Annotated in this window: 101 protein-coding genes and 3 pseudogenes (2 of these 104 cut by a window edge); 74 read left to right on the forward strand and 30 right to left on the reverse strand. The window is 59.3% G+C overall.

What is annotated here, in order from left to right; genetic code table 11:
• The 3 genes from fdhF to CFBP6623_RS24250 form a co-directional block, all read left to right on the forward strand.
• Positions 1–2,215, forward strand: the 3' portion of a protein-coding gene (gene fdhF, locus CFBP6623_RS24240) for a formate dehydrogenase subunit alpha (RefSeq protein WP_080843086.1). It extends 668 nt beyond the left edge of the window; only the last 2,215 of its 2,883 coding nucleotides appear in the window; its start codon lies beyond the left edge, outside the window; it ends in the stop codon at positions 2,213–2,215.
• A gap of 68 nt (positions 2,216–2,283) precedes the next feature.
• Positions 2,284–2,625, forward strand: a complete 342-nt coding sequence (locus CFBP6623_RS24245) for a formate dehydrogenase subunit delta (protein ID WP_080843087.1) — start codon at positions 2,284–2,286, stop codon at positions 2,623–2,625.
• Between the two features lie 114 nt (positions 2,626–2,739).
• The gene (locus tag CFBP6623_RS24250) at positions 2,740–4,392 is read left to right on the forward strand and encodes an OFA family MFS transporter (protein WP_080843272.1); all 1,653 of its coding nucleotides are present in this window, start codon (positions 2,740–2,742) and stop codon (positions 4,390–4,392) included.
• Between the two features lie 210 nt (positions 4,393–4,602).
• Here CFBP6623_RS24250 and CFBP6623_RS24255 read toward each other — a convergent pair whose 3' ends face one another.
• The 5 genes from CFBP6623_RS24255 to CFBP6623_RS24275 all read right to left on the reverse strand — a co-directional run bounded on the left by CFBP6623_RS24255 (position 4,603) and on the right by CFBP6623_RS24275 (position 8,135).
• Positions 4,603–4,827 (reverse strand): hypothetical protein, encoded by a 225-nt coding sequence (locus CFBP6623_RS24255; protein ID WP_080843088.1) that lies wholly within the window; start codon positions 4,825–4,827, stop codon positions 4,603–4,605.
• Between the two features lie 130 nt (positions 4,828–4,957).
• On the reverse strand, positions 4,958–5,167 hold the full coding sequence (locus tag CFBP6623_RS24260; protein ID WP_046801316.1) for a cold-shock protein: 210 nt from the start codon (positions 5,165–5,167) through the stop codon (positions 4,958–4,960).
• Positions 5,168–5,551: 384 nt separating this feature from the next.
• Positions 5,552–6,448 carry a dihydrodipicolinate synthase family protein gene (locus CFBP6623_RS24265; protein ID WP_080843089.1) on the reverse strand — a complete coding sequence of 299 codons (897 nt, stop codon included), beginning with the start codon at positions 6,446–6,448 and terminating at the stop codon, positions 5,552–5,554.
• 29 nt (positions 6,449–6,477) lie between these two features.
• Positions 6,478–7,359 (reverse strand): SMP-30/gluconolactonase/LRE family protein, encoded by an 882-nt coding sequence (locus CFBP6623_RS24270; protein ID WP_080843090.1) that lies wholly within the window; start codon positions 7,357–7,359, stop codon positions 6,478–6,480.
• Between the two features lie 56 nt (positions 7,360–7,415).
• Positions 7,416–8,135, reverse strand: coding sequence for a FadR/GntR family transcriptional regulator (locus CFBP6623_RS24275; RefSeq protein WP_046801252.1), 720 nt, complete (start codon positions 8,133–8,135; stop codon positions 7,416–7,418).
• Positions 8,136–8,437: 302 nt separating this feature from the next.
• Between CFBP6623_RS24275 and CFBP6623_RS24280 the strand changes: the two genes are divergently transcribed.
• From CFBP6623_RS24280 to CFBP6623_RS24340, 13 genes are all read left to right on the forward strand, one after another.
• The gene (locus CFBP6623_RS24280) at positions 8,438–10,387 is read left to right on the forward strand and encodes an ABC transporter substrate-binding protein (RefSeq protein WP_080843091.1); all 1,950 of its coding nucleotides are present in this window, start codon (positions 8,438–8,440) and stop codon (positions 10,385–10,387) included.
• 120 nt (positions 10,388–10,507) lie between these two features.
• Entirely contained in the window at positions 10,508–11,494 is a 987-nt protein-coding gene (locus CFBP6623_RS24285; RefSeq protein WP_046801254.1) for an ABC transporter permease, read from the forward strand.
• A gap of 9 nt (positions 11,495–11,503) precedes the next feature.
• Entirely contained in the window at positions 11,504–12,628 is a 1,125-nt protein-coding gene (locus tag CFBP6623_RS24290) for an ABC transporter permease (RefSeq protein ID WP_046801255.1), read from the forward strand.
• A gap of 8 nt (positions 12,629–12,636) precedes the next feature.
• A complete protein-coding gene (locus CFBP6623_RS24295) occupies positions 12,637–14,361 on the forward strand; it encodes an ABC transporter ATP-binding protein (protein WP_167379196.1) in 1,725 nt (574 codons plus the stop codon).
• Positions 14,362–14,405: 44 nt separating this feature from the next.
• On the forward strand, positions 14,406–15,593 hold the full coding sequence (locus tag CFBP6623_RS24300) for a galactarate dehydratase (protein WP_046801257.1): 1,188 nt from the start codon (positions 14,406–14,408) through the stop codon (positions 15,591–15,593).
• Entirely contained in the window at positions 15,580–16,446 is an 867-nt protein-coding gene (locus CFBP6623_RS24305) for an aldose 1-epimerase (RefSeq protein WP_080843092.1), read from the forward strand. Before CFBP6623_RS24300 ends, CFBP6623_RS24305 begins: the two co-directional genes overlap by 14 nt.
• Positions 16,447–16,582: 136 nt before the next feature.
• Positions 16,583–17,383 carry a FadR/GntR family transcriptional regulator gene (locus tag CFBP6623_RS24310; RefSeq protein ID WP_080843093.1) on the forward strand — a complete coding sequence of 267 codons (801 nt, stop codon included), beginning with the start codon at positions 16,583–16,585 and terminating at the stop codon, positions 17,381–17,383.
• A gap of 78 nt (positions 17,384–17,461) precedes the next feature.
• Entirely contained in the window at positions 17,462–18,970 is a 1,509-nt protein-coding gene (locus CFBP6623_RS24315) for an ABC transporter substrate-binding protein (RefSeq protein ID WP_080843094.1), read from the forward strand.
• Positions 18,971–19,037: 67 nt separating this feature from the next.
• Positions 19,038–19,985: an ABC transporter permease gene (locus tag CFBP6623_RS24320; protein ID WP_003499573.1), complete on the forward strand. Its 948-nt coding sequence runs from the start codon at positions 19,038–19,040 to the stop codon at positions 19,983–19,985.
• Positions 19,986–19,995: 10 nt separating this feature from the next.
• Complete coding sequence (locus CFBP6623_RS24325; protein WP_003505690.1) at positions 19,996–20,868, forward strand: ABC transporter permease; 873 nt, start codon at positions 19,996–19,998, stop codon at positions 20,866–20,868.
• Positions 20,869–20,889: 21 nt separating this feature from the next.
• Positions 20,890–22,674: a gamma-glutamyltransferase family protein gene (locus CFBP6623_RS24330; protein ID WP_080843095.1), complete on the forward strand. Its 1,785-nt coding sequence runs from the start codon at positions 20,890–20,892 to the stop codon at positions 22,672–22,674.
• Between the two features lie 4 nt (positions 22,675–22,678).
• The gene (locus tag CFBP6623_RS24335) at positions 22,679–24,490 is read left to right on the forward strand and encodes an ABC transporter ATP-binding protein (RefSeq protein WP_080843274.1); all 1,812 of its coding nucleotides are present in this window, start codon (positions 22,679–22,681) and stop codon (positions 24,488–24,490) included.
• Between the two features lie 126 nt (positions 24,491–24,616).
• Complete coding sequence (locus tag CFBP6623_RS24340) at positions 24,617–25,228, forward strand: ankyrin repeat domain-containing protein (protein WP_232370464.1); 612 nt, start codon at positions 24,617–24,619, stop codon at positions 25,226–25,228.
• Between the two features lie 30 nt (positions 25,229–25,258).
• Here CFBP6623_RS24340 and CFBP6623_RS24345 read toward each other — a convergent pair whose 3' ends face one another.
• Both CFBP6623_RS24345 and CFBP6623_RS24350 read right to left on the reverse strand, forming a co-directional pair.
• A complete protein-coding gene (locus CFBP6623_RS24345) occupies positions 25,259–27,376 on the reverse strand; it encodes a sensor histidine kinase (RefSeq protein WP_080843097.1) in 2,118 nt (705 codons plus the stop codon).
• The gene (locus CFBP6623_RS24350) at positions 27,373–28,119 is read right to left on the reverse strand and encodes a response regulator transcription factor (RefSeq protein WP_046801265.1); all 747 of its coding nucleotides are present in this window, start codon (positions 28,117–28,119) and stop codon (positions 27,373–27,375) included. Before CFBP6623_RS24350 ends, CFBP6623_RS24345 begins: the two co-directional genes overlap by 4 nt.
• A 240-nt stretch (positions 28,120–28,359) precedes the next feature.
• On the opposite strand from CFBP6623_RS24350, the gene CFBP6623_RS24355 reads away from it, so the two are divergent.
• From CFBP6623_RS24355 to CFBP6623_RS24370, 4 genes are all read left to right on the forward strand, one after another.
• The gene (locus CFBP6623_RS24355; protein WP_080843098.1) at positions 28,360–29,358 is read left to right on the forward strand and encodes an ABC transporter substrate-binding protein; all 999 of its coding nucleotides are present in this window, start codon (positions 28,360–28,362) and stop codon (positions 29,356–29,358) included.
• 114 nt (positions 29,359–29,472) lie between these two features.
• Positions 29,473–30,498, forward strand: coding sequence for an ABC transporter substrate-binding protein (locus CFBP6623_RS24360; RefSeq protein WP_046801267.1), 1,026 nt, complete (start codon positions 29,473–29,475; stop codon positions 30,496–30,498).
• A gap of 85 nt (positions 30,499–30,583) precedes the next feature.
• Complete coding sequence (locus tag CFBP6623_RS24365) at positions 30,584–32,815, forward strand: ABC transporter permease (RefSeq protein ID WP_080843099.1); 2,232 nt, start codon at positions 30,584–30,586, stop codon at positions 32,813–32,815.
• Positions 32,812–33,873, forward strand: a complete 1,062-nt coding sequence (locus CFBP6623_RS24370; RefSeq protein ID WP_080843100.1) for an ABC transporter ATP-binding protein — start codon at positions 32,812–32,814, stop codon at positions 33,871–33,873. The genes CFBP6623_RS24365 and CFBP6623_RS24370 overlap by 4 nt, the downstream gene beginning before the upstream one ends.
• Before the next feature lie 6 nt (positions 33,874–33,879).
• On the opposite strand, the gene CFBP6623_RS24375 is transcribed toward CFBP6623_RS24370, so the two are convergent.
• Positions 33,880–34,080: a hypothetical protein gene (locus CFBP6623_RS24375; protein WP_046801318.1), complete on the reverse strand. Its 201-nt coding sequence runs from the start codon at positions 34,078–34,080 to the stop codon at positions 33,880–33,882.
• A 187-nt stretch (positions 34,081–34,267) separates the two neighbouring features.
• On the opposite strand from CFBP6623_RS24375, the gene CFBP6623_RS24380 reads away from it, so the two are divergent.
• From CFBP6623_RS24380 to CFBP6623_RS24400, 5 genes are all read left to right on the forward strand, one after another.
• Positions 34,268–34,606 (forward strand): GCG_CRPN prefix-to-repeats domain-containing protein, encoded by a 339-nt coding sequence (locus CFBP6623_RS24380; protein ID WP_046801270.1) that lies wholly within the window; start codon positions 34,268–34,270, stop codon positions 34,604–34,606.
• A 159-nt stretch (positions 34,607–34,765) separates the two neighbouring features.
• A complete protein-coding gene (locus CFBP6623_RS24385; RefSeq protein ID WP_080843101.1) occupies positions 34,766–35,461 on the forward strand; it encodes a superoxide dismutase in 696 nt (231 codons plus the stop codon).
• Positions 35,462–35,564: 103 nt separating this feature from the next.
• Complete coding sequence (locus CFBP6623_RS24390; protein WP_052820580.1) at positions 35,565–36,554, forward strand: Bug family tripartite tricarboxylate transporter substrate binding protein; 990 nt, start codon at positions 35,565–35,567, stop codon at positions 36,552–36,554.
• A 460-nt stretch (positions 36,555–37,014) separates the two neighbouring features.
• On the forward strand, positions 37,015–38,805 hold the full coding sequence (locus CFBP6623_RS24395) for an ABC transporter ATP-binding protein (protein ID WP_080843275.1): 1,791 nt from the start codon (positions 37,015–37,017) through the stop codon (positions 38,803–38,805).
• Positions 38,806–38,984: 179 nt separating this feature from the next.
• Positions 38,985–40,571 carry an ABC-F family ATP-binding cassette domain-containing protein gene (locus tag CFBP6623_RS24400; protein ID WP_080843102.1) on the forward strand — a complete coding sequence of 529 codons (1,587 nt, stop codon included), beginning with the start codon at positions 38,985–38,987 and terminating at the stop codon, positions 40,569–40,571.
• On the opposite strand, the gene CFBP6623_RS24405 is transcribed toward CFBP6623_RS24400, so the two are convergent.
• Together CFBP6623_RS24405 and CFBP6623_RS24410 are read right to left on the reverse strand one after the other, a co-directional pair.
• Entirely contained in the window at positions 40,552–40,881 is a 330-nt protein-coding gene (locus CFBP6623_RS24405) for a tetratricopeptide repeat protein (RefSeq protein WP_046801320.1), read from the reverse strand. The two genes, CFBP6623_RS24400 and CFBP6623_RS24405, sit on opposite strands and share 20 nt — an antisense overlap.
• 117 nt (positions 40,882–40,998) lie before the next feature.
• A complete protein-coding gene (locus CFBP6623_RS24410) occupies positions 40,999–42,078 on the reverse strand; it encodes a LacI family DNA-binding transcriptional regulator (protein WP_080843103.1) in 1,080 nt (359 codons plus the stop codon).
• Between the two features lie 237 nt (positions 42,079–42,315).
• Here CFBP6623_RS24410 and CFBP6623_RS24415 point away from each other — a divergent pair, with 237 nt between their 5' ends.
• The 8 genes from CFBP6623_RS24415 (at position 42,316) to CFBP6623_RS24450 (ending at position 50,557) form a co-directional block, all read left to right on the forward strand.
• A complete protein-coding gene (locus tag CFBP6623_RS24415) occupies positions 42,316–43,293 on the forward strand; it encodes a substrate-binding domain-containing protein (protein WP_080843104.1) in 978 nt (325 codons plus the stop codon).
• A gap of 117 nt (positions 43,294–43,410) precedes the next feature.
• Positions 43,411–44,901 carry a sugar ABC transporter ATP-binding protein gene (locus CFBP6623_RS24420; RefSeq protein ID WP_052820616.1) on the forward strand — a complete coding sequence of 497 codons (1,491 nt, stop codon included), beginning with the start codon at positions 43,411–43,413 and terminating at the stop codon, positions 44,899–44,901.
• Complete coding sequence (locus tag CFBP6623_RS24425; protein WP_080843105.1) at positions 44,894–45,910, forward strand: ABC transporter permease; 1,017 nt, start codon at positions 44,894–44,896, stop codon at positions 45,908–45,910. Before CFBP6623_RS24420 ends, CFBP6623_RS24425 begins: the two co-directional genes overlap by 8 nt.
• Positions 45,907–46,902 carry an ABC transporter permease gene (locus CFBP6623_RS24430; RefSeq protein WP_080843106.1) on the forward strand — a complete coding sequence of 332 codons (996 nt, stop codon included), beginning with the start codon at positions 45,907–45,909 and terminating at the stop codon, positions 46,900–46,902. Before CFBP6623_RS24425 ends, CFBP6623_RS24430 begins: the two co-directional genes overlap by 4 nt.
• A gap of 1 nt (position 46,903) precedes the next feature.
• Positions 46,904–47,752: a sugar phosphate isomerase/epimerase family protein gene (locus CFBP6623_RS24435; RefSeq protein WP_080843107.1), complete on the forward strand. Its 849-nt coding sequence runs from the start codon at positions 46,904–46,906 to the stop codon at positions 47,750–47,752.
• Between the two features lie 29 nt (positions 47,753–47,781).
• Positions 47,782–48,447 (forward strand): nucleoside triphosphate hydrolase, encoded by a 666-nt coding sequence (locus CFBP6623_RS24440; RefSeq protein WP_080843108.1) that lies wholly within the window; start codon positions 47,782–47,784, stop codon positions 48,445–48,447.
• A gap of 65 nt (positions 48,448–48,512) precedes the next feature.
• Positions 48,513–49,382 (forward strand): sugar phosphate isomerase/epimerase family protein, encoded by an 870-nt coding sequence (locus tag CFBP6623_RS24445; RefSeq protein ID WP_080843109.1) that lies wholly within the window; start codon positions 48,513–48,515, stop codon positions 49,380–49,382.
• A 179-nt stretch (positions 49,383–49,561) separates the two neighbouring features.
• Positions 49,562–50,557: a hypothetical protein gene (locus CFBP6623_RS24450; RefSeq protein ID WP_080843110.1), complete on the forward strand. Its 996-nt coding sequence runs from the start codon at positions 49,562–49,564 to the stop codon at positions 50,555–50,557.
• A 220-nt stretch (positions 50,558–50,777) separates the two neighbouring features.
• Here the strand turns inward: CFBP6623_RS24450 and CFBP6623_RS24455 are convergent, their stop codons facing one another.
• Positions 50,778–51,056 carry an Atu4866 domain-containing protein gene (locus CFBP6623_RS24455; RefSeq protein WP_408606507.1) on the reverse strand — a complete coding sequence of 93 codons (279 nt, stop codon included), beginning with the start codon at positions 51,054–51,056 and terminating at the stop codon, positions 50,778–50,780.
• 51 nt (positions 51,057–51,107) lie between these two features.
• A complete protein-coding gene (locus tag CFBP6623_RS24460; protein ID WP_080843276.1) occupies positions 51,108–51,830 on the reverse strand; it encodes an SDR family oxidoreductase in 723 nt (240 codons plus the stop codon).
• A gap of 117 nt (positions 51,831–51,947) precedes the next feature.
• Here CFBP6623_RS24460 and CFBP6623_RS24465 point away from each other — a divergent pair, with 117 nt between their 5' ends.
• Positions 51,948–52,856: a LysR family transcriptional regulator gene (locus tag CFBP6623_RS24465; RefSeq protein WP_080843112.1), complete on the forward strand. Its 909-nt coding sequence runs from the start codon at positions 51,948–51,950 to the stop codon at positions 52,854–52,856.
• A gap of 33 nt (positions 52,857–52,889) precedes the next feature.
• Here the strand turns inward: CFBP6623_RS24465 and ehuA are convergent, their stop codons facing one another.
• The 11 genes from ehuA to CFBP6623_RS24520 form a co-directional block, all read right to left on the reverse strand.
• Complete coding sequence (gene ehuA / locus CFBP6623_RS24470; protein WP_080843113.1) at positions 52,890–53,669, reverse strand: ectoine/hydroxyectoine ABC transporter ATP-binding protein EhuA; 780 nt, start codon at positions 53,667–53,669, stop codon at positions 52,890–52,892.
• Positions 53,666–54,358: an ectoine/hydroxyectoine ABC transporter permease subunit EhuD gene (gene ehuD, locus CFBP6623_RS24475; protein ID WP_080843114.1), complete on the reverse strand. Its 693-nt coding sequence runs from the start codon at positions 54,356–54,358 to the stop codon at positions 53,666–53,668. The genes ehuA and ehuD overlap by 4 nt, the downstream gene beginning before the upstream one ends.
• Before the next feature lie 12 nt (positions 54,359–54,370).
• A complete protein-coding gene (ehuC, locus tag CFBP6623_RS24480) occupies positions 54,371–55,036 on the reverse strand; it encodes an ectoine/hydroxyectoine ABC transporter permease subunit EhuC (protein ID WP_080843115.1) in 666 nt (221 codons plus the stop codon).
• Between the two features lie 60 nt (positions 55,037–55,096).
• A complete protein-coding gene (ehuB, locus tag CFBP6623_RS24485) occupies positions 55,097–55,948 on the reverse strand; it encodes an ectoine/hydroxyectoine ABC transporter substrate-binding protein EhuB (protein ID WP_046801287.1) in 852 nt (283 codons plus the stop codon).
• 61 nt (positions 55,949–56,009) lie between these two features.
• Positions 56,010–57,023, reverse strand: a complete 1,014-nt coding sequence (gene doeB, locus CFBP6623_RS24490) for a N(2)-acetyl-L-2,4-diaminobutanoate deacetylase DoeB (protein WP_080843116.1) — start codon at positions 57,021–57,023, stop codon at positions 56,010–56,012.
• A 4-nt stretch (positions 57,024–57,027) separates the two neighbouring features.
• Positions 57,028–58,206 carry an ectoine hydrolase DoeA gene (gene doeA / locus CFBP6623_RS24495; protein ID WP_080843117.1) on the reverse strand — a complete coding sequence of 393 codons (1,179 nt, stop codon included), beginning with the start codon at positions 58,204–58,206 and terminating at the stop codon, positions 57,028–57,030.
• Positions 58,203–59,216: an ectoine utilization protein EutC gene (eutC, locus tag CFBP6623_RS24500; protein WP_080843118.1), complete on the reverse strand. Its 1,014-nt coding sequence runs from the start codon at positions 59,214–59,216 to the stop codon at positions 58,203–58,205. The genes doeA and eutC overlap by 4 nt, the downstream gene beginning before the upstream one ends.
• Positions 59,213–60,232, reverse strand: a complete 1,020-nt coding sequence (eutB, locus tag CFBP6623_RS24505; protein ID WP_080843119.1) for a hydroxyectoine utilization dehydratase EutB — start codon at positions 60,230–60,232, stop codon at positions 59,213–59,215. The genes eutC and eutB overlap by 4 nt, the downstream gene beginning before the upstream one ends.
• A 70-nt stretch (positions 60,233–60,302) precedes the next feature.
• Positions 60,303–61,751 (reverse strand): PLP-dependent aminotransferase family protein, encoded by a 1,449-nt coding sequence (locus CFBP6623_RS24510; protein ID WP_080843120.1) that lies wholly within the window; start codon positions 61,749–61,751, stop codon positions 60,303–60,305.
• A gap of 168 nt (positions 61,752–61,919) precedes the next feature.
• Complete coding sequence (locus CFBP6623_RS24515; protein ID WP_046801293.1) at positions 61,920–63,323, reverse strand: aspartate aminotransferase family protein; 1,404 nt, start codon at positions 63,321–63,323, stop codon at positions 61,920–61,922.
• A 14-nt stretch (positions 63,324–63,337) separates the two neighbouring features.
• On the reverse strand, positions 63,338–64,816 hold the full coding sequence (locus CFBP6623_RS24520) for an NAD-dependent succinate-semialdehyde dehydrogenase (protein WP_080843121.1): 1,479 nt from the start codon (positions 64,814–64,816) through the stop codon (positions 63,338–63,340).
• Positions 64,817–64,937: 121 nt separating this feature from the next.
• Between CFBP6623_RS24520 and CFBP6623_RS24525 the strand changes: the two genes are divergently transcribed.
• Positions 64,938–65,405: an Lrp/AsnC family transcriptional regulator gene (locus tag CFBP6623_RS24525; protein ID WP_046801324.1), complete on the forward strand. Its 468-nt coding sequence runs from the start codon at positions 64,938–64,940 to the stop codon at positions 65,403–65,405.
• A 182-nt stretch (positions 65,406–65,587) separates the two neighbouring features.
• On the opposite strand, the gene CFBP6623_RS24530 is transcribed toward CFBP6623_RS24525, so the two are convergent.
• The 3 genes from CFBP6623_RS24530 to CFBP6623_RS24540 form a co-directional block, all read right to left on the reverse strand.
• Positions 65,588–66,796: an MFS transporter gene (locus tag CFBP6623_RS24530; RefSeq protein WP_080843122.1), complete on the reverse strand. Its 1,209-nt coding sequence runs from the start codon at positions 66,794–66,796 to the stop codon at positions 65,588–65,590.
• Between the two features lie 251 nt (positions 66,797–67,047).
• Positions 67,048–68,817: a diguanylate cyclase gene (locus CFBP6623_RS24535; RefSeq protein ID WP_080843123.1), complete on the reverse strand. Its 1,770-nt coding sequence runs from the start codon at positions 68,815–68,817 to the stop codon at positions 67,048–67,050.
• 288 nt (positions 68,818–69,105) lie between these two features.
• On the reverse strand, positions 69,106–69,957 hold the full coding sequence (locus CFBP6623_RS24540; protein ID WP_080843124.1) for a ferritin-like domain-containing protein: 852 nt from the start codon (positions 69,955–69,957) through the stop codon (positions 69,106–69,108).
• 177 nt (positions 69,958–70,134) lie between these two features.
• Between CFBP6623_RS24540 and CFBP6623_RS24545 the strand changes: the two genes are divergently transcribed.
• From CFBP6623_RS24545 to CFBP6623_RS24575, 7 genes are read left to right on the forward strand one after another with little or no spacing between them, the layout of a single operon-like run.
• Positions 70,135–72,408: a NosR/NirI family protein gene (locus tag CFBP6623_RS24545; protein WP_137002588.1), complete on the forward strand. Its 2,274-nt coding sequence runs from the start codon at positions 70,135–70,137 to the stop codon at positions 72,406–72,408.
• 23 nt (positions 72,409–72,431) lie between these two features.
• Positions 72,432–74,345 carry a TAT-dependent nitrous-oxide reductase gene (gene nosZ / locus CFBP6623_RS24550; protein ID WP_046801298.1) on the forward strand — a complete coding sequence of 638 codons (1,914 nt, stop codon included), beginning with the start codon at positions 72,432–72,434 and terminating at the stop codon, positions 74,343–74,345.
• Positions 74,342–75,721, forward strand: a complete 1,380-nt coding sequence (locus tag CFBP6623_RS24555; protein ID WP_167666303.1) for a nitrous oxide reductase family maturation protein NosD — start codon at positions 74,342–74,344, stop codon at positions 75,719–75,721. Before nosZ ends, CFBP6623_RS24555 begins: the two co-directional genes overlap by 4 nt.
• Positions 75,718–76,638, forward strand: a complete 921-nt coding sequence (locus CFBP6623_RS24560; RefSeq protein ID WP_062653108.1) for an ABC transporter ATP-binding protein — start codon at positions 75,718–75,720, stop codon at positions 76,636–76,638. Before CFBP6623_RS24555 ends, CFBP6623_RS24560 begins: the two co-directional genes overlap by 4 nt.
• A complete protein-coding gene (locus CFBP6623_RS24565) occupies positions 76,635–77,462 on the forward strand; it encodes an ABC transporter permease (RefSeq protein WP_046801300.1) in 828 nt (275 codons plus the stop codon). The genes CFBP6623_RS24560 and CFBP6623_RS24565 overlap by 4 nt, the downstream gene beginning before the upstream one ends.
• Positions 77,459–77,998 (forward strand): nitrous oxide reductase accessory protein NosL, encoded by a 540-nt coding sequence (locus CFBP6623_RS24570; protein ID WP_080843126.1) that lies wholly within the window; start codon positions 77,459–77,461, stop codon positions 77,996–77,998. Before CFBP6623_RS24565 ends, CFBP6623_RS24570 begins: the two co-directional genes overlap by 4 nt.
• Positions 77,999–78,000: 2 nt before the next feature.
• Complete coding sequence (locus CFBP6623_RS24575; protein ID WP_052760258.1) at positions 78,001–78,963, forward strand: FAD:protein FMN transferase; 963 nt, start codon at positions 78,001–78,003, stop codon at positions 78,961–78,963.
• Positions 78,964–79,374: 411 nt separating this feature from the next.
• Here CFBP6623_RS24575 and CFBP6623_RS24580 read toward each other — a convergent pair whose 3' ends face one another.
• Positions 79,375–79,770 (reverse strand): hypothetical protein, encoded by a 396-nt coding sequence (locus CFBP6623_RS24580; RefSeq protein WP_052760256.1) that lies wholly within the window; start codon positions 79,768–79,770, stop codon positions 79,375–79,377.
• A gap of 389 nt (positions 79,771–80,159) precedes the next feature.
• Here CFBP6623_RS24580 and catB point away from each other — a divergent pair, with 389 nt between their 5' ends.
• Positions 80,160–80,789 (forward strand): type B chloramphenicol O-acetyltransferase, encoded by a 630-nt coding sequence (gene catB, locus CFBP6623_RS24585; protein ID WP_046801302.1) that lies wholly within the window; start codon positions 80,160–80,162, stop codon positions 80,787–80,789.
• Between the two features lie 174 nt (positions 80,790–80,963).
• Here catB and CFBP6623_RS24590 read toward each other — a convergent pair whose 3' ends face one another.
• Positions 80,964–81,308 (reverse strand): glutathione S-transferase N-terminal domain-containing protein, encoded by a 345-nt coding sequence (locus tag CFBP6623_RS24590; protein ID WP_332311147.1) that lies wholly within the window; start codon positions 81,306–81,308, stop codon positions 80,964–80,966.
• A 106-nt stretch (positions 81,309–81,414) separates the two neighbouring features.
• On the opposite strand from CFBP6623_RS24590, the gene CFBP6623_RS24595 reads away from it, so the two are divergent.
• The 8 genes from CFBP6623_RS24595 (at position 81,415) to CFBP6623_RS24630 (ending at position 94,136) form a co-directional block, all read left to right on the forward strand.
• Complete coding sequence (locus CFBP6623_RS24595; protein WP_080843127.1) at positions 81,415–82,761, forward strand: enoyl ACP reductase FabMG family protein; 1,347 nt, start codon at positions 81,415–81,417, stop codon at positions 82,759–82,761.
• Between the two features lie 315 nt (positions 82,762–83,076).
• The gene (locus CFBP6623_RS26965; RefSeq protein WP_167379197.1) at positions 83,077–83,742 is read left to right on the forward strand and encodes a hypothetical protein; all 666 of its coding nucleotides are present in this window, start codon (positions 83,077–83,079) and stop codon (positions 83,740–83,742) included.
• Between the two features lie 501 nt (positions 83,743–84,243).
• Entirely contained in the window at positions 84,244–86,508 is a 2,265-nt protein-coding gene (gene tssI, locus CFBP6623_RS24605; protein ID WP_080843128.1) for a type VI secretion system tip protein TssI/VgrG, read from the forward strand.
• A gap of 16 nt (positions 86,509–86,524) precedes the next feature.
• Entirely contained in the window at positions 86,525–87,733 is a 1,209-nt protein-coding gene (locus CFBP6623_RS24610; RefSeq protein ID WP_080843129.1) for a DUF2169 family type VI secretion system accessory protein, read from the forward strand.
• The gene (locus CFBP6623_RS24615) at positions 87,733–88,320 is read left to right on the forward strand and encodes a PAAR-like domain-containing protein (protein WP_080843130.1); all 588 of its coding nucleotides are present in this window, start codon (positions 87,733–87,735) and stop codon (positions 88,318–88,320) included. The genes CFBP6623_RS24610 and CFBP6623_RS24615 overlap by 1 nt, the downstream gene beginning before the upstream one ends.
• Positions 88,317–88,826 carry a hypothetical protein gene (locus CFBP6623_RS24620; RefSeq protein ID WP_080843131.1) on the forward strand — a complete coding sequence of 170 codons (510 nt, stop codon included), beginning with the start codon at positions 88,317–88,319 and terminating at the stop codon, positions 88,824–88,826. Before CFBP6623_RS24615 ends, CFBP6623_RS24620 begins: the two co-directional genes overlap by 4 nt.
• Positions 88,816–93,192, forward strand: a complete 4,377-nt coding sequence (locus CFBP6623_RS24625; RefSeq protein WP_080843132.1) for an RHS repeat-associated core domain-containing protein — start codon at positions 88,816–88,818, stop codon at positions 93,190–93,192. The genes CFBP6623_RS24620 and CFBP6623_RS24625 overlap by 11 nt, the downstream gene beginning before the upstream one ends.
• 104 nt (positions 93,193–93,296) lie before the next feature.
• Positions 93,297–94,136, forward strand: coding sequence for a hypothetical protein (locus CFBP6623_RS24630; protein WP_137002589.1), 840 nt, complete (start codon positions 93,297–93,299; stop codon positions 94,134–94,136).
• Between the two features lie 169 nt (positions 94,137–94,305).
• Here CFBP6623_RS24630 and CFBP6623_RS24635 read toward each other — a convergent pair whose 3' ends face one another.
• Positions 94,306–94,914 (reverse strand): hypothetical protein, encoded by a 609-nt coding sequence (locus CFBP6623_RS24635; RefSeq protein WP_080843134.1) that lies wholly within the window; start codon positions 94,912–94,914, stop codon positions 94,306–94,308.
• Between the two features lie 344 nt (positions 94,915–95,258).
• On the opposite strand from CFBP6623_RS24635, the gene CFBP6623_RS24640 reads away from it, so the two are divergent.
• The 16 genes and pseudogenes from CFBP6623_RS24640 (at position 95,259) to CFBP6623_RS24715 (ending at position 107,783) form a co-directional block, all read left to right on the forward strand.
• Positions 95,259–95,813: an ankyrin repeat domain-containing protein gene (locus CFBP6623_RS24640; RefSeq protein ID WP_080843135.1), complete on the forward strand. Its 555-nt coding sequence runs from the start codon at positions 95,259–95,261 to the stop codon at positions 95,811–95,813.
• Positions 95,814–95,853: 40 nt separating this feature from the next.
• Complete coding sequence (locus tag CFBP6623_RS26970; protein WP_175415499.1) at positions 95,854–96,012, forward strand: hypothetical protein; 159 nt, start codon at positions 95,854–95,856, stop codon at positions 96,010–96,012.
• Positions 95,976–96,197, forward strand: coding sequence for a GNAT family N-acetyltransferase (locus CFBP6623_RS27275; RefSeq protein WP_137002590.1), 222 nt, complete (start codon positions 95,976–95,978; stop codon positions 96,195–96,197). Before CFBP6623_RS26970 ends, CFBP6623_RS27275 begins: the two co-directional genes overlap by 37 nt.
• Positions 96,198–96,461: 264 nt before the next feature.
• Positions 96,462–97,454, forward strand: a complete 993-nt coding sequence (locus CFBP6623_RS24650; RefSeq protein WP_080843137.1) for a DUF1963 domain-containing protein — start codon at positions 96,462–96,464, stop codon at positions 97,452–97,454.
• 280 nt (positions 97,455–97,734) lie between these two features.
• A complete protein-coding gene (locus tag CFBP6623_RS24655) occupies positions 97,735–98,019 on the forward strand; it encodes a hypothetical protein (protein WP_137002591.1) in 285 nt (94 codons plus the stop codon).
• A 97-nt stretch (positions 98,020–98,116) separates the two neighbouring features.
• The gene (locus CFBP6623_RS24660) at positions 98,117–99,496 is read left to right on the forward strand and encodes a transposase (protein WP_080843139.1); all 1,380 of its coding nucleotides are present in this window, start codon (positions 98,117–98,119) and stop codon (positions 99,494–99,496) included.
• A 315-nt stretch (positions 99,497–99,811) separates the two neighbouring features.
• Positions 99,812–100,627 carry a DUF2189 domain-containing protein gene (locus CFBP6623_RS24665; RefSeq protein WP_080843140.1) on the forward strand — a complete coding sequence of 272 codons (816 nt, stop codon included), beginning with the start codon at positions 99,812–99,814 and terminating at the stop codon, positions 100,625–100,627.
• Between the two features lie 102 nt (positions 100,628–100,729).
• A complete protein-coding gene (locus tag CFBP6623_RS24670) occupies positions 100,730–101,116 on the forward strand; it encodes a c-type cytochrome (protein WP_080843141.1) in 387 nt (128 codons plus the stop codon).
• Positions 101,117–101,162: 46 nt separating this feature from the next.
• Positions 101,163–101,288 (forward strand): annotated as a pseudogene (locus tag CFBP6623_RS24675) (cytochrome-c oxidase); the annotation flags it as partial.
• Between the two features lie 84 nt (positions 101,289–101,372).
• Positions 101,373–102,511, forward strand: a protein-coding gene (locus CFBP6623_RS24680) for an IS3 family transposase (protein WP_113731869.1) whose coding sequence is annotated in 2 segments (ribosomal slippage) — positions 101,373–101,631 and positions 101,631–102,511 — 1,140 coding nt in all. Because the reading frame shifts where the segments join, the coding sequence is not laid out codon by codon here.
• Between the two features lie 46 nt (positions 102,512–102,557).
• A pseudogene (locus CFBP6623_RS24690) lies at positions 102,558–103,250 on the forward strand (cytochrome c oxidase subunit II); the annotation flags it as partial.
• Positions 103,251–103,293: 43 nt separating this feature from the next.
• Complete coding sequence (locus CFBP6623_RS24695; protein WP_080843144.1) at positions 103,294–105,072, forward strand: cytochrome c oxidase subunit I; 1,779 nt, start codon at positions 103,294–103,296, stop codon at positions 105,070–105,072.
• Positions 105,069–105,770 carry a cytochrome c oxidase subunit 3 gene (locus tag CFBP6623_RS24700; RefSeq protein ID WP_080843145.1) on the forward strand — a complete coding sequence of 234 codons (702 nt, stop codon included), beginning with the start codon at positions 105,069–105,071 and terminating at the stop codon, positions 105,768–105,770. The genes CFBP6623_RS24695 and CFBP6623_RS24700 overlap by 4 nt, the downstream gene beginning before the upstream one ends.
• A 12-nt stretch (positions 105,771–105,782) precedes the next feature.
• Positions 105,783–106,505: a heme-copper oxidase subunit III family protein gene (locus tag CFBP6623_RS24705; RefSeq protein ID WP_080843277.1), complete on the forward strand. Its 723-nt coding sequence runs from the start codon at positions 105,783–105,785 to the stop codon at positions 106,503–106,505.
• Between the two features lie 27 nt (positions 106,506–106,532).
• Positions 106,533–106,865: a cytochrome C oxidase subunit IV family protein gene (locus tag CFBP6623_RS24710; protein WP_080843146.1), complete on the forward strand. Its 333-nt coding sequence runs from the start codon at positions 106,533–106,535 to the stop codon at positions 106,863–106,865.
• Positions 106,866–107,031: 166 nt separating this feature from the next.
• Positions 107,032–107,783: pseudogene (locus tag CFBP6623_RS24715) on the forward strand (IS6 family transposase).
• Between the two features lie 346 nt (positions 107,784–108,129).
• Here CFBP6623_RS24715 and CFBP6623_RS24720 read toward each other — a convergent pair.
• The gene (locus CFBP6623_RS24720) at positions 108,130–108,270 is read right to left on the reverse strand and encodes a DUF1127 domain-containing protein (RefSeq protein ID WP_137002592.1); all 141 of its coding nucleotides are present in this window, start codon (positions 108,268–108,270) and stop codon (positions 108,130–108,132) included.
• 299 nt (positions 108,271–108,569) lie between these two features.
• On the opposite strand from CFBP6623_RS24720, the gene CFBP6623_RS24725 reads away from it, so the two are divergent.
• The 7 genes from CFBP6623_RS24725 to nac all read left to right on the forward strand — a co-directional run.
• Complete coding sequence (locus CFBP6623_RS24725; RefSeq protein WP_080843147.1) at positions 108,570–109,760, forward strand: ABC transporter substrate-binding protein; 1,191 nt, start codon at positions 108,570–108,572, stop codon at positions 109,758–109,760.
• Positions 109,761–109,781: 21 nt separating this feature from the next.
• Positions 109,782–110,654 (forward strand): branched-chain amino acid ABC transporter permease, encoded by an 873-nt coding sequence (locus CFBP6623_RS24730; protein WP_080843148.1) that lies wholly within the window; start codon positions 109,782–109,784, stop codon positions 110,652–110,654.
• Between the two features lie 146 nt (positions 110,655–110,800).
• Positions 110,801–111,787: a branched-chain amino acid ABC transporter permease gene (locus tag CFBP6623_RS24735; RefSeq protein ID WP_080817073.1), complete on the forward strand. Its 987-nt coding sequence runs from the start codon at positions 110,801–110,803 to the stop codon at positions 111,785–111,787.
• On the forward strand, positions 111,784–112,557 hold the full coding sequence (locus tag CFBP6623_RS24740; protein WP_080843149.1) for an ABC transporter ATP-binding protein: 774 nt from the start codon (positions 111,784–111,786) through the stop codon (positions 112,555–112,557). Before CFBP6623_RS24735 ends, CFBP6623_RS24740 begins: the two co-directional genes overlap by 4 nt.
• Positions 112,547–113,290: an ABC transporter ATP-binding protein gene (locus CFBP6623_RS24745; protein WP_003523645.1), complete on the forward strand. Its 744-nt coding sequence runs from the start codon at positions 112,547–112,549 to the stop codon at positions 113,288–113,290. Before CFBP6623_RS24740 ends, CFBP6623_RS24745 begins: the two co-directional genes overlap by 11 nt.
• A gap of 36 nt (positions 113,291–113,326) precedes the next feature.
• Positions 113,327–114,535: an aspartate transaminase gene (locus tag CFBP6623_RS24750; protein ID WP_080843150.1), complete on the forward strand. Its 1,209-nt coding sequence runs from the start codon at positions 113,327–113,329 to the stop codon at positions 114,533–114,535.
• 316 nt (positions 114,536–114,851) lie between these two features.
• A protein-coding gene (gene nac, locus CFBP6623_RS24755) for a nitrogen assimilation transcriptional regulator NAC (protein ID WP_080843151.1) crosses the window boundary here: on the forward strand, positions 114,852–115,343 show its 5' portion. It continues 447 nt past the right edge of the window; only the first 492 of its 939 coding nucleotides appear in the window; its start codon is at positions 114,852–114,854; the stop codon falls past the right edge of the window.

The following is a 115,343-nucleotide window of genomic DNA, read 5'->3' on the forward strand; positions in this document are numbered from 1 at the left end:
TTCCTGCGGCGCCTGCGTGCAGGCCTGTCCCACCGCGACGCTGACGGAAAAGTCGGTGATCGAGATCGGCCAGCCGGAACATTCGCTGGTGACGACATGCGCCTATTGTGGTGTCGGTTGTTCCTTCAAGGCGGAAATGCGCGGCGAAGAGCTGGTGCGCATGGTGCCGTGGAAGGACGGACAGGCCAATCGCGGCCATTCCTGCGTCAAGGGCCGTTTTGCCTATGGTTATGCGACCCACAGGGACCGTATTCTCAACCCGATGATCCGCGAGAAGATCAGTGATCCATGGCGGGAAGTCAGCTGGGAAGAGGCCTTGTCCCATGTCGCTTCGGAGTTCCGGCGCATTCAGGGCCAATATGGTCGGGAATCCATCGGCGGTATCACCTCGTCCCGCTGCACGAATGAAGAAACCTTCCTCGTCCAGAAACTCATCCGCGCCGGTTTTGGCAATAACAACGTCGATACCTGCGCCCGCGTCTGCCATTCGCCCACGGGCTATGGTCTCGGTCAGGCTTTCGGCACGTCGGCCGGAACGCAGAATTTCGACAGCGTGGAGCATTCCGACGTCGTCGTGGTCATCGGCGCCAATCCGACGGACGGTCACCCGGTCTTCGGTTCCCGGCTGAAAAAGCGGCTACGGCAGGGCGCAAAACTGATCGTCATCGATCCCCGCCGTATCGATCTCGTGCGCAGCCCGCATGTGGAGGCCTCTTTCCACCTGCCGCTGAAGCCCGGCACCAACGTGGCCGTGCTGACGGCGCTTGCACATGTGATCGTCACGGAAGGCCTGTTCAACGAGGCCTTCATCCGCGAGCGTTGCGACTGGTCGGAATTTGAGGATTGGGCCGCCTTCGTTGCCGAGCCTCAGCACAGCCCGGAAGAAACCGAAACTTTCACCGGTGTTCCGGCGGAAGAACTGCGCGGGGCTGCCCGCCTCTATGCCCGCGGCGGCAATGGTGCGATCTATTACGGCCTTGGCGTTACCGAACATAGCCAGGGGTCGACCACGGTCATGGCGATTGCCAATCTGGCCATGGCCACCGGCAATATTGGCCGCCCCGGTGTGGGCGTCAATCCGCTTCGCGGGCAGAACAACGTTCAGGGCTCCTGCGACATGGGCTCGTTCCCGCATGAGCTTCCGGGTTACCGGCATATTTCCGATGACGCCACGCGTGACATTTTCGAGAAACTCTGGGGCGTGAAACTCAACAACGAGCCGGGATTGCGTATCCCCAACATGCTCGACGCGGCCGTGGATGGCAGCTTCAAGGGCATCTACATTCAGGGTGAGGATATTCTCCAGTCCGATCCGGACACGAAGCACGTGTCCGCCGGCCTTGCCGCCATGGAATGTGTTGTGGTGCATGATCTTTTCCTGAACGAGACGGCGAATTATGCCCATGTCTTCCTGCCCGGTTCCACCTTCCTCGAAAAGGACGGCACCTTCACCAATGCCGAGCGCCGCATCAACCGCGTGCGCAAGGTCATGTCGCCGAAGAACGGTTATGCCGACTGGGAGGTGACGCAGAAGCTGGCGCAGGCCATGGGACTTACCTGGGACTATGCACATCCGTCTGAAATCATGGATGAAATTGCGGCGACGACACCGAGTTTCGCTAGTGTTTCCTATGACTATCTCGAGCGGACCGGTTCGGTGCAGTGGCCCTGCAACGAGAAGTTCCCGCAGGGTTCGCCGATCATGCATGTGGATGGTTTCGTACGCGGCAAGGGCAAGTTCATCCGCACCGAATATGTGGCGACGGACGAACGTACCGGTCCGCGCTTCCCGCTGCTGCTCACCACCGGCCGCATCCTGTCGCAATACAATGTCGGCGCGCAGACGAGGCGCACGGAAAATGTCGTGTGGCACGAGGAGGACCGGCTGGAAATCCATCCGCATGATGCCGAGCAGCGCGGCGTCAAGGATGGCGACTGGGTGAAGCTTGCCAGTCGCTCCGGAGACACGACGCTGAGGGCGCTGATCACCGACCGCGTGGCGCCGGGCGTGGTCTATACGACTTTCCACCATCCGGGCACGCAGGCGAACGTCATCACCACCGACTTCTCCGACTGGGCGACCAACTGTCCGGAATACAAGGTGACCGCCGTGCAGATATCACCTTCGAACGGCCCGACGGAATGGCAGGAGGAATATGATGCGCTCGGCCGCCGGTCGAGGCGGATCGCCGGCAAGCTGGAGGCAGCCGAATAATCAGGGCCGGGGGTGCCCCGGCCACTTGAAACACGGACGCCGACCGGCAGGCGGCGTGGGGGAACAGCATGTTGCTTAATCACACTGACGAAAAACTGGTGAGAATGGCGAACCAGATCGCGACATTTTTCCTGTCTCAGCCGGAGGAAGTCCGCATTGACGGTGTCGCCACCCACATCAACAAATTCTGGGAGCCGCGCATGCGCCGCCGGTTTTTCGAGATAGTGGATGCCGGCGCCGGTGATTTTCTGCCGCTGGTGATCGCTGCCTCAGTGGAGATCAAGAGACCCGGATCACCCAACGCCGATGCGGTGGGGCTTGGGGAGGATGCAAAGGGTGCGCCGGGAGGCAAGGGGCCGGCTGCGGGCGAGCCCCTATCCGAACCGAGTATTCCCGAAACCAGACATTGAGCGCGGCGAGGGGCCGCCTTCACCTGTTGCCGCATGGGAGAGCATTCGGCGGTTTCGCCCTGCCATATGGGGCGTATGAAATTTGTCCAGACATCCACGAGGGAGGTAATGTCGATGGCAGTAGCAGGCGTATCTGCGGGAGAACCGGTGCAGGCCGGAATTCTGGACCGCGAACGGATCATAGCAAAACCCGGATTTAACCGCTGGCTGGTGCCGCCGGCAGCATTGGCCATTCATCTGTGCATCGGCATGGCTTATGGCTTCAGTGTTTTCTGGCTGCCATTGTCGAAGGCCTTGCCGGCTACGGACCCCAGTTGCTCCAGTCTCACCCTTGTCGGCGCTTTGTTCACCACGCAGTGCAACTGGCGCGTGGCCGATCTTGGCTGGATCTACACGCTGTTTTTCGTCCTCCTGGGTTGCTCGGCGGCGATCTGGGGCGGCTGGCTGGAAAGGGTGGGGCCGCGCAAGGCCGGTTTCGTCTCCGCCTGCTGCTGGTGTGGCGGCATTCTCGTTGCGGCGCTCGGCGTCATGACGCACCAGCTGTGGCTGATGTGGCTGGGCGCGGGTGTCATCGGCGGTGTCGGTCTCGGCCTTGGTTATATTTCGCCCGTATCGACGCTGATCAAATGGTTCCCGGATCGTCGCGGCATGGCGACGGGCATGGCCATCATGGGCTTTGGCGGCGGCGCAATGATTGGCGCGCCGCTTGCCAACCTGTTGATGAACGCCTTCAAGACCGAAACGACAGTGGGTGTCTGGCAGACCTTCGTCGTCATGGCGCTGATCTATTTCGTCTTCATGATGGCCGGTGCCTTTGGCTATCGGATTCCGCCGGCCGGCTGGCGCCCAGAGGGCTGGACTGCGCCGGCTGCCAAGAGCGCGATGATAACCCACCGCCACGTGCATCTGCGCGATGCGCACAAGACGCCGCAGTTCTGGCTGATCTGGGCGGTGCTGTGCCTTAACGTATCGGCAGGCATAGGCGTCATCGGCATGGCGTCGCCCATGCTGCAGGAAATCTTCGCGGGCTCGCTGATCGGCCTGCCGGGCGTGGGTTTTGCGGATCTTGATGCGGGGCAGAAGGCGCAGATAGCGGCGATTGCCGCTGGTTTCACCGGGCTGCTTTCGCTGTTCAATATCGGCGGGCGTTTCTTCTGGGCGTCGATGTCTGACAGGATCGGCCGCAAGAACACTTATTTCTGCTTCTTCATTCTCGGGATCATTCTTTATGCGGCGGCGCCAACGCTTGCGACGATGGGGTCCAAGGCCTTCTTCGTTCTGGCCTTCGGCATCATCCTGTCCATGTATGGCGGTGGTTTTGCGACCATTCCGGCTTATCTCGCCGACATCTTCGGCACGCAGTTCGTCGGCGCTATTCACGGCCGGCTGCTGACAGCATGGGCAACAGCCGGCATCGCCGGACCGGTGGTCGTCAACTACATCCGTGAGGCGCAGATAGCCGCCGGTGTTGCGCCGGGCCCGGCGCTTTACACCAGCACCATGTATATTCTGGCGGGCATGCTGGCGATCGGCCTTGTCGCAAATGCGCTGGTGAGGCCGTTGCCGGAGAAATGGTTCATGTCGGATGCGGAGGTTGCCGCGCTTCAGGCAAAAACCGCTGCCGCCAGCGCCGGCCCGACCGGTTCCTTCGGCATCGGCAAGGGCGGGCTTGACGCTAAAGCCGCATTCGCCTGGATTGCCGTCGGCATACCGCTTCTTTGGGGCGTGTGGGTTACGGTGAGAAGCAGCCTCGCGCTGTTTGGCTGAACGGATTGCGTTTGTTGGCGCAGGAAAAGCGCGCCGCTTGCCAGACGTGTGTCGGCTTATAGTCGACATGTGATCTGGGTGCTAAAGACAAGGAGGCGGTTCAGGTTCAATGAGCCGCTTCCGAAACGCGCAGATGCTTCGGGCGGAAGAACGCTTGCCCCATGGCCATTGATCAGGGCGCGATGTTGCCTGATCAAATCATACCGTTGGTCATCGCCCGCGGGCACGTTTGGCAAAGAGAGCCGACGTGGCCGAAGCGCGGTCTGACTGTTCCTTTGCAAGACGTGCTTCCCGAAGTCGCAGGGTCTTCTCTTCGCGGGACCGGTTAAGGGAATCGAGTTCTTCACGCGCTTCTTCCTTCGCGAAAAACGGCGTTTGGATATGGCTGAAGGCAACCTCCGCCTTCTGGCGAGACGTGCTGTATTTTTCTGTCATGGGTGTTCCGCTGGTAAGGCTCGGCAAGCGAGCGAAAAATAAAAAGGCCAGGCGATTTGCCTGGCCTTGATTGGGTTGGTGTGCTTCCGGCAGTGCCAGTACATCCGTGGTCAAAGGGAAGCAGATACCCTCAGGCAGCCTGCAGATTGCAAGCCGACATCTTGCCCGACTTGTTGTCGCGCTCCAGCTCGAAGCTGACCTTCTGGCCTTCAACGAGTTCACGCATGCCTGCGCGCTCAACTGCGGAGATGTGTACAAAAGCATCGGTGCCGCCGTTATCAGGCTGAATGAAGCCGAAGCCCTTGGTGGAATTAAACCATTTAACTGTGCCAGTGGTCATGATGAACCCTTTCATAGCAATAGAGAGACCACAGCACTCAGGTGCTGCGGATGATGATAGCGATTTTGAAAGGAAAGGTTCGTTCAGAACGCGGTGCCAGACGCGTGACAAGCAAAGCTAAGCAAGCAAATTCGATTGCCCCTTGTATCGGGTCTATGCTCCAGTGTCAACCATTGGTTTTAGTGCTGTCATCATCGACAAAAAGTTGTGGCATGGCGGGAACGAGCAGACTGACCCAAGACTGAGTGTAGGCGGGCCCTAGAGCCCGGCCTTTTTCAGATCGTCGGCTTAACGGTCATGCGCGGATCGGGAGCGCAGAACGCACAGTCTGGCCCGTCCATTCGAGGCGCTTGGAACCCGGGCGCGGAATGAGGGAGGCGCCTGTTAACGCCAGCTGGCAAGCAATCCCTCAAGTGTTGAGCGATCTTCTTTGTCCAGACGCGCAAGGCCCGGCGCTCGAACCGGACCAACCGCAAGCCCAAGGATCTCCATCGCTTCCTTCACCACCGTCACATTCGCGCCGTTGCGGTATCGTGTCCGCAGCCGTTCGAACAGCTCGATCTTTTCGACGATCTTCCGGGCCGCAGTGAAATCGCCAGCCGTCAGGGCATCATGAACCTGCAGGGAAAATTGCGGCGCGACATTGACGAGGCCGGATGTGAAGCCGCGTGCGCCGGCGGCGCAAAAGGCGGGTGCCCAGCTTTCCGCCAGTCCGCAGACGTAGAGCGCACCGTTCGGATCGGAAGCGGCAATCGCGCGCGACAACAGCATGATGTCGGTGGTTGCGAACTTGATGCCGGCGACATTCGGATGGCTGGAAAGCCTGACCATGTCATCGACGGAAAAACCGTCGGCCCGGACATAGGCCACCAGCGGCAATTCGCTGCCTTCTGCCAGGCCGATAAAATAGTCGATCTGCGATTGCGGGGCTGCAAAAGGGTCGACCGGCTGATGCGACATGACGGCGGAAGCCCCCATGTCCTTCGCCTGCCGCGCCATGGACAGCGCTTCGCGCTGCGAGCGCCCGATTGCTGCCGTCACTGGGGCTTTCCCGCTTACACCTTTTATCGCGGCCTCATAAACCCTCATAATTTCAGCGGGTGTCAGGGCGTAGAACTCGCCGGTATTGCCCGCCGCGACGATATTATGGATGCCTGCCTTTGCCACGCGGGCGTAAACCTCGGCGGTGACGACGGCGTCCACTTCACCGCCCGCATCATAAGCCGTTACGGGAACGCCGGAGATACCCTGCAGGGCCTGGCGAAAATCGAATGTCGTCATCAATTTGTTCCTCAAGGTAAAGGGGCGTCTTAGATGGAGAATTTGTGAACGGGCGTGCCGGAGACAGGCGCATCGAACGCAACGACCGTGCCCGCCGTGGAGACGCCGTTGGTTTCGGTCACCAGACTGGTGAGATAGATCGTCTTAAGGTCCGGACCGCCGAAACACGGCATGGTCGGCCCCTTGAACGGCAGCCTGTAGATTTCGAACAATTCGCCTTCAGGCGTAAAGCGGTTGAGCCGTCCGCCCTGAACGCCGGCGCTCCAGTAGCAGCCCTCGCTATCGGTCGCTGCGCCATCCGGCCTGCCTTCGTCTGGCGCGAAATCATGGAGGCGTTCGGCAGGGCCGAGCTTGCCGGTCGCAGCATCGAAATCGAACGCCTGATACATGAGCCCGCTGCTATCGGAATGATACATCCGCCTTCCGTCCGGGCTCCAGGCAAGGCCGTTCGACGTGAACATATTACCGTCGATGATGCGCTCGATACCGCCGTCAGGCGCGACCCGATAGAGACGCGCATTGCCCGTGGGAACCGCGGCCTCGTCGCGGGTTCCCACCCAGAAATGCCCGTCCGGGCCAACCTTGCCGTCATTGAGGCGGCTATCGGGTCGTCCTTGGTCGGGGTCGCAGAGAAGGTCGAGCTTGCCGCTTGCGGGGTCGAGCAGATGCACGCCAGTCTTGAGGCCCGCCACTACGAGACCATTGTCGCATAGACCGAGACAGCCCACCTGGGCGGGCATGTCAAACCTGTCAAGCTTTCCGTCCGGATGCAGGCGGAAAATCGCCGGGGCGAGAATATCGACGAACCACAGATTGCCCGTCCGCTCGTCCCATGCGGGCGATTCGCCAACCTTCAAAGGCGTATCGACGAGGGGACGGAGTCTCGGTTCTATGATGCGCGGCTGGCTCACTGATTATTCTCCATCGCCCTTTAAGGCCTCGATTTTTTAAAATTGCGGGATCGGTTCTAGCCGCCGACGCCCTGAAACATGCGGGCGCGGGCTTTGAGGATGTGGTCTTTCATCGCGTCATGCGCAGCCTGCTCGTGGCGCGCAAAAATCGCTTCGACGATGGCTGTGTGCTCGTTTTGCACTTCGCGCACATGCTGCGGTGTACGTTTGAGGCTGAGACTGCGTGTCACCGACTGGCCGATGGCGAAATGCGGTTTGAACCAGATGCGTACGGTGATGTGGAACTGGTTATGGCTTGCCCTGGCAATGGCTTCGTGCAGGGCGAAATCTTCCTCTGCGCCAAGATCATTGCGCTCGAGACATTGTTCCAGCGCTGCAATTGCCTGCTCGATCCGCGTCTTGTCGGCTGCCTGCCAGTTGCGCGCCGCAAGCTCGGCCCCCGAGGCCTCAAGGCCGGCCCGGAACTCGAAGAAGCGCTGCACGTCGGCAAGCGAACCGACCGGCACCTGCTGTAACACCGAAGAGTCGGGTTGCTGGCGCACATAGGAGCCGGAGCCCTTTTGTGAAACGATAAGCTCGTCATTGCGCAGCCGCTCCAGCGCTGCGCGCACCACCGGCCGGGAAGCCCCGAACAGCGACGCCAGGCTTTGTTCGGATGGTAGCCGCTCGTTTATCGGAAACCGCCCGTCCGAAATCATGCCGACGATCTTTTCGTAGACGATGTCGCTGAGCCGGGTCTCGCCGCGTGCGGCCGACGATGTGGTCGTATTGTCCATCAGCACACCTTTCGTTGCAAATCGCTGAAGTTGAACGGTTTCCTGTATGTCATCCGCAACAGAAATACCGGGGTTTTATCAGCGGGGAGCGCTGCCGTTCCGATCTTTATCGTCAAACCTGTTTTCGAAAATCGCTCTACGAATAAAAAATATGTAAAAAGCTGTCAATACTTGTAATCATCTGAAAACGCCCATATGGTCTGCCCCTGCCGGTGGAGGATCGGCGTGCTGGCTGGCCGGGAGGGCCGTTGCGACACAGTGAAGGCTGTTTTGCTGCCGGTGATTTTTTGGGAGGATAATCGATGCGCGATGGGGATAAATTTTCGCTTGGCGTGACGCGCCGGACCTTTGTGGCGGGGCTTGGCGGCGTCGCCGCCCTTTCCGTCATCGGGACCTCGGCGCGGGCCGCCACCGGCAAAGAAGCGCCGGAACTGGCAGCCTTGGTAAAAGACGGCAAATTGCCGCCCCTGGCCGAGCGGCTGCCGAAAAATCCGATGGTGGTGACACCGCACGAAAAGATCGGCACCTATGGCGGCACATTGCGCCGTGGCCTGCGCGGTTCATCGGACCATAATGGCATTCTGCGCATGGTCGGCAATCAGGGGCTGGTTCGCTGGAACATGGATTTCACCGAGGTTCTGCCGAACCTTGCCGAGAAATGGGAGGTTAATGACGACGCTTCGCAGTTCACCTTCCATCTGTTGCAGGGCGCGAAATGGTCGGACGGCCACCCCTTCACCGCAGATGACGTGGTGTTCGCCATCGAGGACTGCATCAAGAACAAGGAGCTTTACAGCGCCACCCCGGCCCAGCTTTCCGTGGCCGGCAAGGCGGTCGATGTCGAGAAGGTCGACGATTTCACGGTCAAGTTCAAATTCGCCGCGCCGAACGCGCTCTATCTAGAAAACCTCGCTACACCGCTCGGCCAGCATCCAACGCTGTTCGCCAAGCATTATTGCAGCAAGTTCCTGCCGAAATACAATACGTCGCTGGATGCCGATGTGAAGGCGGCCGGCGTATCGAGCTGGACGGAACTGTTCCGCGCCAAGTGCGGTGATATCGAAATTCCGTCGCGCTGGTCGAATGTCGACAAGCCGACGCTTGATCCGTGGGTGGTGAAGGAACCCTATTCCGGCGGCGCGACCCGGGTTGTGATGACCCGCAATCCTTACTTCTGGCAGGTTGATACCGAAGGTAACCAGCTTCCTTACATCGACGAAGTCAATTTCGGCATTTCGCAGGATGTCGAATCGCTGATGCTGAATGTCATTTCCGGCAAGATCGACATTCAGGAGCGCCATATCAGCGTTCTCGCCAACAAGCCGACCCTGTCGCAGAACATGAAAAAAGGTGATTACCGTCTGCTGACGCTGGTGCCGTCCGCCTCGCAGCAGTGCCAGATCTACCTGAACATCACCCATAAAGACCCGGCAATGCGCAAGATGTTTGCCGACAAGTCCTTCCGTCAGGCGCTGTCCATTGCGCTCAACCGGCAGGAAATCATCGACATCGTTTATTTCGGCCAGAGCGAGGGATATCAGGCCGGGCCACGCCCGACGCACCCCTGGTATAATGAAAAGCTGGCGCGCCAGTTCACCGAATATGACGCCGACAAGGCGAATGATCTTCTCGACAAGGCCGGTTACGACAAGAAGAACGGCAATGGCATGCGGCTGCGTCCTGACGGCCAGCCGATTTTCTTCTCGATCGATGTCATCCCGACGCTTTATCCGGATCTTGTCGATGCGCTGGAACTGGTGAAGGCACAGTGGGCGCAGATCGGCGTTGATATCAAGGTCAACACCATCGAACGCGCGCTCTATTACACGCGTGGCGATGACAACGCCCATGATGCGGCGGTCTGGCCTGGCCCCGGCGGTCTCGATCCAATGCTCGACCCGCGCGATTTCTTCGCCTTCCATCCACAGGGGTCGCGTTACGCCATTCCGTGGGCGCTCTGGTATACGTCCAACGGCCAGAAGGGTGAGGAACCACCGGAAAGCCAGAAGAAACGCTTCAAGCTGTTCGACGAGGCGCGTTCGACGGCCGACCTTGCCAAGCGCGGTGAGAAGATGAAGCAGATCTTCGACATAGCGGCGGAAGAGTTCGAGACGATCGGTCTCTGCCTTGCCGTGGGTGGTTTCGGCATCATCCGCAACAATCTGCGCAATGTGCCGGAAACGGAACCCGACAGCTGGACCTGGCCCAATCCCGGCCCGGCGCTGCCGCAACAGTTCACCTTCACAAGCTGATACCGCCACATGGGCGTCGCTGCCGTAACGCGGCGACGCCTCTCAGGTTGTTTCGACCATCCACAGCCCGTCTCCCGGTGGAAGGCGGTGCGTATGGCACAATGTGATTGCGAGAACGACATGCTGCTTTTTATCGTAAAACGCCTGCTGTGGATGATCCCGTCCCTGTTTGCCGTCAGTTTCCTTGCCTTTGTCCTGATCCAGCTGCCGCCCGGCGACTATGTGACAACCTATATCGCCACCCTGGCCGCTTCCAACGAGGTCATTGACCACAATACGGCGGCGCAGCTGCGCGAACGTTTCGGCCTCGATGACCCGATGATCGTGCAATATCTGAAATGGATATGGGGCATTATCAGCCGTGGTGATTTCGGCATCTCGTTCGAGTGGCAGCAGCCGGTTTCCGGCCTCATCTGGGAACGCATGGCGCTGACGCTGGTTCTGGCCATCGCAAGCCTTCTCGCCACCTGGGCCATAGCTCTTCCCATCGGCGTCTTCTCCGCCGTGCGCAAATATTCGATCGGCGATTATCTCTTTACCGCCTTCTCCTTCTTCGGCCTTTCCATACCCTCGTTTCTGCTGGCGCTGGTGCTGATGTATGTGGCGGCGGTGGAGTTCGGGGCCGATGTTGGCGGGCTGTTTTCGGCAGAATATGAAACGGCGTCCTGGAGCATCGCCAAGATGATGGATCTCATGGCCCATATCTGGCTGCCGGTCGCCATCCTTGCCGTGTCATCCACCGCAAGCCTCATCCGCGTCATGCGTGCCAATATGCTGGACGAATTGCCCAAGCCCTATGTGACCACGGCGCGTGCGAAGGGTTTGTCGGAGTTCAGGCTGCTGACGAAATATCCGCTCAGAATTGCGCTCAACCCGTTCATTTCCACCATCGCATGGCTGCTGCCCAACCTCATTTCGGGCTCGGTCGTGGTCGCCATCGTGCTCAATCTGCCGACGGCGGCACCACTGCTTCTGCAGTCGTTGATGGCGCAGGACATGTATCTCGCCGGCGCTTTCGTGCTGTTGATCTGCGCGCTGACGCTGATCGGTTCGCTGATCAGCGACATCCTGCTTGCGCTGGTCGATCCGCGCATCCGTCTCGAATAGGAGGGCGCCATGAGCGATATCACTATGACCACCAACACCCGGCAGGACCGCGCCGCCGTCGCTTCGCAGTGGCAGCTCATCTGGTGGGCGTTCAAGCGCCACAAGCTGGCCATGGCCGCCCTGTTCATCACCATCGCCATGTATATCGTCGCGCTGGTGCCGGGCTTCTTCGCCATCAACGATCCGGTGCTGCAGAACGCCCGCGCCACCTTCCATCCGCCGCAGCGCGTGCATTTCATCGATACGACCGACGGTTTCTCGCTCGGAATGCATTATTATCCGCTGAAGCTGACCCGCAATCCCGAGACGCTGGCGGCGGTGTTCGTCGAAGATACCGCGAAGAAAATCCCGGTCCAGCTTTTCGGTCGAGGTTACGAATATTCCGTGTTCGGCCTGTTCAACACGGATATCCATCTGCTGGCCTCCACCGACAAGACGCGACCGCTCTTTCTCTTCGGTGCGGATCGTCTCGGCCGTGATGTCTTCAGCCGCGTCGTGCAGGGGTCGCAGATTTCCCTGTCGATCGGTCTTGTCGGCGTGTTTTTCTCGCTGCTGCTCGGTGTCGTTCTCGGCGGCATCTCCGGTTATTATGGCGGCCGCATCGATTTCGTCATGCAGCGGGTGATCGACTTCGTCTTGTCGCTGCCCACCATTCCCATCTGGCTGGCGCTGGCCGCCGCATTGCCGCAGGGCTGGCCGGCAACGCTGCAATACATGATGATCACCATCATCCTGTCCCTGACCGGCTGGGCGCAGCTTGCCCGCGTCGTGCGCGGCCGGTTCCTGTCGCTCAGAACCGAAGAGTTCGTGGCTGCGGCCCGGCTGGATGGCGTGCCGGAAGGGCGCATCATCTTCCGCCATATGTTGCCGAGTTTTTCGAGCCATATCATCGCCTCGGTCACGCTTGCGGTTCCGGCGATGATCCTTGCGGAAACCTCGCTGTCCTTCCTTGGCCTCGGCCTTCAGCCGCCGACGATTTCCTGGGGCGTGCTGCTGCGCGAGGCGCAGAATATCCGCTCGATCGCGACCGCACCCTGGTTGTTCCTGCCCGGTGTGGCTGTTGTCGTTGCCGTCATGGCGCTCAATCTGCTCGGTGACGGCCTGCGCGACGCAGCCGACCCCTATAACAAGTGAGGCCCCGGATGAGCGATATTCTCTCCATGAAGCCAGCAAAACCGCTGCTTGAAGTCCGCAATCTCGTCACCGAGTTCCCGGTCCGAAACGGTGTTTTCCGGGCGGTCAACGATCTGTCTTTTTCCATCGATCCCGGCAAGACACTCTGTGTCGTCGGTGAAAGCGGCTCCGGAAAATCCGTCACCGCCCGCTCTATCCTGCAAATTATCGACAGCCCCGGTTACATCGCGTCCGGGTCGATCATCCTCAATCGCGCCGATGGCACGTCGCTTGATCTGGCAAAGCTCGATCCGCGCAGCCGGGCCATCCGCTCGGTGCGCGGCGCTGACATCGCCATGATTTTCCAGGAGCCGATGTCGTCGCTTTCCCCGGTCCATACCGTCGGTGACCAGATCACCGAAGTTCTGCGCCTGCACCTGAAAATGACGAAGGCACAGGCGCGGGCTGAGGCCATCGAACTGCTGCGGCAGGTGGAAATTCCCAATCCCGAAAAGGCGCTGGATCGGTATGCCTTTCAATATTCGGGCGGTATGCGCCAGCGCGCCATGATCGCCATGGCGCTGGCCTGCAAACCGCAGCTGTTGATCGCCGACGAACCGACGACGGCGCTCGACGTCACTACACAGGCCGAAATCCTCGACCTGATATCGCGGCTGCAAAAGGCGCATGGCATGGCGGTGCTGTTCATCACCCATGACATGGGCGTGGTGGCGCAGATTGCCGATGATGTGCTGGTCATGCATCACGGTGTCGCCAAGGAATATGGCACTGTCGATGAGATATTCCACAGCCCGCAGGACTCCTATACCCGCATGTTGATCGGCTCGGTCCTGAAACTGGAGCAGAAAGCGGAAATCCGGCTTGCCCGTCCGCCGCTCGATCTTGCCGCAGCGCCCATCCTCGAAGTCAACGACCTCTCCATGCATTTCGGTGAGATGAAGGCGCTGGATGGCGTCTCGATCAAGCTGTTGCCCGGCGAGACGCTTGGCATTGTCGGTGAAAGCGGTTCGGGCAAGACCACGATGGGCCGCTCCATCATGCGCCTTTACGATCCGACCGGCGGTGAAATGCGTTATCGCCGGGCGGATGGCACGGTGGTCGATCTGGCCAAAATCGAAGGCGCCGAGCTGAAAGCCGCGCGGCGCGAGTTGCGCATGGTTTTCCAGGACCCGTTCGGTTCTCTCAATCCGCGCATGACGGTGGCGCAGGTCATCGGCGAACCATTGCTGGTCAACGGTATTGCCAGGGGCAGGGAGCTGGATGAGCGCGTCTGCGCCCTGATGGAGCAGGTGGGGCTTGATCCGATCGGGCGTGAGCGTTACCCGCACGCCTTTTCCGGCGGCCAGCGCCAGCGCATCGGCATCGCCCGCGCCATCACGCTGAAGCCGCGCATCATCGTGGCGGATGAGGCGACCTCGGCGCTTGATGTTTCGGTGCGGTTCCAGGTGCTTGATCTTTTGATGCGGCTACAGGACGAGCTAGGGCTCGCCTATATCTTCATCAGTCACGATATCGGCGTTATCAGATACATGTGCGACCGCGTCGGGGTGATGTATCGCGGCAAGCTGGTGGAAGTGGGAGAGGCGGAAAAGGTGTGCAACGCGCCGGATCATCCTTATACGCAGGCGCTTCTTTCCGCCATTCCGCGCCCTGACCCACGCGACCGGGATCGCACCCGAAGGTTCCGTTATGTCGAGCCATCCGAGATCAAGAACGGGGTAGCGGCCCGATAACGTCGCGGCCGTTGCATCCTGCAATTCACGAGGAAGAATAAAGCATGAAAATCGATCGCATGCGGGTATTCGTCACCCGCGACAAGGACCGTCCCCGCGTTGTCGTCGCTCTCGATACCGATGACGGTCTGACCGGCTGGGGTGAATGTTACAATCACGGCCCCGATCTCGCCTTACCGCCGTTGCTGGATTACCTCTACGGTTTCCTTGCCGGGCAGGATCCGACACGGGTGGAGTATCTCTACAATCTTCTTCTGCAACAGAACCGTTTTCCGCCCGGCGCGCTTGGTCTGTCGGCAATCTCGGCGCTTGACCATTGCCTGTGGGACCTTGCCGCCAAGGCGGCCGGCGTGCCGGTCTACAAGCTGCTGGGCGGCGAAGTGCGTGACCGCATCAAGGTCTATGCCGGTGTCTATACGGCCCCGGACGCACCGGCAGCGAAAGAAGAGTTCGACCGTCTGAACGAGGACTGGGGCTTCACGGCTTTCAAGCTTAGCCCGTGGCGCGTCGATATCCACGCCCATCGCTGGGGAGAGGTGGTGCGCAGTTCGGCCGAATATTTCCGCTCGCTTCGCGAGACCGTTCGTCCCGATTACGATATCGCCTTTGATGCCCATGCCAAGATTTTCGAGCCTGCCGCTGCCCGCCAGCTCGGCAACGCGCTTGCGCCTTACGATCCGCTGTTCTTCGAAGAGCCTTTGCGTCCGGAAAACATCGAGATGTGGGGAGACCTGAAACAGGGGCTGAACTGCACGCTGGCAACAGGTGAAAGTCTTTATAATCGCAATGAGTTCCTGCGGCTTCTTCAAGTAAAGGGTGCGGATATCATTCAGCCTGATATCTGCGTCGTCGGCGGTATTTCGGAGATGCGCCGCATCGCCACGCTTGCGGAAGCCCACTTCGTCAGCATCGCGCCGCACAACCCGATGGGGCCGCTCGCCACCGCCGTCAATGTGCATTTCTCCGCCGCCCAGCAGAATTTCCGCATTCTCGAATACCGGCTGCCGAAAGGGCAATGCTATGTCTATGGCGGCACCGATCTGGAAAAACGCGAGGATGAAACACGTTATGTCGTCGACCCCTACCTGCCGAAGGATGGATATCTGGAACTGAGGCCGGATCGCCCCGGCTGGGGTGTGGAGATGGATGAAAAAGCCATGCAGGAGGATGGCTATGTTCATTGGCAGAGACGGGTGCCGAAGCGGCCTGACGGATCCTATGCCTTTGCCTGAAACGGTTGCGATAAGCTGCGGGCAGCTCTCTGCCCGCCTGCGCCCCGCCTGGGGCGGCAGAATGACCCATCTGCACCACGCGGACTACGGCGATATTCTGGTGCCGACAAGCGAGGACGCTTTCGAGCCTTTCAACTGGCCGCGCGCCGGAGCCTATCCGCTGTTTCCTTTCCACAACCGGCTTTATGGCGGCTCCTTCGTTCATGCGGGCATCCGCCATGACCTCCTACCACATCCTGCGCTCGCGCCGGATGCCATGCATGGGCCTGCTCATCGGCGGGGCTGGGAGATTTCAGGTCTGGCTTCGGATCGGGCCGGGCTGGTACTTGATTATGAGGCTGACGGGGAATGGCCATTTTCCTTCCGGGCCGAACAGTCCTTTCTGCTTGAAGACGCCGGCCTCACGGTGGAACTGTCGATCACCAATCTGGGGGATGTGCCGGCACCAATGGCGCTGGGATGGCACCCCTATCTGGCTGCCGGCCTTGGCTGCGACGCGCAGACGGATGCAGGGCTGCAATATCCGCTGGACCCGCAGAACGTGCCGACCGGCGAGCCTGCAATTTCCCGCCACACGGCCGCCATTCCCGCATCGACGGGGTACACGCTGCATTACACCGGCTGGTCAAATGCGCATGTGCAATTGGGCAGGTTTTCACTGTTGATCGAGGCCGATCCCGTTTTCGGCCATCTGGCTGTTCACCGCATGGACCGCTATCTTTGCCTCGAGCCCGTTTCCATGGCGGCCGGAGCGCTCGGCCTGCCGGAGGTGCACCGGGAAGCGCTTGGTATCAGGATCGTCGCGCCCGGCGCGCGTCTGTCAGGGCGCATCCGGCTTTCCATCAGCTCCTGAGGGCAAGCAGGGAGGCGAGAATGCCCTGCCTCTGCGTCCTGTCTTCCCATTCAAAAAAACGCCACATGCCCATATTTTGAGCGTCAAAAATCGCCGCTCAAAAATGCGCTTGACGTCGGCGAAAATTTCTCACCAAATGAACCAATATAAGATTGGTTCAAGCAAATGGTGCGGTGTGGCGGCAGGCCCTAACGATAATTCCAACTACGCCTTGGCGCGGTTACGTGACTATATTCAGGCGAATCATCTCACCAGAGATGGGCGTTTGCCGACGGAGCGGGCCTTTGCGGAGACTTTTAATGTCGGCCGTCGTTCAATCCGCCGCGCTCTGGAGGTTCTGGAGGCCGAGGGCCTGATCTGGCGGCGGCAGGGGGCCGGAACCTTTGTGGGTGAAAAACCGGACGATTGGTCCGTACAGGTCACGGAATTGGTTGCGGGTACGGATTTCATGGAAATCATGGAAGTGCGCCTGCGCATCGAACCGCAGCTGGCGCAGCTTGCGGCCATGCGCGCCAAACCGGCCGAGGTGGAGCGCATGCGCGCCCTTGTTCAAAAGACCGGCCAGAGCACGGATGCCGACGCCAAGGAATTATGGGATGGTTCGCTCCATCGCCAGATCGCCCAGAGCGCCGGCAACAAGCTTTTCCTGTCGATCTTCGATGTCGTCAACCGCATTCGCCAGGACGATGCATGGCAGTCGATCCGCGAGCTTGCCCGGCGCAGCGGCACGAATGGCAGGGCGTCTTTCGAGCAGCATATGGCCATTGTCGAGGCCATTGCCGACCGCGATCCGGCGCGCGCCGGTGAAGCCATGCGCCAGCATCTTCTCATGCATCAGGAAAGGCTGATCCGCGCCACCTCGCTCGGCTTTCTGGAGGAGGAAACCGGGGAGGGCAATGCGGCCGAAGCCGATAATTCGCTGACCGAGGCCTCCTGAGGCCGCGGATGAAAACTGTCGTCCCGCAAGGGGCGGCCAATGACAAAAAGTCAAAATAACCAGACCAGAGGAACGAACATGAAGAAAATCCAGACATTGACTGCGGCGCTATTGGCAAGCGCATTGCTGGCCGCGCCGGCGCTATCGTCCGAATTGCGCATCGGCCTGAACGACGATGCCGATGTGCTCGACCCCGCGCAGTCGCGCACCTTCGTCGGCCGCATCGTCTACACCGCCATGTGCGACAAGCTGGTGGATATCTCGCAGGACATGAAGATCATGCCGCAGCTGGCTACCGAATGGGCGTGGTCCGAAGGCGGCAAGGTGCTGACCATGAAAATCCGCGATGGCGTCAAGTTCCACAATGGCGAGACGCTGGACGCGGCCGCCGTTGTCGCCACCATCGAGCGCAATATCACGCTGCCGGAATCGCGCCGCAAAAGCGAGCTGTCCTCGGTCGAGAAGGTTGAGGCGACGGGACCGCTGGAGGTGAAATTCACGCTGAAGACGCCTGACGTTACCCTTCTGGCGCAGCTTTCCGACCGCGCCGGCATGATCGTTGAACCCAAGGCGGCCAAGGAACTGGGCGCGAATTTTGGTTCGAAACCGGTTTGCGCGGGGCCGTTCAAATTTGTCGAGCGTATCCAGCAGGACCGTATCGTGCTCGAGAAATTCGCTGACTATTGGGATAAGGACAAGGTCCTCGTAGACAAGGTCGTTTATCTGCCGATCCCCGATACGACCGTGAAGCTTGCAAACCTTCGTGCAGGCGACCTCGATATCGCCGAGCGTATTTCGGCGTCCGATGCGGAATCCGTCAGGAACGACGCCAAGCTGACCTATGCCGATGTGATCGGGCCGGGTTACATGGCCATGTATGTCAACATGAACAATGGCGCGCGTGCGGATAATCCGCTCGGCAAGGACAAGCGCCTGCGTCAGGCATTCTCCTATGCCATTGACCGCGAGGCGATCGGCCAGATCGTCTTTGAAGGCACCTCCAAGGGCGGTAATCAGGCCTTTCCGCCGACGAGCCCCTGGTTCAACCAGAGCCTGCCGGTGCCGCCACGCGATATCGACAAGGCCAAGCAGCTGATGAAGGAAGCGGGTTACGAGACGCTCGACGTCGAGCTTCAGCACGCCAACAACACCACGCAGACACAGATGATGCAGGTCATCCAGTCCATGGTGGCCGAGGCCGGCTTCAACGTCACCCTGAAGGCAACCGAGTTTGCGACGCTTCTGTCCGAACAGACCGCCGGCAACTACCAGCTCAGCCGTTCCGACTGGTCGGGACGTATCGATCCCGATGGCAACCTGCACCAGTTCGTCACCTGCAAGGGCGGCATCAACGACGTGAAATATTGCAATCCCGAGGTCGACAAGCTGCTGAACGAGGCCCGCGCCTCGACCGAAGATGCGGTCCGCAAGGAAAAATACGATGCCGCAAGTGTCATCCTCAACGATGACATGCCGATCATCTATCTCGGCCACCAGCCTTATGCCTATGCCATCTCCAACAAGGTCAAGGGCTGGGCACCGTCGCCGGATGGCATGATCCGTCTTCTCGGCGTCAGCAAGGACTGACAGCTTTGAACAGGTCGCACGGCTTGCCGTGCGGCCCCCAGCACCGGACTCAAACGGGGGCAATGCCATGCCTGTTTATATCGGCAAGCGACTGCTGGTCGCGATCCCGACGCTTCTCATCATTTCCATCTTCGTCTTTTCGCTGCAGAAATTGTTGCCGGGCGATCCGGTCCTTGCCATGGCGGGCGAGGAGCGCGATCCCGCGACGATTGAATTCCTGCGCGAGAAATATCGCCTGAACGACCCCGTGCCGCTGCAATATATCAACTGGCTGGGCGGCGTGGTTACGGGTGATTTCGGCATTTCGCTGCGCACCAACCAGCCGGTGCTGGAACTGATCGGCCAGAAGCTGCCGGTCACCATTCAGCTTGCCGTCATGGCAATGTTCTTTGCCATGGTCATCGGCATTCCCATCGGCATTCTGGCCGCCGTCAAGAAGAACACGTGGATCGATTATACGGCCAATATCGTGGCGCTCTCCGGCCTGTCGATCCCGAATTTCTGGCTCGGCATCATGCTGATCCTGCTGGTGTCGGTCAAACTCGGTTGGCTGCCGGCATCCGGTTATGAATCGATCTTCGTAGACCCTGTCCGCTCCATCGAAACCATGATCATGCCCGCCTTCGTGCTCGGCAATGCGCTTGCGGCGACGCTGATGCGCCATACCCGCTCGGCGATGGTGGCGGTCTTGAGTTCCGATTATATCCGCACCGCCCGCGCCAAGGGGCTTTCGCCACGCGAAATCATCCTGTCGCACAGTTTCCGCAACGCGCTTCTGCCCGTCATCACGCTGCTGGCGCTGCTCTTCGGTGAATTGCTGGCCGGCGCGGTTCTGACGGAGCAGATATTCACCATTCCCGGCTTCGGCAAGATGACCGTCGATGCGGTGTTTACGCGTGACTATGCCGTCGTGCAGGGCATCGTGCTCTGCACCGCCGTCGGCTTCATCCTCATGAACCTTCTGGCCGACATTGCCTATGTCCTGCTCAACCCCCGCCTCAGGGCGACAATCTGAGGCTGATATCATGACCGTTCTCGATCAAAACCTCTCCGTACCGGCGACACGGCAGGAAAGCCGCGCCTGGAAAAAAATGAAGCGCAACAAATCGGCGCTTGTCGGCATGATCATCGTGCTGTTTTTCGCCGTGCTTGCCATCGCCGCGCCGATCCTGCCGATTGCCGACCCGGTTGCGACCAGCTGGTCGGCCATCCGCAAGGCGCCATCGGCGGCCCACTGGCTCGGGACCGATGATCTCGGCCGCGATATTCTCTCGCGCATGATCTATGGCGCGCGCGCTTCGCTGATGGCAGGCGTCGTCTCCGTGATGATCGCCGTGGTGATCGGTGTGCCGTTCGGGTTGATTTCAGGTTATTTCGGCGGCTGGGTGGATATGGTCATATCGCGCATCACTGAAGCGCTGCTGGCCATGCCGTTCCTGATCATGGCGATTGCACTGGCTGCCTTTCTCGGCCCGAGCCTCACCAATGCGATGATTGCCATCGGCCTTTCCGCCATGCCGATTTTCGTGCGGTTGACGCGCGGGCAGGTGCTTGCCGTCAAGATGGAAGATTATGTCGAAGGCGCAAGGTCCATCGGCCTCAACCATATCGATATCATGACCCGTTATATCCTGCCGAATGTCTTTGCCCCCATCATCGTGCAGGCGACGCTGACGGTGGCGACCGCCATCATCGCGGAGGCGAGCCTTTCCTTCCTCGGTCTTGGCCAGCAGGCGCCGGCCCCATCCTGGGGTTCCATGCTGAACACCGCGAAGAATTTTCTCAGCCAGGCGCCGTGGATGACGATGTGGCCCGGCATCGCCATCTTCCTCGTCGTCATCGGTTTCAATCTTCTGGGCGACGGCCTGCGTGACGCGCTCGATCCGCGCGAAGCATGATTTTTTACAAGGAATATCGGAATGACTGAATTCACCACACGCCCTGAAATCCTTGGCACCTTCGGCGTCGTCACCTCCACGCACTGGATCGCCTCGGCCGTTGGCATGGCGATCCTCGAAAAGGGCGGCAATGCTTTCGACGCCGCCGTCGCCACCGGTTTTGTCCTCCAGATTGTCGAGCCGCATCTGTGCGGTCCGGGCGGAGATATGCCGGCCGTGTTTTATTCGAAGCAGAAGGACAAGGTCGAAGTCATCTGCGCACAGGGCCCGGCCCCGAGCGGTGCGACGATCGAACATTACACTTCGGAAGGGCTGAAACTGATCCCCGGCGACGGGCTGCTGGCCACCGTCATCCCCGGTGCCTTCGACGGCTGGATGCTGATGCTGCGCGATTATGGCACGATGAGTGTGCGCGACGTGCTGGAACCGGCCATCTATTATGCCGAGCAGGGGCATCCAACGCTTCCGCGTGTCTCCGCCACCATCAAGGGGCTGGCCGATTTCTTCGAGAAGGAATGGCCGACATCCCATGATACATGGCTGCCGGGCGGCGCGGCACCCGAACCTCACGCCAATTTCAGGAACCCTGTCCTTGCCGCGACCTATCAGCGGATCGTCACCGAAGCCGCAGCGCGCTCCGGTCGCGAAAACCAGATCGAGGCGGCACGCGATGCCTTCTACCGGGGTTTCGTAGCGGAAGCCATCGACAGTTACGTAAGGTCGGCGGAGGTGATGGATGCCAGCGGCGCAAAGCATAAAGGGGTGCTGACGGCGCAGGACATGGCGGATTGGAGCGCGACCGTCGAAGCGCCGCAGACATTCGACTATCATGACTGGACGGTTGCCAAGACACCTGCCTGGGGGCAGGGTCCGGTTCTGCTGCAATCGCTCGCATTGCTGAAAGGTTTCGACATCGCGGCCATGGACCCGTCCGGTCCCGATTTCATCCACACCGTCGTCGAAGCCATGAAGCTCGCCTTTGCCGACCGTGAGGTCTATTACGGCGATCCGGAATTTGGGCAAATCCCAACGGAATATCTTCTCTCCGAGGGCTATAATGCCGGACGCCGGGCGCTGATCGGCCGCGAGGCCTCGCTGGGGCTGCGCCCCGGCACCGTGCCGGGTTATGAAAATCAGGTGGACGCCACCATGGCCATGCTGGCCGAGATGAGCGGCAAGGGCACCGTCTACGAACCGACCATGTCGCATCTGACTGAGAAGCGCGGGGACACGGTGCATATCGATGTCATCGACCGCTGGGGCAACATGGTCTCCACCACACCTTCGGGCGGCTGGCTGCAATCTTCGCCCATCGTGCCCGGTCTCGGTTTCGCGCTCAATTCCCGCGCCCAGATGTTCTGGCTGAAGGAAGGCCTGCCGACCTCGCTTGCGCCGGGCAAACGCCCGCGCACGACGCTGACGCCGTCGCTGGCGCTGCATCAGGGCCGTCCCGCCATGGTCTTCGGCACACCCGGCGGCGACCAGCAGGACCAGTGGCAGCTGCCCTTCTTCCTGCGTTATGCGCATCACGGCAAGAACCTGCAGTCGGCCATCGATATGCCCCTGTTCCACACCTCGCATTTTCCGGGTTCGTTTTATCCGCGCACCAGTTCGCCGGGTGAAATCATGGTGGAAAGCACGGTGGGGGAGGCCACGCTCGACGAGCTTCGCCGTCGCGGCCACCGGGTCACGGTTGCCGATGCCTGGTCGGTCGGGCGATTGACTGCTGCGCGGCGGGATGCGGATGGCCTGTTGCGGGCTGCGGCAACACCGCGGCTGATGCAGGCCTATGCGGTGGGGCGTTGACACCATGGAAACAAAACCAGTCCTCTCCGTCCGTAACCTGACGACGTCGTTTCTCGTCGATGACGAATGGAAAAGCGTCGTGCGCAACGTCTCTTTCGATGTTGCGCCAGGCGAAACCGTCGCGATTGTCGGCGAATCCGGTTCCGGCAAGTCCGTCACCTCGCTGTCGCTCATGCGCCTGCTTGCGCCTTCCTCCAGCCGGATCGAAGGCGAAGTGCTGCTCAACGGCCGCAACCTGCTGGCGCTTTCCGAAAAGGAGATGCGCGGCGTGCGCGGCAACGATATCTCGATGATCTTTCAGGAGCCGATGACCTCGCTCAATCCGATCTTCACCATCGGCCGTCAGATTTCCGAAGTTCTCATTCGCCACAAGGGGCTTTCGAAACAGCAGGCGCGGGCGGAGACGGTGCGGCTTCTGGAAAAGGTCCGTATTCCCAATGCGGCCGGCCGTTTTGACGAATATCCGCATCAGTTTTCCGGCGGCATGCGCCAGCGGGTAATGATTGCCATGGCGCTCGCCTCGCGGCCGAAACTGCTGATCGCCGATGAGCCGACGACGGCGCTCGACGTCACCATTCAGGGGCAAATCCTCGACCTGATCAAACTGCTTCAGGAAGAGGAAGGCATGTCGGTCCTTTTCATCACCCACGACATGGGCGTGGTGGCCGAGATCGCCGACCGGACGATTGTGATGTATCGCGGCGATGAGGTTGAGACCGGACCGACCGAGGAGATATTCAAACGCGGCAAGCACCCCTATACGCGGGCGCTGCTTTCGGCGGTGCCGAAGCTTGGCTCGATGCGTGATCGGCAATGGCCGACGCGTTTTCCCGTGCTCGACATGAAAACCGGTCTTTCAACCGAAGCCGAGGAGGTGGCCGAGACGGTTGCGAGCGGTCAGACGCCGGTTCTGTCGGTCAAGAACCTCGTGACGCGTTTCCCCATCCGCTCCGGCCTGCTGGCGCGCCAGACGGGTGCGGTTCATGCCGTCGAAAACGTCTCCTTCGATCTGTTCCAGGGCGAGACGCTTGCGCTGGTCGGTGAATCCGGTTGCGGAAAATCCACCACCGGCCGCTCGATCATGCGCCTCGTGGAGCCGTCGTCCGGCGATGTATCGCTTGACGGTTACGATGTGATGCGGCTCGATACGGTGGGCCTGCGCAACATGCGCAAATCCGTCCAGATGATCTTTCAGGACCCGTTCTCCTCGCTCAATCCGCGCATGACGGTGGGGATGGCAATTTCCGAACCCTTCATCAAGCACAAGTTGGGCACCACGAAACAGGCGAAGGAAAAGACCGCCGATCTTCTGCAGAAGGTTGGCCTTTCCGCTGATATGGCCGGTCGATACCCACATGAGTTTTCCGGCGGCCAGCGTCAGCGCATCGCCATTGCCCGGGCGCTTGCGCTTGATCCCAAGGTTATCGTTGCCGATGAAAGCGTCTCGGCGCTGGACGTTTCGATCAAGGCGCAGGTCTGCAACCTGTTGCTCGACCTCCAGCAGAGCCTCAACCTCGCCTTCCTGTTCATCTCGCATGACATGGCGGTGGTGGAGCGCGTCAGTCACCGTGTGGCGGTGATGTATCTCGGCGAGATCGTCGAAATCGGCCCGCGTGCTGATGTCTTCGACAATCCGCAGCATGCCTATACGAAAAAGCTGATGGCGGCGGTGCCGGTTCCGGATCCGGCGCGGCGCGGAATAAGGCGCGGCGTTTCCAATGACGAGCTGAAAAGCCCGATACGGGCAATGGGATATGAAACGCCTGTACGGACTTACAGGACCGTTTCACCCGGCCATTTCGTGCAGGTGGCCTGAGGCGGCAAAAAAGCGGGTCTTGAAGCGAATGCCGGTCATCTGGAATAATGGCGCTGCCCGCACCACCGGTGCCGGCATTCTTTCGAGGTGACGATGCGACGACTGGTTTTATGGGGAGTGCTGATGATGGCCCTTGGCGCAAATGCTGAGGCTTCCGTTCTGGAAGCCGTAACGGCGAAGGATCACGCGAGGCTCGAACAGCTTTTGAAAAACAGTGGCGTCACCGAAGAGCGGAACGCGCAGGGCCAGACGCCTCTTCTGGTTGCCGTCTGGCAAAATGATGTGTCGGCGGCACGCCTGCTTCTCGATGCCGGTGCCGATGTCGATGCCCGCGACAATATCGAGGACAGCCCGTTTCTGGTGGCGGGTGCACAGGGCAGAACCGAGATCCTGCGGATGATCCTGAAAAAGGGCGCAAACCTTGAAAGCACCAACCGCTTTGGCGGCACCGCCCTCATTCCGGCTGCCGAAAAGGGACATCCGGAAGCCGTTGATATGCTGCTTGCAGCCGGTTTGGATGTCGATCACGTCAACCGGCTTGGGTGGACGGCCCTGCTTGAAGTCACAATCCTGAGAGATGGCGGGGCGGTATCCCAGCGGATCGTCCGGTCGCTTCTTGCCGGCGGCGCTGACGTTGCAGTGAAGGATTTTGACGGAAGGACCGCGCTTGCCCATGCCCGCGAAAGAGGGCTTACGGAAATCGTTGCACTGCTTAAGGCCGCCGGCGCGAAGGACTGACCGGCCGCTTGGCCGAGCGCGCGAGCGGCTTCAGGCCGACCTCTGCGCCAGCCCGGTGCCTGCCGGAAATATCAGCTGAACCTTCGCCCCTTCACCGGGTTTCGAATTGATATGCGCCTCGCCGCCGCTCTGGCGAACGAAGCCATAGACCATGGCAAGGCCAAGGCCCGCGCCGCCATGGTCTCCGCGGGTGGTGAAATAGGGCTCGAAGGCCTTGTCCACCGCCTCCGGCGTCATGCCGATCCCCTCGTCGGTGACTGATATCACCAGTGCATCCTTATCGCAGGTCGCCTCGATTGAAATCAGGCCGCCATCAGGCATGGCAGCCGCCGCATTGAGGCAGAGGTTGAGGATGGACTGCTCGAAGAGGGCGGGGTCGAGCGGGATTGTGGGAAGATTGTCATCGAGATCGAGCGCGATCCGGCATTTGGGCCCGACCGCGATCTCGAGGATATCGGCCATGCCGCGCAGCAGGTTGGCGACATTGATTGAGCTTGGATGGATCGGCTGCTGGCTGCCGATGGTCAACATGCTGCTGGCGAGAGACCGGCCGCGATCCGCCGCCTTGCGGATACGGGCAATGTGCCGGTTCTGGCGGTCGTTGAACCCGGCCTCGCGCTCCAAAAGCCCCAGACTGCCGGTGATGATGCCGATCATGTTGCCCACCTCATGGCTGACCTGGTGGGTCATGCGCATGATGCCGTCCAGCCGCTGGGCCTTTACGGCTTCCGCTTCCTGCCGGTCGAGTGCCGTGACATCGCGGGCAAGCAGCACGATGCCGCCATCCGGCTGGCGCGACATCGATACTTCGATCACCCGTTCGTCTCCGGTGCGGTGGCGCACAACGGCGCGCTCCATCAACGCGCCCTTTTCGCTCTCGAACGGCAGCAGCATCGGATCGATTTCCGGGACCGGTTCGACAAACCGGCGGATCGGCAGTTTTCGCGACGAGCCGGAGCGTCCGACCAGTTCGATGATGCGGCGGTTCATGGTGATCGGCCGGCCGGTTGCATCAAACAGCGCTATGCCCTCATTCATGTTACGGAAGGTCGAGCGGATGGTGCGGGCCGCCGCTTCCGCCGTGCGCCTGAGGCGCGAGACGCGGTCGACGCTGTCATGAAAGGCGCGGAATGCGTCAAGCAGACGGATCAACTCCGTTTCCGAGCCGCTATAGGAAGGCGGGCCGACATCCTTTTCCCCTTTGGCAAGCGCATTCATGCCGTTGGAGAGCGCCGCGATCCCGCGCGACACCCGCATTACCGAGCGGATGGAGAGGATAGCCACCACCAGAACCAGCAGCGAGGCCACGGCGACGATGACCAGCAGCCGGCTGAGTGCATCGGAGGTGGAGATCAGGTCTTCGTTCAGGCTGCGGGCAACTGCGTCGCCCTGGGTTTCCGTGACATGGGAGAGGTCGCGCGACACGGTGTGAAGCCGCGACACCGAGGCGCGGATGGCGAACATTTCAAGGAGATAACGGCTCTGGGCCGCAAAGACCCGCTCATAGGGTTGCATCTCGGCCAGAGGCAAGCGCTCGCCGGGGTAACCCTGCTGACGCGCGGTGGTTTCGGCGACATAACGGCGGCGCAGTTCGCCCAGCTGGAAAAGACTGTCGGATGCGGAGGCGGCCTGCACGATGCCGTTCATGCGCCGGCGCAGCTCGGGGTCGGCAATGCCGCGACCGGTGGCGATTTCGCCGAGTGCCGCCGCCGCTTCCGCCTTGTGGGCCTGTGCGGCATCGGCATCCCTGGCGAGATCGAGCGTCTGCGCCCGGATAAGCTGGAGCAGTTCGACGATGCGTTCGCTCGCAAAGCCGCGTGCTGCCCGCTCCCCGCTGGCTGGCCCGGTCATCTCCAGCAGCAGGTCGACCTGCTGGACCACGGAGCGGCTTTCGCTGGAAACGCGATAGGGCGAGGCGGCATTCATCAGGAAAGGCGCGCTGGAGACGAGATCGGAGACCTGCCGGGAGACCAGCGACGCCTTGGCGAGACTGGAAAAAGCCTGCAAGCCATAGGCCGCCATTTCATCGCGGGCGCGCTGCAGGCCATAAATGGCGATGGCCGACAGGCTGAAGACGAGGACGCAGGTAAAGACGATCGCAAAGGGCAGGCGAAACGCGATCGAGGAAAGGAAGGAACGGCTGATCACGGGGAAAGCTCGCCCTCGTCGGTGTGGAGCACATATCCCTTGCCGCGCCGCGTCTTGATATGGCGCGGCAGGTCTGGGTTTATCTCGATCTTGCGCCGCAGCCGCAGCACCAGAACATCGACGTTGCGGTCGATATAGCGGTCGCTTTCCGAACCCAGCCGGTCGAGGATCTGCGAACGGCTGACGGGCTGGTTTGGTGTTTCGGCGAGAATTTCCAGCAGCGCGAATTCGGCGCTGGTCAGCGTGCGGCTGCGGTCCGCAAGGCAGACGGCCCGGCGGGCATCGAGATCGATCGCCCAGTCGCCGAGGCGCAGCGCCGTGCGGCCATGGTCACGCTCGCTGTCCTTTTCCTGTTTCAGCGAGGGGATCGTTCGGCGCAGAACGGCCTTGATCCGTGCCGTCAGTTCGATGGGTTCAAAGGGTTTGACGACATAATCGTCGGCGGCCGTTTCCAGACCGAGAACCCGGTCGGCGGCGCTGCCGGCGGCCGTGACCATGACAATGCCGATATCACTATCGACCTTGCCGCGCAGCCGCTGGGCGAAGGTGCGGCCGGACGTGCCGGGCAGATTGTGATCAACGAGCACCAGCTGCATCCTGTCCCGCGCCAATATCTCGTCCGCTTCCTCGGCGGAGCGGGCGCAGGTGGGCAGCCAGCCCTCGGCCTCGACGAGGTCCGAGATAAGCTCGGCCATATCAGGATCGTCCTCGACGATCAGAATGCGAACCTTCTGATTAAGCACGGTATCTTCCTCCCGCCATCATCATAGGCGCGGCTGCGGCGATCTTCAAAGGCTCGCTGGTTATCTCCCCCGTCATAATTGTAATATCTGTAATCTTGTTCGGCGGTGCAGTGAAAAATTGGTAACCATTCTTCGATTGCGGTACGGGCCGAATGTGACATGCTGTTTGTGGAGACTGGAACGGGGAGGTTCCAGGCAGGGAGGCTTTAAGTGAAACGATTGACCGCACTTGCGGCGAGCATGGCTTTATGGCTGTGCGGCGCAGGGCATGGCATGGCCGAGCCGAAGTTGAACGTCCTGTGCGGCGTCGACGAGGCCTGGTGCGTGGCCATGCAGCGGGCCTTCGAGGCAAGGATGGGCCTTGAGATTTCGATGGTTCGCAGGAGCACAGGCGAAATTCTCGACCAGATTCGTGCGGAACGATCCCACCCGACAGTCGACGTCTGGTGGGGTGGCACGGGCGATACCCATTTGCAGGCCGGCTCGGAAGGGCTGCTGGACGAGTATCAGCCCCTGCATCCACAGGACCTGTTGCCCTGGGCGCAGAATTTTTATGCCATGTCCGGATCAAGGTCCGCCGGCATTTATGCCGGAGCGCTGGGATTTGCCTATAATTCCGAACTGCTCGCCAGAAACAATCTGCCGGCTCCCACCTGCTGGAAGGATCTGGCGAAGGACATTTATCGCGGCCATATCCTGACCGGCAATCCAAACTATTCCGGCACGGCGTTCACCATGCTCGCCACGCTGGTGCAGCTGTTCGGCGAGGAGGAGGCCTTCGGTTTCATGACGAAACTGAACGGGAATGTCGTCGGTTATACCAAGGTGGGTGCAGCGCCCGTCAAGGCGGCGGCGCGGGGCGAGGTCGTGATCGGGATTTCCTTCATGCATGACGCGGTGACCCAGAAGATCGAAGGGTTTCCGCTGGTCATCGTCGCCCCCTGCGAAGGCACCGGTTACGAGATCGGGGCGGTCAGCATCGTCAAGGGCAACCGCAATACGGCCCTTGCGCAGGCCTTCGTGGAATTTGCGCTGAGCCCGGAGGGACAGGCGACTGGGGCTGCGGCGGGCCAGAACCAGGTGCCGTCCAACGCCCGGGCGACATTGCCGCTCACCGCACCCGATATATCGATGATCAAGATGGTGGACTATGACTTCGCCACCTTCGGACAGCCGGAAGAGCGAAGTCGGTTATTGAGCCGCTTCGACAGCGAAATCCACCCGAGCCAGACCCAGTAGGGCCAAAAACCAACACCTCGAAAAGACAGCGTGCGCGCCGCAGGGCGCCGCGACCGGCAGCGCCATGTCCGCGCGCTGCCCAGGAATTCAGACGCAAGCTACAGGAGGATAACCATGCGACTGACGATACTTTCCACCCTGCTTTTTGCCGGCACGGCACTGAGCGCCGTTTCCGCGCAGGCGGCGGGCGAACTGAACCTCATCTGCTCGGCCGATGTCGTCATCTGCGAACAGATGAAGGGCGATTTTGAAAAGTCGCATGACATCAAGGTCAATATGGTGCGCCTGTCTTCTGGCGAAACCTATGCCAAGGTGCGCGCGGAAGCCCGCAACCCGAAGACCGATATCTGGTGGGCCGGTACCGGCGATCCGCATATGCAGGCGGCCTCGGAAAACCTGACGCTGGAATACAAGTCGCCGATGCTCGACCAGTTGCAGGACTGGGCCGTGAAACAGGCCGAAAGCACCGGTTACAGGACTGTCGGCGTTTATGCCGGTGCGCTGGGCTGGGGCTACAACACCGAAATCTTCAAGTCGAAGGGTTACAAGGAGCCGAAGTGCTGGGCCGACCTGCTGGCGCCGGAACTGAAGGGTGAAATCCAGATCGCCAATCCGAACTCTTCGGGCACCGCCTATACCGCGCTTGCCTCGCTCGCGCAGATCATGGGTGAAGATCAGGCGATCGACTATCTGAAGAAGCTCAACGTCAATATCTCGCAATATACCAAGTCGGGTTCCGCACCGGTCAAGGCGGCGGCGCGCGGCGAGACGGCGCTCGGCATCGTCTTCATGCATGATGCGGTGGCGCAGACGGCGGAAGGCTTCCCGGTGAAGTCGATCGCGCCGTGCGAAGGCACGGGTTACGAAATCGGCTCCATGTCGATCATCAAGGGTGCCCGCAACCTCGACAATGCCAAGACCTGGTACGACTGGGCGCTGAAACCGGAAGTGCAGTCGCGCATGAAGGACGCCAAGTCCTTCCAGCTTCCCTCCAACAAGACGGCGGAAGTGCCGAAAGAAGCGCCGAAGTTCGAGGATATCAAGCTCATCGACTACGACTTCAAGACCTATGGCGATCCGGCCAAGCGCAAGGCGCTTCTGGAACGTTGGGACCGTGAGGTTGGTGCGGTCGCCAACTGATCTTAACTCCGGCGACAGGCATCCCGGCTTTTAAAGCCGGGGTGTCCGCCACTCTCTCATCGGCATGAAATAAGCGAGGTCGGCCATGACACGTGGCAATCGCAGGCTGGACATCGTCCTGGCGTTCGGGGCTTTTGCCCTCATTCTTCTTCCCTGGTATCGCATCGAAGGCGGCTTTTTCAGCTTCCGCTGGCTGTCCGGATTTTTCTCCACCGCTAGCAATGCGCCCGGTGTGCTGCAAATATTGTCCTATGGAAAACCATGGCTTGTCGGCATCGTTCTTTTCTTCCTCGCCGCATGCCTTGTCCGGCCAATGCGTGATCCGATGCGCCGGGGTGGGTTGCTTGCCTTTATCGGTGCTGCCGGTCTCGTTTTTCTTGCTTTGCAGGGGCTGGCGATCGGCTTTACCGGCTGGACATGGACGATCAGCGAAAACCTCTTTGGCATGCTTGCCGATGGTCAGGCGTCCATGGGGGCGGGGGCCGTCGTCATGTCGTTCGTCTTCGTGCTGCTTTTCGCCTTCGGTCTTGCCGAACGTGGCGTCATGAAAGGCGACGCCTTCGTCGTCGGCGCCATTTCCGTTCTGGTGTTCCTCGTCGCGGTTTTTGTCTTCTATCCGATCGGCAGCATGCTGATCGCATCCGTTCAGGATTTCGACGGCTCCTTCAATGCCGATGGCTTTATCCGCAATATCCAGGATCCCGGCATTTGGAGCCTTGGCTGCGTGGCGGGCGAAGAGCGTTGCGGCGTTGCCTGGCGCACATTGTTTCTGGCCTTGATGACCGCCTTCGGTTCGACCGTGCTCGGTCTCGGCTTCGCTTTGATCGCCACCCGCACGCGCTTTCCCTTCAAGAAGGGCCTGCGGCTTCTCACCGTTCTGCCGATCATCACGCCGCCTTTTGTTATCGGCCTTGCTTTGACGCTGCTTTTCGGCCGCGCCGGTGTCGTCACCGAATGGCTTTCCTATCTCTTCGGCATCGAACCGGGCCGCTGGCTTTATGGCATGACCGGCATCTGGATCGCACAGGTTCTGTCCTTCACGCCCATCTCGTTTCTGGTGCTGATCGGCGTGGTCGAAGGTGTCAGCCCGTCGATGGAAGAAGCCTCACAGACGCTGCGCGCCGACCGCTGGCGCACCTTCTGGCGGGTGTCGCTGCCGCTGATGAAGCCCGGTCTCGCCAATGCCTTCCTGATCGGCTTTATCGAGAGCATGGCGGATTTCGGCAATCCGCTGGTGCTTGGCGGCACGCATGGCGTGCTGTCGACGGAAATCTTCTTTGCTGTCGTCGGCTCGCAGAATGATCCCTCCCGCGCCGCGGTGCTTGCTATCATCCTCCTGTGCTTCACGCTTTCGGCCTTCCTTGCCCAGCGCTTCTGGCTGGCGGGCAAGAATTTCGCCACGGTGACGGGCAAGGGCGACAGCGGCGCGCATATTGCCCTGCCACGCGGCCTGTCCATCGGCGTCCACGCGGTCGTGGTGCCGTGGATGATCTTCACCATCGTCGTTTACGGCATGATCCTCGTCGGCGGTTTCGTGAAGACCTGGGGTCTCGATAATTCACTGACGCTTGATCATTACATCCGCGCCTTTTCCGTCAGCTTCTCCAACGGCTCGATTGCCTGGACGGGTGTTGCCTGGAACTCGTTCTGGACGACGATGGAGATCGCGCTGGTTTCGGCGCCGCTCACCGCTGCCGTCGGTCTTCTCACCGCCTATATCATCGTGCGGCAGAAATTCGCCGGACGGAACCTGTTTGAATTTGCACTGATGATGAGCTTTGCCATTCCCGGTACGGTCATCGGTGTCAGCTACATCATGGCCTTCAACCTGCCGCCGGTGGAAATGACGGGCTCGGCGCTGATCCTGATCGCCTGCTTCGTCTTCCGCAACATGCCGGTGGGCGTGCGCGGCGGCATCGCGGCGATGAGCCAGCTCGACAAGAGCCTCGACGAGGCCTCGCTGACGCTACGGGCCAATAGTTTCCGCACCATCCGCAAGGTCATCCTGCCGCTCTTGAGGCCCGCAATCACGGCTGCGCTGGTCTATTCCTTCGTGCGCGCCATCACCTCCATCAGCGCCGTCATCTTCCTCGTCAGCGCCCAGTACAACATGGCGACGTCCTACATCGTCGGCCTCGTCGAAAACGGCGAATATGGTGTGGCGATCGCCTATTCCTCCATGCTGATCGTGGTGATGATCACCGTCATTACCGGCTTCCAGCTCATTGTCGGTGAGCGACGCCTGCGGCGCGAAAACCGCGTCGCCGGCCTGCCATCCGCTTCCTCCGTTCCTCTTGCCCAGGAGAAAACCGTATGATTTCCGTAAAGCCCGGCTCCGTCACTTTTCAGAATGTCCGCAAGACCTTCGGCGCCTTCACCGCCATTCCCGACCTGTCGCTCACCATCGAGCCCGGCACGCTGGTAACCCTGCTCGGTCCCTCCGGCTGCGGCAAGACGACGACGCTGCGTATGCTGGCAGGTCTTGAACATCCGACCAGCGGCCGCATTCTCATCGGCGACAAGGATGTGACCATGCTGCCTGCCAATGAGCGCGATGTCTCGATGGTCTTCCAGTCCTATGCGCTTTTCCCGCACATGACGGCGCTCGACAATGTCGCTTACGGCCTGCAATCCTCGGGATTGCGCAAGGCGGAAGCGCGGGAAAAGGCGGAAGAGGGGTTGAAGCTCGTCGGCCTCGCCGGCATGGGCCATCGCCTGCCGGCAGAACTTTCCGGCGGCCAGCAGCAGCGCGTCGCGGTTGCCCGCGCTCTGGTGCTGGAGCCGCAGGTATTGCTGCTTGATGAGCCGCTTTCCAACCTCGATGCCCGCCTTCGCCGCCGGGTGCGTACCGAAATTCGTGAATTGCAGCAGCGGCTGGGGTTCACCGCCGTTTATGTGACGCATGATCAGGACGAGGCATTGGCCGTTTCGGACAGAATCATTGTGATGAAGGATGGCGAAATCGCCCAGTCGGGTGCGCCGCGCGATCTTTACGAAGCACCGGCCTCAGCCTTCATCGCCGATTTCATGGGTGAGGCGAATGTCGTCGGCTGTGAGGTGATCAGCATTGAGGGGCCGGATGCGCTGATCCGCGTCGGCGGCATCGATCATCGGGTTTCGGCGCGCAATGCCCGGCCCGGTCCGGCCAAGCTTGCCGTGCGTCCGGGTTCGATTGCCATCGGCCAGGCAGGCGGGCAAGGGGTTGCCGGCCGGGTGCTGCACAGCGCCTATCTCGGCGGCCATGTCGAATATGAAGTCGAGACAGATATCGGCACGCTCTTCATCGTCGACCATGCGGTCGAGGTGAGCCTGCCGCCGCAAAGCGATGTCACGCTCGGCTTCAGGAGCCGGGGTATTGCGCTGATCCAGTCGTGACGGGCTTCAGTCCTGCGGATCGGGCATGATCCACCAGAACAGCTGCACGAGGTCACTCCAGGTGCGGGCGAGATCATCCATCATGGCATTCACCTCCATATAGAGGTGAATGGCCAGAAGCGTGAAAAGCCCCAATAACAGCCATGGCCAGAGCGGGCGTCTGCCCGCCGGTTTCGTTTCGTGCTTTTCGTCCTGATTGATGTCCAATCGCCATCTCCCCGTGACCTTGAGACCTACGATCAAAACCGCGCGGCTGCAACCGGTCGTCTGGAGGCGCGCGGCCACGTCCTCGCCATGAAGTGCGGCGCCCTGCCACAAAAACACCCAGATTCATTCAGCCGCAGTTCACCCGCCGGGGCGCTAAATCCCGACATCCCATAAGGAGGGAGATGACATGCGTAAGATGATTTTTGGCGCAGGAATGATACTCAGCGCCCTGTTCGGCACCGGCGCGAACGCCATGCCCGTGGGTCAGCCATCTGCACCCGCGACATCCAATGTTCAGACCGTCGACTATGCCTGCGGACGTGGCTTTCATCTGTCGCCGCGCGGCTATTGCCGTCCAAACGGCCCGCCGCGTTATGAGCGCGGCTGGGACAGGCGCGACCGCTGGGAAGGCCGCCGCGAATGGCGCGAACGTCAGGCCCGCAGAGAATGGCGGGAACGGCGAGACCGCCGCGACTGGCGGGAACACCGTGAATGGCGTGACCGTCGCGATTATTATCGCTGGTAATCGGCCAGGCCCTCTCTTAACCGGGAGGGCCTTTCTCCTGTCGTACATCATGCCTTTGTCTGCCGACCCACGGCTCAATTCCCGATTCAACTGGAATTGAGGAAACCTCGGCGGTGCTCGCGGGTTAACCCGGGATGTCGACATTCAAAGGAGGATACCATGAACATTTCAAGGCGTAGCATTCTGGCAGCCGGTGCGGTCACCGCCGCCGCCACCATTTTCCCCCGTCCGTACGTGGCGCATGCCGCATTGCCGCTGGCGCAGCCACCGCTCCCGTTTGCCCAAGCCGATCTTGCGCCCGTCATTTCCGAAAAAACAGTTGGCCTACATTACGGTAAACACCACAAGGCCTATTACGACAAGCTGAACACGCTGGCAGCCGGCACACGTTATGCCGACATGGCACTGGTGGAAATCGTCACCGAATCTGCAAAATCGAAGGACGCTGACGATATCAAGATTTTCAACAACGCCGCTCAGGCGTGGAACCACGTTGCCTATTGGGATCAGTTCGTTCCCGGCGGACCCAACCGGCCGACCGGCGATCTAGCGGCCCAGGTCAACGAAACCTTCGGCGACTATGAAGGCTTCATCAAAAGGGCGGTGGATGTTTCCGACACGGTCTTCGGTACCGGCTGGGTATGGCTGACACGCGGCGACGATAACAAGCTTGCGCTCATCGGATATGAAGACGGCAAGAACCCGGTCGCCGTCGGTCGTCCCGCCTACCTGGGCATCGATATCTGGGAACACGCCTATTACGTCGATTATGAAAATCGCAAGCCCGAACATATCCGCGCCGTGCTGGACAAGCTGGTGAACTGGCGGGTCGTCGAAGAACGCGTCAAAGCCTGAGACCGGTACACTCGTCCCCTCCCGTAAACACCAATGGCTTGCCCCGAGGTGCTTTTGAGCTACTATGCCGGCATGGCGGGGAGGCCATGTTACAGGAGGGTTCATGAATTACCGGTTTTCGAAACGGCGCATGGTGTTGAAGCTTGCCGCTACGGCAGCTTCTTTTTGCATGCTGGGAATGACGGCGAGCGCCGAGGGTTTTCCCGATCGGACCATTACGCTGGTCGTGCCTTTCGCTGCGGGCGGCTCCACCGATGTGGTGGCGCGTGTCATCGCGCAGAAGATGGGCGATGAGCTTGGCCATCAGATCGTTGTTGAAAATGTCGCCGGCGCCGGTGGCAATCTCGGCGCCGACCGTGTCGCCCGGGCAGAGCCGGACGGCTATACGATCCTGATGGGCACGGTTGCGACCCATGCGCTCAACCCGCTTATCCTCAAAACAAAGCCTTACGATCCGGAAAAGGATTTCGCCCCGGTTTCCTTGCTGGTGGTGGTGCCGAATGTGCTGGTCGTCAATCCGAAGCTCAACGTCAACAGCGTTGCGGAACTGATTGCGCTTCTCAAGGCCGAGCCGGATAAATATGCCTATGCATCTTCCGGCAATGGCACGCCGCTGCATCTTTCAGGCGAACTGTTCAAGAGCATGGCCGGTGTCAGCATGCAGCATGTTCCCTATAAGGGAGCAGGCCCGGCGCTCAACGATCTTCTCGGCAACCAGATTTCGATCATGTTCGACAATCTGCCGTCGTCATCAGGCCACATCAAGTCCGGAACATTGCGGGCGCTTGGTGTGACAACCACTGAGCGCGCTTCATCCTTCCCGGATATGCCGACCATTGCCGAGACAGTGCCGGGTTATGAAACCTACACCTGGAATGCGCTCTTTGCGCCTGCCGGCACGCCGGCCGACGCGATCGATAAGCTCAATGCCGCCGCCAAGAAAGCGCTTGCCGATCCGAATGTGGCCGCGCGCATGGCGGAGTTCAGCGCCAAGATCGTTGCTTCGTCACCCGATGAGCTGAAAAGCCACGTTGCGGCCGAAATCGCCAAGTGGGAACCGGTCGTCAAAAATGCAAATGTGCAGATGGACTGATCGGGAGCGCTAATCCCGGTATCTTCGATACCTCGCTGCGCACTCCGTGCTGGGTGCGCAGTAGCAGCTGCCACTGCAGAACCGTAACCGAAGCCGTCATTGACCGGCCAGGAACGGGCCTGCCACATCGGCCAATGTGTCGTTTCCGCATCACTTGCCATAAGGTTGCAAAAACCCGCTTGGCAAGCTCAAATCACTCAGCTACAAAACGTATCACCGCGTCAGATCAAACAAAGGGAGGCGTTGCATGACACCAGCATTCACCGAAAACCTCCCGCAGGGAATGACCCGACACTAGGTCATATCCATTCGCGGCCCGCCCTGCGCGCGCCCGACATGCGGTTTTTTCCTTCATAGCCCGATTGATCTGACGGGATCATTTCGTCTCCCGTCCGGGCTGTGCCATCCAACTTCCGTTTTGAGGACCGGTTGCCTATTTTCTGGCGCCGTGCTGGTTAAAATGTCTCGCAAGAAGCTCGATTTCCGCGCCGATGCCTATCGTCATGTGCTCGGCTTTGTTTTTCACCACTGGAGCCACCGGCCGGCGCTGGTGGGTTTCATCATCGTGCTGGTCATTGCCAGCACGCTGGCCGAAGTCATGGTGCCGGTTTTTTCCGGCCAGATCGTTGATGCCATTGCCGGCGGCAACGGGGCGGACAAGGCGCTGCACGCTTTTGTCATCGTGGTGTCGCTGGGTCTCACCAGCGTGGTGCTGCGCTGGTTCATCTTTAACGGCATCATCAGGCTCACGCTGAAAACCATGGCTGACGTCACCAATAACGGCTTCCACAAGGTGCAGCGGTTCTCCACGGACTGGCATGCCAACAGCTTTGCCGGCTCTACGGTGCGCAAGATCACGCGTGGCATGTGGGCGCTGGATTCGCTGAACGACCTGCTGCTCATCGCGCTTCTGCCGTCCCTCGTGATGCTGGTCGGCGCCACCATCGTGCTGGGCAGCTACTGGCCGGTCATGGGCCTCATCGTCGGCCTGGGCTCGCTGATCTATGTCGGTGTCACCGTGGCTCTTTCCATGGGCTATGTGTCGCCTGCGGCACGGCTTGCCAATGCCTGGGATACAAGGCTTGGCGGGGCGCTGGCGGATGCCATCAGCTGCAACTCGGTCGTCAAGGCCTTTGGCGCTGAAACGCGTGAGGAAACGCGGCTGGGCCATGTGCTGGTGAAATGGGATAACCGCACGCGCAGGACATGGCGGCGCGGTACGCTGAATGGCACCATTCAGAGCTTCATGATGGTATCCATGCAGGCCGGCATTCTCGGCACCGGTCTCATCATGTGGCGACAGGGGCTGGCGACGCCGGGTGATATCACCTTCGTGCTTGCAATGTTCTTCGTGTTGCAGGGTTACCTGCGTGATGTGGGGCAGGATATCCGCAACCTGCAACGCGCCGTCAACGACATGGAAGAGCTGGTGCTGCTGGACAAGATGCCGCTTGGCGTCGAAGACAGGCCGGATGCCGCGCGGCTTGATATCGGCAGGGGCGAGATCGTCTTCGATCACGTCACGTTCCAATATGGCGCGCATCCCACCCCGCTTTATGATGACTTCTCGGTCACCATCAAGCCGGGCGAGCGTGTGGGGCTGGTTGGTCATTCCGGCTCGGGCAAGACAACCTTCGTCAAGCTCATCCAGCGCCTTTACGACATCAAGTCGGGCGCAATCCGCATCGACGGGCAGAATATCGCCGGTGTCACGCAATCGAGCCTGCGCGGCCAGATCGCCATCGTGCAGCAGGAACCCATCCTGTTCCACCGCACGCTGGCGGAAAACATCGCCTATGGCCGGCCGGGTGCCTCAAGACGGGAAATCGAGCAGGCGGCAAAACAGGCCAGCGCCCATGAGTTCATCATGTCCCTTCCAAAAGGGTATGAGACCATGGTCGGCGAACGCGGCGTTAAGCTCTCGGGCGGGGAACGCCAGCGCGTCGCCATTGCCCGTGCCTTCCTTGCGGATGCACCGGTGCTGATCCTTGACGAGGCCACTTCGAGCCTCGACAGCGAAAGCGAAGTGCAGATCCAGCAGGCCATGGAACGGCTGATGGATGGCCGCACGACGCTCGTCATCGCGCACCGGCTCTCCACGGTCAGGGCGCTGGACCGGCTGCTGGTGTTCGACAAGGGCAAGATTGTCGAAGAAGGCGACCATCAGGCGCTTATCCGCCTCAATGACGGCATCTATCGCCGGCTGTTCGAGCGGCAGGCGCTGGAACTGACCAAGGGCCTGGTGGCCTGAAACAATGAAACGCCGGAGTTCACCCTCCGGCGTTTCATGGCAACTTCAAACCCGCGCCACGAACACGCCGCTTTTTTCCATTAGTAGCGCTCTCTCCGCAATACCAACAGGACGGTGAACCATGGATTTCAACCCGATCACAAAGCCGCAACGCCTTGTCATCCGGAGAAACCATATCCATGCCTTGTTCCATCACCCTTTCAGACCTCTCATGGTCCACGCCTGACGGTCATCCGCTCTTTTCCCACATCAATCTTCGCTTCGGCCTCGAACGAGCCGGCCTTGTCGGGCGCAACGGCGTTGGCAAGACGACGCTTCTGAAGCTGATTGCCGGCGAATTGTCGCCGTCCGCCGGCACGGTCTCCGTCTCCGGCCGGATCGGCGTTCTCAGGCAAATCGTGCAGGTGATGCCCGGGGAGACCGTCGCGGATCTTTTCAACGCGCGGGAGGCGCTCAAGGTTCTTTCCCGCGCCGAGGCGGGGCAGGCGACGCTGGAGGAGCTTGGTGACGTTGACTGGATGCTGGAGGAAAAAATCGCCGATGCGCTGGCTGATGTCGGGTTGGACGCCTCGCCGTCAACGCTGCTTTCGGCTCTGTCCGGCGGGCAGCGCACACGGACGGCACTTGCAGCCCAGATCCATGCCGCCCCGGACTTCCTGATCCTCGATGAGCCGACCAACAATCTCGACCGTGACGGTCGTCTGTTCGTTGCCGATTTTCTGGCCGGTTGGCGTGGCGGAGCGGTTGTCGTCAGCCATGATCGGGAACTTCTCGATACGCTTGATGCGATCGTCGAAATGACGACGCTGGGCGCAACCCGTTATGGCGGCAACTGGAGCCATTACCGTGCGCAAAAGGCACAGGAACTGGCCGCCGCCGAACAGGACCTCGCCAGCGCCGAAAAGCGCCTGTCCGAAGTCAGGCGACGGTCGCAGGAGGCACTGGAACGCAAGGCCCGGCGCGACGCAAAGGGCGCCGCAAAAGCGGCAAAGGGGGATATGCCGCGCATTGCCGCCGGTGGCATGAAAAGGCGTGCCGAAAACACCAGCGGCGACAATGCCAATCTCGCCAGTCGTCTGAAAGCCGAAGCGACCGATGATTTGCAGACGGCGCGACAGCGGATCGAAGTCCTTCAGGACCTTACTGTCACCCTGCCACCCAGCGGGTTGCACGCAACCAGGACCGTATTGAGCCTGCAAAACCTGACCGCAGGATATTCGGGAAAACAGCCCGTGTTCGCCGATCTTTCCTTCGAAATCACCGGCCCGCAGCGCGTGGCCGTGACAGGCCCGAACGGATCGGGAAAAACGACGCTGCTTTCCGTGATCAGGAATGAACTGACGCCGTTGTCAGGAACGGTTCACCTCGGTGTGACGTCCGTCTTTCTGGACCAGCAGGTCAGCCTGCTGGACCCGAAGCTGTCGATCCGCGACAATTTCCTTCAACTCAACCCGCAGGCCGGAGAGAACGCCTGCAGGGCAGCGCTTGCCCGCTTCATGTTTCGTGCCGATGCCGCCTTGCAGATCGTCGGAACGCTTTCGGGTGGACAGATGCTGCGCGCGGGTCTTGCCTGCGTTCTTTGTGGCCCGCAGCCGCCGCAATTGCTGATCCTCGATGAACCGACAAACCATCTGGATATCGATTCCATCGCGGCCGTGGAGGCCGGCCTGAGAGCCTATGACGGAGCGCTCCTGGTTGTCAGCCATGATGAGGCATTTCTTGGCAAGATTGGCATCGATCGGCGGCTTACCCTTGGCGGACCGTGAGGCGTCGTGATTGCGCACGCCGAAGCCGGACGTCCATCTGCCGTTTTGCCTGGATGTCACCCTTTTTCATGGCGACCGCGCTGCCTTCAACCCACGCGGCAACGGCACCGTCATCGTCTCCGAGATGCATAAGGCATTCGCCAAGTGCCGCCCAGGCCGCCGAGTAATCGTGGTCCTGGTGAACCGCCTCGCGCAGATGTTGCGCCGCATCGTCGAATTGCCGCGCGGCCATCAGGGCCTTTGCGAGTGAAAAGCGCAGGAGTGGGGCATCTTTACCGTCTTCCAGCATTTTCAGGAGCTTTTCAATCATCGTCATTCCATCGCAATGGTGGGCTTCATGCAAATCGATACGACGTCAAGTGCGGTTGAGGTCAAGCGGAGATTGGCGCCTCTCCGGAGGAAACCTCCGCTGATAAAGCGGAACGTTTCACATTGACATGCGGCGTACCGCGACCGGATCCCAGATATCATCAAGCGGCCCTTCAAGGGCGGTGCGCGGGGGAATGAGCTGCGGTTCGATAATGGTGACCTCCGGCTCTGCGCGGTTCTCTTCGAGCAGTTCGAACCCTTTTTCGAGCATTTGCGCAATATCGGGTTTGATCATGTAAACTGGAAAGGGAAGAAAAGACGCGAATGGGTCATAGTCAAAACAGCCGACGACGATGTCGCCGAATGCCTCGCCGTCATGACGTCCCATGAAACGAAGCAACCCCTCGAAGTTGATCGATGAATTGACGAAGAAACAGCGGGGAAGGCGGCCCCTGCGCTCGAAGAAGCGTTCGAATGCCAGTTCCGTCATGCGCGGCGAATAGCCGGTGATTTCGATGTCATCACCACTTTGCACGCCGAAATAATCGGCTTTCGCGGCATGAAAGCCGTCAATACGCTCGCGGCTGGCGTGGTCGTCGTGACCGCCGAACAGGATGACGTCGTCTGGACCGAGCGACCCACCCTTTGCCGCATGGGCAAGGATTGCCGATGTCAGGATTTCCGCGCCGTGCCTGTTATTGGAAATGACGGACGACGCAAATTTGCCCGGCAGGTCGATATTGACGTGGGGAAGTGCGGCGCGTGCGCAGACCTGGTGAACGCCATCAGGATCGGTGACGCCCGCAATGAACAGGGCGTCAATCGAATAGGCGATCAGCGTCTCGACGGTCCGGCGCTCTTCCTCGGGGTCGCGTCGCCCGGAAACCACCATGGGTGACAGGCCGCGTTTGCGTGCCTGCCCCTCAAAGGTCTGTGCCATCGATGAAAAGAACCGGTTGTCATAAACCGGCACCAGAAGCCCGACGAGACCGGATTTTGAGCTCCTGAGGCCACGGGCCTGCAGATTGGTGGTGTAGCGCTGTGCCTTGGCGAGCGAGAGTATCTTGTCTGCGGTTTCCTCCGAAATCCGCCGCTTGCGCCACGATCCATTCAACACCGCGCTCACTGTCGAGGCGGACGCGCCAGACAAGAGCGACAAGTCATAAATGGTGGCTTTCTTGGAACTTATGCCTGTCACTTCGATCTCCCCAGCTGATTCCGATTATTAGAGCACGCATCCCCTTGACGGAAGGGAGCTTCATGATATGGTTATTGCACCATCGATTGTGCAGTTTGGCAATATCGATTGTGCAGGATGGTTGCTATGGGAGTGGCAAGGGAGAGTCTCGAATAAGCGAGATGAGAGATTTGAAGCGCAGCAGGGAAAAACTGGCTGCGGCGGATTTCGGTTGCCGATTTTTTGAGGAGGAACATCATGAAGAAAATTATTGCTGCGGCGCTCGGCCTGTCGCTTGCGCTGCTCTCATCCGCGGCCTTCGCCGAAGGGCCGAAGGTTGGCGTCGTCGTCAAGATCGGCGGTATTCCGTGGTTCAATGCCATGGAGGCCGGCATCAAGGAGCAGAGCAAGAAGCTCGGCGTTGACGGTTTCATGGTTGGCCCGACCAGCGCCGACCCGGCCCTGCAGGTTCGTGCCATCGAAGACCTGATCGCCCAGAAGGTCGATTTCATCGGTGTCGTGCCGAATGATGCGAAGGTGCTTGAGCCGGTGCTGAAGAAGGCCCAGGCCGCCGGCATCAAGGTCATCACCCATGAATCGCCCAAGCAGCTCGGCGCTGACTGGGATTTCGAACTGGCTTCCGCCAAGGGTTTTGGTGAAGCGCATGGCAAGCTTCTGGCGGAAAAGATGGGCGGCAAGGGTTCTTATGCCGTCTTTGTCGGTTCGCTCACCGTGCCGCTTCACAATGCCTGGGCCGATTCCGCCATCGCCTATATCAAGGCCAATTATCCGGACATGAAGCTCGTCGGCGACCGCTACGGCGTCGCCGAAGATCTCGACAAGAGCCGGTCGACGGCGCTCGATCTGATGTCCGCCAATGCTGACCTGAGCGGTTTCCTTGCCTTCGGTTCGCAGGGGCCGATCGGTGCCGGACGTGCCGTGGAAGAGCGGCGCAAGGATGGCAAGGTCTTCGTCATCGGCCCGTTTTCGCCGGGGCAGGGCGCCAAGCTGATCAAATCCGGTGCCCTGACTGGCGGCTTCATGTGGAACCCGAAACAGGCCGGTGAGGTGTTCATCACGCTCGCCGACCGCATCGCCAAGGGCGAGACACCCAAGGCCGGCGACAATATCGAAGGTCTCGGTACCATCAACCCCGAGGGTAACACCATCGTCGTCGACCAGCTTTTGAAGATCGACAAAGAAAGCATCGACAAGCTCGTTTCCATGGGCCTCTGATCCTCCCCAGAGCCGCAGGCGTCGCGCGGGAAAAATACCCGCGCGACGCCCATTCAGGAAAACATGCCGAGCGCCACGTCTGCGATGCTTTCGCGGCGAAAGGAGAGATACGCTATCATGAGCGCAGAACCGCTCCTGTCCCTCAAAAATGTCAAAGTCACCTTTGGCGGCGTGCGCGCCCTGAAGGGCGTTTCTTTCGAGGTCAATCCCGGTGAAGTGCATTGCCTTGCCGGCGAAAATGGCTGTGGCAAAAGCACGCTGATCAAGGTCATAACAGGCGTTTATACGCCCGAAAACGATGCGGAACTGTATTTCGACGGCAAGCCGATAGCCGCGATGACCCCGACGCTTGCGCAATCGCTTGGTATTCAGGTGATCTGGCAGGATCTGGCGCTGTTTGATGAAATGTCGGTGGCGGAGAATATCGGCTTTCAGTACGCGGTAAACGGCAGGTATGGGCTGGTCGACAAAGGCGCGATTGAAAATGCTGCCGAGAAGGCTTTGGCTCGGCTCGGCGTTGAGATCGATATTCACCGGCCGCTGAAGGAACTGCCCATTGCCCAACGCCAGATCGTGGCGATTGCCCGTGCGCTGGTCGGGGAAGCGCGCCTCGTTTTCATGGACGAGCCGACCGCGTCGCTGACGCAATCGGAAACGGACTACCTGATCGATATCGTCCGCAACCTCTCCGCCTCCGGCGTTGCGGTTGTGTTCGTCTCGCACCGGCTGGCGGAAGTGCTTGAGATTTCGGACCGTATCACCGTGCTGCGTGACGGATCGCTTGTCGGGGTCTTCCCGGTTGAAGGCATGACCCAGTCACGCGTGACCGAACTGATGACCGGCCGTAATTTCGACAGCGCCGTCATTGCCGCTGATCACGATGACAAGCCGGTCGTTCTGTCCGTGCGCGGGCTCAGCCGTGCAGGTGAGTTTGAAGACGTGTCTTTCGATTTAAGGAGGGGCGAAACGCTGGGGATTACCGGCCTGCTGGGAGCCGGACGCACCGAACTGGCCTTGACCCTTTTCGGAATGCATCGGCCGCAATCGGGTGAAATCCTGATCGACGGGAAGAAAGTGAATTTTCATTCCAACCGGGATGCTATCCGGGCCGGCGTCGCCTATCTTTCCGAAGACCGGCTGGCACTTGGTCTCAATCAGCCCCAGTCGATTGCCGATAATCTCGTCATGGCCTCGCTCGACCGTTTGCTGACGGGCGGCCTTATTTCGCCATCGAAAAAGGCGGATGTGGTTTCCCGCTGGATTTCAGCGCTCGGCGTCAAGATCGGCCTGCCGGAAGACCCGATCCGTACGCTTTCGGGTGGAAACCAGCAGCGCGTGGCCATTGCCAAGTGGCTGGCGATCGGGCCGAAAATCCTCATTCTGGACGCGCCGACCGTGGGTGTCGATGTCGGTGCCCGCGCCGGCATTTTCGAAATTGTCCGAAAGCTCGCCGCCGAAGGTCTTTCGATCATCGTCATCTCCGACGAGCCGCCGGAAGTCTATTTCAACACTGACAGGATCATCCACATGGTCGAAGGCCGGTTCCACGCCACCCATGATCCGCGACATGTGTCGCTTACCGAACTGGAGTCCGCCATCTATGCGTAGGCTCATCCTCGGACATACGACCGAATTCACACTGCTTGTGGTCATGGTGCTGCTCTGCACGGGCCTGTCCTTCGCAACCGACCGTTTCCTCACCATCTCCAATGCCTTCGATGTGCTGAATGTCTCGGCGGTCAACATCATCTTTGCGGTCGGCCTGCTTGTCGTGTTGATTTCAGGCGGTATCGACATCTCCTTCGCCGTTGCCGCTTCCGTCGTGCAATATGTGACGGTGCTGGCGCTCAATGCGCTCGGCGGAGGAAACTGGGCGGAAGGTTTCATCATTGCCGGCGCCGTCGGCCTTGGTCTCGGCTTCGTCAACGCCTTTCTGGTCTGGCGGCTCAATATCATTTCCATCGTCGCGACCATTTCCACCTTCAACATCTTCTTCGGGCTGTTGATGTTCTTCACCAAGGGCGTGTCGATCTACGACCTGCCGGAATGGCTTTCGACCCGCGTGGTGTTTTATGAGCGCGAGATGCCGGATGGTTCCTGGGTCGAGCTGACGCTGCCGGTCGTGGTCATGATCCTCTGCTGCCTCGCCACCTGGTTCATGATTTCGCGCACCACCATCGGCCGCAAGCTTTATGCCTTCGGTGACAATCCGGAAGGCGCACGCCGCTTCGGCATCAATATCGGCGCCATGCATTACATTTCCTTCGGCTGGCTCGGCCTGATGGCTGGTATTGCCGGGCTCATGCAGGCCCATTACGCGCAGGAGGTCGTGCCCAACGCGCTTTATGGCCGCGAGCTGGATGTTCTTGCTGCCACCGTGCTTGGCGGCGCGCGGCTTGGCGGCGGCAAGGGTTCGGTCATCGGCTGCGTGCTTGGCGTGTTGATGGTGTCCATCACCCAGAACGGCCTCAACCTGATGGGCGTCTCTCCCTTTGCATTCAAGATGATCGTCGGCGCCATCATTCTCATCGCAATCACGCTGTCCTCCACCCGGTTCGACAAGCTGCTGCCGGCGGCCCTGCGAACCTCCGCAAACAAGGAGAGTGCGCAGCGATGAGCAGCTTCGTTCGCAAATTCAACGCGATTTTCGGCGCTGACATGGCCGGGCCGGTGATTGCCTTTGTCGCGGTCATGCTCATCTTCGGGACGCTGGCGGATAATTTCCTGTCGCTCGCCACATTCGGTTCGGTCGCCTTCCAGCTGCCGGAACTCGGTCTGCTGACACTGGCGATGCTGCTGCCACTGCTGACCGGCGGGATCAATCTTTCGGTCACTTTCGCCGCCAATCTGTCGGGGCTGGCGGCCGCCTGGGTGCTGCAGGCCCATGGCGGCGTGGACGCACCGCCGAGCGCCTTCCTGCTCGCCTGCCTTGCCGCCCTTGCCACCGGCGGCGCTGCCGGCGCCATGACCGGCGCGGCAATTGCCTATACCCGCGCGCACCCGATCCTCGTCACCCTGTCGATGATGATTTTCCTGCGCGGGCTCGGGGAGTTTCTGACGCGTGGAGGCGATGTTTCCGGTTTTCCGACCTATATGGCGCCGCTTGGTCACGGCACGCTTTTCGGGCTGCCCATCCCGCTGCTGATCTTCATCGCCTGTGTCGGGCTGTGGCACGTACTCCTGACCCGCACCAAGCTCGGTTTCGGTCTGTTGATGATCGGCTCCAATATCGAGGCGGCGCGTTATTCCGGTCTCAACACCCGCAAGATCCAGGTGCTCGTCTACACGCTCTCGGGTCTCATGTGTGCCGTCGCCGGCATCATCATGCTTGCCCGCTTCAACTCGGTGCGTGTGGGACACGGTGAATCCTACCTGCTGATCACGGTACTGGCGGCGTTCCTCGGCGGCATCAATCCATTCGGCGGCTTCGGCCGTGTGCTGCCCGTCTTTGTCGCGCTGATCGTTCTGCAGCTCCTGTCGTCCGGGCTCAACCTTCTCGGCGCAAACCAGCATCTGGCAACGGCGCTGTGGGGTGTGCTGATGATTGTCGTCATGGCGGCGCGCGGCCTGTTTTCAAGCTACTTCGCATCTCTCAGAAAGAAGGTATGACGTGCAAGGCTTCGGTGTTCACGCAATGATGTGGTCCCTCAACTGGGATCATGAAAGCGCCAGGCGGGCCATTACAGGTGCTGCGGATTATGGGCAGGACTTCATCGAGATTCCGCTTGTCGATCTTGCATCCGTTGACACGGCGCATACCCGCGCCCTGCTGGAGAAATACGGCCTGCGGGCTGCCTGCTCGCTGGTCCTGCCGGAGCCCGCCTGGGCCTCCGTCCGTCCGGAAGCAGCCGTCGCCCATCTGAAGGCTGCACTGGACAAGGCCGCCGAAATGGGGGCGGAGGCGCTGACCGGCGTGACCTATGGCGGCACCAGCGAGCGCACGGGTTTTCCGCCGACGCAGGCTGAATACGACAATCTGACACGGGCGCTATCTCAGGCTGCCGGCCACGCGAAGACGCTTGGCCTGCAATTCGGTATCGAGGCCGTCAACCGCTACGAAAACCATCTGGTCAACTCAGCCGAGCAGGCCGTGGCGCTGGTTGAGCGTATCGGTGCCGACAATATCTTTGTCCATCTCGATACCTTCCACATGAACATGGAAGAGAAGGGTATCGCCAATGGCATCATCGCTGCCCGTAACCATCTGAAATACATGCATATGTCGGAAAGTGACCGCGGCACGCCGGGTTTCGGCAACGTTGCCTGGGACGCGGTGTTTGCCGCACTCGCGGCCATTGGCTTCAAGGGCGTGCTGACGCTCGAAAGCTTTGTCGCGATGCCGGAGGAGATGGCGGGTGCGATTTCCACCTGGCGGCCGGTCGCTTCAGGCGCAGACGAGGTCCTCGACAAGGGGCTGGCCTTCCTGCGCGACAAGGCAAGCCAGTACCGGATTTTCTGACCGCAATCATGATCGGGGCGAGGACCACCTTGAGTACAATTGACGATAATGCCCGTGAGATTGCGGGCCTCGCTCTCGAACGCTTTGCCCGCGCCAAAGGCCGACGCGTGATGATCGCGATTGCCGGCGCCCCGGGATCGGGAAAATCGACCATTGCCGAAGGTGTGGTGGATGTGTTGAACGCCGGCGAAGGTGAGCCCGCCGCGCTTTTTCCGATGGATGGTTATCACTATGACGATGCCGTGCTCGAAGAGATGAACCGGCGACCGTTCAAGGGCGCCATCGATACGTTCGATGCCCACGGTTTGCGCCACATGCTCGAGCGCCTCAAGGCCAATGAGGATGATGTCATTGCCGTTCCGGTCTTTGACCGGGCGATTGAAATCGCCCGCGCCGGCGGCCGGCTGATCCCGCAATCCGTCGATATCATCGTCTGTGAAGGCAATTATCTCCTCGCCGGCCAGTCGCCGTGGAACCGTCTCAAACCGATCTTCGATCTGACGGTTTTTGTCGATGTCAGCGAGGACGATCTGCGTGCGCGGCTGAGAAACCGCTGGCTGGGCTTCGGTCTTGCCGAAGACGAGATCAACCGGAAGGTCGAGGAGAACGATCTTCCCAACGGCCGTTTCATCATCTCGACGAGCACCGAACCCGATCTTCGCATCGGCAATCCGGGAAGCGGGGCCGCTTCCTGAGACGCACCGAATGATCGCGGGCGCCCACATCCCAACCAAGTGAAACAGAAGCGAAAGAAATCCCCATGAAACACGGCATCTATTATTCTTACTGGGAACATGAGTGGAGCGCCAAGTTCGGCCCCTATATCGAAAAGGTCGCAAAACTCGGCTTCGATATCATCGAAGTCGCCGCCCACCATATCAACGAATACAGCGACGCCGAACTCGCCGCCATCAAGCAGAGCGCGAAGGATAACGGCATCATCCTCACTGCCGGCATCGGCCCGTCGAAATCAAAGAACCTGTCGTCGGAAGATGCGGCCGTGCGCGCGGCGGGCAAGGCGTTTTTTGAGCGGACGCTCACCAATGTCGCCAAGCTCGACATCCGCACCATCGGCGGCGCCCTGCATTCCTACTGGCCGATCGATTATTCGCAGCCGGTCGACAAGCCGGGTGATTACGCGCGTGGTGTTGAGGGCATTCACGGCATTGCGGATTTCGCCAATGATCTCGGCATCAACCTGTGCATCGAAGTCCTCAACCGCTTTGAAAACCACGTGCTCAACACGGCGGCCGAAGGCGTCGCCTTCGTCAAGGACGTCGGAAAGAACAATGTGAAGGTCATGCTCGATACCTTCCACATGAACATCGAGGAAGACAGTTTCGGCGAAGCCATACGCACGGCCGGCCCGCTGCTGGGTCACTTCCACACCGGCGAGAGCAATCGCCGTGTTCCGGGCAAAGGCAGGATGCCCTGGCAGGAAATCGGCCTCGCGCTTCGCGATATCAATTACACCGGTGCCGTCGTCATGGAGCCGTTCGTCAAGACCGGTGGCACCATCGGTTCTGATATCAAGGTGTGGCGTGATCTGAGCAATGGCGCCGACATCGCCAAAATGGACGAGGACGCCAGAAATTCCCTGGCATTCTCCCGTTTCGTCCTCGGCGGCTGATGTCCGCAAAACGCGTGTTGCCCAGGCGCCCGTCACCGGCGGCGCCTGGTCTCTCACCAAAAACAGACTGATGACCGACGCGGGCAGTCAATCGGCTGGTTGAACAAACCACAATTCATGGGCTAAGGCTGCGGGGTATCTGAGGATCGGAAACGGTCCGCCCAAGGCCATTGGTTCACATGATCCCTGTCGCACTCCCGTCCGTCGAAGCGCTGCTTCTCGTCGCCTTCCTTCTCACCACGACCTTTGTCTGGGTCGTCTGGACGCTGGGGCTGCTCATTCGATATATCTGCGGCCGCTGGAAACGCCCGATGCTGCTGCCCTATGGGCTGGTGACCGCCATCGCAGCCTTCACCGTGTGGAAAACCGGTGATTTTTATATCCATATGCGGGCTTATGACAGGGAGAGGACGGCAAGCTACCGGCCGGAACTGCTTGCACCAACCCGGCTTGGCCAGATCGATATGCCCAAAGGTACGAAACTCGAGCTGGCCATTGCCGATACAAGGGACGCCTTCAGCAGCGCCTTGTTTCCGCATCCCGTGCGCGTTGCAGATATCGATGCCGTCGAGATCGCCCGCTATATCGCGATAAAAACCAACGACAACTCCGAAACCGTCGGCTTTACCCCCGACAACATGCGGATAACCGGCAATGGCGTAACCATCCAGAGCGGCTGGCGCTGCGACGCGACCCAGCCGGTGGAATTTGATCTGCGGCCCGATGGCAGCATATCCGCCTTCAGCAGATGTATTCTTGCCAATGGCAATGTCGTCGATGGCATCACCCTGCCGGAAGGAACGTCCCTGCGCGCTTCCACCGGCAATGTCTATATCGACGGCTTCGTCGATTCCGACAGATGGGTTCTCGGCACGCCGCAGGGTCAGACCATCCACGTCGATAATTTCGATCTCTCCGATGCGACGATTGCCCTTGATGACGAACGAAAACTCTACGAAATCAAACGCGCGGTCCTGTCAAAAGAGGCAACGCTCGGAACCCGCCGCCATGCGTCCGGAACCCATGTTCGCTATAATTCCCGGCACCTTCGGAAAGATTATCCAGCCGCATGGCTGCTCACCCCACCTCTGCCTGATGTTGATCTTCAGCCGTCATCGCCCGCAAGCCTCGTGCAGAACAGGGAAGGAGACGTTCTGGCCACCCCGGCGGATTGAACCCGATCTGGCCGAGATGCGGGGAAATAGCTCGTCCGTGAGCTATCTTACCGGCCATGGTCGAAGGTCACGAAACGTGCTGAAACACTGGGGACAAAGGGAAAATCCCAATCGAGAACGATCTCAAACACCGCGAACAGCTGTCAAAAGATACTGTAGCGCCGCAGGTGTCTTCTGGTGATGGATCGCGGGTGGCCGCGATCCATCGTCGCACTGTGCTTTACCGCTCCCGGTAAAAGATCATGCCGCCATGGTGCAGGACATCATCTATGAATGTTCCATCCGCGGTAAAGCCGGTATCGTCCCGGTAATCGATGTGATTGCCGGTCACGACGTAACGGCCCTGATAGGCGCTTTTACGGTTGCCGCGGGCTTCGTCATAACGCCCGTTGGCCAAAAGCTCCTGACGGATATGGCCGTCACCTGTCACCCACATGCCGATATAGGGGTGAGCTTGCGGGGGCGTGGAACCGGCGCTGGTTTCGGTCCCCGTCAGCATGGCAATGGCAGCGGCAACGGGTATCGTCATGTTTTTCATCTGTTTTCCTCCTCAGGCGGCAGCCGTTGGGCGAACAACGATCTCGTTCAGATCGACGTCATCAGGCTGTTGGATAGCGAAACGCACCGCGCGGCCGATGGCATCGGGCTTTAGCGCAATGGCGCGGTAGGTTTTCATGGCCTCGACTGCTGCCGGATCGGTGATCGTTTCCGCCAGTTCGCTTTCCACCACACCGGGATGAATGCAGGTGACGCGCAGATCCGGCCGTTCCTGCCGCAACCCGTCCGAAATTGCCCGAACGGCGAATTTCGTGGCGCAGTAGACGGCGGCGGTCGGCACCACCGACAGCGCCCCGATGGAGGCGATATTGATGATGTGGCCGGAACCGCGCGACGTCATCTCCGGCAGCACGGCCGCTATGCCGTGCAGCACGCCCTTGATGTTGACTTCGACCATGCGGTCCCATTCGTCGACCTTCATCGAGGCCATCAGGGAAAGCGGCATAACGCCGGCATTGTTGATCATGACATCGACTCGGCCGAAGGTTTCGCGCGCCTTCTCCGCGAAATCTGCCACGTCGGCACGGTTGGTGACATCCAGTCGGCTGACCGCCACCTGGCTGTTACCCGCTTCCCGGATCTCCTTTGCGAGTTCCTCCAGCCGCTCCGTGCGGCGGGCGCCGAGCATGAGTTTTGCGCCAGCCTTGCCGAGTTCACGGGCGATACCCGCGCCAATGCCGCTGGAGGCTCCCGTGATGAGAACAACCTTGTCCATCGTTCCGTCCTTCCTTTTTAAAACCACCGCTCGATTGCGGTTGCATGAAAGATAGACAGGCAGCATTGTTGAGATAAGATGCCTATTAATTTCCATAGTGGTAAGGATAGCTAAACAGTGACGCCCGATCTGAACGCTCTCTCCGTCTTTGGGCTGGTGGCGGAACTGAAGAGTTTCAGCGCTGCCGCGGACCGAATGGGCGTGTCACGTTCCGCCGTCAGCCAGACAATTAGACGGCTGGAGGAAATGCTCGGCCTGGCGCTGGTGCTGCGCACCACCCGCAGCGTCAGTCTCACCGAGGCGGGTGAGGGGCTTTATGCCAATATCGCTCCCGCCATAGCCGAAATGTCGGCGGCGGTGGAACAGGCGGGCGAATTGCGCGAAAGTCCGAATGGGCTGTTGCGGCTCGCCGTTTCTTCCATTGCCGAAGACTTCCTGTCCGGGCCGCTTCTTGCCGGCTTCACGGCTGCCTATCCGGATGTCCACCTAGATGTCATGGTGACCGATGAGGAGTTCGATATTGTTGCCGAAGGTTATGACGCAGCCGTGCGGCTGGGCGAGGTGATCGATGAGGACATGATCATCGTGCCTATATCCGGGGATGTGCGGCAGCTCGCGGTCTGTTCGCCTGATTATCTCAAAGGCAGAGCCAAGCCCACTCACCCGAAGGAACTGGCACATCACCGGTGCATTGGCTGGCGGCCGGCTCCGCGCAGCGCACCCTATCGCTGGGAGTTTGCGCAGGCCGGGCGGGAATTCAGCGTCGCGGTCGCGCCGGAGATCACCACCAACGACATGGCACTGATGATCCGGATGGCGGTGGCGGGAGCGGGGATCACCTTCGGTATCGAAGATACCTTCCGCAGCTGGATCGATCGCGGTGAGCTGGTGCCGCTGCTTGAAGATTACTCACCTTATTTTCCCGGATTCTACCTCTATTATCCGAGCAGGCGTAATCTGGCGCCCAAACTCCGGGCGCTGATCGATCACGTGAAGACATCAAGGCAACGCACGCGGTCGCTTTAGACGATCATGGCGCGCCTTGGCTTCGATGTCGCTTTACCGCAAAACCGATGACAGAAATTCGCGGGTTCGCTCTTCTTTCGGCCCGCCGAAAATTTCCTCCGGTGCTCCCTGTTCGCAGATGCGGCCCTTGTCGAAAAAGCAGACGCGGTCTGACACTTCGCGGGCAAAGCGCATCTCGTGGGTAACAAGCAGCATCGTCAGATCGTGTTCATGGGCCAGATCACGAATGACGGAAAGCACTTCGCCCACCAGCTGCGGGTCGAGCGCCGAGGTCGGCTCATCAAAAAGCAGCACACGCGGACGCATGGCAAGCGAGCGGGCAATGGCGACGCGCTGCTGCTGCCCACCGGAAAGCTGCACCGGATAATGATCCTTCTTGTCGGTCAGCCCAACCATCTTCAGCAATTCGATTGCCCGCGCTTCCGCTTCTGCGCGGGCAATGCCCAGCACCCGCACCGGCGCTTCCACGATGTTGCGAAGCACCGTCATATGCGGAAAGAGGTTGAAGCTCTGAAACACCATGCCGACGTGATTGCGGATCTGGCGAAGGTGCTTCTCCGAAGCCTGAAAGGGGCCTTTGCCGCCTTGTTCATGGTAGGAGATATCGGCAAGGGTAAGCTTGCCCTCCTGGAACGGTTCCAGCGTCATGAGAATGCGCAGAACCGTTGATTTGCCGGAGCCGGAAGGGCCGATAAGCGTAACTTTTTCGCCCTTTGCCACGCTGAAATTGAACTGGTCGAGAACCGTCAGAATGCCGAAACGCTTCGTGACATCGGAAAATTCGATCAGCGGCTGATTGGTGGTGTTGGTCATCGCAAGGGTATTCCTGCTTTTGGAAGTGCCCTTTGCAGGCGGCTGAGGCCTGCCGAGCAGATTATTGTCAGAAGGAGGAAGATCAGGCCCACAAGCGTCAGCGGGACCAGATATTCGAAGGTGCGCTCGCCGATCATGTTGGCAAGCCCCATCATCTCCAGAACCGTGACGACGGAAAGCACCGGCGTTTCCTTGATCATGGCGACAAGGTAGTTGCCCATGGCCGGCACGATGCGCGGGATGGCCTGAGGGATGATGATATCTCGATAGGTCTGCATGCGTGTGAGATTAAGTGCAGTCGCCGCTTCCCATTGGCCATGTTGCACGGCCTCGATGCCGCCGCGATATACCTCGGAGGTGTAGGCCGCATATTGCAGGCCGAGCGCCAGCGCGCCGGTCAGGAAGGCGGGTAGCACGATGCCGAAATCCGGAAGCACGTAATAAAGGAAGAACAGCTGCACCAGAAGCGGCGTATCGCGAAGGAATTCGACAACCAGCGCAGTCGGCCAGGAGATCATCTTGACCCGGCTGCGACGCAGCAGTGCAAAAACAAGCCCCAGAACCAGCGCGATGGCGAAGCCGGCGGCTGCCGCCTTCAGCGTCACCGTCAGGCCGATCAGGATGATCGGCAGGATTGACGTTGTGTAGGTGAGCCAGGTGGTGGTGTCCCATTCGTAGCCATACATCATGAGAAGATATCCTTACGAATGGCGGGTGCGCGGAAAGACGTTGCCGCGCCTGACGAAATGTTCGATCACCCGGATGATGACCATCAGGATCAGGGACATCGCGAAATAGCAGAGCAGCGTGATCGAATAGATGCTGGTGCTGTCCAGCGTCAGGTTGCGGATCGACTGCGCCGCAAAGGTGAGGTCGGCAATCGAGATCAGCGACACGAGCGAGGAAAGTTTCAGCGTTTCTATCGCCAGATTGCCGAATGCCGGCATCATCTCGACGATTGCCTGTGGCAGCGAGATGCGAAACAGCGTCTGCATCCGCGTAAAATTCAGCGCCCGGGCCGCTTCCAGCTGCTGCACGGAAACGGAGGATAGCGCACCGCGCACGATCTCTGCGCCATAACCGCCGGCATGGGCGGCAAGCACCAGAATACCTGTGGTGATCGGATCAAAGCTCAGCCCCACCAGCGGCAGCGCGTAATAGAACCAGAAGAGCTGAACCAGCAGCGAGGTGCCACGAAACACCTCCGTATAACAAAGCGCGACCGTGGACAGGATGGGGCCGCCCTCGACACGCAAAATCCCGAAGAAAAAGGCAAGCGATGTCCCGACAACGAGCGCTGCGAGCGTGATCGTCATGGTGACGACGGCGCCTTGCCACATCATCGGCAGGTAGGCGGTCATATCCATCTGGAGTTTTCCCAAGTTCCTGACGAGCGGCGCCCGGCGAAGACCGAGCGCCGATGAGCTTTATTTTCCGGCGCAGAGATCGGCGACCTTCTTTTCGGCAGCGGCCGCGATACTCTGTTCGGAGAGACCGTATTTGGACAGGATTTTCTTGTAGTCATCCGTCTTGCGGAACTCGACCAGAGCGGCGTCAAATGCGTCGCGCAACTCCTTGTCCTCGGGGCGGAAGGCGAAGCCGCCATAGTTGCGGACCGGCGCATCCTTCACGATCGGATCCACGAACGGCTTGACCTGCTCGACATTGGCCTGGTTCTTGGCGAGTTCGGAGACGGTCAGCTCCGTGGCCGCATAGGCATCCGCGCGGCTCTGCACGGTGGGGATCGCATCCGCATTGGCCGGAATGAAGACGATCTGCTCTTCCTTGACGCCGACTGCCCGCAGGAAGTCGACATTGTTGGCGCCTGAGACGACGGCCACCTTCAAGGATGGATCCTTGGCGATATCGGCATAGGTCGTCAGCTTCTTCGGATTGCCCTTCTTCACCAGCAGGCCCTCGCCGTAGGAAGAATTCGGCTCGGTGAAGGAGACCTGCTTGCAGCGTTCGGGCGAGATGTTCTGTTCTGCCGCCGCGAAGTCGAAGCGACGGGCCTTGAGGCCGGGGATCAGCGTGCCGAACGGCGTCACTGTCCAGTTGACCTCTTCGATACCCATGGATTTCAGAACCGCATTTGCCACATCAGGCCCGATCCCGGCAGATGTGCCGTCGGGCTGCATGTAGGAATAAGGGACTTCGTTTGCCGTGGCGGCCCGGATATATCCCTGGCTCTTGACCTCCTCGAGGGTCAAGGCGCTGGCCGAGGTCACGCCGATGGCAAGGGCAAGGGCGGAAAGCCCGGCGAGTTTGGTGATGTGCATGGTATTACTCCTCTGGTTGGGTTGCGTGGTCCGTTTTCGGATCTCACGTGGGTTCGTTTGACTATGTGTTCTCCGTTACCGTGGCGATGACGGAAAGGCAGTCGCCGGCCTTGATCAAGCCGGGAACGTGGCGCGCCGCAAGCACGCCATGCATGGATGCGCGGTAATCGACCGGCGCGAGGCCGGTTTTTCCGACCGGATAGACCCGGGCGATGGTTTCACCTGCCGTGACCGCGTCTCCCAGATCGCGGACAAAGGCGACGAGCCCGTCATCTTCGGCAAAAGTGAAGCAATCGCTGGAGGGCATGTCCAGCCAGCGGCTTGGGGCGGAATCCGGCGAGCCGGCCAGTATGCCGGCATGGCGCAGCAGGTTGAGGCTGCCCCTTCGGGCTATATCGATCGATCTTGCGCTCGCCGTGCCGGCCCCGCCGAGTTCGGTTGTCACAAAAACCTTGCCGAGTTCCTCGACAGTCGTGTCGAGCATGCCGACGGCGTCGATTTCCAGCATCTTCATCGAATAGGGCGCCGCAAAGGCCGCCACCGCCTCAAAACAACGGGCCTCCTGTGCCTTGTCGGGCAATTCGTGAGCGGCGGCATAGGGCAGGAAGTCGAGCGTCCTGCCGCCGGAATGGAAATCGAGAACAATATCCGCCAGCGGTATCAGATGGCGGGTCACGTAATCGGCGATCTTTTCCGTCACCGTTCCATCAGGCCGGCCGGGAAAGCTGCGGTTCAGGTTTCCCCGATCGATTGGCGAAGTACGTGTGCCCGCGCGAAAGGCCGGATAGTTGAGTGCCGGCACGATGATGATGCGCCCGCTTACCTCAACCGGATCAAGCGTATGGGCAAGCTCGAAAAGTGCCGCCGGCCCTTCATACTCGTCGCCATGATTGGCGCCGGTCAGAAGCGCTGTCGGCCCTTCGCCATTGGCGATGATGCAGATCGGGATCATCACCGAACCCCAGGCACTGTCATCGCGGCTGTAGGGTAGCCGCAAATGACCGTGCTGCACGCCTTTCGCGTCGAAATCGACGGAGGGCGTGATCGGCGAGGGGCGAGGAGCGTTGCTCAACATCGTCTCAGCCCTTCACGAAGAGTTGCCGCGGCACGTTCGACAGGCACTCGACGCCCGTTTCGGTGATCGCGATGCTTTCGGTGATTTCGAGCCCCATGTCCTCAAGCCACAGACCGGTCATGAAATGGAACGTCATGCCGGGTTTCAGCTCCGTGCGGTCGCCGGGCCGCAGGCTCATGGTGCGCTCGCCCCAGTCAGGCGGATAGGACAGGCCGATCGGATAGCCGGTACGGTTGTCCTTGATGATCCCGTATTTTTTCAGCACCGCGAAAAAGGCATTGGCGATGTCTTCGCAGGTGTTGCCCGGCTTCGCCGCCGAAAGTCCGGCTTCCATGCCTTCGAGCGTTGCTTTTTCCGCGTCGAGAAACGCCTGTGTCGGCTTGCCGAGAAAAACGGTGCGCGACAGCGGGCAGTGGTAACGCCTGTAGGCGCCGGCGATCTCAAAGAATGTCCCTTCTCCCAGACGCATCGGCTTGTCGTCCCATGTCAGATGTGGCGCCGAAGCGTCGGCTCCCGACGGCAGCAGCGGAACAATGGCGGGATAATCACCGCCGAATTCGGCGGTGCCGCGAATACCGGCATCGTAAATCTCGGCAACGAGATCACATTTGCGCATGCCGGGCTCAACGACATCGACGATGCGCTTGTGCATCAGCTCGACGATCTTGCCGGCTTTGCGCATATAGTCGAGTTCGGTCGGGCTCTTGACGGCCCGCTGCCAGTTCACGAGACCGGCGGCGTCCTTGAAGCGGGCGTTTGGCAGATTTTTCTGCAGCGACGCAAAGGCGGCGGCGGAGAAATAGTAGTTATCCATCTCGACGCCGACGGTGAGGCCGGACCAGCCCCGCTCTCCGATGATCTGCGATAGCAGATCCATCGGGTGCCGCTCGGTCGATTGAACGTAATGATCGGGGTAGCCGATAATATTGTCATGGGCGAGGTAGGCTGTGCGCTTTGCGCCATTGGCGTCCTGCTTGCGGCCATACCAGATCGGCTCGCCATCCGGCGGCACCAGCACGCATTGATGTACATAGAAAGACCAGCCGTCATAACCGGTCAACCAATGCATGTTGGACGGGTCGGTGACAACAAGAAGATCGATGCCGGCCTTTTCCATGGCTCTGCGGGTTTTGGACAGGCGCGCGGCATATTCCTCGCGCGTAAAGTTCAGCGTTATGCTCACGCTGCATCTCCCATTTTCACGCTGTTTTCGATGATTTGGCCGCTCTTCGCGTCTCTTGCTCTGATGACGGCGAGATTGGCGATGGCGGTGTCCTGCACGCCAGTGCCGGTCAGGTCGGCAAAGGTTATTTGGTCCCGGCTCACCCGGCCCTGCGCCTTGCCGGCGATGATGGCCCCAAGTTCGGCGAATTGCTGATCTGGCATGACACGCCCTGCGGTAATCGCATGGTGTAATTCGCCGAGAATACGGGTCTGGGTGAGACGGTCCGCGACATAGGTCGCCCGGACAAATACGCCGGGGTCAATCTCGTTCTTGTGTTCGGCGTCCGATCCCATCGCGGTCAGGTGTTGGCCCGACTCCAACCAGTCGGCAAGGAGGATCGGTTGTTCTGATGGCGTTGTGGTGACGATGATCTCCGCGCCTCGTATTGCGTCACGCGGGTCGGGTAAGGCGGTGGCCTCGATGCCGTGTTCGCGCGCGAAATCGTCGGCGAGTTTCTGCGCCCTGTCGTGGTTTCTTGCCCATATCCGGGCCGATTTTATCGGGCGAACCAGCATCAGGGCCTCCAGTTGCAACCGTGCCTGCATGCCTGCGCCGAAAATCGTGGCGATGGAGGCATCCTCGCGCGACAGGTGGCGTGCGGCGACGGCGCCGGCTGCGGCGGTGCGAATATCGGTGAGATAACCATTGTCGAGAAGCACCGCCTGCACCAAACCCGTTTTTGCGCTGAAGAGGATCATCAGGCCGTTGAGGCTCGGCAGGCCAAGCTTCGGATTATCGAAGAAACCGGGGCTGACCTTGATGGCGAAACCTTCAAAGCCGGGCACATAAGCTGTCTTTACATCCACTTCGCCGCGGAACTCTGGAATGTCGAGACGCAGGATCGGCGGCATGGCGACGGCTTCGGTGGCAAGCGCTGCAAAGGCCCGCTCGACACAATCGATGGAAGACAGGTCGAGCTTGATGATGGCGCGAAGGTCGTTTTCGGTCAGGATAGTGATGCGGTTCATGCGACAGCTCCGTCGACGATTGTCTTGTGAATGGCCGGGTCGATATTGCCGCCGGAGACGATCAGGGCGGTGGGGCCGGCGATTTTGATCTTGCCCGACAGGATTGCGGCAAAACCAACTGCGCCGGCCCCTTCCACGATCAAACCTTCTTCACGTGCCGCATGGCGAATGCCGGCAGCAATCTCGGCCTCGGAAACCAGCACGATCTCGTCAAGCAGCGAGTGGCAGAGTGCAAAAGTCACGCGGTTTTCAAGCCGGATGCCACCACCCAGCGAATCCGCCAGTGTTTCCTCTTCTCGCACGGAGACAGGCTTGCCAGCCGAGACCGATGCATGCATCGCCGCGCCGCGCTCCATGGAAATGCCGATGATACGGGCCTGCGGCTTCAGAGCCTTCACGGCCACGGCGATGCCGCCCGCCAGGCCGCCACCCGAGAGAGGGATGAGGATGGTTTGCAGATCAGGCATGTCTTCGACAATTTCGATGCCGATCGTGCCCTGACCAGCCACGACATTCACATCATCAAAGGGCGGGATCGACGTCAGGCCGTGGCTGCCTGTCAGGCGTTCAACTTCCTCCTGCGCGTCGTCCTGCGATCTGCCGACGATGCGAATGTCGGCACCGAGGGCGCGGATGGCTTCGACCTTGTTTGCCGGGACGAGCGAGGACATGCAGACCGTGGCGGGAATGCCGAGTTTGCGCGCGGCATAGGCGACAGCGCGGCCATGATTGCCCGTCGAGGCGGTGACGAGGCCACGCCCGCGTGACTCGTCGTCAAGTGAGAGGATCGCATTCATCGCGCCGCGCAGTTTAAAGGCGCCAATCGGCTGAAGGGTTTCCAGTTTGAGATGGACCGGCGCGCCGTGGCGTTGTGACAGGAAATCGGAGCGAACCAGCGGCGTCCGCTCTACGTGGCCGAGGATACGCGCGGCAGCCTGCTCGACATCCGCCACCGAGACCGGCAGCAGGAATTTTTCAGCGGATATGGAAAGGTTTTCGCTCTTCATGATTGTCATGTTGGGAGCGAAGTAAAATCATGTCAATTATTATATTGTAATGATTCAATGATTTTCGAGCAAGGCTGTTTCAGCCGATGGAACCTATATCATAAACCGGCGGTAGCTGCTCGAAGGCCTGACGCACCGTCGTCAACGCCTTGACGAGGGTTTGATGGTTGAGGCGTCCACCGAGACATATGCGGATACCGCCGCCATGGCCGGGGCCGGCAACGAAGGGTTCCGATGGCGTGACCGCGACGTTCTGGTTGGTCAGGGAACGGACCAGACCGTCTTCCGTCCAGTGCGGCGGAACCTTGAGCCAGGCGCAGAAGGAGAGAGGATGGCTGGAGGCGATATGGTCGCCGAGAATTTCCATCGCAATGGTCTGCCGTGCACGGGCTTCGGCACGCTGGACGTCCAGCAACCGGCGCGCGGTGCCGTTTTCAACCCAGCGTGTGGCGATTTCGGCGGTCAGATATGTCCCGCTCCAGCTCGACACGCGCAGGATGGAGGCGGCGCGGATGGAATAGGCGGGTGGTACGACGAGATAACCGACGCGTAGCCCCGTTAGGACCGTCTTGGTAAAGCTGGTAACGAAGAAGCCCAGATCCGGCAGCATCTCGGTGATGGATGGCAACCCGTCTTCGATCATCGGGCGATACACTTCGTCCTCAATCACGAAGACGCCGTGTCGCTGCGCAATTGCGGCGATTTCGCGCCTGCGTTCCGCGCCCGCGACATGACCGGTGGGATTGTTGAGGGTGGGGATGAGAACGAGCGCCCGCACCCCGCCCGCCGCGCAGGCGGCCTCCAGCGCATCGGGCAAAATACCCTCGCCATCGGTGGGCAGCCCCTTGAGGCTGAACCCCAGGATGTTCGAAAGGCCGATAATGCCGTGGTCGGTAAGGTTTTCGCACAGCACGACGTCGCTCGAACGGACGATGCAGCTGAGCGCGAGGAAAATACCGTGCGCCGCGCCGTTGGTGACAAGGATACGCTCCGCACCGGCCGTGACGCCCATCATGCCGAGCCAGCTGCGTGCCGTCTCGCGATGGCTGTCCAGTCCCGCGACCGGACGGCAGGGGCGCATGAAGCCCGAATTGTCGCTATCCGCCAGTTCGCGCAGGATCGCACGCGAGGCAGTTTCGTGCTCTTCGAGATAAACGCCGCGGATAATGGAAAGATCGAGCACCTCGGTCGGGCTGTGATCCAGCATCATGCGGCCCGCCCGGTCGGTTACCCGCGCCTTGACGAAGGTGCCGCGGCCGATTTCGCCGCTCAGATAACCCAGCCGTTCAGCCTCCTTGTAGGAAAGGCTGACGGTCTGGACGGAAAGGCCAAGATCGCGGGCCAGATCACGATGGGTCGGCATGCGGTCCATCGGCTTCAAGACACCGGCATCGATATCGGCGATGATCCGTTCCGTCAGTGCCGAATGTTTGGTCTCGCCCTTCTGCTTGGTCAGGCTTGGCCGCCATGCCACCGGTTTTGTTGCGGGAACCGGATCGAGGCTGAGCGGATTGGCTTGACGACGCATGAAATTGTCTCGTTTTTAGCGAAGGTAATTTCATGACATTATGCACGGTTCTTCAAAAAGATGAAGCCTTATGCATCACCGGTGACGATTGCACGGCGAATATGCGCAATCGTCACGTCGTTGCCGCTCAAACAGGCATTGATGGCGCAAGCCGGGATGGGTGGATCCTCAGATTTTTTCGCCGGCCTGTACCAGTTCATCCATGACGCTGCGAACAGCAGCTTCGGCGATGGCGATGATCTCGTCCACCTCTGCCTTCGTCGTGACGAGTGGCGGCGCAAAACCCAGAATATCGCCATGCGGCATGGCGCGCGCAATGAGACCGCCGTTGCGCGCCGCCTTGGAAACGCGTGCACCGACCGCAAGGCCGGGGGCAAAGCGGGTTTTCCTATCACGATCGGCGACAAATTCGATCGCGCCCATCAGGCCCACACCGCGCACTTCACCGACGATTGGCAGCTGGGCAAACTTCGCCTTGAGCTGTTCCTGGAAATAGCTGCCGACGGCCCGTGCATTGCCCGGCAGGTCTTCCTTTTCCACAATGTCGAGAACGGCATTTGCCGCTGCCGCACCAATCGGATGGCCCGAATAGGTATAGCCGTGGGAGAAGGCGCCGACGCGGTCAGCGCCTTCCTCCATCACCTTGTAAACCTTTTCGCCGACGATTGCGCCGGAGAGCGGGAAATAGGCGGAGGTCAGGCCTTTGGCGACGGTAATCAGATCCGGTTCGATGCCATAATGCTGCGAGCCGAACATGGAGCCGGTACGGCCGAAACCGGTGATCACTTCATCGGCGATCAGCAGGATGTCGTATTTCCTGAGGACGTTCTGTATCGCCGCCCAGTAACCCTCCGGCGGCGGTGTGATGCCGCCCGTGCCGAGCACCGGTTCGGCAATGAAGGCGCCAATCGTGTCGGGATTTTCCCGAAGGATAAGGGCCTCGAGCTCGTCGGCACGCCGTTTTGAAAATTCCAGTTCGGTCTCACCTGCTTCCGCGCCCCAATAATGATGGGGAGCGCCGGTGTGCAGGATGCCGGCACGCGGCAGATCCATATGGTCGTGATAGAAGCTCATGCCGGTCATGGAGCCGGAGACGACGCTGCAGCCGTGATATCCCCGCTCACGCGAGATGATCTTCTTCTTTTCCGGCTTGCCGCGCAGGTTGCTGTAATACCAGACAAGCTTTGCCTGCGTCTCGTTGGCATCCGAACCCGACATGCCATAAAAGACCTTGCTCATCCTGCCTGGCGCCATTTTCACCAGCCGGTCAGAAAGGATTGCCAGTTCGTCGGTCGTGTGGGCGGCGTAGGAATGGTAATAGGCAAGGCGATAGGCCTGACGGGAAATAGCCTCGGCCACCTCGGTGCGGCCATATCCGACATTGACGCAATAAAGCCCGGCGAAACCATCGATCAATTGTTTGCCATGCGCATCCTGAATGCGAATGCCCTTGCCGGTTTCAACGATCGTCGGCTCGCCGAGCTTGCCGCTGGCGAAATCCTTCAGCTGCGTAAAGGGGTGCAGAACCGCGTTGCGATCCATTTCGGCGATACGTTTGATATCGATGGTCATGACAGAAATTCCTTTCAGGCAGCAAGATTGCCGAAGCAGACATATTTGGGTTCAAGATATTCCAGGAGACCATGGCGCGACCCCTCGCGGCCAAGTCCGGATTGCTTCCAGCCGCCGAATGGAACGGGCGCGCCGGTGAATTTCGGCGTGTTGACGGCCACCATGCCGTATTCCAGCTGATTGGTGAGACGCATCGCCCGGCCGAGGTCGTTGGTGTAGAGATAGGCTGCGAGCCCCATTTCCGTTGCGTTGGCGCGGCGGATCACCTCCTGCTCGTCATCGAACGGCAATATGGCGGCGACCGGCCCGAAGGTTTCCTCACGGGCGATCAGCATGTCGTCGGTAACGTCGGCAAGGACCGTCGGCGTAACGAAATTGCCGCCCAGAGGGCTATCCTGTCCGCCGCAGACCAGACGTGCGCCGGCTGAAAGAGCCTGGGCGATCTGCTGACGGCATTTCTCGGCAACTGAGGCGCGCGTCATCGGGCCAATGTCGATATCGGGTTCAAGACCGTGGCCGACCACAAGTTCGGACGTCGCTTTGGCAAACTGATCGACGAACCGTTCGTAAACCGCGCGTTGAACGTAGATACGGTTTGCCGCAAGGCAGTCCTGTCCTGATGTGGCGAATTTTGCGCCGAGGCAGCCTTTGACCGCCTGGGACAGGTTGGTGTCGTCGAACACGATGAAGGGCGCATGGCCACCAAGCTCAAGCGATGCTTTTTTGACCGTTGCCGCCGATTGTTCGAGGAGGATCCGTCCGACCTGCGTCGAACCGGTGAAGGAAAATGCGCGAACATCGGTGTGTTCCAGAAGGCGGCGCGCCAGCGGGGCGGCTTCGCCGGGCAGCACCTGTAAAACGCCTGATGGCATTCCCGCTTCTTCTGCAAGCTTTGCCAGAGCCAGAGCCGAGAGCGGCGTTTCAGGCGCCGGTTTGACGATCATGGTGCACCCGGCGGCAAGAGCGGCACCCGCCTTGCGGGTTATCATGGCGGAAGGGAAGTTCCATGGGGTGATTGCCACGGTAACGCCGATTGGCTGCATCTGCACGGAGAGGCTGCCGCCCTTCAAATGGCTCGGGATGGTTTCACCATAGGATCGTTCGCCTTCGCTCGCGAACCAGTCGAGAAAATTGGCGGCATAGGAAATCTCGCCAAGGGATTCAGAAAGCGGTTTGCCCTGTTCGGCGGTTATGATGGTGGCGAGATCATGCGCATTTTCGCGCATCAACCTGCTCCACGCGCGCAGTATGTCGCCCCGTTCGACGGGCAGCCGTTCGCGCCAGTCGAGAAAGGCTTTGCCGGCGGCATCGATTGCGACATCGACATCGTCGAGCGAGCAGGAGGTTACCGCGAGAAGGTGGTCGCCGGTGGCCGGATCGATAACATTCAGTTTCTCGTCACGCGCCACCCAAGCCCCATCAAGAAAGGCACGATGCTCGACCAGATCGGTCCGATGCAGACTTTTTAGCGCCGCGCTGGCGATATCTTTCATGAGGAGGCTCCCTTTTTATTTGCAAGGAGCTTAGCGGCGCGGCATCATCGATCGGCGGCGTTTGTTCCTGTCGTTACGCAGGAATAGTGCTTAGTTTCTCATATTGGCGCAGGAATTCTGCATGACCACCATAGATCGAGCCGACAGGGCGTTGCTTGACGCCGTGCAAAAGAACAACCGCCTGACATCGGAAGAACTGGCGCAGATCGTCAACCTGTCGCCCACGGCATGTCAAAGGCGGCTGAAGCGCCTGCGCGAGGAAGGGGTGATTGAAGCGGATGTGGCAATCATCTCACCCAAAGCCGTCGGGCGCGGCATCACCATGATCGTTCTGGTATCGCTGGAGCGCGAGCGGGCGGATATCGTCGATCGCTTCAAGGCCGCCATTCGCGCCACGCGGGAAGTCATGATCGGCTATTATGTGACAGGCGACGCCGATTTCATCCTGGTCATCACGGCAAGGGACATGGAGGACTACGAGGCTTTCACCCGCCGTTTCTTTTATGAGAACCATGACATTAAGGGCTTCAAGACCATGGTTGTGATGGATCGTGTTAAGGCCGGCTTTGCCTTTCCAATCGAAGCCTGATTGGCGTGCCTCTGGTTCCACATGAGCGTTTCGGATGATCTTTGGAATGATCCCGCACCCGCGGACTGAAAACCTGCGAAGGCAAGCGTTGGAAACGCGTGTGCTGGCGTAATGTAACGCCAGCACAATTGCGCTTGATCAGGCGCCTGCCTCCGAACGGCGTGAGGCAGAGAGTGTAACGATCAGTCGGGACGCTGCAGCAGAGCGAGACCGACCGTGGATGCGGCGAGGATGGCGGTGAGAGCCAATGGCGCAGTAGCCCCATAGGAATCAACGATGTAACCGCCGAAAACCGCACCGATACTGATGGCCACCTGAAAAGAAACGACCATCAGGCTGCCGGCTGCCTCCAGTGCGTCGGGTGCGCCACGGGAAAGGTTGGTCGGCAGCACCACGGGCGCCATGCCGAAGGCAAGGCCCCAAAGGGCGACGAGTGCAAATGCGGCGCTGGTATGAGCACCCCAGACAACGAGGGCGATCGTCGCAAATGCCATCAGGGCGGCGGTAACGATGAGTGCGAGGCGGATACTGGTGTCAGCCATCCGGCCTCCCAGCACATTGCCGATCACGGAAGCGACGCCAAAGCCGAGCAGGGCGAGAGCAATCGGCGTGGTCTCAAGCAGCGTCACCTGTTCGAGGAAGGGGCGCACATAGACCGAACCGGCAAAATGCCCCGTCATCAGCAACAGGATCGCCAGCATCCCAAGTTGAACGCTGCGCCGCCGCGTCAGCCGCAGAACATCGGAAAGACTGTTGCTTGTACTTGCCGGCAGCGACGGCAGGCTGAGGATCTGCAGCAGCATGGCAATTATTGCCAGTCCCGCCGTCATCGACATGGCGATGCGCCATCCCACCCAGTCACTGATCAAGGCGCCCATTGAAGGGGCAGCGATGGTGGCAAGCGAAACGCCAAGGGTGACGATAGCCATGCCACGCCCGGTCGAATTCGCGCCGACGAGCCGCGCCACAACCGCAACCGAAAGCGCCCAGAAACCGCTGAGCGCAATCCCCAGTCCGGCCCGGCCCACCAACAATAGCCAGAAATCGGCAGCAACTGATGCGAGAATGTTGGAGCCGATCGCCAGTGCGCTAAGTCCGACAAGCACGGTCTTGCGGTTCAGTTTGCCGATGAGAACATTGCTCAGCAACGCCGTCACAGCGCCAACGGAAGCTGTCGCCGTAACAACCTGACCGGCTGTACCCTCGGTAATGCCGAGATCGCGCGCCATGGGCGTCAACAATCCCGCCGGCAGGAACTCGGCCGATACAAGTGCGAAACTGGTGGCCGCCATCGAAAGAACCGCGAACCAGGTCGCAGCTGTCCACGCGGGTTCCTCGGCGGCCTCCAGGGCAATTGTTGACCCATCAAATTCTGATGTCGTGTCCGTCATGGTCTCTCTCCTTGAGTTGGGAGAGTTTTAGACGAATTTTTTCGGATGATATGTATCTAAAAATCCGAATTTCATGCCTATTCCTCCGAATTTTGTGCGTTGCACAATGTTCGGATGTGCATGTGCGTGGATCCCGTTTGAACGCTGACATCGCGATGAAGGACGGATTTGGGGCGGTCTCGCCTACCGGAATGATCGGTTTCGCATACTGGACAGGAGCCTATACCGTAACGGGTTGGAGGCTCTTCAATTTACAGTTCGTCTGAGGAAACCCACCTGTTCCGACCTGTCTGCTTGGCGTTTAGAAGCGCAGCGTCCGCTCGTTCCAACACGCTGCTCACGGTCCCGGCGGCCGGTGACGTTGCGATGCCGATCGATATGGTAATGGGGTCAAGCAGGCGACCGCGGTAGGTCAGTGGCGCGCGCTCGACGGCGTGTCGCAGTTTCTCCGCCGCCTTGATGGCATCTTCAATACCCGAAGCCGGCATGAGCACGGTGAATTCCTCGCCGCCGAAACGGAATAATTCACCTAGACCACCAATGGCTTCTGAAAGGACCTGGGCGACATATTGCATCACCGCATCTCCGGCGTCGTGGCCAAAACGGTCATTGAAGCGCTTGAAATGGTCTATGTCGAGCATCAGGCAGGCGAGATTTTGGCTTGGCTTCTCAATATGCCTGTTCAGTTCCTCATCAAGAGACCGGCGGTTCAGGAGACCCGTCAGGGCGTCCTGTCTCGCCATGCCGACCAGTCGCTGCCGAAGCTGGAGATTTGCGACGGCAAGGCCGACATTCTCGGCGAGGAGTTCCAGATATAGTCTCTCGGTCTCCAGTGTCTCGTTACCCTGCGGAATTTCAAGATACAACAGACCGACGGTGTCACCCAATGCCGTGAGTGGTATACACAGGCCGGTTCCGAAACCCTCCTTGAGGTGATGGCAGGCGACGTCGTCTCCATCAGGGTTACTGGCATGGGGGCGCCCGCGCCGGAGCGCCCAGCAATCGTCGATCGAAAACTCCGGAGCGGAAAACGATGGATTGGACCATTGGCCCGTCGATTGGAGAACTGAGCTGTGTTCTTTGATGACAAGCAGGCGGCCGGCGATGGCGGGGAAAATCTGCGGCATGAATTTCGAAACGACGTCGGACAATTCATCCTGATTTTGACATGCCTGAATCCGATGCATCATTTGCAGGATCAGGTCCTTTATGCGCTGGTTCTTGCGGTGCTCCGCGTCAAGCCGGTCCCGCTCAAGCCCGTTGCTGCGGAAGATGCGGATGGCTTGGTTCATGTCGCCGATTTCGTCACGACGTCCCTCGTCGGGCACATCGATACTGTAGTCCTGCCTGGCAAGGCGCGTAACGATATTGCTCATCCGGATAAGCGGCGCAGCAACACGTCTGGTAAGGACGAAGTAAAGTACGGCCACAAACATCAGGGCGGTGAGTGCAAGCATCACCTTGGCGATCGATCCGTAGAAATCGCTTCGGCTTTTGGCCTGGTCAACCGTTGCTTGTGAGCTGACCGCGATACCCTCTCTCAAGGTCGCGACGGTGTTCAGCAGGCCCGTATGCAGCCGATAATACTCATCTCCGAACAGGATCTGTTGTGCGGCGTTCTGGCGACTTGATCTATAGAAACCGATGGCCTCGCGCTCCATCCTGTCCAGCGCGTCGGCGCTCTTGCGTATCTCCTGAAATGATCCTGCCTCTTCCGGCGAAAGACCGAGCGCGGAGAGTTTATCCAGGGTATTTTCGAGGTGCTTTTCCTGATCTTCGTCGACGTAGAATTTCGCCAGGTGCTGTTCGTCGCCTCGCATGACGTAAAGACGCGCTTCCTCGGTGCGCTCATCCGCAATGATTGCCAGTTCCTCGGCAAGATCGTTCAACTGGAGGTGATCCTGGATGGCCGCTCGCTCTTGAGAAGCGCTTCTGGCTGACAGAATGAATGTAGTCGCCGATACCGTCGTGAGTACGAGGGTCACGGCATAGGCCAGGTTCGTGATGGTGCTAAGTCGCATGATGGCGCCGTCTGCTTGCCGCAAGCCATGAAAACCGGGTGCGGCGAATCCAATATCAGAGTTTGCTTATTTTAGGGCATCTCGTCAAAACGGGAAGTTAACCTGCCGGAGATTATCGTGCGTGAGCACCGATCGCCTGAAAATCCGCCAGGGATTTCACTTTCATATGGCGGTTTCGGCAGGGCTATCTTGAACAGCGGATTGTCGCAGTCAATGACATCCGGCTGCAGGATGCAGGTGGAGTTTCGAGTGCTTCTGCCGCGCGTTCTCAACGTGCGCAGAACGCCATCAAGCAGCGGAAGCAAGGCTGCGCAGGAAGGCGAGGCAACGGACGAGCTGTGACGCGGCGGCAGCGCAGAAGTTCAGAGCCGGTTCGGATTTTTCGCAGTTCATCCCGTCGAGATAATAGTCGAGCAGGATGCCGCAAAGCGTAACCGGCTGACCAAGCACCAGATCCAGTTGTCCGGACAATCGTGGCTTGTGACGAAATGTGAGGCCGGGGATGGAGCTGATCCGCGCCTGCGTTTCCTCGATAAATGCCCTTGATGTCTGATCGTCCTGCCATTCTGCCACAGCGGTAAGGAGTTTTAAAAAATGCTCCTCCAGCCCGAGAATATCCGGGGCGTCTCCCGGTGGTGCGGCGACCCTTGCGGCATGAAACGCCTGGCGCCTTTCCCGGCGCATCGTCGCGACATGGCCGAGTTCCTCGCGCGCCATTTTTTCCGCCGCCTGCCGCACGTCGGCGCTGGGCGCCTGGGCGGCAACGTAGCTCCAGAACATAAATGCCCGTTCCTCGTTCCTGACGGCAGCCGAAAAAGCGCGGTAGGCGTCGAGCGTTTCCGGCGGCACCATATCGGCGCCTTCGGCATCGAACATGGGTGAAAGGTCCGGGGCGGCGATGGTGCCCGCAGTGTCGGTCGGCACCGTCTCGCCAGCCCATACGCCGACCTGACGCAGATGGGTTTCCTCCTCGGCAATCAGCCGTTCGAAAACGGCGGCAAGCGCCGGCTGGTTTTCATCCAGCATTCGTTGTCTGAGGGCGACATAGCCGTCGATCGATTCTTGTTCCATGCGGGCTGCGGTTTCCAGCACGGCGTGCATCGTCGTCAGAACGGGCGGTTCGGCATTCAGTCTAGACATGGGTTTCTCTTCAAAATCCTTGTCCCACACTGCCACATCAAACAACGCGGTATTTGTTCTGGATCAATGAGGCATCCGGCGGCGCGACTATTTTGCATTCAACCCACTGAGGCCCGACCGATGCGACATGGCCGAGCGTGGGAGTGAACGTCTTGTCGCACCCCGATGGAATGCCCAATGCCGAAAAATACTCATATCGGGAAACAAGGTCTGGCTGTTTTTCTTTCTTTTCTGATCGCGCTTTTCACCCTTGCAGGCCACGCCTTCGCTGCCGGCAGTCTTGTCGATTATCTCGCCAAGGTTCAGCCGGCAGAGTTGTTTGCCGCGGCCGACCGCTTTGGCGAGCCGGTGGGGGAGCCTGCCATCGTGCCCGTCTACAAGGGCAGCGATATCGCCGGTTACGCTTACCTCAACTCGGATTTCACTAATTCGACCGGCTATTCAGGAAAGCCAATTCACATCGTTGTCGGCATTGACAGGGCCGGCGTCGTGCGTGGTCTGAAGCTTGTCGATCACAAGGAGCCGATCGTGCTGATCGGCATACCGGAAACCCGGGTTGTGGCTGCGCTGAATTCGGTGATCGACCGCGATCTGGCCAAGGTCGCTACCGGTGCGGAACGCCCGCCGCAGGTCGATATCGTCAGCGGCGCGACGGTGACCGTTCTTGTGATGGGCGACAGCGTCGTCCGCTCGGCGGTCAAACTCATTCGCAGCGGCAGGCTGGGAGATGGCACACATGCTGCAGTTGCGGCTGTGTCGCCGCAGCCGGTCAAAAAACTCGATGTTTCGAAACAGGAGGTTTCCGACTGGCAGACGCTGCTCGGCGATGGTTCCATTCGCGCCCTGCGCCTCAGTGTCGGTGAAGTCTCTGATGCCTTTGCAAAGGCCGGTCAGCCGGATGCGGCCCGGACACCGGAAGCGTCCAATCCGCAGGACCCGTTCATCGATCTCTACGTCGCTCCAGTCAGTGTTCCCGCCATTGGCCACAGCCTGCTGGGTGAAGAAGGTTACGGAAGGCTGATAAAACGCCTGAAGCCGGGTCAGTCCGCCATTCTCGTGGCGGGTGACGGTGCCTATTCGTTCAAGGGGTCTGGTTATGTACGAGGCGGTATTTTCGACCGTATCGAGCTGCTTCAGGACGGGCAGGGCATTCGCTTCCGCGATCGGGATCACACGCGGCTGACGCAGATCGCCGCCGAGGGCGCGCCGCATTTGCGTGAAATCGCCCTTTACGTGATCCCTGACAGTTTCGCTTTCGACGTGACGGAACCGTGGGAGTTACAGTTGCTGGTGCAGCGCACCACGGGAGTGCGGGACAAGGCGACGATGCCATACGATCTCGGCTACACGCTGCCAGACGGCTACGTCAGCATCGAGACGCCCGCAGCCCCACCCGTCGCCCCACCGGCAACCGCAGCAACGATGCCGGCAGATGTGCCGTTCGATCTGGAAAACGTGCCGCTCTGGGTCAGCATATGGGAAATGAACCGCGTCTCGGTCGCCATAACCTTTGCCGGGCTGCTGGTTCTCACCGCCATCTTCTTCTTTCAGGACTGGCTGGTCAAACGGCCCAGGCTGTTCGGCTGGATCAGGCGCGGCTATCTGGTCTTCGCGCTGGTCTGGCTCGGCTGGTATGCCAATGCGCAGCTTTCGGTGGTCAATGTCCTGACTTTCATCAATGCGCTTATCTCCGGTTTCCACTGGGATTTCTTCCTGTCCGCGCCGTTGATCTTCATTCTCTGGGCAGCGGTTGCAGCGGGTCTGCTGTTCTGGGGGCGCGGGCCTTTCTGCGGCTGGCTCTGCCCTTTTGGTGCGCTGCAGGAACTGACCAACGGCGTCGCGAAATGGCTGAAGGTGCCGCAGGTCAAGCTGCCCTGGGGGCTGCATGAGCGCCTCTGGCCGGTCAAATACATCATCTTCCTCGGCCTCTTCGGCCTGTCGCTTTATTCGCTGGCGCTGGCGGAGACCTTTGCCGAGATCGAACCGTTCAAGACGGCGATCATCCTGAAATTCGCCCGCGAATGGCCCTTCGTGATCTTTGCGCTGACGCTGCTCGCCGCCGGTCTTTTCATCGAACGTTTCTACTGCCGGTATCTCTGCCCACTCGGCGCAGCACTCGCCATTCCCGGTCGCCTGCGCATGTTCGAATGGCTGAAACGCTGGCCGGAATGCGGCTCGCCCTGCCAGCGCTGCGCCAAGGAATGTCCCGTGCAGTCGATCCATCCCGAAGGGCAGATCAACGTCAACGAGTGCATCTACTGCATGCATTGCCAGGAACTTTACCAGGACGACCACCGCTGTCCGCACATGATTCAGGTGCGGTTGAAGCGGGAAAAATTCGTGGCGCTCTCCACCCCTCCGGAAAAGGGAAAAGAGCGTCCGAAAACCGTGGTTACCCACAAGGGCAAACCGATCGGCACAGATGAAGGAGTGGCTGGCGAACAGGCCTGAGCCACCATCAAAGGAGAGAAGACATGTCGGATCGAAATATCGAAACTGGCCTCAGCAGGCGCCAGCTTCTCGGCTCCACGGCGGTTGCCGCGGTGGCGGGCGCGGCGACGGTCGGCGGCGCGCTGGCGGTTTCCAGCATCACGGCTGCGCCGGCGCTCGCCGCAGGCGGACAGGCCTTCGAGGTTAAGCCCGGCGAACTGGACGAATATTACGTCTTTTTCTCAGGCGGCCATAGCGGTGAACTGCGCATTCTCGGCCTGCCGTCGATGCGTGAACTGATGCGTATTCCCGTCTTTAACCGCGATAGCGCCACCGGCTGGGGTCAGACCAATGAAAGCCGCAAGATCCTGACGGAGGGGCTGCTGCCTGAAACGAAGGAATATCTGAAGGACAAGGGCGACATCTACCTCAACGGTGACCTGCACCATCCGCATCCATCCTTTACGGAAGGCACCTATGATGGCCGTTATCTCTTCGCCAATGACAAGGCCAATACCCGCGTCTGCCGCATCCGCCTTGACGTGATGAAATGTGACAAGATCATCCAGCTGCCCAACCAGCACACGGTTCACGGCCTGCGCGTGCAGAAATATCCGCGCACCGGTTATGTCTTCGCCAATGGCGAGGACCGGGTGCCGATCCCCAATGACGGTTCGGTTCTCGATGATCACAAACAGTATCACGCGATTTTCTCGGCCATTGACGGCGATACGATGAAGGTTGCCTGGCAGGTCATGGTCGACGGCAATCTCGACAATGTCGATGCCGACTATCAGGGCAAATATGCCTTCGCCACCTGCTACAATTCCGAAGAGGGCGTGAACCTCGAGGAAATGATGGCGAAGGATCAGGACTGGATCGTCGTCTTCAACCTGAAGCGCATCGAGGAAGCCGTCGCCAAGGGCGAATTCAAGGAAATGGGTGGCGTGCCGGTTGTGGATGGTCGCCATGGCTCGCCATTCACCCGCTACATCCCGGTGTCCAACGGCCCGCACGGCATGAACACTGCGCCGGATGGTATCCACGTCGTTGCCAATGGCAAGCTGTCGCCGACGGTCACCGTCTTCGACGTCCGGCTGTTCGACGACCTTTTCGCCGACAAGATCAAGCCGCGTGATACCGTCGTTGCCGAACCCGAACTCGGTCTTGGCCCGCTTCACACGGCCTATGACGGTCGCGGCAATTGCTACACGACGCTGTTCATCGACAGCCAGATCTGCAAATGGAACCTTGAGGATGCCAAACGCGCCTACAAGGGCGAGAAGGTCAATCCGGTCCGTCAGAAGCTCGATGTGCAGTATCAGCCCGGCCACAACCACACATCCATGGGTCAGACCAAGGATGCAGACGGCAAATGGCTGATCTCGCTCAACAAGTTCTCGAAGGACCGGTATTTGAACGTCGGCCCGCTGAAACCGGAAAACGATCAGCTGATCGATATTTCCGGCGACGAGATGGTGCTGGTTCACGACAATCCCACCTTTGCCGAGCCGCATGACGCCACCATCGTCCATAATTCCAAGATCAACCCGGTCAGCATCTGGAGCCGCGACGACAGCTTCTTTGCCGATGCGGTGGCCCAGGCTAAGGCCGACAACATCGATCTGCTGATCGATTCCGAAGTCATTCGCGACGGCGACAAGGTTCGCGTCTACATGACCTCGGCGGCACCTGCCTTCGGTCTGGAAAGCTTCACCGTCAAGCAGGGTGATGAAGTGACGGTTTACGTCACCAACATCGACGAGGTGGAAGACCTGACCCACGGCTTCTCGATCATCAATTACGGCATCAACATGGAAGTGGCGCCGCAAGCCACGGCATCCGTCACCTTCAAGGCCGATAAGCCCGGTGTGTGGTGGTATTATTGCTCATGGTTCTGCCATGCCATGCACATGGAAATGAAGGGCCGCATGCTGGTGGAGCCGAAGAAGGCATGAGGCATCTCCAAGATGCGGCGAGATGGGGGATGGTGGCGATGATCGCCGCCATTCCCGGCCTGGCGGGTGCTGAAACCATCCGCCTTTCCGCTGCCGCGACCCCAATACTTCAACAAGCCATCGACCGTGCACAGACGGGCGACGAACTGGTGCTGGAAAGCGGCGATTTTTCCGGGCCGGTGACCATTGGCACGTCCATTACTCTGCGCGGCGAGCCGGGTGCGGCCATTCGTGGCACCGGTCAGGGCAGTGTCGTCACCATCACCGCCGAAGACGTGATCTTCAGCGGCATTATCGTATCCGGTTCAGGCGGTTCGCTGGAAGACATGAATTCGGGCGTGTTCGTTGCCCGCACCGCCAAACGGGCCATTGTCGAAAACAGCCGCTTCGAAGAAAATCTGTATGGCGTCTATCTGCATGGCGCCGACGATTCCATCGCGCGCAACAATATCATTATCGGTACTGGTGAAGGCCGTTTAAGCGAAACCGGCAACGGCGTGACCCTGTGGAACGCGCCCGGCGCACGCGTCACCGGCAACGACATCAGCTTCGGACGCGACGGCATCGCCACCAATGCCAGCAAACGCAACGTGTTCAGTGGTAACCGGTTCAGCAATCTACGATTTGCCATCCACTACATGTACACCAATGACAGCGAGATCAGCGATAATGTCTCCACCGGCAATTCGGTGGGATACGCCATCATGTTTTCCAGCCGCCTGAAGATCACCGGAAACGTCTCCGATGGCGACCGGGACCACGGCCTGCTTTTGAATTACGCCAACAGTTCCACCGTCACCGGCAATACGGTGCGCGGCCATATGCAGCCCGCATCGCGCTGGAGCGAACGCGGCATCCGCTCGCAGGAACATGGTGTGCCGGCCGCCGATGACGAGGCTGCCGCGGATACCTCGGGAATGCGGCCCGGGCCGGAAAAATGCGTCTTCATCTACAATGCCAACCGCAACCGCCTGCGCGACAACCGTTTCGAGGGGTGCGATATTGGCATTCATTTCACCGCCGGTTCGGAAGGCAACATGATGAGCGGCAATGCCTTCATCGCCAATCGCAACCAGGTCAAATATGTCGGCACGCGTTATGTCGACTGGTCGGAAAAGGGACGCGGCAATTACTGGAGCGATAATCCCGCTTTCGATCTGGATGGTGACGGCATCGCCGACAATCCCTATCGCCCGAATGATCTGATTGACCGCGTGCTGTGGACCGCGCCGCAGGCGCGGGTGCTGACCAGCAGCCCCGCCGTGCAGGTGGTGCGCTGGGCGCAGGCGCGGTTTCCTGCCCTTTTGCCGGGTGGGGTCACCGACAGTCATCCCTTGATGTCGCCGCCGCAGCCCCCCAGGGAGCCACGCTCATGAACCCGACCGTAAGCGTTCACGATGTGACCAAGACCTATGGCGGCAAGGTCAATGCCCTGCGCGAGCTGAGCTTTATCCTTCATGAAGGGGAGACCGTAGCTCTGGTCGGTCACAATGGCGCCGGAAAAACCACGCTGATCAAATTGCTGCTCGGGCTTATTCGCCCGACGTCGGGGCATGTGGAGGTGCTGGGCGAGAACCCGGCGAATGGCGATTTCGCCGTGCGTCAGGCGCTTGGTTACCTGCCGGAAAGCGTGTCTTTCCATCTGGCGCTGACGGGGCGGGAAACACTTGCCTTCTACGCCCGCCTCAAGCGGGTGCCCATGCAATCTGCCGACAGCCTGTTCGAGCGTGTCGGCCTTGCCGCCGTGGCCGCCGACCGGCCCATCCGCACCTATTCCAAGGGCATGCGGCAGAGGCTTGGCCTTGCCCAGGCGTTGCTCGGTGCACCAAGGGTTCTGCTGCTCGATGAACCGACCAGTGGCCTCGACCCGGCCCTGCGGCGCAATTTCTACAACCTCGTCGATGAATTGCGGGCAGGCGGCGCGACGATCCTCCTGTCGTCGCATGCGCTGGGGGAACTGGAAGACCGGGCCGGACGCGTCATCATCGTCAATCGTGGCGTGCGCATTGCCGATGGCACGCTGGATGATCTGAGACGGATTGCCAGCCTGCCGTCGCGTATCCGTATCCGCCCGACTGGCGGGGGCGGAGCCGCGGCACCCGCCGATCCCGCGGTGCAATGGACACCGACCGGAGATGGCGCTTACGAGACGGAGGTGGCGCATGCCGCAAGGCTGCCACTGCTGCACCGCCTCACGGCTGCTGCCGCCGGTATCGAAGCCCTGAGCCTTATCGAGCCGACGCTCGATGATCTCTATGCCCATTTCCTGAACAGCCAGGAGGCCGCGTCGTGAGCAACATCCTGATCATTGCGGGGAAGGAAATTCGCGAAGGCATGCGCAATCGCTGGGTGCTGGCCACGACATTGCTGCTGGCAATGCTCGCCCTGACGCTGACGTTTCTCGGCAGCGCGCCGACCGGCAATGTCAGCGCCAGCCGCATGGATGTGGTCATCGTCAGTCTCTCCAGCCTGACGATCTTCCTTGTGCCGCTGATTGCGCTGCTGATTTCCCACGATGCCATCGTGGGTGAGGTGGAGCGTGGCACCATGCTGCTGCTGCTCGCCTATCCGGTGGGGCGCAGCCAGATCGTTCTGGGCAAGTTTCTCGGCCACATCGCCATCCTCTGCTTCGCCACCACCTGCGGATATGGCACGGCGGCGCTTGCGCTGGCGCTGATGGGCGGCGCCACCGGTCTTGAGGGCTGGCTGTCGTTTATTTCCATGACGGCATCGTCCGTGCTGCTGGGCGCGGTCTTCGTCGCCATCGGTTATCTCATCAGTTCGCTATCTTCGGAGCGCAGCACGGCCGGCGGCGTGACGATCGGCATCTGGCTGTTCTTCGTGCTGATCTACGACATGGCCCTGCTTGGCGGACTGGTGGCGGCACAGGGCCGTTCGTTGCCCGGCGGATTGCTGGATTTCCTGCTACTCGCCAATCCGACGGATGCCTATCGGCTCCTCAATCTCGGCAGCGGTGGGGCGGCGGCCCTTTCCGGCATGGGCGGGCTTGCCAAAAACTCCATCCTCACCGGTGGCGTCCTGCTCGCCGCCCTTTGCGCCTGGACGGTTGTTCCGCTCGGCCTCGCCTCGCTGTTTTTCTCAAGGAGGGACGTATGAAAACGGTCCGTTTTGCCCTTGTTCTTGTGGCTTCGTTGCTGCTTGCCGCCTGCGAAAATGAGCAGCAGGCGGAAACGCCGCCGCCCTTTTCGCTCACCGCCGAGGCCATGGGGCGATATTGCGGCATGAACGTGCTGGAACATGCCGGGCCGAAGGGGCAGATCATCCTGCGCCAGATACCGGAGGCCATATGGTTCTCCTCAGCACGGGACACTGTGGCCTTCACCATGCTGCCGGACGAACCGAAGGAGATCGCGGCTATTTACGTGTCCGATATGGGCAAGGCTGCAAGCTGGGAAAAGCCCGGCGCGGAGAACTGGATCGACGCGCGCAAGGCCTTCTTCGTGATCGGCAGCTCCCTGCGCGGCGGCATGGGCGCGGAGGAAGCCGTGCCCTTTTCCGAGGAGGCGGCAGCAAGGCAATTCGTCGGCAAGAACGGCGGCGAAGTCGTGAAATTCAACGATCTGCCCGAGAATTACATTCTTGGCGCCGGTGGCGAGGCGGCGGACGATCCGGCTGCGGAGGGGGGGGCATGATCATGGATAACAAACCGGGCCGTCGCCGCTTCATCACGCTCATGGCTGCCTTTGCGGGCCTGCCGCTTTTACCTGACAGGGGTTTTGCCTCAGTCTCCCCCATTGTCTGGCGGGGACAGGCACTCGGCGCGCCGGCAACGCTTGTGCTCAATCATCAAAACCCTGCAGAGGCGGAGCGCCTCCTGCGCAGGGTGGTAGTCGAGGTGGCGCGCCTCGAAAGTATTTTCAGCCTGTTTCGGCCGGAATCGGCACTGAGCGAGCTTAATCGCACCGGCGTCCTTGCCGCGCCGCCCTCCGAAATGGTGGAGCTGCTGGAATTGTGCCGCAGCTTCCATGGGCTTGGGGACGGACGTTTCGATCCGACGATACAGCCGCTCTGGCTGCTGCATGCCCGGCATTTTTTGCGCGATGACGCCGATCCCGCCGGCCCATCCGCACGGGATATGAGAAAGGCATTGGCGCTGGTGGGCTTCGACAAGGTAAGTTTCGACGCGAACCGTGTTGCACTGGGGCAGCGCGGCATGGCGTTGACGCTGAACGGTATTGCCCAGGGCTATATTACCGACCGCATCGTTGCCCTGCTGCGGGATGCGGGTGTGACCAGCAGCCTGGTGGATATGGGCGAAAATCGAGCCATCGGCAATAATGCGCAAGGCGCGCCGTGGCGCGTCGGTCTTGCGCAATCGGAAGATGCCACCCTTCCTGACATGGTTCTCGATATCACCGACCGTGCCGTGGCGACCTCGGCGGGCGCCGGGTTCCAGTTCGACCGCGCCGGCAAATTCAGTCATATCCTCGATCCGCGCACCGGCCTGAGCGCGCGCCGTTATGCGCGGGTCTCGGTGGTTGCCGAGGATGCGGCCACAGCCGATGCGCTATCGACCGCCTTCAGCCTGATGGATGAGCGCGAGGTGGAAACGCTGCGCGCATCGCTTCGCAATGTCGAGGTGTATCTGCGCGCCTGAACGCGCAGGTTTCAGAAGCGGTTTTGCGTATGTCGCGCGTGTCGCGCCGCGAGATTGAGGTCGTGCATCGCCATCAGAACCAGTGCCGGGGATCGTCACTTCCCTGTCCCGCAGGTCTTTTACGGTAATATTGGCCAATCTCGAAGATACAAGGCCGGAAAGGCGAGGCCAGAAAGCAAGTTGGCGAGCACGCCAGCAAGTGCCAGCCGGAAAGTGCGTGTCGCCTGCCAGCCCGTCCGATCCCGACGCCCCCGCCGATCAATGTGGCGGAAGGGCCGGAAATCCGGCGCCGTTCCGGAAAAACGGCTGCCATCGCCGGCCTTTGGGGCGGCATCGGGGAGGGAAGGAGAGAAACCCGTCTGCCGGCCCGCAGGACCTCAGGGCTGTCGCAGGGACACGCCTTTCATGCGGTCAGGCGGAAAGAGGTGGCGCGCGCGGCGCGGCGCTCATCAGAAGAACGGATGGCCTGAACGCGGCCGTATCCGCCACGAAACCTTCACCGGTCTCGATGAGGAGCGGCATGCCGGTCATATCGGCCGGTTGCGGCAGCAGGATGCCGGCCACGATCCGGCAAACCTCGCAGACTGGAACAACGGCGTGCCGGTCGGGGTGGGACTGGCCATCGTCGTGATCGAAAGTGTGGCAAAGATCCGGCAGGCTGCCATCAGGCAGCATATAGGCGGAGATTTCAGTTCCGGCAAAACCGGCTTCTGCCACCGGCACGCGATGGGCGAAACCAATGGCGAACAAGGCAAGCGCGCACAGAATGCGCATCCCCTTCTGCCATGTCGTCACCTTTGCGATCATTGCCGGAATTCCCGCCCGAACACTCTCTGAAATTCGCTTCACATTCCGAACTTGTCGATTCACCCGAGACGGACAATTGTCACAGCGGGATGACATGACGTTACGGATTACTCTGTGGCATCGCGCGTGCTTCGTCTGTGCGATAGGTCAAACAGCTCCAAGTTTGGTGACGAGCGCTAAGCGATTTCCCACATACTGCCGGTCAGCGTGGCTTGGCCTTCGAGGCTTTTTGCGCTAATCAGACAGGATGATAAAAACCTCGAGTATCACCTGCATTTAGCTCCCGCCGCAGCGCGAGGAGCATCGAGCGAGAAGCCGACCGGCTTCACGCTTGGCGTCGGCTTGCCAGAAGGCAGGCGAATGCGAACACATGCAGTGAGGCTACCTCAATGGAAAATTATTTCGAAAGCCCCTTCCGGGGCATCACGCTCGACAGGCAGGTAAAGAACCCGAACCTCGTCGTCGGTAAATACAGCTATTATTCCGGATATTATCACGGCCACAGCTTTGAAGATTGCGCCCGTTATCTGCTGCCGGATGAGGGTGCGGACAGGCTGGTGATCGGAAGCTTCTGCTCAATCGGCTCAGGCGCTGCCTTCATCATGGCGGGCAATCAGGGCCATCGGAACGAGTGGATCAGCACTTTCCCGTTCTTCTTCATGCCGGAGGTGCCGGAATTCGAGAAAGCCGAGAATGGCTATCTGCCGGCGGGCGACACCGTCATCGGCAACGATGTCTGGATAGGCTCGGAAGCGATCATCATGCCCGGCATCAAGATCGGCGATGGCGCCGTCATCGGAACCCGGGCGCTGGTGACGAAGAACGTCGAACCCTACGCCATCGTCGGCGGCAACCCCGCCAGAACCATTCGCAAGCGGTTTGATGACGATGACATTGCCCGCCTGCTGGAGATGAAATGGTGGGAGTGGCCGGCAGAAAGGCTCAAGGCCGCAATGCCGCTCATGACCAGCAGCAATGTCGCGGAGCTGTATCGGTTCTGGCAGTCTGACATTCTGTAGATATAAAGCTGCCGGCTCGTCTCCTTGAGGCGGGCCGGCGATCGCTCCTGATCCAGGAGCTGTTTCCGGATATGTGAAGGCCAGACGCCCACCCTGTCACTGCAATTCCAGGCCCTCCTGAAGAATGGATTTTCGAGCCGCCTCGCCAGCTTCGGCCTTGCCGTCTCGATATAGTCACCAGCCTGACGCGCATAAAGGGAGCGGGATGAAGCCCTTGTGGATTTCCGTCGAAAGTAAGCTCAGCATCTCCTGCAGTCTGTAGCGCGCAAAGGTTCCATTTGCCGGCGCAAGGCCCGCCTCGGGCCTCCGGTCTGCAAGATATTGAACGGTGACGGGACCTTCCCGCTGCAGGTTGCCGTCTTCAAGCTCCAGCGCCGGAATATAGCCATGCGGGTTGATGTTGTAGAAGTTCTTCCCTTGATCCGTTGTGCGATCATTCTGATCGACCTTGATGAATTCGACGTCGAGACCCAGCTCGTTTGCGCAGGCACAACAGCGACCAACTTCACGTTTTGAAATAAACGGTCACCGAAAATGAGTTTCCATCCCGTGCCTGTGCGGTCATGTGTTTGTGAAGTTCGTATGAGCCATTGTTCTACGACACACGAATCAAAGAGCTGACAGCATGGAAAATCCGTTTGCACTGAATCATCTTTCCGAAAACACGGTCTTCCATAAAGGCGATGTTTTCGTCCTTTTCGGCGAACTGTTCGGCCGCGGATATGCCACCGGCCTGCTCGATGAAGCCAGACGGGCTGGAATGGAGATTGTCGGGATCACGGTCGGGCGGCGCGACGAGAACAATGTGCTGCGGCCGCTCAACGCCGAGGAACTGGCTTCGGCGGAGGCCCAGCTGGGCGGCAGGATCATCAACATCCCTCTCATGGCGGGTTTCGATCTGGATGCGCCCGAAGGCGGCCCAACGCCCACAGATCTCCTGGCAAATATGACGCTTGAGAGCTGGGAACACGACAAGCTCGACTGGGACTATGTCGGACAATGCCGCGACATCGCCACTGCGCGTTTTAAGGAAGCGCTTTCAAAAGTCATGGCCGTTCTCGATGGCATGATCGCCTCTGGCCGCAATGTTTTCTTCGCCCACACAATGGCCGGAGGCATCCCGAAGGCGAAGGTGTTCCTGGTCGTCGCCAATCGAATCTACAAGGGAACCGGAACCCGCCACATGTCGTCGCAGACCCTGCTCGACAGTGATCTGGGAAAACTCATCCTGCAGAATTTTGACGACGTCTCTGCAAATACCTTCCGCCATCTCATTGATTTCAGCGCGGCGATCCGCGAACGTGTGGAGGCTTCGGGCGGACAAGTGCGATACACGGCCTACGGTTACCACGGATCAGCCGTCCTCATTGACGGAAGCTATCGTTGGCAGACCTACACCAATTACACGCAGGGTTATGCCAAGATGCGGCTCGAAGGCATTGCAGAGGAGGCCTGGGCGACAGGCATCAAGACAACTGTCTATAATTGTCCCGAAATCCGCACCAATTCGTCCGATGTGTTCACTGGTATCGAGCTGCCCCTGATACCGCTGCTGCTTGCGTTGAAGAAAGAAAACGGTGGCCAATGGGCAGACGAACAGTGGCAGGCCTGCGAGCAGTTGCTGGCCGATGGCTTAACCATGGAAGACGTTTTCGGCAAGATCGCCGCCATGCAGGCCAGCGAGGTCATGCGTCCGTTTTATGATTTTTCGGCCTGGCCCATGGCAAACAGCCAGGCACAGGCTGATTTGACCATCGGCACGTCCAATGAGATCACCCAGATGCATCGCGACAGAAAGGTGATGATCAGCGACCTCCTGAGCGGCCTCGTTGTGAAGGCAACCGGGCAGCTGATTTTCGGCGAATCGTCCGAACCCTCCGGTCCTGTCCTGTGGCTCAACCACGATATCGTGGCTCGCCGACTGAACGCTTCCCACGTGCATTCGAAGTCTGTCGCGCCGCTTGTCGCGTAGGGAATGGAAGCCTCACACCTTGAGGTGATGTGGAGGCTTCCAGGCATCGCTTGGAAACTCGGTGTTTTGGCCATGGAGCGTTGAATTTTTAGAGCGGCGATGACGGCAAGGCTGAATCGGCCGAATCTGCTGTCGATCTAAAAACGCCTGACGCCAGGATTGGCGAACAGACCTTGGAGAATGACTTTTTGTCGGGTGCGCTCGGCAAGGCGGGAGTGCCATCGGCAACATCAGCCTCCTGGTGTCCGCTTCATGTCAAATCCGGAGGTATGCTGCCGTTCAGGTGTATTCGGCGAAATGAGGAGCATCGGGTCGTTGAACAATGTAACATCAGCAGAGTGGCAGGAATTTGTAACCCGAAGGTCGAAAGAGCTCCCCGACCCGGCCGTGGCTAAGGCTCTATCGAGGTTTCAGCTGGTTCCTGGCGGCCCGCAGACGGAAACCGCAGATGCATATATTCATCGCGGTGATCTGGAGATTGACGGGGATTTCGTCCCGTCTTCATGGATCACTGTGATCGACGGAAACCTGCGTGTCAGCGGCAAGGTTTCAACACGCATCGAAGGCGGCGATGGACATGTTACCCTCGTCGTTTTCGGCGATCTGAACTGCGGCAGCATCGATAATGACTGGGCCAGCATTATCTTCGTCACCGGAGACGCTGTCGTCAGGGAGTGGGTTTTCGCGTCAAGGGAAGACTCGTCAATGGTAATAGGTGGCGATTTCAGGACACCGATTTTTATCGGTGCCGATATTTGGGTATCTGTCGGTGGTTCCGTCGAGATGGAATACGGTTACGGGTACGCAGTCGCTCTCGCGTGGTTTGCTGATGCCTATGGCGCAGCCCAGATACAGCCGACTTATGGTTGGCGCGAGTTGGCCATGAAGCTCGGCCTGGGACAAGGGCGCATTCGCGAGGAGCTTGTGGAATTGCTGGAGGAGCGTTTGCGAACGACAGGAAGCCTGTTGCGCCCAGTATGAACGACGGGGGACACTCTGTCCTTCGTATAGTTTTTGACCCGAACCCCCAGTCACTTCGGACGTGCCGCTTCGACTGTTCTTGCGCGGAAGCACGGCTTGCCCTTCGTCAGCGGCGGGCGGAATGGCAAGCAGGATGGCGTCGCGACAGGCACGCGCCTGACGATAGACGGCGTCACTCGAACCGTAGATACTGTCCCTGAACAGCCTGACAATCCGGTGGCCGCGCCTCGTTAAACTCACGCACCAGCCCGCACCGTGGTGAGTCCCGGCGGCGTCTTCCCGTCTAAGGCCATAGTGATCGGCATCATGCTTCATTGGTCTCGGCGTCGTTCCGGTCGTCACGCTCTGCTCGCGCTATCAGATGTCATAGATGGTATTTTGGCATTTTCTGGTTGCATAATTTATGATGAGTCCTTGGTGTCGCCACAATGTTTGATTGCATTCTGTCGAGAATTTGACAGCTGATTGATTTTCCATCGATCTGAACACCCCGGGGGTTCAATGACCGACCAGCCTGCATCTTCGGACTTTCTCCAGGCGAGCCGCGTTCTCAAGGTCAAGTCCCCGCTGGGCGAAGACCAGCTTCTTCCGGAACGACTTGCGGTTGACGAGGGCGTATCACGGCTCTTCGAAATCCACCTGACCCTGCGGGCCAAGAAGGAAGCGGTCAAGCCCGAGGAGCTGATTGGCCGGCTTGTCGATGTGTCGGTCGAGATCAGCCAGGGCGATGGCGACGGTGGCGGTGTTCGCCGGCCGTTCAATGGTCTGGTGACGGAATTGCACGAAGGTCCGCCGATCACCCGCGGCATGCGCTCCTATGCGCTGACGCTGCGGCCGCAGATGTGGCTTCTGTCACGCCGCTCGGATTGCCGCATCTGGATGGACAAGACGGCGGTCGAGATCGTCGAGACGCTGTTTTCCGAACACGGCATTCCCGCCCCCGATACATCGGGCATCATCTCGCCGCCGCCGGCGCAGCATTACAGTGTGCAGTTTAACGAGACCGATCTGGACTATCTCACCCGGCGTTTCGAAGAGGACGGGCTGTTCTACTGGTTTGCCCATGAGGACGGTTCCCACAAGCTGCATGTGGCCGATAGCGCCAGCGGCTGGCTTGGGCCGTCGCCGGCCGCCCAGGGTGAGGGGACGGTGCGTCTGGCGCAGGGGTCGTCGGATCGCAACCACATTAGCGACTGGGCGCGGCGTTTTTCCTATGTGTCGGGCCAGCGCGCGGGTGCGGACTGGAATTTCGAGACACCGGGCATGGTGCCTGGCACCATGACGCCCTCACTGGTGCAGATGCCGGATGCGACGAAACGCGAGCTTTATGAATATCCGGCCCGCATCAAGACGGTTGAAGAGGCCGAGCGGGCGCAGAAACTCAGAACCCAATCCATCGAGGCCGATCATGACCGGGTATTCGGGTCTTCGACCACGCGCATCCTGGAAGCCGGCCGCCGCTTTACGCCTTACGAGGTTGCGCATCCGGAACATGCCTATGAAGAACATGTGATCATCAGGGCAAGCCACAGTATTGTGGATCTCTCCTATGAGACAAACAGCAACGAGCCGGAATATCGCAATCACTTCGAGGCGATCCCGGCACGCGTGCCGCTGACGCCGCACCGTGCGACGAAGCGGCCGCGCATCGAGGGTACGCAGGTGGCGATCGTCGCCGGTCCTGAAGGCGAGGAAATCCATCCGGATCAATATGGCCGCATCAAGCTGTGGTTCCCGTGGGACCGCAAGGCGAAGAAGGATGGAACCGATACGTGCTGGGTGCGCGTCAGCCAGGCATGGGGCGGCGGGACGTGGGGCGCGCAGGTCATCCCGCGCATCGGCATGGAAGTGATGGTCGCCTTTGTCGATGGCGATCCGGACAAGCCGCTGGTCATCGGCGTGGTCAACAATCCTGCCAATTCCGTTCCTTACGACCTGCCCGCCAACAAGACGCGCATGGTACTGCGTTCCAACAGCCACAAGGGTGATGGCTTCAACGAAATCACCTTCGAGGACGAGGCCGGCAAGGAGAACCAGTTCTTCCACGCCCAGAAGGACCAGACGACGCGGGTTCTGAATGACCGGACCAAGCGTATTGACCGGCACGAGGTTGCCTCGGTCGGCGGCAACCGCGCGGTGGAGGTTTCCGGCAACCAGAAACACGAGATCGGCGGCTCGGTGAACACCGTCGTTGGCGGCACGGGGCCGATGGCGATGATGGCCATGGCGGGCGTGCAGGCGCTCTCCGGACAGACGGCGGGGTTGCTCAGTCAGGCAGCACAGATCGCCGGTGGAGGTGGCCCGGGTGTCGCTGCCTTTGCTACGACACTTGCCTCATCGGCGCTTGGCTTTCTCGGTGCTGGCGGCATGTCGTCGCGGGATGGTGTGGTCTCCGGCCCAAGTCCGCGGGCGGATGCGGGCACGGCGCTTGCAGGATCGGGCACGGGTGTCGGGTCTGATGCCTCCGGTCTCTTTCCGCTGCCGGGCATCATGAACACGATAATCGGTTCGTTTCAGTCCACATCCGTTGGCATCGCAAAAACCGAGCAGGTTGGGGTCAGCAAGGTCACGAATGTCGGCCAGACATCCATGGAGAATGTCGGCAAGGCAAAGAAACTTACTGTCGGAGAGGAGTATGTCATCGAAGTCGGTAAGTCATCTATGACGATGAAGAAGGACGGCACTATCATCATCAAGGGCGTGACGTTTCATTTCGAGGCTGAAGGTTCGTTCCAGCAGATCGGCAAAGTCATAGACCTCAACTGATTAGGCTCCTGGAAAAATGGTCAAGATCACCAACTTCACGCCTTTTGCGAACCTCCGATTCTCAAACCGCAATGCTGCGGGCAAGGAATTCGGTGTGTTCATGGCAAAGACTGCCCTGGATATTGGCATGGATGGCGAATGCCGGTTTTCGAGCGAGCAGGAGCCGTTTGTTTTCACTGACACGTACCATGGCGATCTCAATCTCTCTTCGGTGCGCTACCCGTCCGATTTCGTACCCTATAAACCGCATAGTGAGGTCATCGTTGATGCGACGGCCTACGCTCCGGGCGGAAAGCCAGCAACAGAATGGCCTGTTTCCATCAAGGTATCCGACGATCTGGGCATTTTTGTCCATCATGAATTGCGGGTCACAGGGCCGAGGAAGTGGACCCCGACGTGGCTGAGGGAGTTGAGCGACGGGCAGAAGCGGGACTGGCGGAAGTTTAAACCGCTTTTCCGAGGCTGGGCATTGTCTTCCCCGGGTCCAATCAGGAGCCTGCCGATCCGGTACGAGCACGCCTTCGGAGGTACTATCGACAAGGGTTTTGACGATGACGGCAATCCTGTGCTGGAGGCCTTTCAGCACAATCCGATTGGGTGCGGCTTGATTGACCCGGAGTTCACCGACCACACAAAGCCGGTCCATGCGCCACAAATTTTAAGTAGAGACACAGTGTTGTCGGACGCCCATGGGCAGTACGCTGTTGAAGGTCTAGGCCCGGTTCCGCCTGCATGGCTGCCGCGCCGTCCTTTGGGTGGAACCTATGACGAGCACTGGATCGAGCACATCTGGCCCAACTGGGCGGCAGATTACGATTACCGTTTCCACAATTCGGCGCCTGTCAGCAGTCAGGGTGCCCGTTATCTGGAAGGTGCGGTTCGCATAGAATTGCAGAACCTTTTTCCTGACCGTCCTGATTTCACTATTCGCCTGCCCGACGAACAGCTGGTCGCGATCTCTCGGCGCAATGACGAAAGCGTTGTGGCGCTCAAGATGGTTCTTGATACTGTTTATCTTGAGATCAGTGAGCAGGACCAGAACGACCCGCGGATTTATTGTATCTGGCGCACACCCTACGATATGACGGCGACTGAAGATCTCGCTCTTTTGCGCTGTGGCCCTCAAGATATGCGGCGGATCAATCCGGTTCGGGTGAACCCCGATGAGGTTGCCTGCGATCCTGTGCTTCTTGATCCCGACCGGGATGAAGAGGAGGCCGCCTGATGGCAATTCCGATTTCTGCACGTCGCGACGGCGCGAACATCATGCATTGCACCGGTCCGGATGTCTGCAAGACGCCGATGGGTTCCTCGATGGTACCGGTTCCCTACATGTCCATGGTGGCACTGGGGTCTTCCGTGCGCACGTCACGGACGGTCCGTAATAACGGTAACCAGGATTTTCAGCTGAATTCCCGGGCGCTGGTCGTGACGGGTCATGAGCCGGGCGTCGGAAAGGGCGTTAAGATCAGCGGCTACAAGTCTCATGCGCTGGCCAAGAAGGGTTCAAAAACGGTCTTTTCCGAAGGCTGGGCAGTTGTACGCGATTCCGATCCGGCCTGGATCAACAGGCCGGGACCGGGAGGCATCGAACCCCATCGTACCATCGGCGAAGAAAAGGTGCCAATCCTCCTGGCTGGCAGCGGCGGAACGCCGGGCAACAACCGAGCTCAGAACCGGCAAGTGAGGGCGCTGGGGAAGCAGTACGGATTGACTGACGACCAGCTGGAACAACTTCATGAGATTATTACCAAGCAGAACTATGGATTTCAAGAAATCAAAAAGATTATCATCGACGAGTTCGGCAAATGAGTTTCCAGGACGACATTCAATCTCTAGTCGGGCTTCCGATCTCTGCCTCAAAATACATTATTGGCAGCATATTTCATCTGCTTTTCGCATCCGCCGACGGTGAGGTGAAACTGATCTGCAACGGATGTCAGTGGGCGTTGATCGATGAGAGCGGCGCGATCGTGCTGCAGGACGAGGCTGCCCTCTCAAGTGGAGTGATCGGAAGCCATTTCACAGGTAAGCGACTGAGGGCCGCCGAAGTCTCGCCCGATGCGTTAACGCTACGCTTCGATGACATGGTCTTCCACGCCTTTATGACCGAGGAATACCATCTCGACATCCACGAGGGCGCCGCGCTTGGCTCGCCCGAATGGCGGCAGCTACCAGAGGCGGCGCGCGATAGTTTCGTGATTGTCTCGCGCCTGCGGGAGACGGTGGGCTGGGAGTTTTCCGCCTATTCAAATCTGGCGGGTATCTCTTGGGGCGCGGCCTACCTGGCGGTGCAGGAGGCCTCACATGGCGGGTGATGAAGAGGTCCATCAGCGCAATGGCGGACAGCCGCATGTCGCCCAGACGCCCGCCAATGCCGATGGGCGTGTGGTCGTAGGATCGGGCGCACCTCAACAGGATGCCGAGGCGCTTCGCCAGCAGATGATCGATGACCGCAAGCAGGAACTGCGCGAGATCGATGAGGAACTGAGTGCCCTGAACCGTGAGGTGGGTAGCAACCGTCCAAACGCGGAACAGATCGAATACGGGACCAACCTGCAGGCCGACGCCTATATCGCGGCGACGGAACTCAATGCGCTGGAAAATCACTCCTACGCGGAATCGTTTGAGGATTTCATAGAGACCAATGGCAGCATGCAAGGGTCTCTTGATAACATGACGGGACCGCAGCGCCTTCATATGGCGCGGGGCCAGTCTGATGACTTCCTCGCCCGGGCGTCCGGGTGGGATATAATAGAGGTAGGCCCGCAGGACTTGCTTGGCGGTCCCGGCGGGTGGCTGGGCAGGCGAGGGAGAAAACTCTTCGGCCGTTGGCGAAGGCCGCGTGGCCGATTGGGAGGCAATCGTACTCGCGCACAGGAACGCGTGAGGGGGCGCAGGCGCAAACGACGTGAACGCAAAGAGTGCCGGCTCGCCGGCAATCCGGCTTTTATGCCGACGGGAATTCCAGTCCATTACGATCCCGATTTCTCCATTCCCGGTTTGCTCAAGCTTGCGATCACCAGCACATGGTACGGCGATGTCGAGGCAAGTGGCCCACTCGGCCGCGGCCGACTGAGCGATATCGATGCGACTATAAGCAGGAACGAGGCCAAGGGTTTCACCCTGCTCGACGAAGATGGTTTCGCTGTCAATTTCAAGGCGCCGACGCCTATTCCCGATGGATGGGAAGAGGGCGACACGGTCCGCAATACCAGTCTGATGCAGGGCCATGGCCGCGCACTGATCCTTAAAGAGGATGCACTGGAAACCCATTTCGCCAAAGGCAGGGACGGTATCTGGCGTATCGCGCAAATCAAGGACCGGCGCGGAAATGCACTCCAGTTCGCGCGGGATACCGCCGAAAACCTTCTGTCGATCACGACCCCTGAAGGCCTGAAAATACTGTTTTCTTACGAAGGCAGCTTGCGCATGCTGGCTGAACTTGGAGGTGTTGATGGCAGCCGCAAGACGGTCATGCGCTATCGCTATGATGAGAAGCAGCGGATGGTGCTGGCGGAATGCCCCTATGGCGAACGTCATGAATTTGCTTACGATGACTGGGGCATGCTTTCTGAAGTCATTCGCAACGGCCATTATCATGCGAAGTTCGAGCATGACGAGAAGGGTAGACGCACGCGAACGGTCAGCAACCTGGGTGTATCCGCGACTTTCCAGTATGATGAAGTAAACCGGATCACGACCTACATGCCCGGCTCGGACAGGCACCGCGCCATCCAGTTTCATTATGACGAAAATGGCGCGATCATCCGCGAAGTGAACGCGCTCGGTCATGAGAAACGCTTTGTAACAGACGATGAAGGGCGGATTGCAGCCGAGATCGACGGAGAAGGCAATGAGACCCGTTACGCCTACGACGCGGCCGGAAATGTGAAAAGCATTCGGGACCCGGTCGGTCGTTCGACCTATTACGGTTGGACGTCCGAAGGCGATATGGAGCTCGTCATAGACAATGCTGGAAAAGCATGGGACTTCCATTACGACGATTTTGGCGCACTTAGCCTTGTCAAAAGCCCGGTCGGGCATATTTCAGAAATCCGCAACAATGCGGCCGGACTGCCAACCGGCGTCCTTCGGCATGACGGACTGATTGCGCAGAACGCTTATGACGGCCACAACTGGCTCACCGAAACGCTGGACTTCCGCAATGCGCGCACGCGCTTCGAACGAGACGCCTTTGGGCGCGTCGTCCGGATGACTGAAGCAAACGGCGCTTCGACCACTTACGAATACGAGGACCAGTCGGGGCATAATTTCTTTCGCCCGACGCGTATTATCCGACCGGATGGTGCTGTGTTCAGCAGCTATACCTCAGAGAACGGACGCCTACTGGAAACCGTGGATGGGGAAGGGCGCAGAAGCCGTTACGAATATGACGGACTTGGCAATCTTGTCCTGTCGGTCACCCCCTTGGGCGGGCGCATCGGTTTCCATTACGATGACGAACTCAATCTGATGAAGGTGGTCAACGAAGCGGGACGGGAATGGACCTTCGTTCGTGACGTTGGCGGACGTATTGTTCAGGAAACCGATTTTAGCGGGAGAACGACCGATTACGCGCTCGATAGAGCGGACAGGGTGGTCGAGGCGAAGCAGCCGGATGGCAGAGTCCTCGCCTATGAACGGGACGCGTCGGGAAGCATTGTCAGCCGCTCCGCCTTTTTGCCGGGTGAAACCAAAGCGCTGCAGCGCGAGACATTTGCTTATGACGATGTCGGGAGATTGAATCTCGCCAGCAACGCCCACGTCACGATCTCACTGGAGTATGATGCAGCCGGCCAGCCGATTTCGGAAACGACAAACGGAATCCGCATCGAAAGCGAGTATGATTGTTGTGGCAATCGGGTGAAGCGTCGTATAGGCGATCAGGTGGTCACCTATGATTACGACCCGCTCGGTGCCCTGACCGGCGTATCTCTCGGCGAACGTCCTGTTCTGAATGTCATACGGGATAGATTGGGGCAGCCCGTCCGCCGCACGACGCCGGAAGGCTTCGTTATCGAATTTGTCCATGACCCCCTGGGCCAGCTCGTCCGCCAGACGGCGTCCAGCCGAGTGCAGGCCGGCAGGCAGCGATCGACTCCGCTGCCGGAAATCTGGTCACGGCAGTTCGAATGGGACCGCTCAGCGGCACCGACCATGGTGGCCGATCCACTTTGGGGCACCAGTTGTTATGAAATGGATGGCAACGGACAGGTCACCGTTGCGTGGCACGGGGGCCCGAATCCTGGAGCGCCTGTTCTTGCGACCGTTCCGGCCGATGCCATTGCCGGGATCGGCGGCGACAACCGCGAGGTGGAGCGTTTCGATTACGCGCCGACCCAGGATATTGCTGCGTCGGAAACGGCCCTTCCCGACCACCCGCTCGGTCGCCCTCTTCGACAATGGTCACACGCCACTGGCGGCGAGGTGCTGGAGGCCTTTGGGCCCCACGGCGAGCAGATTCGTTACGAGTATGATGCTGCCGGTCGCGTCTCCGACCGGCATGTGGATCGCAACGGGTTCCGCCGGCAGAGCTTCCATTACCTTTGGGACGGTTTTGATCAGCTGATTGGGGTGGAATGCCCGGATGGGTCGGCTTGGCGGTACTCCTACGATCCGTTCGGGCGCCGAATCGAAAAGCAGCAGGTTCGGGCAGCAAGGCGACAGGGCAGGAATGGCGGCGCCACTCTTTCAGTTCACCGATTCCTTTGGGACGGCGACGTGCTGGCGGTGGAGCATCGGATAGCGGATGCTTCGGAAGACAGGCAGTCTTTCGTTTGGTGGCATTTTGAGCCTGACAGCTTTGTGCCAATGCTCCGGGTCGACATTAACGCTTCCGGCGAGCAACGTATTCTCCACGTCGTAACCGACCATCTTGGTGCGCCGAGAGAGCTGGTGAGGCCATCAGGCGAAGTCGTCTGGTCCTCGTCCTACAGGTTGTGGGGCGGAATTCGGGGTCTTTGGACCGCGGCCAATGACAATCGCGGAGCGGTTTCTGGTGGCGCTGTATCCCGAGGTTTCGGATCGGTTCAGGCCCTGCTTGTCAACGTTGCTGATACTGAGCCGGGAGGCGATGACCAAGCCGGGATAAGCGCGCACACGGCGGTGATCGATGCTGATCTCTGCCCCATCCGGTTCCTGGGGCAATGGGAAGATGCTGAGACTGGCCTCTGTTACAACCGCTTCAGGACATATGATCCGTCAACAGGCCAATATCTGAGCGCCGATCCTACAGGTCTTCTTGGGGGGCTGCGCACCCATGGTTATGTCGAGATACCGACGTGGTGGGCGGATCCACTCGGCCTTTATGGCGTATACGTTTTTCAAATGAAACCTGGCAAACGGTGTTATGTGGGCAAGGGTGAGCCGACGCGCATGGCGGAGTCGATGCGCTATCGAACCGGGTCGAGCACGAGAGAGCAAGGTCGTAACCGATGCCCGCGCCGTCTTTATACCAATACCGATGCAGATGCGGCGGTGGCTGGTATGACCCCGAGAGACTATGGCGCGTTGGTCGAGAACCGACTTTTGTCCCAATCGGGATTTAACGCGGTTGCTGATAGCAACTGGGCCAATGTGAAACTCGACGGGCAATCGGTGTTTAACCGTGCTACACCTGCGCAACGAGCGGCTGCAACTTTGACTGCGACACGAATAAGAACCGCCTTTGGTCGATGCTGATGATCGAAACCGCAGTTTGGTGTTTGGTTTTAGCGATGCATGAATGGAGAAACTAATTGTCTGAGATCGTTTTGGAAATAGATGAAAGAACGATGGAAAACCTGATGACAGGGCCATATATCTTCATCGAGGAGACGCGATCCCCGGCATTCCGGAAGACAGCCTATTTCAACAAGGCTGCCTTCAAGGTTTATTCGAACCTCATCGATGAACATGGTTGCACCGGATTTTCGATCGAGGTTGAAGACATCGCCGAGAACGAACTGCAGGACTATTTCTCTCCCGATTTCAGCAGCATCCGCAAGAAGGATGATATCATTGAAATCGGCATAGTCGGGTCCGGCGCCTTCTCCGAGGATTTCGATCTCGACGTCTTCAAAAGTTTCCCGAACATCAAAAAGATCACTACCCACGGCATTTCTTTCCGGTCCAGACTGCCGGAGCTTTTTCCGAAGCTCGAGACCTGGCTTAATCTCGATTGGAAGAGCAATAAGGTCGAGAACCTTGGCAACGAATGGCCGGATTTGAAAAATCTCGGGCTACACGGGTTCAGCGGATCGCTTGCACTTTTCGAAAAGTCACCGATTAGAAAACTCTTTCTGATCTCATCGACTATCAAGGACATTGACGACATTCTGCGCTTTGAGGATCTTGAAGTCCTGCAACTTGTTTCCAGCAGGATTACGGGCGACGTCTCACGCCTGTCGGAACTTACCAAACTACGATCACTGCGTTTCGAGGGTAAGAACAAGCTTGAGGGCTGGGATAAGCTGGCGAGCAGGTCGCTCGAAAACCTCGATGCGTCGCATTATCCCTGTAAATTTCCGCGCGACAATTTCCCGAAGCTTGAGAACTATGTCATCAACGTGTATCGCGCTCGGGATCCGTTCTATGAAGAAGGCGGAGATTACGACGCCCTCGGCGACGAATTCGCTGCCCTATGACCGTTCTCTGTATCGCGACCGTCGCGCATTGCGGACCGGGTGCCTCAGGACCATGAATACTTCGTTGTCTTTCGTGAAAATGTAAGTCATTGTTTTGCTAGACTTGAAGTCTGTCGAGGCAATTCGAGGGACAATCTACGCCAGGAGACCGGTACTCCATGTAGCTGTATCATCGGCGTAGCTCAGATATCGCGATCTGCTGGCGTTGCCGATATTTCGGATGCAGCTCTGCGGTCGGCAGATCGTCGGCCTTGAACTGCTTACCGGTGGACCATGGGAGCATGTTAAGCACCACACCAAGCCCGGCGATGATCGCAGCAACTACGGGTTTAGCCCCAAATTTGTTCAGCCCAGAAAATTTCAAGCCAGAAAGAAGAGCACCGAGCGGTTTAAAGATCAAAAAAGGGATCAACAGGAACGGCATGGAGACGAGGGCGAGCACCCCCGGGATCGCCGCCTCCAGCATAGGGTCGCCGCCGTATCGGAGGCGCAGACGCGGGTTACGGGCGACTGCAAAAGGAATAAGTTCTTCCATGAAGCGAACGTAGTCGGCGGATTGATCAGTACCTGTCTCTCCCTGCCAATGCAGTGAGGATATCTCCCTCGATGCGAAGAGCATCCGCAAACGCGCACTGTAGACTGGAAATCCAGTGGAGCCGACCCCACTCGTTACGTAAATGTGCAGGAACCGAATAGACGTCCACGGGATGAGGCTCACGGACTGTCCTCGCCGCACCAAAAGGCCTTTGGCGTCGATGGCGTAAGCCGTCGTGACCATCGTGAATCTCGGGGAGCTTTGGTAAGGGATCGCGACTTGCGTGGTAAAGCTGTACGTCGGAGGGGCATCCGTCTGCAATTGAGAACTCCCGCGCGTTCCAAATGAAAAAGGCAAATCTAACCGGCATTATTCGCTAATCAGAACGGCCAGTGGCTGGCGATTACCTGATATCATTGCTGTAGTTAAACCCAGGTGATATCCAGCGATGCGCCTACGTGGCAACTCCGGTCGGGTGGAACGTCCAAGGGGCGATTGTTCGGATTGCGACCCCGGAAGTCAAATTCCTGCGTGCAATTAAATCCTTTATAGGTTGATTGATCCCGAGGATATTCCAGGAGGTAACTGTGTTTCGCTGGGCTCATCGATTTCTGGCGGTTTTGGGAGTTGCCGTCGGTTCAGCCATTGCGGCGGACGGTGACGCGGTGCGAGCTTTCCACGATGCCGTTCACGTGGGCAAAGTGGAAACGGTCCGGACGATGCTCGCGGCCGATCCTGGGCTTGCCGTTTCCAGGGACCAATATGGTTTCCAGCCAATACACCTGCTCGACATGTATCCCGATGAGGGGGTGCTCGATCTCCTGCTTGCAAATGGAGCAGACATTAATGCCGTGAACGACGAGGGCGTCACCATCCTCCACATCGTCACCGATCCGGATGCCGTCCTGCTCCTTGTGGAACGAGGCGCAAATGTCGAGGCTCGCGACAAAAGAGGATGGACTCCTTTGATCATGCAGGCAAACAACCGGCAGAATGGTCCGGGTGTCGTCGCCGCTCTTCTTGCACACGGCGGTGATCCGAATGCAGAAGGACATGATGGCGAAACCGCTCTTTCCTTCGCAAAGGAAACGGGTGAGGAATCGTTTATCGAGGTCCTCACCGCTAACGGTGCAACGAAGTGACGACCGTTTCAGCTTCGATGCGCCAGGCTCCGAGGGAATAATGACGATCAAAATTATAACGGCTACCGAGGCGAAGAAATCTAAGCTATGGGAAATGCTTTCTGACTATCTGAAAGAGTTAAGTCAGTACGGTGATGTTGACCTCGAATATCCTTTTTTTGATTGTTACTGGCCGACGATGACCGTTGGCCCCACCTAATAGTCAAGGGCGAAAGCACTGTCGGGTTTGCTCTGATAAACACTAGGTCGCCCTCGGGAAAAGGTACTGATTTCGCAATCGCTGAATTTTATGTGCTGCCAGAGTTCCGTAACGCTGGGGTCGGAAGACAAGCATTCTGCCACCTCCTTCACAATCGATCTGGTATCTGGGAGCTTGGTGTCTGAATTAGCCCCCGAAAGGCCCGGACATGCTCCCCCACTTAGCTAAGTGGGTAGGAGTAATGTTGGTAATATGACTAGCAGCAATTTTAAGATGGAAAGGATCGAATTAGGAAACGATTTGATCCACCGATTCTCATACAGCGCATAGCTGTTGACCCGTTTCGGGTTTGAAGTCGCCGCGACCACTTCTCGCCAATTGCGGACATTGCGGTTGCGGCAAAACTCCTTACTCTGCGATCCTTGTGGAATGTCGAAAGAGAATGGAACATGACCGCATTCGCTGATTTGCTCTCCATCCAGCGCGCCTGCAATACTTTGAACCTCGACACCGCGTTGTCGCGTGCGCTTGTCAACACGGCCCGTCCGACAATCTGGCTCCGCCACGGTGATCCAGTGGACGACGCCGCGCTCACCGCGGGGGTAAGTAAAGTAGGAGGCGAGCCTGATCTCCCGCCGCGAATCGCCTGGCCGACCCGCCCTGCATTGGCCGACCCCAATGGCACGGCGAAGAGGCTCCGCGCGATGCTCACGAACCGCCCGGGCGGCGACGATGTGGCGCAGTGCGTAGAATTCGTCATTGAGCATCTGGCGCACGAGACACCGATGGCCTTTCTCGCACAGATGAATCTTTCGGTCATGGCGAACGAACCCGGCTTCGATCCTTCGCTGCCGGATCGCGGTATGTTGTGGGCGTTCAATGATCCTTTTGCCGACTGGTATGGTATGCAATCGCCCAGCGGGGGAATTTCTCTTGTGTGGAGTGACGCCGGTGGATTGGAACGACGCACGACACCGCAGGTAGTGCGCGAGGCCTGGCAAAATGGGGTGAGCGATTATGGCTCCCGGATGTCCGAGCCTTGGGAGGCGGATGTCAAGGCCGAGCCGCTTACTCCCGTCTCTGGCTGGTCAATCACTCCGCGTCTCAGCCGGCACGCCTATATCGATCTTGCAGATGAGCGCTTCGAGATGAAGGAGGGCGGCGGTGATCAGCTTGGAGGATGGGAGGAACCGATTCAACAAAAAATGCATGGCGAAGTGGAATTGATCTCCACTGGTGAAGCAGGCAGCGAACAGGCTTACGCAGAGAGCGTCCTTTCCGCTGGCGAGCGTTGGCGGCATGTGCTGACGATCAACGCAGAGACCTATCTCTGGCGATTGATGCCGACGTGGGGCGATGGCGCAATGTTCATGTTCGTAGACGAGGAAGAACTCGAGGCTCGCCGCTTCGACAAAGCGGTGGGAACCTCTCAGTTCACCTAAGAACGCCCGGTCTCCTCAAACGCGCGACTTTAACACGTCAGACTGGAGCGGCTTGGCAATACATGTCCGGCACTTTTGACTCTTGTTAGGGGGAGGCATGATCCTAGCAAACACCATCTGTAACGGCGTACTGACTGGTTAGCGCCGATAGTGTTGAAAAACTCGTCGTTGTCGTCGCGGACTTAATGCTGCTATTTCTTCGCTACACCGAGGGAATGATATGTCACCACAGCGCCTCAATGATAGGTATAGCACCTACGTTTTGCAGCCAGACCGAGAGATGAGCGATGCCGAATTGGTCGCTCTCATGTCTAAGCACGGCGTACGCGGTTCTGTTTTTCAGATTTTGAGGCATATACCGGAACAAGGTGAAGACCTTTATACGGTGCTGGTGGACGACAGTTTGGTTGTTGAATTCGAAGTTCCACGAACGACGAAGATGACAGTCGTTTCCCAATTCTCCAGCTTTTCGCTTGCTACGTATCGACATGAACTGGGTCAAGGGAAGAGCCGCATCCGCCTCGACCAAGCAACGGCAAATGCACGCAAGCTTTTAAGTGCGTGAATAAATGATCTCGCTTGTCCACAATGTGGAAACTCTTTGTTGCTGCAAGATTCTCGCCGTGATTCAATCGCCGTATTGATTTGCGGAGAATTGAGCGATGATGGGATGTCAGGCAGCTCCGGCGAAGCTCTTTTATGACTTCTGCATTGATGATCACGTCCCCACCGAGCACCTGTTGCGCGGAATAAACCGACATCTCGAACTCGATAGCGTTCGAGAGCAATTGAAGCCTTTCTACAGCAGCACTGGCCGTCCCTCGGTCGATCCCGAATTGATGATGCGGATGCTGATTGTCGGTTACGCAATGGGGATTCGGTCGGAGCGGCGGCTGTGTGAAGAGGTCCATCTCAACCTCGCCTATCGCTGGTTCTGCCGCCTCGGACTGAACGGCAAGGTGCCTGATCACTCCAGCTTCTCGAAGAATCGCCATGGCCGGTTCCGGCAGAGCGATATCCTGCGACATATGTTTGAAACGGTAGTGGAGCGATGCCTCGCGCAAGGATTGGTGGGCGGGGAAGGATTTGCCGTCGATGCCAGCCTTATTGCAGCGGATGCCAACAAGCAGCGTTCGGTACTAGGAGCTGAGTGGGAAGCAAAGGAAGACGCTGGCCGCTCGGTACAAGAGTATCTGGCTGTTCTCGACGATGCCGCTTTCGGCGCTGCATCGCCAGTGACGCCGAAGTTCGTCTCCCCGTCTGATCCTGCCGCCCAATGGACCGGAGCTCACAAAGGCCATGCCTTCTTCGCCTACGCCACCAATTATCTGATAGACACCGATCATGGTGTCATTGTCGATGTTGAGGCGACGCGTGCGATCCGCCAGGCCGAAGTCGGGGCATCCCGCACGATGCTCGAAAGGACCGAGAATCGCTTTGGCTTGAGGCCGGACTATGTGGCTGCTAACAGTGCTTACGGTTCCGCCGACAACTTTGCATGGCTGGTCAAGGAGAGGAAGATCGCGCCGCACATTCCGGTCTTTGACAAGTCGAACCGGACAGACGGCACCTTCTCACGTTCGGACTTCACCTGGGAAGCCGAGAACGAGCGATACATTTGTCCGGCCGGGAACGAACTGAAGCAGTTCCACCGCACTTACGATACGCCAAGATTGGGGATTACGGCCGAAGGAACACGGATTTATCGTGCCAGCAAAAAGGACTGTAATGTCTGTGACCTGAAGCAGCGTTGTTGCCCTAACACGCCTATGCGCAAGGTGCCGCGCGATCTCAATGAGGATGCGCGCGATGTTGCCAGAGCGATTGCGACCACACCAGAATATGAACTGTCGCGTCATCGCCGGAAGAAAGTCGAAATGCTCTTCGCGCATCTCAAACGCATTCTAAGGATGGCGCGTCTTCGACTTCGGGGACCGTGTGGTGCGCGAGACGAATTCCTGCTTGCGGCAACGGTACAGAACCTGAGGAGACTGGCCAAACTCAGGCCTCAGATACCGCCATGTGGTCCCATTGCCGCCTGAGGACGGCATCGACCAGCACCCTGCGCCGAGGCGCGGGGCACAAAAGCATTGGTACACCGCCCGGAAAAATAAAAAGGGCGGATGAGAAGCAAATCCAGAGAGTTTTTCAACGGAATCCGCCGGATGCGGCCATTGGTCGCAAAGCGTCACTCGCCAACGCTGAGGATCTAATTTCTCCAAATTAAAGAATAGGCGACAAGGGTGGCAGGATTTGATAAAATACAAGTTAGCCGGTTGCGGTTTGACGCGCGGATAACAGGGTCACCGGGCGTTCCTATACTACCAGCCGGATCATGGCGCAGGAGGAGAAGTGCTATGACGGCGTTCCATGTCATGGCCGGTGCGCGTGGCGAATTTGCGCGCCCGGAGGTCCGTAAGATTGGTATCGCGGATATTGTCGATGCATTGCGGTTGGGACTTGCTGACTTCAAAGAGAAGCCGTCCCACTATGTCTTTCTCTGTCTTATGTATCCGATCGCGGGTGTTTTTCTGGTCATGTGGAGTTCCGGCGCTAATCTGTTGCCGCTGATTTATCCCTTGATGTCAGGTTTCGCGCTGATTGGTCCGCTCGCGGCCATCGGTCTTTATGAAATCAGTCGACGGCGCGAGCAGGGAATGGATAGCTCATGGCGTTATGCGCTGGAGGTTCGTCACTCCCCGGCGATGCCGTCGATCATCGCTGTCGGCCTTATGTTGTTTGCGCTTTTCATCGTCTGGCTGATTGTTGCGCAAAGCCTCTATACCTCGACTTTCGACGCAACCGGTCCGATCTCGCTCTCGACGTTTCTGTCGGACGTCCTGACGACCCCGCAGGGTCTCTCCCTCATCATCTGGGGGAACCTCGCTGGTTTCGTTTTCGCCGTCATTGTGCTGGCGACGACGGTGGTGGCGTTCCCGTTGCTCTTGGATCGTGATGTCGGCGCGGTCGCGGCCGTGGATGCGAGCATACGCGCCACACTTGCCAATCCCGTACCGGTTGCACTTTGGGGATTGATTGTCGCGGCATTGCTCGTCGTCGGCACCATTCCTGTCTTCGTCGGCCTTGCGGTCATCATGCCGGTGCTCGGACATGCGACCTGGCATCTGTACCGAAAGCTGATCGTTCCTGTTTATCCAAGCCGTATGCCCTGAATTCATAAAGGAAATCTGCCTGTAGATCATCGTCCCTGCTGTCGCGGCCTGCCTGGTGGCAGCTGTTCCGGCCGGGATGGCGATGGAGAGCGCGAGGGAGCCATGTCGTATCGTTTTCTTCCGATCTGTCTGCTTTTTGCCATTACCCTTCCGCTTGACGCGCGCGCCCAGGGAGGCGACCCGGCCGCAGGGGCCATCGTTTTCAAAAAATGCGCCATCTGCCATATAGCCGAAACCGACCAGAACAAGGTCGGCCCATCGCTGAACGGTCTGTTTGGCAGAACGGCCGGCACACATCCGAACTTCGTCTATTCCCCGGCGATGCAGGAGGCAGGCAAGGCCGGCCTGATATGGAACGAGACGTCGCTTCGCGATTATCTGCCTGACCCCAAAGCGAAGGTGAAAGGGACGAAAATGGCCTTTGCCGGGCTGAAAGACGATACCGATATCACCAATCTCATCGCCTATCTGAAGCAATACTCCAAATAGCAAATTGGAGCGTGGAAATAGTCGTGGCCGGGTCCGGGAGGAGGCAATGGCTGTCGTCGTGGTTCTTGTTCTGCTGGTGGTGGGATCGATCGCGTTCCATCTGCTCAGCCCGTGGTGGTGGACGCCGATCGCTTCGAACTGGAGCTACATCGACAATACGATCACCATCACCAGAGCTGGCTCGGGAAATTTGAACAGCGGGGATAAGTGGAATTTCTGCCTGACTTCGGCTTAGATGCCGTGAACAGGAGATACCATGACGAGACGACCGCGCCGGAACCACAGCCCGGCTTTCAAGGCAAAGGTGGCGCTTGCCGCTATTCGAGGCGAACAGACGCTGGTGGAGTTGTCCCAGCAGTTTGACGTGCACGCCAACCAGATCAAACAGTGGAAAGACCAGCTCCTTGAGGGGGCGACAGGCGTTTTCGGTGATGAAGCGAAGGCGGAACCGGCGGGTCCAACCGTCGATGTCAAAACACTGCACGCCAAGATCGGCGAACTGACACTGGAGAACGATTTTTTATCCGGTGCGCTCGGCAAGGCGGGATTGCTGGGCGGAAAGAAATGATCGACCGCCAGCATAAGCTATCCGTCGTGCGCCAAGCGAAGCTTCTCGGCTTCAGCCGTGGCAGTGTCTATTATCTGCCTCGTCCGGTGTCTGAGGGCGATCTGGCTCTGATGCGCCGGATCGACGAACTGCATATTGACTACCCCTTTGCCGGAAGTCGGATGTTGCAAGGGCTACTGAGGGGAGAAGGGCTGGAGGCTGGGCGGCGGCACGTCGCCACGCTGATGAAGAAGATGGGCATCGAGGCGATCTACCGTCGCCCGAACACGTCGAAACCGGCACCTGGGCACAAAATCTATCCCTACCTCCTGCGCAAGCTGGCGGTTACAAGGCCCAACCAGGTCTGGGCGATGGACCTGACCTATGTTCCGATGGCTCGCGGATTCGTCTATCTCTGCGCCGTTGTGGACTGGTTCAGTCGGAGGGTTCTGTCGTGGCGGCTGTCGATCACGATGGAGGCAGCCTTCTGCATCGAAGCAGTCGAGGAAGCGCTGGCCCGTTATGGCAGACCCGACATATTCAATACGGACCAGGGATCGCAGTTCACCTCGGTGGACTTCACGGCGGTGCTGAAGAAGGCGGAAATCGCCATCTCAATGGATGGCAAGGGTGCGTGGCGGGACAACGTGTTCGTCGAGCGGCTCTGGCGTTCGATCAAATACGAGGAAGTCTACCTCCATGCCTATAAAACAGTGTCCGAGGCCCGCGCTGGCATCGGCCGCTATCTGACCTTTTACAATAGCCGACGCCCACATTCATCCCTTGACCGGCAGACGCCGGATCAGGCCTACTTCAACGCGCTGGCACCAATGATGGTGGCAGCATAATCGAGGCGGAAATCCACTTAACAAAAAGCCCGAAACTGTTCAGACAAACCGAGCCACCTCTACCTTCTGGATCACCGGTTTTGTGTTCGCAGCCGTCGTGTTGTTCATAGCCTATTGCGTTCTCCGCTTCCGGCACCGGGCCGGAAATCAGGCGGCGTACCAGCCCGAAAACAAGCGGCTGGAATGGTGGCTGGCGGGGGGAACCGGCATCGGGGTGGCCGCAATGCTGCTGCCGGGCCTCTTCGTCTGGAAACAGTTCGTCACGGTCCCTGATGGCGCCGCCGAGGTCGAAGTCTTTGCCCAGCAATGGCAATGGAGTTTCCGGCTGCCCGGAGCGGACGGACGGCTGGGGCGGGTAAACACGCGCGATGTCACAGCCGACAATCCGCTCGGCCTCAACAGGCAGGATCCCGCCGGAATGGACGATGTCATCGTTGAAGGCGGCGAGTTGCATTTGCCCGCCGACAGGCCGGTCAAGATGCTGCTGCGTTCGATCGACGTCGTGCATGATTTCTACGTGCCGGAATTCCGGGCCAAGATGGACATGATCCCCGGTACGGTCACCTATTACTGGTTTACGCCGACACGGACGGGAACCTTCGAGGTTCTCTGCGCGGAACTGTGCGGCGTCGGCCATCCGCAGATGCGCGGCACCGTCGTCGTCGATAGCGAGACCGATTATCAGGCCTGGCTGCAACAGCAGCCGACCTTCGCAAAATCGGTGGCGTCGGCGGAGTGATCGGCGGTGAGGTCGACGTCACCGGAGGAAACAGGGAGGATGCATGGTCGAGATTGGATCCGGCGCGGGAGAGGTCATCCAACCCGCTGAAGTCGAGGATGTGGAGCTTTGTCATCCGAGAAGCTGGTGGACGAAATATGTCTTCAGCCAGGATGCCAAGATCATCGCCATTCAGTATTTCCTGACCGCCGTATCGATCGGCATGGTGGCGCTGGTGCTGTCCTGGCTGATGCGCCTGCAACTCGGCTTTCCCGGTTACTTCTCCTTCATCGACGCCGAACATTATTATCAGTTCATCACCATGCACGGCATGATCATGGTGATCTACCTTCTGACGGCGCTGTTCCTTGGCGGTTTCGGCAACTATCTCATCCCGCTGATGCTCGGGGCCCGCGATATGGTGTTCCCCTATGCGAACATGTTGAGCTACTGGCTCTATTTCTGCGCGGTCCTCGTGCTGGTCGCCGGCTTCTTTGCGCCGGGCGGGCCGACAGGCGCGGGCTGGACGCTCTATCCGCCGCAGGCTCTGCTGTCGGGAACGCCAGGCGGGCGCGACTGGGGTATCATCCTGATGCTGTCTTCGCTGATCCTGTTCATCATCGGCTTCACGCTCGGCGGGCTGAATTATGTCGTCACCGTGCTGCAGGGGCGCACGCGCGGCATGACGCTGATGCGCATGCCTCTGACGATATGGGGCATATTCACGGCAACCGTCATGGCGCTGCTCGCCTTTCCGGCGCTCTTCGTTGCCGCCGTCATGATGTTGTTCGACCGGCTGCTCGGCACGAGTTTCTTCATGCCCGCCATCGTCGAGATGGGCGAACAGTCAAAGCAGGGGGGCGGCAGTCCCATCCTGTTCCAGCATCTGTTCTGGTTCTTCGGCCATCCGGAAGTCTATATCGTCGCACTTCCCGCCTTCGGCATAGTTTCGGACCTGATCAGCACCCATGCCCGCAAGAACATCTTCGGTTACCGGATGATGGTCTGGGCGATCGTTATCATCGCGGCGCTCAGCTTCGTCGTCTGGGCGCATCATATGTATGTCAGCGGCATGAACCCGAATTTCGGGTTCTTTTTCGCCACCACGACGCTGATCATCGCCGTGCCGACGGCGATCAAGGTCTATAATTGGGTGCTGACGCTCTGGCGCGGCGATATCCATTTGAATTTGCCGATGCTGTTTGCGCTCGCCTTCATCGTCACATTCCTCAATGGCGGATTGACGGGTCTCTTCCTCGGCAATGTCGTCGTTGATGTGCCGCTTTCCGATACGATGTTCGTCGTCGCCCATTTCCATATGGTCATGGGGGTTGCACCCATCATGGTGATCTTCGGCGCGATCCACCATTGGTATCCGAAAGTCACCGGTCGCATGCTCAATGCGGCGATGGGGCATATCCACTTCTGGATTACCTTTCTCGGCGCCTATGCCATCTTTTTCCCGATGCATTATCTCGGCCTGATGGGCGTGCCGCGCCGTTATTACGAACTGGGCGAAACCGCATTCATTCCACCATCGGCACATACGCTGAACATGTTCATCACCGTCGCGGCGCTGATCGTCGGTGCGGCGCAGCTGCTGTTCCTGTTCAATCTCGCCTGGAGCCTTCGCTGGGGCAAACCGGCGGGCGGTAATCCGTGGCGGGCAACGACACTGGAATGGCAGACGCCGCAAACGCCGCCGGTTCACGGAAACTGGGGCAGGGAACTGCCGGTCGTCTATCGCTGGCCCTATGATTACAGCGTGCCCGGAGCGGCGCAGGATTTCCTGCCGCAAAACCAGCCGGCTCCGGCCGGGCCGTCCGAGAGGGCGTTGTCATGAGCGCCATTCTCATTTTCATGGCTGGTATCGCCGGTATCATCGGCTGGTGGATGGCAAGCCAGCGGCTCACCTCGAAGCCCTGGCTGGAACAGGGTCTGGCAGGCGATGCGCCGGGGATGCGGGGATCATCGGAAACAATCGCGAAACTCGGGCTCGGAATTTTTCTTGCCGTCGTCGGCGCATTGTTCACATTGCTCATCAGCGCCTATCTCGGTCGCATGAGCGGCGCCGACTGGTGGGGTATTCCCATGCCTCGGCTGTTATGGGTGAACACTGCGGCCCTTGCCGCCAGCAGCGTCGCGCTGCAATGGGCGAAAACCGAAGCCCAGAGGGACCGCCGCGACATGCTGAACACGGCGCTTGCGGCGGCTTTCGTCATGGCTGTCCTCTTCGTTGCCGGGCAGGTTCTGGCGTGGAGGCAGCTGGCGTCTGCGGGTTATGTGCTGGCGGATAACCCCTCGAACAGCTTTTTCTACATGATATCAGGATTGCATGGCCTGCATATATTGGGCGGGCTTCTCGTGCTTGGACGCACCACAATCCGCGCCCGGATCGGCCCTGTAGTGAGAATTCGTCTGAGCGTGGGTCTCTGCGCCATCTATTGGCACTTCATGTTTGTCGTCTGGCTCGTCCTTTTTGCGCTGTTTGCCGGCTGGGCCAACAGTTTCGTCGATCTCTGCCGTCAACTGGTCAGCTGAGGAGGTTCGATGATGACCACATCCATGGAAAGACCGGCACATGATCCCCACCGCCAGGTGACGGGACTGCGCGGCGTTGCCGCCGATCTCTCATCGGACCAGCGGGCGTTCAAAAACGTCTCGTGGGGCAAGGCGATGATGTGGATATTCCTCCTGAGCGACACCTTCATTTTCGGCTGTTTTCTCGTGGCCTATATGACGGCGCGGATGTCGACCACCGTGGCCTGGCCCAATCCGAGCGAGGTTTTCGCCCTGACGATCGCGGGCAAGGACGTACCGCTGATCCTGATCGCCATCATGACCTTCGTTCTCATCAGCAGCAGCGGCACGATGGCCATGGCCGTCAATTTCGGATGTCGCCGCGATCGCTGCAAAACCGCCGCGCTGATGGTTGCGACGGCGGCGCTGGGCGCGACATTCGTGGCAATGCAGGTATTCGAATGGACCAAACTGATCCGGGAAGGGGTTCGCCCGTGGGAAAACCCGTTCGGTGCCGCGCAATTCGGCTCGTCGTTCTTCATGATCACGGGCTTTCACGGCACCCACGTCTCGATCGGCGTGCTGTTCCTTCTCATCATGGCGCGCAAGGTATGGCGGGGGGACTTCGATCAGGAAAGGCGAGGATTTTTCACCAGCCGCAAGGGCCAATACGAGATCGTCGAGATAACCGGGCTTTACTGGCACTTCGTGGATCTGGTCTGGGTATTCATTTTTGCATTCTTCTATCTGTGGTGAGGCTTCTATCCGCGTGAGGATGAGATCATGGGACAAGAGCAGGCGCATTCGGGACAACAGCATTCGATAAGACTTTATCTGGTGGTCTGGGGGCTGCTTTTTGTCCTCAGCAGCTTCTCTTACCTCATCGACTACCTTGGCATCCAGAGTTATGCCAGATGGGCTCTGATCCTTCTGTTCATGGCCCTGAAGGCGGGGCTGATAGTTGCGGTTTTCATGCACATGGCGTGGGAAAGGCTGGCCTTGATTTACGCCATCCTCCTTCCTCCGGTCATCGTGCTTGTCTTTACCGCTTTGATGGTCTCGGAATCCCAGTACACGGTGTTTAACCGACTGGCGTTCTTGGGCGGCGGCCCGTAGGATCAGGCTGTTTCCTCTGGTACGCCGTTTTCATTGTCGGCCAATGGCCTGATGCGCAAGAAAGCGTTGCCTGTCCGCCAAACGGGCGTGTCGCAAATTTTCTCGGTTAACCGCGTGTTGACGATCACAGGAGAAATTCTCGCTCCCTGTGTTGTGGAGCGTGCAAATGATTCTGAACGCCATTGCCGAGAAGCTGAAGCGCCAGTCGAAGGATGATTTCAAAGGGCGGCACTTCGAGGCATGGCTGATCATTCAGGCGGTGACCTGGTATCTGCGCTATCCGCTCAGCTACCGCGACCTTGAGGAGATGTTTCGGGAGCGCGGTTTCGAAGTGGACCACAGCACGATCAACCGTTGGGTCCTTGCCTATGCGCCTGTCATCGAGAAGCGGCTGCGGCAGTTTCGGCGCCCGCATTGTGGTTCGGTCCGTATCGACGAGACCTACGTCAAAATTCGTGGCAGGTGGCGCTATCTATACCGCGCCGTCGACAAGCACTAAACCCCATCGACTTCCTGCTCGCCGCAAAGCGCGACCTTAATGCCGCAAAGCGCTTCTTCCGCAAGATGCTCAAGGACGAGCCGCTTCTCTCGCCGGAAAAGATCGGCACCGACGGCGCCAATACTTTCCCTTCAACGATCAAGGCGGCCATCGACGATGGGCTGTTGCATCCGAAACCGGTCCACTATGTAACCAAGCATCTCCAGCAAGGCATCGAGAGCGACCATTTCCGCGTGAAGAAGAACATGCCGAAGATCGGCGGCTTCCGATCTTTCAGTACGGCGCGTCGAACGATTGCGGGTTTCGAAGCGATGCTCTGGCTGAAGAAGGGTTTTGGCTTTTCCGGCGACTGGACCGTCAACGATCAGAACGACCTGCTTGCGCGCCTCTTCGGACTTCAAAAAGTTAACAAAGCGTGAAGAGCAGCCGTTCACAGGAAAGTTACATCCTACCGAATGGTTTGCGACAAGTCCGGATTGATCCCAAAATCCAATCTGTTTTGCAGTTCAAATTGCGGAATCATGTAGAGATGAGCAGTTAGTTTGTACCGGGTAACCATTCTGGCATACCTACTCGTTCCTTGGTCCCAGGTCGATCGAACTGCCAGAATGGCGACCGCAACCATGTCACGAACCGCTTTGACGGCAGGGTGTAGCGCACGTCCTGTCTAACCAGACATCTTTGGATGTGCTCTATCTTTTTGTGTTTCATTGCAGCCGGTAATATTCCCTTCCGCAACGCCCAACACCATTCAACCGTGGTATTTTAGCGGCGGCCTTCGACGGCGGAACGGATATGCGAGCGGCTGACGCCGATGTCGGAAAGGCTTCTGTCATCAAGCGCGCTCAGTTCGGCCATGGCGCGGCGGTTGCGAAAGTAGTTACGAACGGTGTCTTGAAGTTTCATTTTCATAAGTTCCTTCGATGGTGTTGCATAAAATATGCCCATACGGATGCGAAAAATACAGGCATTTGCCTGCATGGAAGACATGCAAAAATCGACACACGGCGTCTGGATAGGGGGGAAACAACTGCCGGCATAAGGAAACGCTATAGCGGCAGAAAGGACTTGTGTTGGCAAAATATCCGGCGATGAACCTACTCTGCCTGGAGGATTAGCATGACGTTAATCGACAAGAACCGCAAAAGCGGCAAAAGCTCGCCCGGCCAAAGCCGGAACAGATAAATCCGAAAAGGAGTGGGAACATGAAAAACGGCATTACTCGCAGACTTCTACTGGTTTCCGCAGCGGTCGCTCCGATCCTGAGCCTGTCGCCGGCGCTCTCCGCCTCCGTTTATGCGGCAGAGACGATAAGGCTTGGCCTCGTCGCGCCGATGAGCGGCCCGAATGCGCGCTACGGCGCTTTCTCCATGCATGGCGCGGAACTCGCGGTGAAGGACATCAATGCCACCGGCGGCATCAACGGCCAGCAGATCGAACTCTTCAACGCCGACAGCCAGGGCACGCCGGTCGAGGGTGTTTCCGCAACCCGTCGCCTGATCGATCAGGACGAAGTGGATTTCGTCATCGGCGATGTCTCGAGCTCGGTCACGCTCGCCATGCAGCCTGTCGCTGAAGATGCGGAGGTTCTGCTTCTGAACGCCGCTTCTTCCAACCCGAAAATTACCTATCAGGCGGGTGTCGGCGGTTTCAAATGGACGTTCCGCAACTATCCGACTGATGAGAACCGCGCGCTCGTGGTGGCGAAATATGCAGCCGAACAGCGTGGTTTCACCAAGTTCGCGGTACTGTCGGTCGATAGCGATTACGGCCGTTCCGCCATCATTTTCACCAAAAAATACCTGCCTGATTTCAAGGGCGAGATCCTCAGCGAAGACTACTACAAGGAAGGCGAGGTCGACTTCCGCAGCGTGCTGGCGAAGATCCGCGACAACGGCGCGCAGGCGATCATCATGTATGGTCTCGCCGACACGACGCCCATTGTCGCCCGCCAGATGCTGGAACTCGGACTTGCCGGCAAGGTCGTGCTGATCGGCAACGGTGAATTCAACACCGAAAAGACGATCAAATCCGCGCCGAAGGCCATGGAAGGCGCAGTTGAAGCCGCCGCCTGGCTGCCGCAGTTCGATAGTCCGGAGAGCAAGGCCTTTGTCGAGAAGTTCACCGCCACCTACAAGGAAGCACCGAACAATCACGCCTATGTGCATTGGGATACCGTGAACCTGCTCGCCCAGGCGATCAAGGAAGCCGGAAGCGCCGACCGCAATGCGGTGCGCGAGGCTCTCTCCAAGATCAAGTACAAGAGCCCGGTCGGCGAGGTCACCTTCGACGATCACAACCAGGCGCGCCTTCCGATGATCCTTCTCCAGATCGAGAACGGCAAGCCAAGTATCAAGGGCGCCTATACGGCGGAAATCCAGTACCCTGCGAAATAACGGACCGGAAGGGGTACAGCCATGTTCTCGACAATTCTCGAGCAAGTCGTAAACGGCATCGTCACCGGTTCCGTCTATGCCATCGTCGCCGTCGGCATGACCATGATTTTCGGGGTGCTGAGAGCCATCAACTTCGCTCATGGCGAATATTACATGCTCGGAACCTTCGGGGCGTGGTTCGCCATCGATTATCTCGGCCTTTCCTATGAGGCTTCGATCATCGTCGGCGTTCTCTCCACTGTGGTGGTGGCCTATGTGGTCGGCCAGCTGGTGATGCGCAGAATGGTGGGGGCGCCGGCGGAGTCCGGCGTTCTCGCCACCCTCGGCATCGCGCTGATCCTGCAGAACACGATCATTTTCGTCTTCGGCGGCGGCTACAAGTTTTTCGCCGGCGGTTATATCGAGCCGATTTCCATCCTCGGCTTCACGCTGGCGCAGCAGCGCGTGCTCATTCTGGTCGTGTGTCTGATCGTCTTCGTCGGTCTGGAACTGATGGTCACCTATAGCCGTCTCGGCATGGCGATGCGGGCGGTCTCGCAGAATGTCGAATGCTGCGGCGTGGTCGGCATCGATGTCTCGCAGGTCGTGTTGCGCACCTTCATCCTGGGCGCCGCGCTCGCCGCGCTTTCGGGCGTGCTGACAGCTCCGGTCAATGTCAGCGTCTATGGCGGTATGGGGGAGCTCATCACCTTCAAGACCCTGCCGATCATCATCATGGGCGGTCTTGGAAACGTGCGCGGCACCTTCTTTGCGGCCATGATCCTCGGCATCGCCGAAAGCCTCGTCGCCACCTATGTCGGGCTGCAATTCCGCGACACGGTGGGATTCGCAACGCTGATCCTGATGCTGATGTGGCGTCCGCACGGCCTGTTTTCGACGCAGGCGCGCTTTTAAAGCATGTCTCCCAAAAGTGTGCAGCGGTTTTGGGACAAAGACATGCGTAAAAACAAAAAAATTAAAGCGCGTCGCATGAGTTCAATTAAACGCGACGCGCTTTAAAAGCCGCGCCCGCCGAATTTACTCGAATTTGAGGACTAGACATGTCTCTCACAGACACCGTTCCCCAGGCACGCCGCCGCGATCTGCGTATTCCGCTCGCCGCCGTCCTGATCGTCGTAGCACTTGCCGCTCCCTTTATCGGCACGCGTTACGTTACCCACTCGCTGATCATCGCGCTCATCTTCATGCTGCCGGCGCATGGCCTCAATCTGCTCGTCGGTTACACTGGTTTGCTGTCGCTGGCGCAGGCGGCATTCTTCGGCATTGGCGCCTATACAGCCGGCCTGCTGGCGGTTCACTACGAAACGCCGTTTTACGTGAACCTCATTGCCGCCGGCCTTGTCTCGGGCGCACTTGCCCTGCCGCTCGGCATTCCGGCTTTGCGGCTTCGCTCGACGTCCTTCGTCATGTGTACGCTAGGTTTCGTCATCATCGGCCAGGCAATCGCCAAGAACTGGATTTCGCTGACCCGTGGTGATATGGGCCTCTCCGGCATACCAAAGCCCTATTTTGAGCTTGGCCCGCTCTCCTTCACGGTCAGCGGAACCACCAGCTTCTATTATCTCGCTCTGGCCATCTGCGTGCTGGGAACGCTTGCCGCATGGGCAATCGTCCGCTCGCCGGCGGGCCGCAACATGGTCGCCATTCGCGAAAACGAAACGCTGGCGGAATCCCTCGGTGTTCCTACCTGGCGCTACAAGCTGATCGTTTTCATGCTGAGCGCCGTTTTTGCCGGGGTGGGGGGTAGTCTCTATGCCCATTACCTCACTGTGGTCAGCCCGCTGACCTTCCAGATGTATTATTCCACGACGATGCTGATTATCGTTCTTGGCGGCGGCGCGGGCATGATCTCGGGAACCGTTTTTGGCAGCCTGCTTTTCGTCGGTCTGACGGAGGCGCTGCGCGTCGCTCCTGAAGTGCGGATGATCGCCTATGGTTTCTGCCTTCTCGTTCTCGTCTTCTGGTTCAAAAAGGGCTTTGCTCCCCTGATCAATCGCTTCTGGAACGCGATCGGAGGCTCGAAATGACGGCTCATCTTCCCATCCTTGAGATAAAGAACCTCAGCAAGTCCTATGGTGCGGTGAAGGCGGTCAACGATGTCAGCATGCACATCAATCGCGGCGAGATCGCCGGACTGATCGGGCCTAACGGCTCCGGAAAGTCCACCTTTTTCGATTGCAGCACCGGGCTTGCCCGGCCGGACACCGGCAAGGTGATACTGGACGGGCAGGATATCACCGGCTGGTCGCTCAACCGCATCGCCCGCGAAGGCCGCATGTTGCGCTCGTTCCAGAAGACAGTGACCTTCAAGGCGCTCGATGTGGAGGAGAACCTCATCATCGCCGGCCAGATGTTCACCTTTCCCTCGCTCCTGTCGACATTCGGCCTCGGTGGCATGTCGCGCCGCCGCGTGGCCGGGTTGAGAGAGCGGGCGCGCGAGCTGATCAAGATGGCGGGCCTCTGGGACGTTCGTCATCAACCCGCCGGCAATCTGTCCGGCGGCCAGCAGAAACTCATCCAGTTCGCCTCCATGCTGATGCCGGAACCGAAGCTCATCCTGCTCGACGAGCCGATGGCGGGCATCAACCCGAAGATCATCGAGCGCGTGGTGGAGACGATCCAATATGCGAATAAATCGCTCGGCGTGAGTTTCCTCGTCATCGAACATAATATCGATGTCGTCACCAGCATCTGCGAGCGCGTCGTCGTGCTCGATCAGGGAACGAAACTGGTCGAGGGACTGCCGCATGACATCATCAAGGACCAGCGTGTGAGGGAGGCCTATCTTGGCGGCTGACAGCAATCTTTCCATCAAGGGCCTGCGCGCGGGTTACGGCAATCTCGATATCCTGAACGGCGTCGATCTGGATGTGCCGGCCGGCCAATTCGTGGCCCTCATGGGGCCGAACGGGGCGGGCAAATCGACCCTGCTCAAGACGCTCTATGGCATGACGACCATCAAGGAAGGCGGCATCGACTGGCGCGGCAGGAACATCGCCGGATTGTCGTCGCGCGCCATTCTGGGCGAGGGCATATCCTTCGTGCCGCAGGGCCGTTGCAATTTCCCGGTCATGACCGTCGATGAAAACCTGCAAATGGCTGCCTATACCATCCGGGATGCGAAAGTGAAGGCGGACCGGGATTATGTCTATGACCTTTTCCCGATCCTGAAGACACGGCGTTCGACGCTCGCGGGCAATATGTCGGGCGGCGAGCAACAATTGCTCGAAGTGGCGATGGCGGTTTTGCAGCGGCCGAAGGTACTGCTGGTGGATGAGCCCTCGGTCGGCCTGTCGCCGGCCGCAATCGGTATCGTGTTCGATGAACTCCTGCGGCTGCATGCGAATGGCATGACCATCCTGCTGGTCGAGCAGAATACCAAAAAGGCCATGGAGGTGGCTGAGCGCGCCGTCATTCTGCGTCTCGGCAAAGTGATCTGGGACGGCACGCCGGCGGAGATCACCCATGACGAACTTGGCGAATTGTTCCTGACCGGAAAGATGCGCGGCGAACTCGAAGCCGCGCACTGACAGGTCCAAAGCTTTAGATTGAGACGAGGAAAGACCATGAGCACTTTCGTGCCAGCATCGCGCGTGTCGAAAATTAGGGTTTCGCCAAGCACGGCGGCGGCGGCCCGCGCCCGCGAATTGAAGGCCGCCGGCCGCGATATCGCCGACCTGACGGTGGGCGAGCCGGATTTCGATACGCCGGAAACCGTCAAGGCCGCGGCGCATGCCGCCATCGACCGGGGAGAGACCAAATATACCGCCGTCAACGGCACGCCAGCGCTGCGCAAGGCGATCATCGGCGATTTCCAGAAGCGTCTCGGCATCACCTATGGCGATAGCGAAATCTGCGTCGGCGGCGGCGCCAAGCAGATCCTGTTTCTGGCGCTGATGGCAAGCGTGGAGAATGGTGTGGAAGTGATTATTCCGGCTCCCTACTGGGTGTCTTATCCAGATATGGTCATCGCCAATGACGGCACGCCCGTCATCGTCGCATGCCCGGAGGAAACAGGGTTCAAACTGACCGCCGAAGCGCTGGAAGCGGCGATCACCCCGAAGACGCTGTGGCTGATCCTCAACGCTCCCTCGAACCCGACGGGTGCTGCCTATAGCGAAGCGGAACTGAAGGCGCTGGGCGACGTATTGCTGCGCCATCCGCATGTCATGGTCCTTTCCGACGATATTTACGATCAGGTCTGGTTCAGGGATGAGCCGATGAAAACCCTCGTTGCCGTCGTTCCTGAACTGAAGGACCGGGTGCTTCTGACCAACGGCGTTTCAAAATCCTATGCCATGACGGGATGGCGGATCGGTTACGGGGCAGGGCCGGCAGCACTCATCGCCGCCATCAACAAGTTGCAGTCGCAGATGTCATCCTGCCCGTCCTCGGTCAGCCAGGCCGCCGCAGCCCACGCGCTTTCCGGCGACCAGACATTCGTGACGGAAAGTGTCGCGGTCTATAAGCGGCGGCGCGACTACGCCTGCGCGCGCCTGAATGCGATCCCCGGCCTCTCCTGCATGGTTCCGGATGGGGCCTTCTACCTCTATCCGAGTTGCGCCGGGGTGATCGGCAGGACGACGGCGGATGGCAAGGTGATCGAAAACGATCTCGATTTCGTCCTCTATCTCCTCGACAGCGTCGGCGTGGCGGCCCTTCAAGGCGCGGCATACGGGCTTTCGCCCTATTTCCGCATTTCCTTCGCCACCTCCATGGAAGTTCTGGAGGATGCATGCAATCGCATTGAGAGCGCTGTGGCTGCGCTAAGGTAGGGCAAATCTGACCCCTAAACAGGCTCGCCTTTACAAGGGTTCTTGACGCTTTTCACTTCCCGTCATTCCGGCCTTGAGCCGGAATCCAGCCAGCCCAAGTCCTTGGGCTGAAAAGACTTGTCCCGCCGCTCAGACGCGCGTCGACTGGATTCCGGCTCAGGGCCGGAATGACGGAGGTGGAGATGTACGCACACAGCTGTGTCGTGCACATATACCAAAAAACACCTATCCCATTGAAATTACGCGCCGTCCTCGCAGAAACCCATTCCTGTTTCCGCATCGATGCGCTAGGATTTCCCCCAAAAAGTGGGGACCGATGAGCGTCGATTTCAAAAAACTCAAGAGCTTCGTCAAGATTGTCGATACCGGCAGTGTGTCGCGTGCCGCCGGCATTCTTCGTGTGGCGCAGCCGGCGCTGTCACAGCAGATCGCGTCGCTGGAACAGCATTTCAAACACCAGCTTCTTTTACGAAGCAATGTCGGCATCGCACCGACCGAGGCCGGGCTGATCCTCTATCGCCATGCCCAGATCATGCTGAAGCAGATCGAGCAGGCGCAGACCGATATCGACCGCTCGGCCCGCTCGGTCTCCGGCCGCGTCTCCATCGGGCTTGCCACCTATTCCTCGTCCAGCGCACTGTCCCTGCCACTCATCAAGGAGATGAGGGCGCGGTTTCCCGCCATCACGGTCCATATCAACGACAGTTTCGGCCATATCCTCAGCGAGCTGATCATGACCGGCAAGATGGACATGGCGCTGATCTACACCTCCGATCCCATCAAGGGCGTAACGCTGGAACCTTTGTTC

Origin of the sequence: Agrobacterium tumefaciens (assembly GCF_005221385.1) — a bacterium.
Lineage (GTDB): Bacteria > Pseudomonadota > Alphaproteobacteria > Rhizobiales > Rhizobiaceae > Agrobacterium > Agrobacterium tomkonis.

Bases quoted from the DNA above. Each gene is read 5' to 3' on its own strand.
- CFBP6623_RS24665 (WP_080843140.1), top strand. From the start codon at position 99,812: ATGACGGCGTTCCATGTCATGGCCGGTGCGCGTGGCGAATTTGCGCGC.
- CFBP6623_RS24365 (WP_080843099.1), top strand. From the start codon at position 30,584: ATGACACGTGGCAATCGCAGGCTGGACATCGTCCTGGCGTTCGGGGCT.
- CFBP6623_RS24360 (WP_046801267.1), top strand. From the start codon at position 29,473: ATGCGACTGACGATACTTTCCACCCTGCTTTTTGCCGGCACGGCACTG.
- CFBP6623_RS24570 (WP_080843126.1), top strand. From the start codon at position 77,459: ATGAAAACGGTCCGTTTTGCCCTTGTTCTTGTGGCTTCGTTGCTGCTT.
- CFBP6623_RS24580 (WP_052760256.1), bottom strand. From the start codon at position 79,770: ATGATCGCAAAGGTGACGACATGGCAGAAGGGGATGCGCATTCTGTGC.
- CFBP6623_RS24630 (WP_137002589.1), top strand. From the start codon at position 93,297: ATGACAGGGCCATATATCTTCATCGAGGAGACGCGATCCCCGGCATTC.
- CFBP6623_RS24330 (WP_080843095.1), top strand. From the start codon at position 20,890: ATGACTGAATTCACCACACGCCCTGAAATCCTTGGCACCTTCGGCGTC.
- CFBP6623_RS24595 (WP_080843127.1), top strand. From the start codon at position 81,415: ATGGAAAATCCGTTTGCACTGAATCATCTTTCCGAAAACACGGTCTTC.
- ehuD (WP_080843114.1), bottom strand. From the start codon at position 54,358: ATGATGTATGGCTACGAATGGGACACCACCACCTGGCTCACCTACACA.
- CFBP6623_RS24730 (WP_080843148.1), top strand. From the start codon at position 109,782: ATGTTCTCGACAATTCTCGAGCAAGTCGTAAACGGCATCGTCACCGGT.
- eutB (WP_080843119.1), bottom strand. From the start codon at position 60,232: ATGACAATCATGAAGAGCGAAAACCTTTCCATATCCGCTGAAAAATTC.
- CFBP6623_RS24250 (WP_080843272.1), top strand. From the start codon at position 2,740: ATGGCAGTAGCAGGCGTATCTGCGGGAGAACCGGTGCAGGCCGGAATT.
- tssI (WP_080843128.1), top strand. From the start codon at position 84,244: ATGACCGACCAGCCTGCATCTTCGGACTTTCTCCAGGCGAGCCGCGTT.
- CFBP6623_RS24735 (WP_080817073.1), top strand. From the start codon at position 110,801: ATGTCTCTCACAGACACCGTTCCCCAGGCACGCCGCCGCGATCTGCGT.
- CFBP6623_RS24420 (WP_052820616.1), top strand. From the start codon at position 43,411: ATGAGCGCAGAACCGCTCCTGTCCCTCAAAAATGTCAAAGTCACCTTT.
- CFBP6623_RS24380 (WP_046801270.1), top strand. From the start codon at position 34,268: ATGCGTAAGATGATTTTTGGCGCAGGAATGATACTCAGCGCCCTGTTC.
- CFBP6623_RS24245 (WP_080843087.1), top strand. From the start codon at position 2,284: ATGTTGCTTAATCACACTGACGAAAAACTGGTGAGAATGGCGAACCAG.
- CFBP6623_RS24415 (WP_080843104.1), top strand. From the start codon at position 42,316: ATGAAGAAAATTATTGCTGCGGCGCTCGGCCTGTCGCTTGCGCTGCTC.
- CFBP6623_RS24305 (WP_080843092.1), top strand. From the start codon at position 15,580: ATGCCTTTGCCTGAAACGGTTGCGATAAGCTGCGGGCAGCTCTCTGCC.
- CFBP6623_RS24445 (WP_080843109.1), top strand. From the start codon at position 48,513: ATGAAACACGGCATCTATTATTCTTACTGGGAACATGAGTGGAGCGCC.
- CFBP6623_RS24370 (WP_080843100.1), top strand. From the start codon at position 32,812: ATGATTTCCGTAAAGCCCGGCTCCGTCACTTTTCAGAATGTCCGCAAG.
- CFBP6623_RS24300 (WP_046801257.1), top strand. From the start codon at position 14,406: ATGAAAATCGATCGCATGCGGGTATTCGTCACCCGCGACAAGGACCGT.
- CFBP6623_RS24720 (WP_137002592.1), bottom strand. From the start codon at position 108,270: ATGAAACTTCAAGACACCGTTCGTAACTACTTTCGCAACCGCCGCGCC.
- CFBP6623_RS24310 (WP_080843093.1), top strand. From the start codon at position 16,583: ATGAACCAATATAAGATTGGTTCAAGCAAATGGTGCGGTGTGGCGGCA.
- CFBP6623_RS24450 (WP_080843110.1), top strand. From the start codon at position 49,562: ATGATCCCTGTCGCACTCCCGTCCGTCGAAGCGCTGCTTCTCGTCGCC.
- CFBP6623_RS26970 (WP_175415499.1), top strand. From the start codon at position 95,854: ATGACGATCAAAATTATAACGGCTACCGAGGCGAAGAAATCTAAGCTA.
- nosZ (WP_046801298.1), top strand. From the start codon at position 72,432: ATGTCGGATCGAAATATCGAAACTGGCCTCAGCAGGCGCCAGCTTCTC.
- CFBP6623_RS24740 (WP_080843149.1), top strand. From the start codon at position 111,784: ATGACGGCTCATCTTCCCATCCTTGAGATAAAGAACCTCAGCAAGTCC.
- CFBP6623_RS24325 (WP_003505690.1), top strand. From the start codon at position 19,996: ATGACCGTTCTCGATCAAAACCTCTCCGTACCGGCGACACGGCAGGAA.
- CFBP6623_RS24545 (WP_137002588.1), top strand. From the start codon at position 70,135: ATGCCGAAAAATACTCATATCGGGAAACAAGGTCTGGCTGTTTTTCTT.
- CFBP6623_RS24320 (WP_003499573.1), top strand. From the start codon at position 19,038: ATGCCTGTTTATATCGGCAAGCGACTGCTGGTCGCGATCCCGACGCTT.
- CFBP6623_RS24615 (WP_080843130.1), top strand. From the start codon at position 87,733: ATGGCAATTCCGATTTCTGCACGTCGCGACGGCGCGAACATCATGCAT.
- CFBP6623_RS24390 (WP_052820580.1), top strand. From the start codon at position 35,565: ATGAATTACCGGTTTTCGAAACGGCGCATGGTGTTGAAGCTTGCCGCT.
- CFBP6623_RS24255 (WP_080843088.1), bottom strand. From the start codon at position 4,827: ATGACAGAAAAATACAGCACGTCTCGCCAGAAGGCGGAGGTTGCCTTC.
- CFBP6623_RS24625 (WP_080843132.1), top strand. From the start codon at position 88,816: ATGGCGGGTGATGAAGAGGTCCATCAGCGCAATGGCGGACAGCCGCAT.
- CFBP6623_RS24620 (WP_080843131.1), top strand. From the start codon at position 88,317: ATGAGTTTCCAGGACGACATTCAATCTCTAGTCGGGCTTCCGATCTCT.
- CFBP6623_RS24340 (WP_232370464.1), top strand. From the start codon at position 24,617: ATGGCCCTTGGCGCAAATGCTGAGGCTTCCGTTCTGGAAGCCGTAACG.
- CFBP6623_RS24355 (WP_080843098.1), top strand. From the start codon at position 28,360: ATGGCTTTATGGCTGTGCGGCGCAGGGCATGGCATGGCCGAGCCGAAG.
- CFBP6623_RS24660 (WP_080843139.1), top strand. From the start codon at position 98,117: ATGATGGGATGTCAGGCAGCTCCGGCGAAGCTCTTTTATGACTTCTGC.
- CFBP6623_RS24700 (WP_080843145.1), top strand. From the start codon at position 105,069: ATGAGCGCCATTCTCATTTTCATGGCTGGTATCGCCGGTATCATCGGC.
- catB (WP_046801302.1), top strand. From the start codon at position 80,160: ATGGAAAATTATTTCGAAAGCCCCTTCCGGGGCATCACGCTCGACAGG.
- CFBP6623_RS24555 (WP_167666303.1), top strand. From the start codon at position 74,342: ATGAGGCATCTCCAAGATGCGGCGAGATGGGGGATGGTGGCGATGATC.
- ehuA (WP_080843113.1), bottom strand. From the start codon at position 53,669: ATGACCAACACCACCAATCAGCCGCTGATCGAATTTTCCGATGTCACG.
- CFBP6623_RS24405 (WP_046801320.1), bottom strand. From the start codon at position 40,881: ATGATTGAAAAGCTCCTGAAAATGCTGGAAGACGGTAAAGATGCCCCA.
- ehuC (WP_080843115.1), bottom strand. From the start codon at position 55,036: ATGGATATGACCGCCTACCTGCCGATGATGTGGCAAGGCGCCGTCGTC.
- CFBP6623_RS24525 (WP_046801324.1), top strand. From the start codon at position 64,938: ATGACCACCATAGATCGAGCCGACAGGGCGTTGCTTGACGCCGTGCAA.
- CFBP6623_RS24460 (WP_080843276.1), bottom strand. From the start codon at position 51,830: ATGGACAAGGTTGTTCTCATCACGGGAGCCTCCAGCGGCATTGGCGCG.
- CFBP6623_RS24560 (WP_062653108.1), top strand. From the start codon at position 75,718: ATGAACCCGACCGTAAGCGTTCACGATGTGACCAAGACCTATGGCGGC.
- CFBP6623_RS24455 (WP_408606507.1), bottom strand. From the start codon at position 51,056: ATGCTGACGGGGACCGAAACCAGCGCCGGTTCCACGCCCCCGCAAGCT.
- CFBP6623_RS24705 (WP_080843277.1), top strand. From the start codon at position 105,783: ATGACCACATCCATGGAAAGACCGGCACATGATCCCCACCGCCAGGTG.
- doeB (WP_080843116.1), bottom strand. From the start codon at position 57,023: ATGTTGAGCAACGCTCCTCGCCCCTCGCCGATCACGCCCTCCGTCGAT.
- CFBP6623_RS24335 (WP_080843274.1), top strand. From the start codon at position 22,679: ATGGAAACAAAACCAGTCCTCTCCGTCCGTAACCTGACGACGTCGTTT.
- CFBP6623_RS24515 (WP_046801293.1), bottom strand. From the start codon at position 63,323: ATGACCATCGATATCAAACGTATCGCCGAAATGGATCGCAACGCGGTT.
- CFBP6623_RS24395 (WP_080843275.1), top strand. From the start codon at position 37,015: ATGTCTCGCAAGAAGCTCGATTTCCGCGCCGATGCCTATCGTCATGTG.
- CFBP6623_RS24275 (WP_046801252.1), bottom strand. From the start codon at position 8,135: ATGGACAATACGACCACATCGTCGGCCGCACGCGGCGAGACCCGGCTC.
- CFBP6623_RS24535 (WP_080843123.1), bottom strand. From the start codon at position 68,817: ATGCGACTTAGCACCATCACGAACCTGGCCTATGCCGTGACCCTCGTA.
- CFBP6623_RS24540 (WP_080843124.1), bottom strand. From the start codon at position 69,957: ATGTCTAGACTGAATGCCGAACCGCCCGTTCTGACGACGATGCACGCC.
- CFBP6623_RS24430 (WP_080843106.1), top strand. From the start codon at position 45,907: ATGAGCAGCTTCGTTCGCAAATTCAACGCGATTTTCGGCGCTGACATG.
- CFBP6623_RS24260 (WP_046801316.1), bottom strand. From the start codon at position 5,167: ATGACCACTGGCACAGTTAAATGGTTTAATTCCACCAAGGGCTTCGGC.
- CFBP6623_RS24280 (WP_080843091.1), top strand. From the start codon at position 8,438: ATGCGCGATGGGGATAAATTTTCGCTTGGCGTGACGCGCCGGACCTTT.
- CFBP6623_RS24425 (WP_080843105.1), top strand. From the start codon at position 44,894: ATGCGTAGGCTCATCCTCGGACATACGACCGAATTCACACTGCTTGTG.
- CFBP6623_RS24290 (WP_046801255.1), top strand. From the start codon at position 11,504: ATGAGCGATATCACTATGACCACCAACACCCGGCAGGACCGCGCCGCC.
- CFBP6623_RS24635 (WP_080843134.1), bottom strand. From the start codon at position 94,914: ATGGTCACGACGGCTTACGCCATCGACGCCAAAGGCCTTTTGGTGCGG.
- CFBP6623_RS24575 (WP_052760258.1), top strand. From the start codon at position 78,001: ATGGATAACAAACCGGGCCGTCGCCGCTTCATCACGCTCATGGCTGCC.
- eutC (WP_080843118.1), bottom strand. From the start codon at position 59,216: ATGAACCGCATCACTATCCTGACCGAAAACGACCTTCGCGCCATCATC.
- CFBP6623_RS24750 (WP_080843150.1), top strand. From the start codon at position 113,327: ATGAGCACTTTCGTGCCAGCATCGCGCGTGTCGAAAATTAGGGTTTCG.
- ehuB (WP_046801287.1), bottom strand. From the start codon at position 55,948: ATGCACATCACCAAACTCGCCGGGCTTTCCGCCCTTGCCCTTGCCATC.
- CFBP6623_RS24610 (WP_080843129.1), top strand. From the start codon at position 86,525: ATGGTCAAGATCACCAACTTCACGCCTTTTGCGAACCTCCGATTCTCA.
- CFBP6623_RS24315 (WP_080843094.1), top strand. From the start codon at position 17,462: ATGAAGAAAATCCAGACATTGACTGCGGCGCTATTGGCAAGCGCATTG.
- CFBP6623_RS24655 (WP_137002591.1), top strand. From the start codon at position 97,735: ATGAGCGATGCCGAATTGGTCGCTCTCATGTCTAAGCACGGCGTACGC.
- CFBP6623_RS24510 (WP_080843120.1), bottom strand. From the start codon at position 61,751: ATGCGTCGTCAAGCCAATCCGCTCAGCCTCGATCCGGTTCCCGCAACA.
- CFBP6623_RS24725 (WP_080843147.1), top strand. From the start codon at position 108,570: ATGAAAAACGGCATTACTCGCAGACTTCTACTGGTTTCCGCAGCGGTC.
- CFBP6623_RS24650 (WP_080843137.1), top strand. From the start codon at position 96,462: ATGACCGCATTCGCTGATTTGCTCTCCATCCAGCGCGCCTGCAATACT.
- CFBP6623_RS24520 (WP_080843121.1), bottom strand. From the start codon at position 64,816: ATGAAAGATATCGCCAGCGCGGCGCTAAAAAGTCTGCATCGGACCGAT.
- CFBP6623_RS24695 (WP_080843144.1), top strand. From the start codon at position 103,294: ATGGTCGAGATTGGATCCGGCGCGGGAGAGGTCATCCAACCCGCTGAA.
- CFBP6623_RS24385 (WP_080843101.1), top strand. From the start codon at position 34,766: ATGAACATTTCAAGGCGTAGCATTCTGGCAGCCGGTGCGGTCACCGCC.
- CFBP6623_RS24265 (WP_080843089.1), bottom strand. From the start codon at position 6,448: ATGACGACATTCGATTTTCGCCAGGCCCTGCAGGGTATCTCCGGCGTT.
- CFBP6623_RS24295 (WP_167379196.1), top strand. From the start codon at position 12,637: ATGAGCGATATTCTCTCCATGAAGCCAGCAAAACCGCTGCTTGAAGTC.
- CFBP6623_RS24400 (WP_080843102.1), top strand. From the start codon at position 38,985: ATGCCTTGTTCCATCACCCTTTCAGACCTCTCATGGTCCACGCCTGAC.
- CFBP6623_RS24530 (WP_080843122.1), bottom strand. From the start codon at position 66,796: ATGACGGACACGACATCAGAATTTGATGGGTCAACAATTGCCCTGGAG.
- CFBP6623_RS24710 (WP_080843146.1), top strand. From the start codon at position 106,533: ATGGGACAAGAGCAGGCGCATTCGGGACAACAGCATTCGATAAGACTT.
- CFBP6623_RS24670 (WP_080843141.1), top strand. From the start codon at position 100,730: ATGTCGTATCGTTTTCTTCCGATCTGTCTGCTTTTTGCCATTACCCTT.
- CFBP6623_RS24285 (WP_046801254.1), top strand. From the start codon at position 10,508: ATGCTGCTTTTTATCGTAAAACGCCTGCTGTGGATGATCCCGTCCCTG.